We start from the raw sequence: 115,343 nt of genomic DNA, 5'->3' as shown, positions 1-115,343 counted from the left end.
TTGACTTTTTCCATAGCAAAGGACACGAAATCGTTGCAAGTAGTTCCCTTGTTCCACACAATGACCCAACACTTTTATTTACAAATGCGGGAATGAATCAGTTTAAAGATGTTTTTCTTGGTATTGATAAAAGACCTTATACCAGAGCAACAACATCTCAACGTTGTGTGCGAGCAGGCGGAAAACATAATGACCTTGACAACGTAGGTTATACTGCTAGGCATCATACTTTTTTTGAAATGCTTGGGAATTTCAGTTTTGGCGATTATTTTAAACGTGATGCGATTCATTTTGCTTGGGAACTACTAACCAGTGAAAAATGGTTTAATCTACCAAAAGACAGATTGACGGTTACTGTTTATGCAACTGATGATGAAGCATTTGCTATTTGGGAAAATGAAATCGGTATTCCTAAAGAGCGTATCATCCGCATAGGCGATAATAAAGGTGCACCATATGCATCCGATAACTTTTGGCAAATGGGTGATACAGGACCTTGTGGACCTTGTACAGAAATTTTTTATGATCATGGTGATCATATATGGGGTGGACCACCTGGAAGTGCTGAAGAAGATGGTGACAGATTTATTGAAATTTGGAATCTCGTCTTTATGCAATTTAACCGTCTCGCTGATGGTACTATGGAACCTTTGCCTAAACCATCAGTTGATACTGGTATGGGGCTTGAACGAATAGCAGCTGTGTTACAACATGTCAATTCAAATTATGATATTGATCTGTTTAAAACATTAATAAAAGCTGCAGCTGAAATCATTCAAGTTAAAGATTTAGAAAGTAAATCATTAAGAGTAATTGCAGATCATATACGTTCTTGCGCCTTTTTAGTTTCTGATGGAGTCCTACCTTCAAATGAAGGGCGTGGTTATGTATTACGTCGAATTATTCGCCGAGCAGTACGCCATGGACATATGTTAGGTGCTAAAGATATTTTCTTCTATAAGCTAGTTAAACCATTAATTGACGTAATGGGAAGTGCTGCTAATGAATTAGCAAATAATCAAAAGATAGTTGAAAATACACTTAAAACTGAAGAAGAGCAGTTCTTAAAAACATTAGAACGGGGTTTATTCTTACTTGACCAAGAGTTAGGTAAGATTACTAACAATGTATTACCTGGCGATATTGCTTTTAAACTCTATGATACTTATGGTTTTCCATTAGATTTAACCGCTGACGTTTGTCGCGAGAAGAATATCACTATTGATGAAAATGGCTTTAATCAATGCATGGAAGAACAACGTAAACGAGCTCGTGAATCTAGTTCATTCAGCGTTGATTATAGCAATATGATTAAGCTTGATGATAAGACAGAGTTTTTAGGTTATCAGTCTAGCGAAGCTTCAGGAAAAGTGATTGCAATCTTCCAAAATGGAAACAAAGTTGAAACAATAAATGCCGGTGATCAAGCTGTTGTCATATTAGATAAAACACCATTTTATGGTGAATCTGGTGGTCAAGTTGGCGATAAAGGTGTATTAACCGCTGCCGATTTAGTATTTAACGTTTCAGACAGCCAGAAATATGGTAAAAGCATTGGTCATATAGGTAAGGTCACCAAAGGATCATTGAAAGTTGGTGATATAGTAACAGCTGCAATCGATGTAGAGATACGTGAACGCATTCGTCGTAATCATTCTGCAACACATTTATTACAAGCCGCGTTACAACGTATTTTAGGAAGTCATGTACATCAAAAAGGATCATTAGTTAACGATAGCTATCTTCGGTTTGATTTTTCACATAATCAACCGATTACATCAGAACAAATTGAAGAAATTGAAAATTTAGTTAATCAACAAATTCGACGTAATTTACCAGTAGACATAGAACTCATGCCTATTGATCAGGCTAAAAATAAAGGTGCTATGGCGCTATTTGGTGAAAAATACGAAGATATTGTAAGAGTATTAACTATGGGAGATTTCTCCATTGAGCTTTGCGGTGGAACACATGTTGATAGAACTGGAGATATAGGACTATTTAAAATTATTTCTGAGTCAAGTATTGCATCAGGAGTACGTCGTATTGAAGCTACTTCAGGTCAAAATGCGATGGAATATATACACCATGAATCCAATTTGCTAAATCAAATTGGACAATTGGTTAAAAGTGATAAATCTGCTGTTTTATCACGAATCGAGCAACTGCTCGATCAAACCAAAACACTTGAAAAAGCAATAGAGCAGTTAAAAGCCCAACAAGCTAGCCAACAAAGTGGGCAATTGCTTAATCAATGTGTGGAAATCAATAATAAAAACTTACTAATTGCTAAGGTTGATAACGTCGAGGCAAAAATGTTACGTACCATGATTGATGATCTTAAAAATCAATTAAAAACTGGTGTAATTATTTTAGCCGCTGTCAATGATGGCAAAATCAATTTAGCTGCTGGTGTAACCAATGATTTATTAAACATTGTTAAAGCTGGCGAATTAGTTTCTCAATTAGCATTAAAAGTAGGTGGTAAAGGCGGTGGGCGGCCTGATTTCGCTCAAGCAGGTGGAATGGATCTTTCGGCGTTACCAGAAGCGTTATCTTCTGTAAAAAAGGAAATCAGTAATAAATTACAAGCAAGTTAGCCGGAAGTACTCCAGTGTTGTTAATTAGACATTAGTGTATTTCTGTAAAATTACGTCTTTCTATCTTATCGATAGTAGGCTGACGAAGCTATATCTTAAAATTGTTTGGATATATACTTAACTGATATTAGGAGATCTAATGTTAATTTTAACTAGGAGAGTAGGTGAAACACTTATCATTGGTGACGATGTTGTTATTACCGTCTTGGGCGTGAAAGGCAATCAGGTCAGAGTCGGTATTAACGCACCTAAAGAAGTTTCTATTCATAGAGAAGAAATTTACAACCGTATTCATCAATCACAAGACAAAGTTGATGAATTAGTTCAACCCAAAGAGTAATATTGGGCACTAAATAAACAACCAGCACGTGTTCGCAAAAAAATGTTTGACTTATTTTTTGTAGAACGTAATATGTGCGCCACACATTATGATTTTGTTGTTCAAGCAGAGTCATAATGTTTTGGTGAGATGGCCGAGAGGCTGAAGGCGCTCCCCTGCTAAGGGAGTATGCGGTCAAAAGCTGCATCGAGGGTTCGAATCCCTCTCTCACCGCCATTTTAAAAATTAAAATATGCATCCGTAGCTCAGCTGGATAGAGTACCCGGCTACGAACCGGGCGGTCAGGGGTTCGAATCCCTTCGGATGCACCATTTTAAAAACCTAATACGCATCCGTAGCTCAGCTGGATAGAGTACCCGGCTACGAACCGGGCGGTCAGGGGTTCGAATCCCTTCGGATGCACCATTTTTTTACGAACTTACAAGCATCCGTAGCTCAGCTGGATAGAGCACTCGGCTTCGAACCGAGCGGTCAGGGGTTCGAATCCCTTCGGGTGCGCCATTTAAGCATCCTAAAAACCTTCTTCGATTTATAATGCCAATTAAACGTTATATTGAATATCATAAAAGGTTATACTCATTAACAATGTTATTTACTTTTAGCTTATTAGGACTACAAACTATTTTAAAAACGTTGAATGCTATAAATCACTATACAAAGCTTTTTCTGTTTTCCCTTAAATATTACCCTACCCGCTCTTAAAAAGCTTCGTACGAGCTTAAATTTTAAATTGGCAATAATAAAATTAAAGTACATCGACTTAGAAAAATAAAGTTATAAAAAGAACATCAAGGACAACCGAAAAATAATTACTTAAAAGCTTTGTTTATACTTTCAATGATGAAATTAAAGAATTAAATATTAAGAAGCCTATATTGAATGTTTGATATGAAATGCAATGCGTTTATTGCAGAAACAATTGGGTATTTATTAGAACACAATCTTTTATTCATAATAAGCTGACAGCTTTTAATTCACCATAACATTATTCTTTATTTATGAGATTAATGGTTAGCTGATAATAATATACTGCCAATTACGAAAAAGAATAAAAACCATAATACAAGGGTAATGATTCCACAAACGATTCCTGCTGTTGCAAAACCAGAACCACTTTTGTTATTAGTTTTTATATCACTTTTAGCAACTGCACTTAATACTATAGCTACAATAGCTAATACAATGCTTATAAGGCCTATTGGGATTAGTGATATAATTCCGCAAACCATCCCTGCTATAGCTAAACCACTTATTACTTTATATTGCTGTTGATCCACTTATTTTTTGCTCCGTAAAGATTTCGAAAAGTTAAACAAATTGTGATTAAGTATAATATTATCGGTTTAGCAGATCAATCTAAGACAGATTCCACTTTACCAATGGCAAATCATAATAATTTATTCCATTAAATATCTTAATAAGATTTATATCAGCAAAAATAAACATATAATCTTAAATAAATGGTTTGTACGTTGATTTACAACTATGAAATACAGAAAAATAGACTTCAACTCAAAATACAGCATTGGTATTATAAAATTTACTAAAAAATGATTGTTAATAACTTGTATTTGTTTTTCCTTTTATGAATAATAGTTAAGTTAAAATATTCAACAGTATTAGCAAATAAAATAATAGATAAAATTTATATATGTATAAAATCAGCATATATAAAAAATGATTATTTTTTATCCTATTGAACTACTTTGATTTATGGCTATCAGTTAGATTTCTTCGGGTTTACCACTTCGGTTGAAACCCGATATAATTCTAGTATACTAAGCTCACAAATTTCATATGTGTTATTCATCATATTTTTTGTTAACGCAAACAGAAAATTAAATAGATAACATTAATAAACGATAATGGACTTTTTTATGTTGGACCCAAATTTACTTCGAAACGAATTAGATCTTGTTGCTAGCAAATTAGCACGTCGTGGTTTTAAATTAGATGTTGAAACCATTCGACAATTAGAAGAAAAGCGCAAAATATTACAAGTTGAAACTGAAAATTTACAAGCACAGCGTAATGCCCGCTCTAAAGCTATTGGGGAAGCTAAAGCACGTGGTGAAGATATTTCAGTTGTACGAGAAGAAGTAAACCAATTAGGCGAAAAGCTTAACAGCGCTAAAGCAGAGCTTGATCTCCTTTTAAACCAAATTAAAGATATTGCATCCAACATTCCAAATATTCCTGATGACTCTGTACCCGATGGTAAAGATGAAAGCGATAATGTTGAGGTATCTCGTTTTGGTACACCAAGGACTTTTGATTTTCCAATCCAAGACCATGTCGCTTTAGGTGAACGTTTTGGTGGCCTTGATTTTGCTGCTGGGGTAAAACTTACTGGTGCACGTTTTGTGGTGATGAAATCACAATTAGCCCGTTTACATCGAGCGATTACTCAATTTATGTTAGATCTGCATACTGAACAACATGGCTATGCTGAAATTTATGTTCCATATCTTGTTAATCATGCTACCTTATTTGGCACAGGTCAATTACCTAAATTTGCAGGTGATCTTTTCCATACTAAACCTCTCGATGAAGAAGCTGAAAGCAGTAACTATGCATTAATTCCAACAGCAGAAGTGCCGGTAACTAACTTAGTGCGTGATGAGATACTTGATGAAAGCCAGCTTCCGATGAAAATGACTGCTCATACACCTTGTTTCCGTTCTGAAGCAGGCTCTTATGGAAAAGATACCCGTGGCTTAATTCGTATGCATCAGTTTGATAAAGTCGAGCTTGTGCAAATTGTTAAACCGGAAGAATCAATGAAAGCTTTAGAAGAGCTGACAGCACATGCGGAAAAGGTTTTACAGCTACTTGAATTGCCATACCGTAAAATCGTATTGTGTACCGGCGATATGGGCTTTGGTTCATGCAAAACTTACGATCTTGAAGTTTGGGTACCGGCTCAAAACACTTATCGAGAAATCTCGTCTTGTTCTAATATGTGGGATTTCCAAGCTCGCCGAATGCAAGCTCGATATCGTAATAAAGCGGATAACAAAACTTATTTAGTCCATACCTTAAATGGCTCAGGATTAGCTGTTGGACGCACATTAGTGGCAATTATGGAAAACTACCAACAGGCAGACGGAAGCATTAAAGTGCCTTCTGTTTTAGTGCCATATATGAATGGTGTTGAAGTAATCGGTTAACCATGTACTAAAAGTTTGCTTACTTCATTTTTAGCGCTATTAATTAGCGCTATTTTTTTATTAAAGGTGGAAAAATGATTAAAGGTGTTGTTCTTTCAATACTCGCATCATGCCTTTTTGGCTTACTTTACTACTATCCGGTTTTACTACAGCCTCTTCCTGTGATTGACATCTTTTGCTGGCGTTTATTAACCTCGTTTCCAGCCATAGTGGTGTTAGTCTTTATAGAACACCAGTGGTCCGCAATTAGGGATTTATTTAAGCGTATTAGAGAGCAACCGATGATTTTAGTCGGATTGATCTTTTCCTCCCTATTGTTAACTATTCAGATGTTAATTTTCATTTGGGCACCGCTTAATGGGCATGGCTTATCTGCTTCTTTAGGTTATTTCTTATTACCATTAACCATGGTGATTTCAGGTCAGATTTTTTACAAGGAAAAACTCAGCTTTTTGCAAAAGATTGCCGTTTGCCTTGCTACTATCGGCGTAGCCGTTGAAATCTATACCACAGGCGCATTTTCGTGGGAAACAGCAGTGGTTGCATTGGGTTACCCCATTTACTTTATTACACGTCGTAAATTGCAAATAGAGGGGATTTGTGGCACCTTTTCCGACTTCTTTTTTATATTTATTGGTTGCGTGATTTATTTCGCCTTTAATTACCCATTTAGCCAGATTGTGAGTGATATTACGCACTTTCACATTTTTATCCCAATGCTGGGGATCATTACTGCTATCGCCTTTGCTATGTACTTCTTAGCTAGACGACTATTACCTTTGGGATTATTTGGTTTGCTTGGATATGTTGAACCCGTTTTATTAACGCTTGTATCAGTTCTATTTTTGCATGAATCGATCTCGGCACAACATATTGTCTCTTACAGCTTTATTTGGTTGTCAGTATGCGTACTTGCGCTGGAGGGAACGATTTTTGTTTTGCGAGCAATAAAGCGTAAAAGAATTAGATAAAAAAGGATAGCAACGAAAAAGGTACCATAGCTGGTACCTTTTTTATTATCATGTTATTTACTAAATGTAACCGATTGACCATAACTTTCTATGATCTGTTGTATTCTGTCTAAGGTTTCTCGCGGTGGCGCCTCTACCCCTTCTAACTGATATTTATCTCCGAACGTATCCCATTTGTAAGCGCCCATTTTATGATAGGGTAATAACTCTACTCGCTCAATATTCTCCATACCTTGAATAAATTGCCCTAAAAGATGTGCGGAATTATCATCATCAGTCCACCCCGGTACAACCACATATCGTATCCAGGTTCGCTTATTAATTTTTTGTAGATATTTAGCAAACTCGAGCACACGCTTATTAGGTACGCCAACTAGTTTTTGATGTATTTCATCATTGATTTGTTTGAGATCTAACATGACTAAGTCTGTCACTTCCATAAGTGCTTCAACTGTGTGATCTAACTGTCTTGCATAACCGTTGGTATCTAAGCATGTGTGAATACCTTCTTGATGACAAGCTTTGAACCATTCAGTAATAAACTCAGATTGTAGTGTCGCTTCACCGCCAGAAGCGGTTACGCCCCCGCCATTAGGCATAATAAAACTTTTGTAAGTAACGATCTCTTTCATCAATTCATCAACAGTGACTTCACGGCCTGCTTTTAAATCCCAAGTATCTCGGTTGTGGCAGTACAAGCAACGCATCAAGCAACCCTGAAAAAAAACAATGAAACGTATACCTGGCCCATCTACGGTACCAAACGACTCATAAGAGTGGATGCGACCTTTGATTGGTTGCTTTGTTGTCATAATAATATTTTGTTCCATAAAAATTCTCTAGTGCTTGCTCATATTACTTTTTTATTGTTTAAGATATTTTAACTCATATGATACTTTCTTACACCAATTGTATTAATTGGATAATCGCTTATTAAATTAATGATGAGAATAACAGTTGAAAAACATTCTTTTTAATAATATTGATATGGAATCAATAAATCTTAATCTTATTCTGATAAAAAAATAGCGCCTCAAGTAGGCGCCATTTTAAGTTAGTATCAGTTAACTAAAGTCGGGTAGCAGCGGCATATTTCTATGCCGCCGCCCCCTAAGAACTGTACGAGCGAATTTCTCCGCATACAGCTCAAGCCTTTCTATTAACTTATTGCTAAGTCGGTTTCAATACTTCTAACTTCAGTGCATGAACTTTAATGTGACATACTGGATGTAATAATATTCTGTTTTTCAGTTTATTATCTCCGCCCTGTATGCGGTATATGATATGGTGGTCATGCCATCCCGTCTCTTTTGTGATAGGGAGATGACATAGTCCACACCGTCCTTTTTGTTCCTTATACAACCTTTGCCATTGACTTCTGTGCGAATAATCTTCGTACATCCGTTTTTGGTATAGTGTTTCGCCGTATAATTCCCATTCTGGTAAAAAGGGATTATATTCCGATTTTACCTTTATATGACGTCTAATTTCTGTCTTACTGCAACACAGTAATTCAGTCCATATCTTTTCTCCATGCCGATTCGTTGTATGTGTACCAAATATCCAGTCCCTGCTTTGTATCCTTGTGAAGTATTTCTCCTTAACAAATCGTTTCCGCCTGTTACTGTGTCTTCGGCAACACCATCGCCAAATCGCTTGCCAGATTAAATGGTCTACTTTACTGTACGTTTCTTTAGCCACAATGTTACGGTGATAGTTTGCCCACCCCCTTAACATCGGATTTAATTTTGCTATGAGTATGTCCTGCTTAACCATCTTCATTTTGCTTATCGTTTCTTTTACCTTGCGATAGAATGATTTCACATTCTTTTTACTCGGTTTAATCAACAACTTGCCTTTAAATGACCTCACAGTCCAACCTAAGAAATCAAACCCTTGCTTAATGTTCACAATGCGTGTTTTCTTTTCCGATAGGGTTAGTCCCCTCTCTTTCAAAAATTCTCGCATTACCGGAACAACTTCATCTTCAAGCAATACTTTCGAATTCCCCGATATGATAAAGTCATCCGCATATCGAACCATGTATACTTTGTTGGCACGCCGTTGTCTATTTCCAATTACACCAAAGTGTTTAGTTAATAGCTCGTCAATGCCGTCTAGTGCCATGTTTGCTAAAGTTGGTGAAATGATACCCCCTTGTGGTGTACCCTCTTCCGTCCGTCTAACCTGTCCCATATCCACTACGCCAGATTTTAACCATTTTGCTAATATTCTTTTATTCATTGGAATATTTGCTATTAACCAATCATGACTAATATGGTCAAAACAACCCTGTATATCCGCATCTAATACCCATTGCGCCGTTTGTCTCATTTGACGCCCTTTGCGTGAGAATATTTTATGCACGTGGCTTATCGCATCCGCCGTTGAGCGATTGATTCGAAAACCATACGAGTTTTTATCCGCCGTTGTTTCTGCAACAGGCTGTAAAGCAAATAAATGTAACGCTTGCATTGCTCTATCTTTCATGGTCGGAATGCCTAAAGGGCGCTTCTTTCCGTCAGACTTAGGAATATAAACCCGCCTTAATGGCATCGGTTTGTATCCTTTACTTGTCAACGTTGCAATTGCTTCCCATTTACTTTCAGGTGTTGACCATGTTACTTTGTCAACCCCTGCCGTTCTTTTACCTCTGTTTTCTGTCACTCTTCGTACTGCTAATTGCTTAGCGTACGTTGAGCGTGTTAGTAACCGTTGTAAGCGTTTAACCTTACGGTAGTCACCTTCAATTGTTGCCTTCGCAATCCGTACCTGCAATCCCTTAACATGTTTTGTTACTTTGACCCAATCAATATTGTGCCATTGCTCATTCATGTCAGGAGTCGCTGGAGCTGGACCACTTTCAACTTTTTCGTTAAACTTAGTGTACTCTTTCATACTTACTCCTGTAATAACAGAAATAAGCAGAAATCTACTTGGTGTTGTATGAATAATTTCTTCATCTGTGAAGGGAGGAAGAATTATTCAGTGTACCAAATAAATTCTACTTCTCTGTCACATGGTGAATTGTTAGAGTTGGGAAATGAGCTTGTTTTCACTTGCCTGTTTCCTTTCCCCATCCAATCATTCCCGAAGAAATGACCATAAAGGATTAGCCAACATCTTACGATGAAAGACCAGTTAAAAGTCTGCACCCTTTCGGATTAGGTCATGTTTCATACCCTATATTAGCCATTACAGCCAATCATTCGCTTTCTCTAACCTCCTTTACCTGCACTCCCAACAGCATCACTTACGCTTTACCTGCCCTAAGGCGGAAATACGGGCTTACCAAGTTCCATTATTATCACACAAATAGTTAAGATGTTGTCTTTTCGCCGATAGTGTTTATGATGACGTATCCCCAATGTAAAAAAGAGATAACCCACTATATACCTTTTTGGTTAGAGCTTATCAGTAGCTTAAGCTCTTTACAATTCACGACGTTTATCAACAATTCACTTACGTTCATCTTTCTATTTAGCCTAGCCCCTCATGACATGCTACTTGCCATTACTTAATGTTACCTCACGATACGCATTAACCTTGCTGTTCCTCAAGGGGGTACATTGTCAGGAAGCTCCACACCAAACCGTTGCCAGTTTCGCATTATCCCTAGGCTACTGTTAGTCATATAACAGGTTGACTCGCACTTTTACCTAATCTATAGGTAATTGTACTTCAACAATGATAATAACAGCTTATGCACTTATAAACTTCACAATAGGTCAATTCTAACTTAAACTATATACTGATGAATTCTTTCGTTTCCTTGGGCGATTCAATAATTTTATTGAATTCCTTGGTATCTTCCAGAATATCAGATAGGATTAATTGAATTGTCCAAAGAATTTTGTTCTTTAGATATGAGAGGTGCCTCTCACAGACTAAGATATATTCTTTACCGAATACAGGTTATACAATATCCTTTCGGACATGTGTAACGCCCTACTCGGATATTGTGAGGATGGCTAATTAAAGTTGTTCACTTTAATTAACCCACCTAACTTTTGATTAAAATCAAATAGTTAGGAGCATAAGTGCGCTCTTGTCGCACTTACATTGATTGTGTGAAAGTACGTGTAATAACGTCTTTTTGTTGTTCTTTAGTTAGTGAGTTGAAACGTACTGCATATCCAGAAACACGAATAGTTAATTGTGGATATTTTTCAGGGTGTTCCATCGCATCTAATAATGTTTCACGATTTAATACGTTAACATTTAAATGTTGACCACCTTCAATAGTAGCTTCGTGATGGAAGTAACCATCCATTAAACCAGCTAAGTTACGTTTACGAACATCATCATCTTTACCTAATGCATTAGGAACGATTGAGAAAGTATATGAAATACCATCTTTCGCATAAGCAAATGGTAGTTTAGCAACAGATGTTAATGAAGCAACCGCACCTTTTTGGTCACGTCCGTGCATTGGGTTAGCACCTGGTCCAAATGGCGCACCAGCACGACGACCGTCTGGAGTGTTACCTGTTTTCTTACCATATACAACGTTTGAAGTAATGGTTAATACAGATTGTGTAGGAATCGCATTACGATAAGTTTTAAGTTTTTGAATTTTCTTCATGAAACGTTCAACTAAATCAACTGCAATATCATCTACACGTGGATCGTTGTTACCGAATTGTGGATATTCACCTTCGATTTCAAAGTCCACTGCTAAACCATCTTCATCACGAATAGTTTTTACTTTTGCATATTTGATAGCTGATAATGAGTCAGCAGCAACAGATAGACCTGCAATACCACATGCCATTGTACGAATAATGTCACGATCATGTAGTGCCATTAATGATGCTTCGTAGCTGTATTTGTCATGCATATAGTGAATTGCATTTAGTGCAGTTACGTATTGTTTTGCTAACCAATCCATAAAGTGATCTAAACGAGCAAATACTTTGTCAAAATCAAGGTATTCGTCAGTGATTGGATCTTCTTTTGGTCCAACTTGCATTTTAAGTTTTTCATCCACACCGCCATTGATTGCGTATAGAAGAGTTTTAGCAAGGTTGGCACGCGCACCGAAGAATTGCATTTGTTTACCAACGATCATCGGGCTTACACAACATGCGATTGCATAGTCATCGTTATTGAAGTCAGGACGCATTAAATCATCATTTTCATATTGTAATGATGAGGTATCAATAGATACTTTAGATGCGAACTCTTTGAATCCACTTGGTAACTGTTCTGACCAAAGAATAGTCATGTTAGGCTCAGGTGATGGACCCATTGTATATAGTGTGTTTAAGAAACGGAATGAAGTTTTAGTAACTAAAGTACGTCCGTCAACACCCATACCTGCGATTGATTCAGTTGCCCAAATTGGGTCACCAGAGAATAATTCATCATATTCAGGCGTACGTAAGAAACGAACCATACGTAATTTCATAACGAAATGGTCAACAATTTCTTGAGCGTCTTTTTCAGTAATTAAACCTGCTTCAAGGTCACGTTGGAAGTAAATATCAAAGAATGTAGAAGTACGACCAAGAGACATTGCCGCACCATTTTGAGATTTAACTGCAGCTAAGTAACCGAAATATGTCCATTGCACTGCTTCTTGAGCTGTTTTAGCTGGTCCAGAAATGTCGTAGCCATATTTAGCTGCCATTTCTTTGATTTGACCAAGAGCACGATGTTGTTCAGCGATTTCTTCACGACGTTGCATAGTCATTGCTAAATCAACACCATTTTCAAAATCAGCTTGTAATGAATTGAATTGAGCAAATTTATCTTGCATTAAGAAGTCGATACCGTAAAGTGCAACACGACGGTAATCACCAATGATACGACCACGACCATAAGCATCAGGAAGACCAGTGATAACACCTGATTTACGACAACGAAGGATATCCGGAGTATAGATGTCAAACACACCTTGGTTATGTGTTTTACGATAGTCAGTAAAGATTTTTTTGACTAATGGATCAAGCGTTCTGTTGTAAGCTTTACAAGAGTTCTCGATCATTTTGATACCACCAAACGGGATAATCGCGCGTTTTAATGGTTTCTCAGTTTGTAAACCAACAATCTTCTCTAAATCTTTTTCGATATAACCTGCATCATGAGCAGTAATAGTAGAGATTACACTTGTATCAAAATCTACAGGAGCATGAGTAGCATTTTCAATTTTAATGCCTTCCATGACTTTATCCCATAATTTAGTTGTAGCATCTGTTGCGCCAGCTAAAAAAGATTCATCACCCTCATATGGTGTGTAATTTTTTTGAATGAAATCGCGAACATTGACATTACTTTGCCAATCACCCTCTTTAAATCCTTTCCAAGCTGCTGCTTGTACTTCGTTTAAATTACTCATAGTTATTAACCTCAGGTTTACAAAAATATCTATCTACTCTTATATAAGGGTAAATATTATAAAATCAATGTGGCTTACGAAGATGTAAAGCCCAGTTAGGGATAGCGACTAACAAGCCTCCTAAAATATTCCCGATAGTAACAGGAATTAAATTATTTACAATAAAATGCTCTACGGTTAAAGCTTTAAATGAGTCAGGAGATATCCCAACAGTAGTCCAAAACTCAGGTGATGCAAAATTATTAATTACAATTCCCATAGGAATCATAAACATATTTGCAATACTATGTTCAAAACCACTTGCAACAAACATTGCTACAGGTAATACCATAATTAGCATTTTATCAAGTAGACTGCGACCAGCATAACTCATCCAAGCAGCTAAGCAAACCATTAAATTAGCTAATAAACCAAGAAATACAGCTTCGATGAAAGTATGATGTAATTTATGGTCTGCGGTTTGTAATACATTCAATCCCCACAAACCATTGGCTACCATATATTGCCCAGAAAACCAAATAATTCCTACAAATAGTATAGCACCGATAAAGTTACCAATATAGACCAAAATCCAATTACGGAACATTTTTATCCAACTAATTTTATGTGTCATTTTAGGTAAAATGGTTAAAATAGTTGAAGTAAAAAGATCTGTTCCACAACATACAACAAGCATCAAACCTAACGAGAAGCAGATACCGCCAACTAATTTAGCCAAGCCAAAAGCAACGGTTGAAGTTCCTGTTGTAGCAGTAATATAGAAAACGAATGCGATAGAGATAAAAACACCTGCAAGGATAGCTGATACTATGGTACTAGTAGGGTTTTTATTTACTTTATAGTTGCCAAGTTCCTCGGCGATTTGGGTCATTTGCGCGGGAGAAAACGAGTCCACAAGCTTATCATTACTCAAGTTGACATCCTCAAAAAAACTATGCTTTTATGAGGCGCATAGTATACTACTAATTTAAGTCAGATCATCAATTTTTTAGTTAAAAAAAAACATTTTTTTTAACCAATTGTTTTTTTAGTTACTTTTCAATTTTTTTTCTGCACTTAAATAGTTAATATTTAGAGATAAACAATTATAAAACAATGTAATTATCAGTTAGAAATAAAAAATTCCGCCCTTTTCCTAATAAATCAGAAAAGGACAGAAATAAGGTAGTTTAAAATTTGGATCTTACGATCCAAATTCATTTGTTATTGACTCTTTTCCTCTGAAACTGTGAAGTCAACTTTACTTGGTAAGCCTGGTGATACTCTCACTACTTTAGGATTACGCCCAATTACTTCATAGCCTTTCGGTAGTGATCTTGTATCTAATTTAAGAACAAAATTCGCACCTCGTTCCCAACGTCCACCAGATACACCAACTATGTGATAACGGCCACTAGCATCAGTTGTAATAATTTCACCACGTACAGTAACTAGTTTTACACCACCTAAGCCTTCTTCACCTTCGTCCTGAACGCCATTACCATTTTTATCAACATACACTTTTCCGAAGATTAGTGCATCATCAAATAATGGATCAGCAGTAACAGTTACTGTTGCCTGAGAAGTATTAGATACAACTTTTCCATTTATTGAATTAACTGCTACAGCTGTATTAGTGTATTCACCTTGAGTGACACCAGCACCAACAACAAGCATATAGGTAAAGGTTAATTCACCTTTTGGTTTTAATTGAATAAGTTGTGAATTTACTGTTCTTCCTCCAGTAGGATCTTCAACTTTTTTACCATTAAGGCGAGTGGAGCCTTTAACAAATTTAAAGCCTGCTGGTAAAACGTCTTTGATCTTAATCGTTGAAACGCGTGAACTATTATTCGTTATTTTAATAGAGTAAGGAACAATATCACCAACCGTTACCTTATCTTTTAATGCAATTTTAGCAATAGTGATATCAGCATCTGAACTACGATAACCTAATAAAATTCCATATGCTAAATTACTTGTTCCATCATTTACCATAACTGGTACAGTATGTTCACCACCTACACCATTAAAGTTTATTGTAGCCGGTGGGTTAGAGAGATTAATTAAATCATGCTCTACTAAATTACCACTAGCATCTCTATACTTATCAAATGATGGTATTAGATCATATAAAGGATTACCTCGACCTACACTAACAGTTCCATCATTATAATCGCCATAAAGAACACGGATAAAGTAACGTGCGCTTGTACTACGAGTAGTATCACTGATTAGATTACGGAAATTAAATTTACCATTGTCATTGCTGGTCGAAACAATTGGACGACCATTTCTATCCATTATATGGTTTTTATTACCATCTAATAAGTAAACTTTAACTCCAGATAAACCTTTATAACCAGATACTCCAGTTAAACCAGCACCTTGATTATCATCTAGAACTTTACCTTCGATAATACCACCATTGATATAACCAAAGTTTTGATCAGATAACTTACCTGTAATATTTATAACGGCAATATTCGCAGTTTGCGGTAATTTTAATTCACCACTTGCATTATGATGGGCATCATCAGGGTCAAAGCTAGCTTTTAGTGTTGATGGTACGCCAGCAATTTCAATACTCCATTTGCCCGGAATAAGATTAGCAACATCATAATCTATATCAACAGCAGCTAAATTACGTGTGAAGTTAATTGACGGATTATTCACATTTTTAAAGGTAATTGTTATTGGAGCATTAATAGCTGTATCTATTGAAGGATTATATTCTCCATCATCATTATTATCCAAGAACACTTTACCTTTAATGCCACTAATACCACTCCAAGCAAATGTAACGTTTTTAGCTTGATCTGTTGCACTAGCAAACTGATAGGTTTCTTCCATCAAGTTATCTGTTTTATTGATTGTTGCGGCAATATTACTATCAGTAAGCATGAAGCTACTAATGTAACTATTACTTCCCATACTAACTTTAACTTTATAACTAATACCAGAAGCTAAATTGTCAAATTGATATTTACCAAGCTCATCAATATTTGTTCCAGTAGTAGTTGCGGCTTTCTTATCAATTAAATTATCGTCTACAAATAACTCAACTTGATAATTTGGAATTAGAGAATCAATACCGATATCCCGAGATGAAATAGCATTACCATCTTGAGTATCAACATCAATTACAACTTGACCGCTAATACTTGCTTGTCCCTTCAATCCAAAATCAACATTTGTGACCAAATTAGAAGATGTTGCTTCAATTTTAATTCTTGTTCCATTTGTTATAGATGTTGAATTTGAACCTTGAGGCTGAATCACATAACTGTAACTATAACCTGCAACGGCTGTTGCGTTTACAGTTACATCCCATTGACCTTCAGCTATATTATTAATTTCATATTGCCCATTAGGATCACTAATTGCAGTTAATACTATATTATGATCATTAACATCTCTTGCCTCAACGGTAACTCCCGCTAAAGTTGTATCGTATGTTTGATGCACACCTTTTCCAGAAACATCTTTATAAATAGTTCCTTTCAAGGTTTTTTGGCTCTTATAACCATAGTCAATCTGAGCAAGATCTTGAGTAGCAGATGTTAATGCTAATGTATCATGATTAATTGCAGACCCACCATTTATCATAGCTGGACTGAAACTGATTTGATAGCCAGCTCCAGTCAAGTTACTATCATTAACAGTCAATTCATAATCATTATATGCGGTAAGGTTTTCAAACTTATAACTACCGTCACTTCCTGTAGTTGTTGAAATAGCCGTTGTACCGTTTAAACCATTTGCTTTAAGGGTAACCTCTACACCGCTTAATGGTCTATCAATTGATGCTGCATGATAATTTAAACCGACATTATCATTTACATCCACGTCAACAACAACTTTACCTGATATTTTTGCACTACCTTTCAAACCGAAATTAATATTTTTTCCTACCGTATCATTTGACGCGATTATTATTTTCAATTCGCCAGGGTTAACTTCGCTAATAGTTGCATTACCTACGGCAGCATCAAAATAACTATAATTCCAACCTGACGGTGAATTTGAAATTTTAATTATCCAAGTACCAGCAATCAGATTGTTTAGTGAATAACTACCATCTGCAAGAGAAACTGCATTAATAGTTAAATTATTACTTTGATTAACTGCGGTAATTCCAACACCTGCTAGCGGAGGATAGTTAGTATTATGCTGACCATTACCCATAATGTCTTGATAGATATGTCCACTTATACCTAAATTAGATTTATAACCAAAGTCATTCCTATCTGATTGCGCAGCATCGCCTGAAATAGAAATTGTCGCAATATCCGAAGCAGTATTTGATGATGCTTGACCAGAAGGACTAAAGCTAATGACATAACCATTTAATTTATTAGATGGGTCAGTCACTCTAATTCGGTAGCTACCATTAGCTAAATTATCAAAAGTAAATTCACCATCACTATTCGATACCGCTTCCTTATAAATAACGGTATCACTATTTGGGTCTATCAATTTTATGGTTAAACCATCGACACCAGTATCGAATGATGACAATTGCTCATCCGCATCATTATCAAACACGACTTTACCAGTAATCTTAGCTTGGCCTTTCATACCTAAATCAAGTTTGATCTCATTGCCAGTATTTGAATCTACTTCATAAGTGATACTATTATTATTGACAGCAGTTGGGGTTACCACTTTTTCAACAAAATAACTATAGGTTAAATCAGTTCGTGTCGGATGAGAGACAGATACTGTCCATTTACCTTCAGTAATATTATTGAAGGTAAATTCACCGTTACTTCCTACAGTTTTAGTATGAGTTACATGCTTATTGTTACTCAATTCGCCTTCAACTTTAACTACCGCCCCATCTAGTTTTGGATTAAATGTTTTTTCAGACTCATTTCCACCGATATCTAAATAAACATTCCCTGATAATTTACGATCAAACTGATACCCAAACACTCTTGTATTTGGATTTGCTTCAAAACTTGTATCATTTGGTCCATTTACATTAAAAGTTGCTGTCTCAGATACAGGTGATGGATTTCCAGGACTAAAGACTAATTTATAATTAGAATCACTCACATTACTACTTATTTCATAATTATAAGCGCTCAATCCTGTTATTTCGAAAAGACCAGTTGATGCATCAACAGTAAATTCTTTTGTTTTAAATCCAGCTTTATTAGTTGCCGAAGTTAGTGTTATTTTCGGCGTTATAGGAGTAGCTAGCTGACCAAAGCTTATATCGTTAGAACTATAAACTCCATCACTATCACTATCAATAACGACATAACCGGTAATCTTACTATTACCTCGATAACCAATATCAATGTTATCAACAACATTTTGATCAGCTGTCACTTCAACTTCTAACGATAAATTATTACTTTGTTGTATTGGAACAACATTATTTCCAATAGCCGTATAATTTAGAACATAACTATTCCAATCAGTTATTGTTTGTGAAGATGCTGTTGAAATAGCCCATGTTCCTACTGGAATATTATCAAATACAAAGTTACCATTTGGATCAGTTGTTGCTTCAAATGAAGTTTGTCCACCACTGAAAGTTGAACTTGATACTTTCGTTAGAACCAGTTTAACACCTGCAAAACTAGTGTCTGCACCGGTTCTATCTTTGCTATCATCAACATCAATAACAACTTGTCCTGATACTCGTCCAGTATATTTGAAAGCTGTACTGCTATTAAAATCATTATCAGTTAAAGGTTCAAAATTGAATGTATTAGTATTATTCGGTATATCAGTCGCTGGTACTAATACAGTCGAATTAGGAGTACTAACCTTAATTTGATAATTATAATCTTTTGGTAATTTATCAAACAAATACTGCCCATTTTTCGATGCATTACCATTCAATGCAATGTTAGCCGTTTTTGTCTTCTTAAGCGTTTTAAAAGTATTTGTATTTGGTACTTGATAAGATAATTCAACCTCAACATCATTAGTCAGTTTTTGATCAGTTTTAATCTTATCATTATTATTATCTATCCAAACATCACCACCTAGTTGTTGTTTACCTAAAACTACATAGTGATTATCTAATGATCCCTCTTCTTTCAATGCTTTTACAGGAATAACAATATCTTGCGCCCTATTACCTGCTTTACTGAATTTAAAGTCATAGTCCGGAAGAGTGTTCATTTCAATTTTAACTGAGTAATCAACATCATTTCCATATAAAAGATCTGCAAAATGATAGTGCCCATTGGTTGTCAATTGTGTCATTAACAACTGACCTGTACCATTTAAACCATCATAAAGCTTAACTGTTACTTGGTGTGAACTATTGATTAAATGTGCATACTCATTCAATTGACTTGTATCAGTATTAGTATCATTAAAATCAACATAAATATCACCTTGGATACCATCATGGCTTGCTTTGCTATAGAAGAAGGTTTTATCCGTTACCCCTGAATTAGTAACAGTAATACCTGAAATAGTATCAATTGGTTGAGTAGTGCTCACACTATTTCTAACAACAACATAATATGCTGGTGGATGTTTCACGTTAACTTTATAATTTCCACTCGGTAAATTATAGAAATGATATTCACCATTAGCATCGCTATATTGGCGAGCCATCTCTTTACCGTTTTCATCAATCAAACTCAATAAAACATCTTTCAATGGTTTATAGTTTGTAGGATCTGGATCATCAATTAATGTTTTACCAGAAATACCACTATTTATTGCTGTAGGGCTAGTAATCCCTGCTGAAGGATTAGGGTTTGTTCCACCAGCTAACAAGAAGTATTTACTTTGTTGGTTTTGCCTTCCCGAGCTAAAGCTAATTGGCGATAAAACTGTATTGGTATTTTTATCGGCATTAGAAATAACACCATACCCACTAGGAGGCTCAATTTGAACAACATAAGTATCATTAAGTTGATTTTTATCTAAATCAAAACTATAAACACCAATTTGATTAGTTTTTACGGTCTTAAATGGACTACCAGTTGCCGTAGGTCCTTTATATAAATTGATAGTAACATTTTGTACTGGCACATCACCTGTTTTATCGAAACTAATATCTGCTTCACCATTATTATTAATATCAATTAACACATAACCATAAATAGAGGAATCACCTTCTTTTTTATAAAGAAAATCTAATGCTCCATTTGGTACAGTTGGATTGCTTTGTGTAATTTTAATATTAGAAATTGTGTCAGATAAACTTTTCAATTCATAACGACTTGTATCTAATCCTTGAGCTGTGACTTTAACTTTATAGTCATCATATAACAGGTTTGTAAACTTATAATTACCATTACTATCTGTCGTTGTGTATGAGTAAACATTATTAGAACCATTACGATATAACTCTACTCGAACCCCTGTCATTGGCACGTCACCATTATTAGGTTCAAAAATACCATTGTTATCATAATCGTAATAAAGTTTTCCACCAATTTCAGTGGTTTCTCTTAATCTTAGTAACCAATATTGATCTGGAGTACCATTTTGCAATATTTCTACCTGCATATACTCCAAACCGTTTTGTACTTTACTCGGTAAATAGTTGCCTTTCGTTTGACCGCTATTACCTACTATTTCGAATGCATTATCCAACCCTTTTAGTTTTAACATCATGTTGGAAATATATAATTTATTTCTGAACCTTGAATTTGTCTTGTTATAGACAAATCTACCGTTGTCTTTTACTCCCTTATCTATAAAATCTGGTGTATCGAATAATGATTCAAAATTTCCACTGTAATGATTATTATAAAGACGAGGAGTAAATACCCCTTCAACAGTTATTTTGGAAGGATTATATTTTTCTAGTTCTTCTTTAGTTAACAAAATTGACTGTTCATTCTTAACATTTGAACCAGTAACATCCAGATAGATATTACCTGAAACAGCTTCAGTTAACGCTTCTGGAGCTTTATTTGCTTGCATAAACCACTGTTTATCAGCTTGCATCCCATTAGCTAAAGATCCATCAGCTTGAACTTCAAACTGCAATGTACCAGGTTGAGTTGCAGGATCTTGATCGGCTATATCAATATAATCACCAGTGCTAGTCTTATGCACAATTTTATATTTACCTTTCGGTAAAGATTTTAAATCGAATGCATGATAATAATCACCAATATCTGCCCAATATTCATAATGATCTTTATCCCAATAATAGAGATCAAAATTTCCTTTACCTAGTTCAATTGTTTGATAGCCTGCATATTGCGTGTCACCATTTATATCATTAATTGGTGCACCAGAAATAGTACCTTTACCTTGCATAAGGAAGTTTCTAGTAATAGGCGCATCAAGTGTTGTAAATTTAACTCTATAAAATGGATATAAATTCTCACTCGCGTTCGTAACTGTTTTTATTCCATCATATTTTACCTTAATCATATAATCTGTATTAACAGTTACATTATTAAGTTGTCCATTAAATACGTAGTCACCTTTACCATCTGTGATTTGCTTATCAAGAAAGTTTATACCATTTTCCGTACAATCGCTTTCATTTCCATCACGGCAAAGTAGAACTGTTGCATATTTCAATGGCAAATCATTAGAGTTATAAAGTTCTCCTGTTTGGAGCTTACTGTCAGCTAACCATGTATCAAGGTATACTGTACCTCGAATAACATAATCATTGACTTTCAACTTATACCAAAAATTGGTATTAGTATCAAATACTCTACCGCCATTAACTGATAATTCAATTTGTGATATGGTTTTTTTGTTATTACCTGGATCTATACTAAACCCTTTATTTTGGTCATTATTTTCAAAAACTAGATCCCCGTCTTTTATATTACTTGCCAAACCATATGTTTGTTTAGCCGTAATTCGATAATCACCATTCGGTAAATTAGTAAATTCATATTTACCATTTTCATCAGTAGAAAAGTTAGTAAATTCGACCCATTCACCGTCAACTTTCCTATCCAAAACAACTCGATTATATTTAATAGCTGTATCATTATTAGGAGCATAACTACCTAAAGTACCTGGATGACTATTATTTAAATAAACATAACCTGAGATAGTATTTTTCTGTTTAGGTGCAAAAATAAGTCTATCGTCCCAAACTCTACCAGGGGTTAGCATCACCGTGAAATTCTGTAATGATGTAGGTTTTTCCAGAAGATTAGTATCATAATCTTCAACCGAATAATTAAACAAACCACAACGGTCAATATAATAATTCTGAAGGTCTCTTAAACCATAATACCCTGGTCTTTTATAAGTTACTTCAAGTTTATTATTTTGAGAGTCAGTTGCTTGGGTAACACCATCTTCTTCGTAAAATACTATCTTAGTATAGGTACTGGCTGAACTTGCCTCTAGTCCATTGTAAGTTGTACTCCAACTCCAATGTCCTCCAGCTGTTTCTAAATAGTTAACAACCATTAAATTACCTATAGCTTTTTGTACTGGTGAATACCAGAAGTTTTGATATTCTTTCTTATTATTTAAATTAGGTATAATAATTTCTTTTCCAGCAATATTATCTTTAGTATTGTTGCTTAATGTGACTTTACCTTTATGACTACTTCTTGAATTTGGAGAAGTACTCGTTGATTTTCCATCAGTATCATTGAGGAAATAGAATTTAGTCTGATCAATACCTGATTCAGTCAACGAAACTTTGTAATCTTTACCTTTAGTAAGACCTATAAATTGGTAGGATCCTGTTGTACCATCTGTTTTTGTAGTGGAAATTTTTTTCCATTCTGAACCAGTATGTTGATAAAGTACAACTTTTGTTGACATTCCTCGGCTACCAACCCTAGTATCATAAATATTATTATCCGATTTACCTGAATCGGGACCACTGCTAAGATATTGTTGTGGTCCGATAACAAAAACATTACCTGATATACTAGATAGAGTTGTATCATATGGGTCAATCTGAAATACGAAATTAGGACCTACTGGATTACCTAACTCATTAGGTATTTTCGCTTTCTTTCTCAGATCGCTTGGTAAGTATTTAAATGGAGGTGCAGGAACATTTGAAACTACAATATCATAAGTTGCTACAGCTAAATCACTGAAACCATAAAAACCATCATCTCCCGTAGTAACTGGATTTGTACCCATAACAGGGATAGTAGTATTCTCATAATAAATATCAACTCTTATTCCTTCTAATCCTGGATCGGTACCGACTGTGTAAAGTCCATCATTATCCATATCAAACGCAATGACACCATCTAGCTTATTCGGATTTCGCTTTTTGAGATTAAAAGAGCCACTTTGTTCAGCTCCTTTCATTGTAAACTTAATTTTATCATTATAGGTATTAATACCATTTAAAGTAACATCCCATAATTTATACTTTAAAGCCTTTAAAAAAGTATCAACATCAGAATCAAAGTAAACCGCATATTCATCATTCAATAATGTGTTTTTTATCTCAACATCACCATTAGAATTAGTATTTAATACTATTACATTTTTTGTTGATGCATTAAGCAATTTAACTGGAATACCATTAATTCCCTGATTATTATCATCTTTAACTTTAAGGTGAACAGTTCCACCATTACCTTTTAAAAATAGATTTTGACCCAATTCACCAGTCATACCATTAACTGAAACTGACTTGGATACACTTTCATTATTGCTTGTTTTTACTTCAACTTTATAAGAACCTAATGAGGATACATCAAATTCATAAGCCCCATCTTCATCGGTGTTTACACCAGCAATTTTCGCACCTGTATAATCCTTTAGTTCAACAGGTAAGTTTTTTAATGGGAAGTTGACATTATTAGAGTTACCATCATAATCCAGAAAGACTTTACCTGAAATCGGTATCGCATTTGCTACCGATAGAGCCATAAACGAAATAAAAAATGAGAACAACACTAAATTAAAGTGTTTTATTATCGCTTTATAATTAAAAACTTTTATTAATGATCTTCTTTTAGATTTTGTGTTATGCTCAGTTCGCATTATCTTTTCTCCTGATATGCGTAAATTCTTTTTAACGTTTTCGACTTTTTGATCTGATTTCACTTGCATTTGTAAATGCGGTTGACCATTTTTAACTTTTTGCCAACTGTTCATTAGAAACTCCCCACGACATTTACAAACCAACCATGTGAACGGTAATTCAGGTGTGTTAAGTTATCGTTATAATCAGTAAAGTTATAACCTACACCCATCTTGATATTGTCACCAACATTGCGATAAACACTGGTAACTAAACCATCTTTATGGTCATCGGCTAAGCTTGTGCGTAATGTTCTTCCTTCTACCTGATATTCCCAATCGCCAAGTTTGTAATTGACTCTTAAGGCATATAAGTCTGCGCCTGATGAGTACCAATTACTTTCGCCTCTGTAACGTAAATGCCCTTGACGGTGCGCCGCTTTAAACGCCGTTTCCCAATTTGCATTCCATTCATAAACCCCTTCTAACGACCACACCCAGCTCTTCTGATCATATAAGCTTGATGTGTAACTTTTACTGCCTGATGAGGTAGAGTTTGCGATTAGCTGATCGTCAGGATCTAATCCATATACATAGGTTAGTTTTCCAAATAGATTTAGATTATTAATGGCTTGTGGCCGATAAGCAAAACCAACCATTGATTCAGTATAGTTACTCACAACCTTATCATCGCGTTCACCTAATGTTTTAGCAAAATCAAACTGAGTAAGCCAACTTAAGTTTTCACTTACGATAGTTTTAGCACGGTTTGTCGTGACCCATTGTTTGATACGCTCACTTGCTTCATCTATACGATATTCAAGGCGGTTACGCATTTGAAATTTTTCATTTTTAAAGCCATAACCTACTGCATATACATCTCGGCGAGTTTCATCATTTCCTGTCAAACTGGTACTATTTCGATTACGGTTATTTACTCGACCTATAGAGTAAGACCCTTCGACATATTGCGCTTCAGTTGGTTTATAATTGACACCATAGATATCTGAAGTAGTGTGATCAATTTTGCTGGTTTTAAATTGACGCTCAGAATATAACTCCATTTTACTTGTCGCGTTGGTTTTTCCACCAAAAACAGTAGTTATTCCTCGACCTGAAGTTGAATCGACATCATTTAATAATTTAGTGTATAAACTGGTTCGTTCATTAACATCCCAGCTACCTTGTACACCACCTCCTGCACCTCGGTTAGAACCAAAAACTTCAGCACCGATATTGATGTTTTCTGTCACTTGCGAGTTATAACCTAGCGTTGTGCGGTTATCATCAGCAACATCACCTGATTTATTTAAGGTTAATTGTTGGATGATATAACCTTTATCTCGGCCATCAAAGAATGAACGTTCTAATTTTGCCGCTACTAATGTTTCTTTAGTTGAATCACTACCATAATTATGATCATTTCGTTGTTGTAGCTCTAAAGCGGTTTTATATAATTCACCTAAGGCAGTGTAATATTGTGCACGAGTAATTCGTTCAACGTAATTTGCTTTATCTTTTTCTTGGCTATGACCAACCAATACACCTTTTTTATCTGGTTCAAAGTCATAACGCAATTCACCGCCCCATTCTTCTAAATCACTACTACGTGCTTTAGCAAAAGATGAAAAACCTTCTTGTTGCATCGAGTAATAGCCTTTGAAACTTAGTGGAACATCTTTTTCGGTAAAATCATTAAAATCGATTTTTTGTTCTATTTTCCAAGCTGCTCCACGAGTATCACCTGATAGCACAGTTTCAGTAAATGATAGACCACCATTGCTCGATACAAATATATCATTCATTTTCGCTTTAGTTTTGGCGTATTCTAATTGAGTGTGTGTTCCTTGCGTTGGTCTTACAATTAAATCCACACCTTTCAATTCATAATTATCACCACTAGCCTGATCTTCACTTAGGTAAGTTCCCCCAATACGTAGATAATCGTTTAACCAGTGATAAGCTCTTCCACCAAAAACTTTCTGACCTTCAAGGTCAAATCCATCCGAGTAATATTCATATTCAGCTATAATCCAAACTGGATCACCACCAACTAAGTTTCCACCTTCGATAATGGAACTACCCGAGCCACCACTGGAGGTCATTGGTAATGGTTTAGTTAGCATTATACGACCTTGGAATTGGTTAACTTCATAATCCACACCTTCGGTTAAGGAACTGGTACTTAATACTCGTCCAGTGTTACGATCGCGTACTTCGACCGAAAGTTTTAAACTACCTTGAGTTACACGTTGATGTTTCAAAAAGTATAAGCTACCACCAGTTGAGGCTAATTCATTATGACTACCTCGTGTTTCACCATTTGATAAAAATATGGTAGCTAATGTACGAGTATCGCCATATTTTGTCGTCTGCTCACTTTCATGGTAAAGCTTAGCACCGTATAGACTTCGGTTAAAATTTGCAAATTCATTGCCAGTAATTTGGGTATTATAATTACCCCATAACCCGTAATTTTTTCCTTTCTCTAACTTAACATAGAATTTACCTTCGGTATCAACATCACTTTCAGTGGTTGAGTCATCACCATAAATTGGATAATAAGCTTGAGGATCGATTTCTCGAACAAAACGCGTTGGGTCTTTTTCACCTAAATGACCAAATGCATTTTTTAATTTGGTTTCGGTGGTATCTAAATGAGCTGTTAAGCGATAATCTTCTTTATTGGCTTTTAAATAAAATGCAACTCGACCATCCCAACTACCTTTACCACTATAATGATGGCTATCAGCATCTTCTACTATTGATTGGCCTTCACCGCTAACATTATTTTGTGCATATGTGACATCAACAATACCAACATAAAAAATATCATTTTCTTTTTGAACAACTAATTTTTCGTTTTGTGAATGAGTTTGACCAAATTCATCTTTCCAAGTTAAATCGAACTGATACTCTCCTGGCGATAAGATCATCTCTCGCATGGCGCGTCCACTATTGTCCACCACCAATAGTTCACCATTTAACATCACATCTTTTTTATCTTTTAGTCCCGCCATTTGAATGACAACTTTACGATCTTGCGCACCACTGACAATGCCTTGATGATCGATCCGACTTTCTCCAAAACCAGGAATAGTACTATCTGATTTTAATTTACCAAAGGTCAAGTTAGTGGCGGGTGAGGAAGAAACATTAGATTTGCTATATGAAATAAATTCACTCTCTTGTTTTATACCATGGCCTAATGTACTAAAGTTAACGGCATGAACGTTATCTTTTAAGCCATCATGACTAGTCGTGGTTAAAATCGCTTTATAGTCACTATCAATTGACAATGGTTCTCCATTGTCGGTATCACCTTGCCACAATAGCGCTTCATATGGGCTAATTTCATTAAACTTCAATGTTTTTATTGGATGTTGGTTATCGACATCAGATTGGCGATAAATAGTGATTTGATATTCTGCTATTTTGCTCGGATAGTTGGTATAGACATAAAGCCCCATTGGGGTATTGAATAAACCTTGGGATGTTAATTTAAGTTTCGGATTATAGATACTTAAATTTAGTTTTTCCGCTGAATTAAATTCATCGCGGATAATATTTAATTTTGGTACGGTCTCTGTACTCGCATAAACACTATTTGAACCAAGTAAAAATGCAGCACTTATACTTAGATAAGAAATGTTACGGAAACGATTAAATTTGACCATGAACTATTATTTCCTTTCACTTAAATACATCTTGTTGTTATAAAAATAGAGCTGAAGAAATTTCAAAATTAAAGAAATGAAAATTTTCTATATGTTCATTTACAAACATATAAATATTAGAAATTTATTATAAAAATGTTGATATATTCTAGATTTGCCATTGATAGCCAGCAACTTCATATTTGATAAGAGTTGTAAGTCAAAATATTATTATAAAACAAATCATTAAGCGTTATTTACAACTCTTGTGGTAAGCTATTTTTAAGAAATGAAAGGGGAAGGTTAAAATATTAAATTTTGCATAAGAAATTTAATATTTGTTAAAAGGACCATCACAATATTATTTATTTAAAATAATGTGATAGTCCTATAAAAAATAGATACTTTTTATTTATTATCTAGAATTCTACTAACTTTGATAAGATAATTTCGTGACTCTTGAGAAACATGTGAAGTCACTAATTTGCGATAAACTTGTTGAGGTGTCATGGAGTTAATTATATTGATCGCCTCATTTCGGTCATCAGAAAAAGTACGTAATACACTTCCAGCCCCACCATTATAAGAGGTGATCATTGCATATCGTAGTGATATTGGATTATTTATGCCTGCTAAATACTTCGTTTTTAGTAAAGATAAATAGGCAGTTCCCATATCAACATTATTACGAGGGTCAAGTAAAAACTGACGACTCGGTTCACCTGGTTTTCCACGCAACTTGAAGATGTCTCGACCAGCAGTATGTTGTTGTACTTGCATTAATCCTAATGCATCTGTACGACTTACCGCAAATGGGTTAAATGCTGATTCAACTTCCATAATAGCTAAAATCAATCGTTCATCAATAAAGTAACGATTTGAGGCTTCAGTCACTAAAGGTAAGAATTTTCTTGCACGTTGATTAATGTGGTTTGGAACAAGTTTGATTTCAACATAAGTGATTTTATGAGCTCCAGAAGAGCGTACTTTTAAATTATTGGCAAGCAAATAATCGGCAAAGCTATTTGCCCTACCACTCCAACGAATTGGTTGTCTTTCTTGATCAAGAACCTGGTTATATAAAAAAGGTTCTTGTGATAAATCCTGACTTATTTTATCTCGCCTGATAATATCAACAGGTTCTGGCATAAGTAATGTTGATACAATTGCGTCCTTCAAATTATTGATTGGTGTATCAGATAAAGTTTCAATGGTAATTATCCCAGAAACAAAATTGATATGAACTCGAGTTTGTAGATTATCTTCATATTGAACATAATCTTTAGGACCAGCAATAAGAACCTCTTTAGGTCCCCAGATTTGTTCTATATTATTAGCGTACTGACTTATTAAAATATTAAATGCATTAGTATCTTTTATATAATAGTCTTCATCAGTTTTTTTGTTATTTGAGCCAGGACAGGCTGTTAATAAACTTACTGAAATGAGTAATGTTAGAATTTTAAAATTGTTTTTCATTGTAATCTCTCAATTTTCAGGTTTATATCCATCAATAACCACATCTTCACCTTCAAACAAAAACTTTATCATTTCGGTTTCAATTTTTTTACGATGTTCTAAATTCATCATATTAAGCTTATTTTCATTAATTAACATTGTTTGCTTCTTAAGCCATTCTTGCCATGCTATTTTAGAAATTTCATTATAAATACGCTTGCCTAGCTCTCCTGGGTAAAGCTGAAAATCTAGACCTTCGGATTCTTTTTTTAAATAATGGCAATAAATAATACGACTCATATTTATTCCTATTTTATTAACGATTATTAATTAATCGCTAATTATACCCGAAAATAATTGCAGAAAAGAATAAAATATACAAAATATCCAACTTTTTTAAATGAATATAAATTCAGTATTTATGAATAAATATTTACTTTACTATCTTTATAAATAACATAAAATAGAAAAATACTGTTAGATAAGATAAGGATCGTATAATGCAGCCAGAAATAACACGAGAACTGTTTGACAAAGTAATCCTACCCGTTTACTCACCAGCTAAATTTATACCTATTAAAGGGAAAGGTAGTAGAGTATGGGATCAACATGGTGAAGAGTATATCGATTTTGCAGGAGGGATTGCGGTTAACGCGCTTGGTCATTGCCATCCTAGGCTAATTAATGCCTTACACCAACAAAGTGAACAATTATGGCATGTAAGTAATGTTTTTACCAATGAACCGGCTTTACGCCTTGCCAAAAAAATTATTAATAATACCTTTGCTCAGCGCGTTTTCTTTGCTAACTCAGGTGCCGAAGCAAATGAAGCCGCCTTCAAATTAGCAAGATATTATGCGGCGCAAAAATATAGTCCTTATAAAACTAAAATTATCTCGTTTTATCAATCATTTCACGGTCGCACCTTTTTTACAGTATCAGTAGGGGGACAAGCTAAATATTCCGATGGTTTTGGTCCTAAACCTGCTGATATTATTCATGTCCCTTTTAATGATTTAAATGCCGTTAAGGCAGTAATGGATGATCATACGTGTGCAGTGGTGTTAGAACCGGTACAAGGAGAAGGTGGATTAAATGCAGCAACGCCAGAATTTTTGAAAGGTTTGAGAGCACTTTGCGATCAATATAACGCTTTGTTGATCTTTGATGAAGTTCAATGTGGAATGGGGAGAACTGGTACTTTATACACTTATCAGCAATATGATGTGGTTCCAGATATTTTAACTTCTGCAAAAGCACTTGGCGGAGGATTCCCTATCAGTGCAATGTTAACAACCGATGACATAGCATCGGTAATGCACCCAGGTGTTCACGGCACGACTTATGGTGGTAACCCTCTTGCTTGTGCTGTTGGTTGTGAGGCATTTGATATTATCAACACACCTGATGTACTTCAAGGCGTTCAAAAACGCCGAGCAATCTTTATTGAACAACTTGAAAATATAAATGATAAATTCAAAGTATTTCGAGAATACCGTGGTAAAGGACTACTTTTAGGTGCTGAATTACAACCAGTGTTTCATAATAAAGCACGTGACTTCTTGAATGTTGCCTCCGAATTTAAAGTAATGATCCTTAATGCAGGACCAAATGTGCTTCGTTTTACCCCTTCACTAATTATATCTGAAGACGAAATAAACGAAGGAATGAACCGACTTAGCAAAGCTGTCGAAAAAGTTGTCAATTCCTAAGTTTTTCTATACAGTAACGGCATTTTAAGTGATTAAGTGCCGTTAATGCACTTAAAGGACATTTTTTATGACCGACATTCGACCATTAAACTATGCTAAAACGCATTTTATTTTAAGTGCACCCGATATTTCACATTTACCAATTGATAGTGGCGTTGAAGTTGCCTTTGCCGGCAGATCTAATGCCGGTAAATCAAGTGCACTTAACACATTAACCAATCAAAAATCTTTAGCAAGAACCAGTAAAACACCGGGACGAACGCAACTTATTAACCTATTTGAAGTGGAAGAAAATTGTCGTTTAGTCGATTTACCGGGCTATGGTTATGCACAAGTTCCGGAAGCGATTAAACGCAAATGGCAAAAATCATTAGGCGAATATCTGCAAAAACGAGAAAGCTTAAAAGGCTTAATTGTATTAATGGATGTTCGGCATCCGCTTAAAGATCTCGACCAACAAATGATTGAGTGGGCTGTATCAGTTGATATTCCTGTTATGCTACTGTTAACTAAAGCCGATAAACTTGCTTCAGGCGCATTAAAAAAACAGGTTAACATGGTTAAAGAAGCTATCTTACCTTTTCAAGGTGATATTACTGTTGCACCGTTTTCATCGCCAAAACGTATCGGCTTAGAGCCTTTGAAACAGAAATTAGACCAATGGTTCAGCCAGCAATAAAGGAACGTTAAAATGGATAGTTCAGCCTTTTCATTTCAATCATTATCACCCGACGTTATTTTTGCTAGTTTGGCAACCGTTGGTATTCGGGTTGATTCGGGGCTGACTGCTTTAAATAGTTATGAAAATCGTGTCTATCAATTTTCTGATGAGGATCGCATACGATATGTCGCCAAATACTATCGCCCCTATCGTTGGAATCAGGCACAAATTCTTGAAGAGCATCAATTTACTAAGAAACTATCAGAAGCTGATATTCCTGTCGCTGCGCCATTAACCTTTAATGGTCAAACTTTGCATGAATATGAAGGCTACCTATTTGCTCTGTTCCCAAGTGTAGGAGGACGGCAATATGAAAGTGATAATATCGAGCAAATGGAATCGGTAGCCACTTTGCTGGGACGTATTCATCAAATTGGTGCAAAACAACCTTTTATTTATCGCCCCACAATTGGACTCGAAGAATATCTTTATCAGCCTAAAGAAGTTTTGTTAACCTCTAATTTGATCCCTAAGAAAATCCATGACGAACTCAAGACCAGTTTAACCCACTTAATACAGATTGTTGAGCAGCATTGGCATACCGATTGGCAACCAATTCGCCTTCATGCTGATTGCCATGCGGGTAATATATTATGGCGTGATAGTGCCATGTTTGTCGATTTTGATGATGCACGTAATGGACCAGCGATTCAAGATATTTGGATGTTACTCAATGGCGATCGAAAAGCGCAACAATTGCAACTTGATAGCATTCTTGAATGCTATCAAGAGTTTTATCATTTTGATATAAACCAACTGAGTTTAATTGAACCACTTAGAGCAATGAGAATGGTGCACTACCTAGCTTGGATAGTTCAGCGTTGGCAAGACAGAGCTTTTCCAATCGCATTTCCTTGGATACTCGATGCTGATTTTTGGTATCAGCAATTAGCTGAATTTAATCGGCAAAGTCAAGCCATTAAAGCGCCACCGCTACAATTGATGTCAATGTTTTAAATTGAGCAGTATCAAGAATAAATTACGCCAAATAACCTCTATTGCAAATCAGGACAATAATATCATTCAATATTCTGCAATTGAGCAAATCATCGATTGATCAAGGTTAATAAATTCACTAAGTCGGGGGCGTTTGCCACCAGTTGCTCTTTTTTCTGTTTAGAAAGCTGTTTTATACGATACTCAAGTTTCAATGCGGTTGATCTGTCACCGACACTGATTTGATAAACAACGGTTAAATTATGATGCCCTTTAAGGTGTTTAGCACCTTTACCATTTTGATGCAGGCGTAAACGCCTGGCGACATCAGTTGTGATACCGGTATATAAAGAGTGTTTAGCCGTTCTGATAATATACAAAAACCAAATAGCAGAATGATTACCCATAACCAAATTTAAAATGCAGATGTAATTTAGATGGATATAATACGCGGTTTAACCAATTTAATCAGTAAAGTCCCGTTCTATTATTAGAGATGATCGGTTTGGTAGATCGACATCTTTGTCAAAGAGCCACATTAATGTCATATCATCCTTTTTATATTTGACAATGCTAATACAAGGATTTAGCCTAATTTGTATAATTCTATCAACTGATAACAATAAACTCATTTGTATTTAATCGCTAAGCTAAATTGCATAATAGAGTAAAGATTGATTTAACTTTATTGACAATAAATACACTGAGACATAGCAAAAATGCTTTTGTAGTAAACGTTACTTGCCCGCCTTTTGCTAATTTTATGTAAAATAAACATCAGCTAACTAGTAACCAATATTTTTTCGCACGCATCACCTGTTAATATTGACTGTTTCATTTACTTTAAGCTTGATAGTGTTTAAGATAAACTCATTTTTTGATGTATCTTAGGACTTTAAAACTTGAATAACTTTGCAAACATTATTGAAATCGAGCGCGGCAATATGAAGTTCGCTTACGTACAAAATGATGAGATAAATTATTTGGAACTTTTTGACCAATTTTTGGCCGAAGAAGGACATCATGAGCTACTCGATCCAAGTGATAAAATTGAGAGATATACTTATCTAATTAATCACAATCAATCTAAATTTATTTTCAAAATAGATGGCGGTGTTGAGCATCGTTTAGAACGTCGACTTATTGCTAAAATAACTGGTGATTTTTATTTTAATCTAATCCGTAAGCTAGCTAAAATTTCGTTGGATAAATGCGATATCGCTTATGAACTCTATTTAGTTGCTTTTGATAAAACCACCAATCGCCACTATATGATCTTTAATTTTTTAGAAGGACGCTCATTAACATGGGATGAAATGCGTGAATATGGAGAGCAAGTTAAAGCATGTATTGAAAAACTGCATAGTTATAATCTTGTTTCAAACGATGTTCACGGTGGTAACTTTATTTTAACTCCAGAGGGTAAAATCAAAGCAATCGACTTAACTAACTCCGGTTTTATTTGGTTAACTAAAGCCAATGATGCAATCGAATTACGTGAACGCTTTGGTATTAAAATTAATGTTCCTTTCATGGCTATGGCAATTAAAAAATTTACTCACGGATTTAAACGTTTATCGCGTAAAATTCGCGGTAAAGAAGATTAATAAATTAAATGAGAGAAAGACAAGCTTCTCTCATTTTATTGCAAATAAATATAATTAATTCAATATATTAAATCATACATTTTAATACTTTTCAGCTCTAAAAAATATTTAAATCCTTCTGTTCTAAATACTGGTAAATACTTTTATAACCGTTTAGAATAAAACTAATCATGCAAAGAAGGATGAGTTATGAGAAAGTTAATTGGTTTTACTGTTTTAGTTGCGTTGCTAACTGGTTGTTCTTCTCAGAAGATGTTGTCAATCTATCAAACAGAAGGTGTAGAAATTACTCAAAACACGTTTGGTGAGGATATCATAAATAAATACAGTACTTCACGACCTATCCTTCATTCTTCATTATCACTCTGTATTGCACAAGAACTTGATAATAGACCAGTAGTGTTGAACCGTGAAAACTATTTAAGTTCGGCATGGTGGCCATATTATAATATGGCTTCTCTACAAGCAATTACGATAAATGGTGGTGATACTCTCATATTAGTTGAAGGAAATAATGTTGTTGCTAACGCTATTACCAATTATCAATCACAATCTAAATACTTCGTTAGTTATACATTAACCGCAACTCGCAATGCCAAAAATATTCATTACTTATTTAGCAATATCAAACAAGCTCAACAATATACTGCTTCTATTGGCAATGAAGGGTTTGAAAATGTAAAAACCTTGGAAAGAACCCACCCAGATTTAGTTATTGATGCACTCAATAAAGAAGTCGATAAAATTCAGGCTTGTTTATTACATTAATACTGTACGCTAAAAAAAATTACAGTTGAGAAACGGGGGTTTTAAGCCTAAAATTGATACAAAATTCTTATCAAGACATTTTAAAAAGTAAAACTCATCATGAAAAAAATTCTTTTTTTATTATTGCTTCCATTTTCTAGCTTTGCACAAAATGACATAAATGACTTTTGGAAAAATGATTTTTGGCAAATTAATGAAGTAGTAAATCATGAATTGGATTTATTTGAGTTATCCAATCCCCCCGCTGAAAGATTACATATAAGTTCGGATGGAACGAAATTTATTTACGGTAACTCGCTAACTTTTAATACTAATGGTACTTTCTTATCAAAATACTCTGCTAGGTGTGGTAACGATTGTTTTACCGGTTCGGAAGGTACTTTTGAAAAAATTGATGAAACACATCTTCGATTACAAATCAATTTATTCCAGCGTTCTGGCGACTGTGAAGGCGTAGAAGATAAAACAGTTCGAGATTTAGGAACTTTTGAAATTAAACCAACTGAAAATGGCTATCAATTAGTTAAATTAAAGGATGAATGAAGACTAGCTATAAAATAATAAGCTAATAAGTAAGTAATATCCTTCTTTTCATTAAATTAATTAAACTAACTCCTTAATTTATTATTCCCTAAATTATTATTTATCTATTAGATAAATAATACAAAAATAGTTGATTCATTGATGTATAAAAAAAGTTGAGGAGCGGGGTTTTTTAAGTCTAAAAATAGTCAAAATTTGACATCAATCCATTCTTTAATTAGATAACTTATAAAAGTCTTTCTAATAAATTAGTCATTACTAATTCTTCCATTTTAAAGGTGATTTTGTCATAAAAACCTATATAAATCAATCATAAAATTATTAAGATACTTACATTAGTTACAAAACTAGTTAGTTAACTTTCTTATTCTTCTGATTTCTTTCTGCATAACTATACTGCATATGTGCTATAAAAAAATAAAGAGGTTTAGTTATGAGTATGTTACAAGATATAAAAGAAAACAAAATGTATATAGGTTCACTTCCCCTCCCCATATTTTTAGTTTGTTCGATTATCGTTATTATTGCTGCACAATTAGATATGCTACCTAAAAGCCTTATTGGTGGTTTTGCTGTGATATTACCTTTAGGTTGGTTTTTAGGCACTGTCGGGCAGAATATTCCATTTTTCAAAAAATTTGGGGCGCCTGCCATTTTGTCACTTATCGTTCCTTCATTATTGGTTTACTACAACGTTTTTGATGAGAATACTTTATCAGCAACAAAGATGTTAATGAAAGACTCTAACTTTTTACTCTTTTATATCGCCAGTTTAGTGTGCGGTAGTATTCTTGGTATGCATCGAGTGATTTTAGTTCAAGGCTTTATTCGAATGATGATTCCGATGCTATTAGGTATGTGTTTAGCTGCGTTTGTTGGCGTCTGTGTCGCCGTAGCTTTTGGTGATGATTGGGAGCACGCCTTCTTTTATACCGTTTCACCAGTAATGGCAGGAGGAATTGGTGAAGGTGTTTTGCAACTGTCCAATGCCTACAGCAATATCCTTAATCAAGATTATAATGTTTTTGTTAGCGCATTAATTCCTGCAACTGTTGTAGGTAACTTTTTTGCAATCACTTTTACGGCGATTATGAGCCGAATTGGTGAAGTTAAACCTCACTTAAGTGGGCACGGTCAATTAGTAAAAATTGAATTTGATGGCTTAGCTGAAGCGTTAAAAGATGATAAGACACCACTTGATGCTCGTGCAATGAGTGGCGCAGTTATGATTTTAGCTACGCTATTTATCTTCGGTATGATTTTAGAAAAAGTAACTCATTTCCCTGGTCCTGTTTTAATGATTATTGCTACCGCTGTAGTTAAATATTTTCGTTTATTACCAGCGAGTGTCGAACGAGGAAGCCAACAATGGTACAAATTTATCTCAGGCAACTTTACCTTTCCATTAATGGCAGGACTTGGGCTACTTTATATAGATTTAAATAGCGTAGTTAAAGTATTAACTATCCCATACTTTATTACCATTATCTCTATCGTCTTCACTGTTTCAATGACAGGATTTGTTTGTAGCTTCTTCTTAAAAATGTATCCAGTTGAGGCATCTATTATTTCATCTTGCCAAAGTGGAATGGGTGGAACTGGTGATGTAGCGATACTTTCAACAGCCAACAGAATGAACTTGATGCCTTTTGCTCAAGTTGCAACACGATTAGGGGGAGCTTTAATGGTGATATGCACCACGGCACTGATGCGTTATTTACATATGTAGTTTTATAAACATTAAAGAATGAATAAGAAGTTTTAAAAGCAGTTTGAGATGAATATTGGTTTGATCTCAAAAAATATTAAATATAGTTTTAAGTATTTAAAAAGGTAAGCATTATGACAACAGTACAAGAAAAAGCGTTAGCAATCAGTAAACAAATGCACGGTAAATTTGAAACTCACTCGAAAGTCCCTGTTAATTCAATGGCAGATCTTAGTGTTGCTTATACACCAGGGGTTGCGGCAGTTTGCACAGAAATTGCTAAAAATCCCGATTCAGTTTATGAATATACCAGTAAACGTAATTTAGTTGCGGTTATCACTGATGGTTCAGCTGTTTTAGGGTTAGGAAATATTGGGCCAGAAGCAGCAATTCCAGTAATGGAAGGCAAGGCAATTTTATTTAAACAATTTGCAGATGTTGATGCAATACCTTTATCAATTAATACTCAAGATCCAGATGAGTTAGTTAAACATATAGCAGCATTAGCGCCCTCATTTGGCGGTATCAATCTGGAAGATATTAGTGCACCAAGGTGTTTTGAGATTGAAAAACGATTACAAGAATTATTAGATATTCCTGTATTCCATGATGATCAACATGGTACAGCAATCGTTGTATTAGCAGCGCTTTATAATGCACTTAAAGTTGCAGGTAAGTCGATCGAATCGGCCAAGGTGGTGATTAACGGTGGCGGAGCAGCTGGTTTAGCAATTGCCGATATGTTATTAGCCGCTGGAGTAACCGATCTTAAAATTGTCGATAAGATTGGTATTTTATCCGAAGATGATCTTTCTTTACCGCCTCACCATTTGGCCATGGCGAAGAGAACCAATAAGAACAAACAAAAAGGTACATTACAAGATGCGGTTAAAGGTGCTGATGTGTTTATTGGTGTTTCAGCCCCAGGAGTATTAAAAGCAGATTGGGTTAAAACAATGGCAGAAAAATCAATTATTTTTGCTATGGCAAATCCAACACCAGAAATATTCCCAGACGAAGCTAAAGCAGCTGGTGCTTATATTGTCGGTACTGGGCGTAGTGATTATCCGAATCAAATTAATAATGTTTTAGCATTCCCTGGCATATTTAGAGGCGCTTTAGATGCTAGAGCAAAAAATATTACATTGGCCATGCAGCTTGCAGCAGCAAAAGGATTAGCCAATATCATTACACCTGACAAACTATCAATTGATTGTATATTGCCAAATGCATTTGAACCTAATGTAGCCAAGGTGGTTGCTGAAAGTGTAAAAAATGCAGCAAATAATCTTTAATAGTCGATTAAATTAGCTAAAAACCTACTAATATGAAATTTATTAGTAGGTTTTCCTGCCTAATAAGTTATGATAGTAAGTGATCGCTTTTTATACAGTAAATGAGAATGAGATATTTATTTAATAAATTACCACTCAAAGTTAAGTTAATAAGCCTGATTTGCTTAGTGTTTATACTTTCAGTTATTGCACAAAATATTTATATTGTTCATGTAGTGAATAACGAATATCTTATCAACTCTCGCCAACGAGTTGAGAATATCGCAAATATTATCTCTACATCACAAAGTATCATTGACGAAATACAAAATCCAACACCACAAAATATTGCTTCCATTCAAAAAACAACAGAACAATCCAGAGTATTAACACAAACTGATTTTATTGTGATATTTAATATGCAAGGCGTTCGATATTCGCATCCCGATGAAAATAAAATAGGTCAAACTATAGTCGGTGGAGATGAACAGCGCGCATTAAATGGTGAGTCCTATACTTCAATTGCGAAAGGCACATTGGGAGATTCTGTTCGGGCTTTTAAGCCAATTATGAATGATAAAGATCAACAAATTGGTGTAGTTTTAGTTGGTCAGACCTTGCAAAAAATTAATCATTTAGCATCAAGAACAAGTCAGCCGATTTGGCTATCCTTGTTTGCTTCATTATCGATAGCTATTCTTTTGGCCTATTTGTTATCTCGCGATATAAAGAAAATTTTATACGGCCTTGAGCCAGTTGAAATGGCACAGCTATTTGCTGAGCGAAATGCTATTATCCGAACGGTAAAAGAAGGCATTGTGGTTATCAATCGAGATGGATTAATTACACAGATCAATGATGAAGCAATTAGAATTTTGCGCATAAAAAAAGATAAAGAAAATATTATAAGCTTACCTATTGGTGACTTTATTCCAAATACTCGACTGCATGAAGTGATGATGAGTGGAAAAGCTGAATATGATTGTGAACAAAATATTAATGGCGTGGTGATACTAACCAATCGAACTCCATTATTTGTTAATGATATTTTAGTTGGAGCTATTGCTTCATTTAGAGATATGACAGAAGTACGTAGATTGGCAGAAAATTTAACAGGAGTTAATCGTTATGCCGATGCTTTACGTTCACAATCTCATGAGTTTAATAATAAATTACATGTTATTTATGGGTTAGCCTTTAATGACAATAAATCTGAATTAATTGATTATCTTGAAGAAATTATTGGCAATCAACAAGCGGAATCTAAACTTGTTAGTCAATATATTAAAGATCCAATTATTGCAGGATTTTTAAATAGTAAATTTAGCCGAGCACGTGAGCTAAATGTGACATTAACGTTTAATATTGATGGTATTTTGGCACCAATAGCAGATACATCTGTGACACATGGTTTAGTTACAATACTTGGTAATTTAATTGATAATGGACTTGATGCAGTACAATTTTTGGATGATAAGCAGATAAAGGTGAGTTTAGTTATTGATAATTCTAATTTTCAGATTGAAATCAATGATAATGGTGAAGGTATTTCTGAAAATGATATTCAATATATTTTTCAAAAAGGCTATTCGACAAAGGGCGATAATCGTGGTTTTGGGCTTTATTTAGTGTTAGCTAGTATTGATGAGTTAGATGGGCAAATACAATTATGTGATTCTGATAATAAAAAAGGGACTTGCTTTAAGGTATTATTACCATTAGAAGAGATTTATAGGAAAAAATAATCATATGGTAGAAGTTTTAATTGTTGAAGATGATCCGATGGTAGCAGAGCTCAATAAAAAATATTTGCAAATGCTTCCTGGTTTTAATTTAGTGGCAACTGTTACTAATGGAGAACAAGCGCTACATTTTATCCATGATAATCATATTGATCTATTGTTGCTTGACGTTTTTATGCCAAAACTAAATGGTCTTGATCTGTTAAAATATATTCGAATTAGTTACCCTAAAATAGATATTATTATGGTAACCGCCGCATGTAATACCAATGATATCCAAACCGCATTACGTTTAGGAGTCATTGATTATATTGTTAAACCCTTCACTTTTGAGAGATTTCGTACGGCTTTGATTTCATATCAAGAACGGATTCGCCTATTATCATCTTCCGAAATACTAAACCAGAATCAATTAGATGATCGAATTTTCACTAAAAACTTTAATACTACAAATAGATTACCAAAGGGAATCGACTCACAAACTTTACAATCTGTTCGAGATGTTATTGTTAACTATCAACAAGATTTCTCTATGAGCGATATTATCGAATTGATTCCTTTATCTAGGATATCGGTTAAGAAATATCTTGATTATTTAGAAGAGTTAGGAGAAATAGAAAGCCATTTGACCTATTTACCAATTGGCCGTCCAGTAAAACGTTATATTTATCAAAAATAGTTTATTTACTTCGTTATTAATTGTGCTGTAAATGATTACTCAGTTGACTAAAACTATTCATCCATTGTAATTTCATCTAATGATAAGCTGAAACTTGGGACAAATACATCTAAAAAATAATCCATTTCTGGAGTATTACGATCTGATAATGTTTTTTTTAATCGTTGTTCTGCTAACCTAAACTCATTATTACCCGCACTAAGCTCTTCAATTGTTTTAAGATATGCACACAAAGCATCTGCTTGTTTTACAATGCTTTTTTCATCTTCATCATAATAATCGTCATCAATTAGTGTTTTAAAGTCATCTTGTAACTCTTTTGGCAACATATTAATGAGTTTATTTTGAGCTATTTTTTCAATCTTTTTGTATTCAGATGTGATCTGTGGGTTGTAATATTTAGTCGGTGTTGGTAAATCACCCGTTAATACTTCTGATGCATCATGATACATAGCCAGTAATGCTATGCGTTCAGGGTTAACATTACCATTAAATCGTTTGTTTTTAATTATCGCTAAAGCATGTGCAACAAAAGCAACTTGAAGGCTATGTTCTGATACATTTTCAGTTCTCACGTTACGCATTAAAGGCCAACGATTAATTAGTTTTAAACGCGATAAATGAGCAAAAAAATGGCTGTTATTCATTATGATTATCTCATTGATTCTAAAATAAAAAACGCCTCCAAATCGGAAGCGTTAGTAAATTTATAATACGATTTTAATGACTTATGCTAAAACAAGCTGTCTTGTACCTAAAGCAACAGGAACATTTTGTTCTTCATCAAAGGTGACATATTCCCAAGCATCTTGTTTAGCTAATAACGCTTGCAATAGTTGGTTATTTAAAGCGTGACCTGATTTATAACACACTACTTCACCAATCATATTGTGGCCACTCATGTATAAGTCACCAATGGTATCTAGCATTTTATGACGTACAAATTCATCTTCAAAACGAAGACCATCTTCATTAAGAACTTTATAATCGTCAACAACAATTGCACAATCTAAGCTACCGCCTAAACATAATCCTTTAGATTGTAATGCTTCAATATCTCTCATAAATCCAAACGTTCTTGCACGACTGATTTGACGAATAAAAGACTCTGAAGAAAAATCCAATTGGTAACGTTGTGAACTGTTATCAATAGCTGGATGACGAAAATCAATAGTGAAATCTAATCGAAAACCACTATATGGTCTTACTTCTGCCCATTTATCACCATTTTCGACACGAACAGTTTCTTTAACTCGTATGAATTTTTTCAGTGCATTTTGCTCAGTAATTCCAGCATCTAATAATAAGTAAACGAATGGGCTTGCACTTCCGTCCATAATTGGAATTTCGGGCGCATTTACTTCAATAATAATATTATCTATACCGAGCCCAGCTAATGCAGAATTGATATGTTCAACAGTTGAAATACGAACATTATCTTCATTAACCAAACAGGTACAAAGCATTGTATCACGCACAGATTTTGCATCCACAGGAAAATCAACATACGGATTTAAATCTGTACGGCGATAAATAACACCTGTGTTCTCTGGCGCAGGACGTAAAGTCAAAGTAACTTTTTTGCCAGTATGTAAACCGACACCAGTTGCTTGAATTGTCTTTTTTAAGGTTCTTTGTTTCACTTCGCACCTACTCTTTTTATTCGCTTCCTTTATCCATTAGACAATAAGAAATCAAATAAGTTCAATACTAATTAGCCTGCTTACGGATAAAAGCAGGAATATCTAAAATTTTATGTTCTTCCATTGGAGAAACCGCTGGTTCGTTAACAACTTTAGGCATTGGTTCCTCTTGTTGCTGTGGCAAATGATTTGTTTGGCCAAATAATGAACCATGTGATGTAACTGGCTTATTAATTTTAACTTCTGGACGTTTATCCATACCAATACCAGTTGCAACTACTGTAACACGAATTTCATCAGACATGTCTGGATCAAATGTAGTACCAACAACCACAGTTGCATTGTCAGAAGCAAAAGCTCTAACAGTACTACCAACAGTTTCAAATTCTTCTAAACCAAGATCAAGACCAGCTGTAACATTAACTAACACGCCACGCGCACCCGATAAATCAATATCTTCAAGTAACGGGCTTGAAATAGCCATTTCAGCAGCTTCTTCGGCACGGTTATCACCACTCGCACGACCAGAACCCATCATAGCGTAACCCATTTCGGACATTACCGTTCTAACGTCGGCAAAGTCAACGTTGATATGACCAGGTTTGGTAATTAATTCAGCAATACCTTGTACTGCACCTTTTAAAACACCATTTGCAGCAGCAAAAGCGTCTAATAGCTTAACGCCTCGACCTAATACTTTTAATAATTTATCATTTGGAATTGTGATAAGAGAGTCAACGTGTTTAGCTAACTCAGCAATACCTTGCTCAGCAAAAGCCATACGTTTTTTACCTTCAAATCCAAAAGGTTTTGTAACAACAGCTACAGTTAAAATACCTAGTTCTTTAGCAATTTCTGCAACGACTGGAGCTGCACCTGTTCCTGTTCCGCCACCCATTCCGGCTGCGATGAATACCATGTCGGCACCCTCAATCGCACTACGAATAACATCACGATCTTCTTCTGCTGAATTCCTTCCCACTTCTGGATTAGCTCCAGCACCAAGTCCTTTGGTCACATTATTACCGATTTGGATAGTTTGACCAACTTTAATTCTTTTCAATGCTTGTGCATCAGTATTTGCTGCAAAAAACTCAACGCCTTCAATATGTTCAGCAATCATATGCTCAACAGCATTACCGCCGCCGCCACCTACACCAATAACTTTAATGACTGCTGCTGGCTCATCATCCGCAACCATAGGCTCAAACATAACTTATCTCCAAATTTACGATCTAACAACATTGTACAGATAACCAGCTACAATGTCTACGAAGTTATTAAATATATTAGCTAAAATTCTTTTTTAAACCAACCGGTCAATCTTTTAGCTATCCCTTTCAATGATGATTTATTGCTATCTTTAGTATCATCATTTAATAAACTTTGTTTTCCATAGTGCAATAAGCCTACGGTTGTAGAACAATAAGGCTTTTGCACATAATCAGTTAATCCTGAAATATTCAAAGGTTGTCCAATACGAACTTGATTTTGAAAAACTTTTTCAGCACATTCAACCATGCCTTTAATTTGAGCTGCTCCACCAGTTAAAACAATCCCTGCTGCCAACTGATATTTCACATTTTGTTTCTTAAGTTCATCTTGTAACACTAGTAATTCTTTTTGGACTAAAGATAAAAGTTCTGAATAGCGTGGTTCTATTACATCTGCTAATGTTTGTCTTTGTAATGAGCGTGATGGTCGTCCTCCAACACTCGGCACATCAATAACTTCATCTTTACCAACTAATGAACCGACAGCACAACCATAACGAATTTTGATATTTTCAGCATCCATTGGTGGTGCACCAAATGCATAAGCGATATCACTAGTAACAACATTGCCAGCATAAGGAATAACTACCGAATGACGTAATGCACCACCTGTATAAACAGTAACATCCATTGTTCCGCCACCGATATCAATAACACATACACCTAATTCTTTTTCATCATCAGTCAAGACTGCATAGCTAGAAGCCAACCCAGAGAAAATAAGTTGATCAACTTTTAAACCACAACGTTCAACAGCCTTAACGATATTTCTTGCCATATCATTATGACAGGTGACCAAATGAACTTTGGCTTTCATTCTTACACCAGATAATCCGATAGGATTTTTAATGCCTTCTTGTAAATCAATTGAATACTCTTGAGCAATAACGTGCAAAATACGATGTTCATCTAATATTCGAACGGACTTAGCTGTATGAACTACGTTTTCGACATCTTCTGCAGTAACCTCTTCATCAGCAATTGGCACCATACCTATTTCATTTTGACAACGAATGTGTTTACCAGATAGGCTTAAATAAACAGAAGATATTTGGCAATCAGCCATTAATTCAGCTTGGTCAACTGCTCGTTGGATTGATTTAACAACTGATTCAAGGTCATTTACACCACCTTTATCAACGCCTTTCGATGGACAATGTCCAACACCTATAATATTGACCACACCATCAGGAAGCACTTCACCGACAAGGGCAAGTACTTTGGATGTGCCAACTTCAAGTCCAACAACCAATTTTTTCTCTGTTGCTTTCATACTTAAGCCTTTATTTATTCCTTATTGCGATATTTTTTCTCGTTGTACTGCGATGCCGTTTTCATAACGCAAATCAGCAGCCGTTATTTTTTCATCAGCTGGCATTCTAGACTGAATTTCAGGAAATAATTTAATAAATTGTTGATAGCGTTGTTCTATTTTTTCACTACCAACTATCAATTTTATATCCTGACTTTCAGAACATAAATCAGCTGTACATTGTTTAATCAGCAATTGCCAAGCATTACGTTCATCAGCTATAGCTGCTTTAATTTCTGATGCAAACTTGTTATTAGCTAACTTTCTAGAAATTTCTTCTAGCTTAAAATACGTTTCTAATATTGTTTTTGCTTTACCTTCAGGGCCATATATCCTAGGTAATTGCAATTCACCCAAACGATCTAATGGCACACTAAATACATTGCCAGCATTATCAAGTAGATATAAATCATTCCAGTAAAATGCAGGTTTGTATTCTTCAATATAAACAATCAACCTATCCGGCCATTGCTTACGGATACTAGCTTGTTTAACCCAAGGGTATCGCATTATTTCTTGTTGAATATCGTCAACATCCTGTCCTATATAGGTATTAGGCAATCCTAAACCTAATATTGCTTGTCGAAGATCATCTTCAGTTGTGTAAGTATACTCTCCACTTAAAGTCAATTGTGATAAAACCATCTGATCTGGATCTTCCATCCAGTTCTTAACACAATTGATAGCCCAGGCACTAATACAAATAATTATAATAAAGAACAAAAAACCTATCATTTGTTCTGAATTACGAAAAACAAGCAACCTTCTTCTATTTTGATGTTCTCGTTTGTGCGCTGCTTGTCGGACTTTTTTCATAAAAATAAAGCCAATTATATGGTTGCTAATTGTAAAATACGTTTAACCAATTCACTAAATGACCATCCGTATTCTTTTGCTGCCATTGGTACCAAACTATGGTCTGTCATGCCTGGAGCAGTGTTTACTTCAAGTAAATATGGTTTTTCATTATTATCAAACATAATGTCCACTCTACCCCAACCTCGGCAACCAACCGCTTTATAAGCATCTAAAGCTAATTTACGAATCTCTTGTTCTTTTTCATCAGATAATCCGCTTGGACAGAAATATTGGGTTTTATCTGACAAATACTTTGCATCATAATCATAAAAATTGGTAGCAGGCTTAATGTAAATTGCTGGTAAAACCTCATCACCAACTATCGCAACGGTAAACTCAGGGCCAGATAAAAACGATTCAACCATTACGGTATTATCATATTTGAATGCAACATCAATAGCAGCTTTTAATTCTTCTGCCTTATCAACTCTTGTCATACCAACACTTGAGCCTTCATGGCTTGGTTTAACAAATAATGGTAATCCAAGATTTTTAACAATATTTCCAATGTCAATTAATTGCGATTTTTCAACCATAACGTAATCAGCAACAGGTAAACCAAGTGATTTCCAAACTAGTTTTGTTTTTAACTTATCCATGGTTAAAGCTGATGATAAAACATCACTTCCGGTATAAGGAATGTTTTGATAAGTTAAAATAGCTTGGGTAATACCATCTTCGCCACCTCGACCATGTAAAATAATAAAAGCTTTAGTAAACCCTTCTTGCTTCAAATTTGTTATACAATGATCTTTAGTATCGATAAGATGAGCATCAATACCATTTTCTTGTAACCCTGAAAATACTGCTTTACCTGATTTTAGGGATACTTCTCGTTCAGCAGAGGTCCCACCATACAACACAGCAACTTTATCAACCATTATTATAAAACCTCTTTTGAAAATAGTTGGCTACTGGCTAACTGACGGGCAACTCGGCCAACGCTTCCAGCACCTTGAGTTAATAACAAATCCCCACCTTGTAATAATTCTTTCATTATTTCAGGTAGAAGATCTAAATCAGAAACATAAATTGGATCAACTTTTCCACGATTACGAATTGAACGGCAAAGTGATCGACTATCTGCGCCTGCAATAGGCTGTTCACCAGCAGAATATACATCTAACATAACTAACGCATCAACTTGAGAAAGAACCTGCGCAAAATCATCAAATAAATCACGAGTACGCGTAAATCTATGTGGTTGAAATAACATCACCAATCTACGGTCAGGCCAACCATTTCGAGCTGCCTGAATTGTGGCATTAACTTCGCTTGGATGATGTCCGTAATCATCAACCATCATAATATCTTTTCCATTTCCATCAGGAAAAATACCTAATAGATCGAATCGACGGCTAGTTCCAGCAAATTTTGCTAAGGCTTGTATAATTGAATTATCATCAATACCATCTTCAGTCGCAGCGATAATTGCTGCTGCTGAGTTTAAGGCATTATGTTTGCCAGGTGCATTTAATTCAATTTCTAAATCGTTATGATCTGGGCGACATACTGTGTAGTAACTAACGCCTCTTTCCTGACGATAATTTTTAATAACAACATCGGCTTCTTCACTAAAACCATAAGTGATAATTTTACGACCAACAATCGGTAACAATTCACGATTAATAGGATCGTCATAACACATAACAGCTAATCCATAAAAAGGAAGATTACGTAAAAAGGAAATAAAGGTTTGTTTAAGATTCTCAACACTTCCTTGATAAGTATCCATATGATCAGGTTCAATATTAGTTACTATAGATACCATAGGCTGTAAGTGTAAAAATGAAGCATCACTTTCATCGGCTTCTGCAATAAAATATCGACTACTACCTAATCTAGCATGGGTTCCTGCTGCTTTAACCAAACCACCATTTACAAAAGTTGGATCGAGTTTAGCTTCTGCATAAATAGCCGTTACCATTGCTGTGGTAGTCGTTTTACCATGGGTTCCTGCAATAGCTATACCATATCGAAAACGCATTAATTCGGCTAACATTTCAGCTCGTTGAATTACAGGAATACGAGCTTCTCTAGCTGCAACGACTTCTATATTATCTTGAGAAATCGCTGATGAGATAACAACAACACTTGCACTAAGAACATTTTCAGCAGCATGTCCGATAACAATCTTTGCGCCTAATGTTTCTAAATGTTGTGTTACTGCATTTTCAGCAATATCAGAACCGCTAATTTGATAGCCTTCATTAGCAAGAACTTCAGCAATCCCTCCCATTCCGGCACCGCCAATACCCACAAAATGGATATGTTTGACACGTTTCATTTCTGGAATGATTGCTCTTAATTCAGCTAATTCCTTAGTATTCACTATTAAACCCCTGGTTAATTATTTATTAAGTAAAGTCATTTTTTGATCTCAAACAGAACTTAACAAAACTGTTACTTAAAATTATAAATAAAATTCGTTATTTTACCACTGAAATCAGTGTTTCTGCCACTCTTTCTGTCGAATTTATAATGGATAAACTTTTCGCTTTTGCAGCCATTTCAACTAATTCTTGTCGACTTAGGTTTGAAAGTAATTGAAATAATGAATCAACATTAAAATCAGGCTGTTCAATAATCTTAGCTGCATCAATATCAGCTAAAGATTTTGCATTCCAAAATTGCTGGCGATCTTTATGCATAAAAGGGACAAAAATTGCACCAATACCAACAACTTCTATTTCACTCACAGTTAATGCACCGCTTCGACAAATAACTATATCAGCCCAACTATAGGCTTCTTTAACATCACTAATAAATTCTGTTACTTGGTTAATGTTACAGTTCTGATAAGATTTAATTACATCATCTAACATTCCTTTGCCCGTTTGATGCCAAACAATAAATTTATCAGACAATTTTGAAATTGCTTGAGGAACAACAGTATTGATTACTTTGGCGCCTTGACTACCCCCCATAACCAAGACTCTAATAGGGCCTTGTCTATTTTTGAGTCTTTCACTGGGTTCTTCAATTGTTAATAAGTCACTACGAACTGGATTACCAACCACTTCGGCATTTTTAAATGCTGTTGGAAAAGCTTGTAAAACTTTAGTTGCAATTTTAGCCAAATATTTGTTTGTTAATCCCGCAATGCCATTTTGTTCATGTAGTACCACTGGAATACCTAAACTTTTGGCAGCTATTCCACCAGGCCCTGAAACATACCCGCCCATACCTAAAACAACATCAGGACGATACGCTTTTAAAATTTTCCTAGCTTGTAAAACAGCTTTCAATATTTTATAAGGCGCTTTTAATAATGCTAGTTTACCTTTGCCACGTAGTCCTGATATTTGAATAAAGTCTATTTCAATTCCATTTTCAGGCACTAACTGTGCCTCCATACGATCAGCTGTACCTAACCATCTTACTTGCCAACCTTGTTTCATTAAATGATGAGCAACAGCAATACCAGGGAATACATGCCCACCAGTACCACCAGCCATGACTAATAACTTTTTCATTATTTAATTGACCTTATTCTTGCTTGAGCTTGTTGTTGTCTAAACTCAAAATCTATTCTTAGTAATATTGCAACTGCAATACTCATTACAATAAGGCTTGAGCCGCCATAACTAATAAATGGCAAAGTTAAACCTTTTGTAGGTAACATACCGGATGTTACACCAACATTAACAAAAGTTTGAAAACCAAACCAAATGCCGATTTCACAAGCCAAATAGCCTGAAAATTGAGATCCTTCGTTTAACGCCCGATATCCTATAGCTAATGCTTTAAATGTTAGAAAGAAAAGTAATAACAACAAAGCTACGACACCGATATATCCATACTCTTCTGAAATAATTGAAAAAATAAAATCAGTATGACATTCAGGTAGATAGCGTAATTTAAAAATAGAATTACCAATTCCTTGTCCAGTTATACCACCATTACCAATAGCCATTAATGAAGCAACAAGCTGATAACCGGCTCCAGTTGCATCTTGCCATGGATCAAGGAATGTCATTAAACGAGTCAAACGGTAAGATTCATATAAAATAAGGCAAGCAACTGCACCAACCCCAGTTAGTAAAATGGCAATAAATTGCCATAATTGTGCACCAGCAATAAATAAAATGCCAATTGTGACCATGAATAATACAATCACCGTACCTAAGTCAGGCTGTTTTAGTAATAAAATTGATAAAACAGCCATCACCACCATAGGTTTAAAAAAGCCCCAAAATCCGTTTTGAACTTCATCTGATTTACGAGCTAGATAACCTGCTAAAAATAGAAATAATGATAATTTAGAAAGCTCAGCTGGTTGAAAATTAAAAACACCTAACGGAATCCAACGCGACGCACCATTAATTGAAGAACCAATCCCCAAAACAACTATCAGCATAATAATTGAAATAATTAATAAAACTGATCCAAATTGTTGCCAACGTTGCATAGGAATATATAAAGCTATACACATTAAAAATAGCGACATTCCAATTTGGATTAACTCACGTTGGGTATAAAAGAAAGGAGCACTTTCACTAAATGCCATTGATGAGGATGTCACCATAATTAAACCAAATATCATTAAACCAATTACTGTCCAAAGCAACTGGTTATCGAAAGGAATATTTGGATTTACTTGTTTTCTTATCCAAAAGAATGTCATTTTTCACCCCTTTGAGTATACTGCTTAGCAAGTTGTGCAAAAAGATTTCCGCGTTCAATGTAATTTTTAAACTGATCTAAACTTGCACAAGCAGGCGAAAGCAACACCACGTCTTTTGGTGCTACTTTTTTAGCTATACATTCAATAGTTTCAGCCATCGTTTCTGTAATCGTTGATATATTAGGAGCTAAATTAGCAAGTAAATTTCGATCTCGTCCAAAACAGAAAATTTCAATATTTCTACCTTTTAAATAAGGAATCAAAGGTGAAAAGTCTGCTGATTTGCCATCTCCACCTAGCAACAAAAACAATTTTCCATTACATATAACACTATTTAAAGCAGCTTCTGTGCTACCTACATTTGTTGCTTTAGAGTCATTAATCCATTTTACCCCATTACTATCAAATACTAACTCAAAGCGATGAGGTAACCCCTGAAAATTAGCAATAGTTTTCAAACTTGAATCACGATCAATGTTTAAACTATCGGCAATAGCTAATGCTGCTAATGCATTCAAATAATTATGACATCCAATTAATTTCATTGCGTTAGTCGCTAGGACTGGCTTTTGTTGTGCAATCAAGTATTCATAATTATCATCTAAATGATAATCTCCAGCCTTTATTCCAAATGAAACACAGTGGTGATGATTATTCTTTGGTTTAGTTAATTTATCATCATGATTAATTACACAACATTTTGCATTGTGATAAATACGTTGTTTAGCTTCAGCATACTGCATTAAACCAAGAGGATAACGATCCATATGGTCTTCGGAAATATTCAATATTGTTGCCACAGAAGCTTGTAAGCTTGATGTCGTTTCTAACTGAAAACTCGAAAGTTCTAACACATAAATATCACAATCTTGTTTTAATAGTGAAAGAGCAGGTTCACCGATATTGCCACCTACGCCAACTTTTAATCCAGCCTCTTTGACAATATCCCCAACCAATGTAGTAACGGTTGTTTTACCATTTGCCCCTGTAATAGCAATAATTTTTTTATTTCTATCTTGATTAACTTCACGGCAAAAAAGCTCGACATCACCAACAATCTCAATACCTTTTTCAGCGGCTTTTTGTAATTCAGGTGTAGATAATGCAATACCAGGACTGGCAATAATCAGATCTGCATCAAATAGCCAGTCTATATTTAGATTTCCTAAATGATAAATAACACGATCATCTAATTGGTCTAATCCTGAAGGAGATAAACGTGTATCAATCACTTTCGGTATAACATTCTGAGCAAGAAAATAGTCAACACACGAAAGTCCTGTTATCCCTAATCCGATAATAACAACTTTTTTACCTTGATAGTCAACCATGATGCAATCCTACTCTATTTTATTTAACGTAATTTCAAGGTTAATAAACCAATTACGACTAACATCAATGAAATAATCCAAAACCGAACAATTACTCTTGGTTCTGGCCAACCTTTTAATTCATAATGATGGTGAATTGGTGCCATTTTGAAAATTCGTTTACCTCTTAATTTGAACGAACCTACTTGTAAAATTACGGATAAAGTCTCTATAACAAAAATTCCACCCATTACTAATAATAAAAATTCTTGTCTCAGTAGTACTGAGATAATCCCAAACACACCACCTAAAGCTAACGAGCCTACATCACCCATAAAAACCATCGCTGGATAGGTGTTAAACCATAGAAAGCCAAGACCTGCACCAATGATTGCAGTACAAACAATCATTAGTTCGCCACTAAATTTGATATATGGAATATGTAAATATGCAGCAAAGTTAACATTACCTGTCGCCCAAGCAACAAGAGCAAAACCAGCAGCTACAAACACAGTTGGCATAATTGCTAGGCCATCTAAACCGTCAGTAAGATTTACTGCATTACCTGCACCAACAATAACCACATAAGTCAGTAAAATGAACCATAACCCTAATTGCGGCATAACATCTTTGAAAAAAGGAACAACTAATACTGTTACGGAACTATCTTTCCCATATGCATAAAGACCAAAAGCCACAATTAATGCAATAACTGACTGCCAAAAATATTTCCACCTAGCAATTAAACCCGCAGTATTTTTACGGATAACTTTTAAATAATCATCAGCGAAACCAACAAGACCATAACCCAGTAAAACAAATAAGGTTACCCAAACATAAGGATTTCGTAGATCTGCCCATAGAAAAACAGAAAACGAAATAGAAGCTAAAATAAGCGTTCCACCCATTGTTGGTGTTCCCTTCTTACTTAAATGAGATTCAGGACCATCGTGGCGAATAACTTGACCAATTTGTAATTTTTGAAGCCAATCAATTACTTTTTGCCCCATAATTAACGAAATTGCCAATGATGTTAATAACGCAAGAATAGCCCTTACCGTTAGATAAGAAATAACATTAAAAAAAGTAAAATATTTAACTAAATATTCTGATATCCACACCAACATAATTTTTAATCCTGACCTGTTTTTAATTGAATTTCTGTGATTAGTTCTTCCATTCTTGCACTACGTGAACCTTTAACTAACATAGTTAAGTTTAGATATTTTTGTAATAACGCTAACAAAAACTCAACTGCTTTATGTTTATCAACGAAATGGTGTCCAACACCACTAAATTGGCTAATCAATTCGCTTAAATCACCAACACTGACAACACAATCAATTTTTTGTTGTTTAGCTAATTCACCAATTTGTTGATGATAATTTTTTGCGTTATGTCCCAATTCCGCCATATCACCTACGACTAAAACTCGATAACCTGGTTGAGTTGCTAAAACATTAATAGCAGCCGACATTGACCCAACATTAGCATTATAGGAATCATCCCAAATTAATTGAGTTTGATTTAATTTAATTGGGTAAAGACGCCCTTTCACAGATTTCGACGTTGCTAATCCCTTCTTAACTTCTATTAAAGTTGCACCTACTGATATTGCTAAAGCTGCAGCAGCAATTGCATTAGATACATTATGCTCACCAACTAATGGTAAGGTGATTTCACTCTCACCAATTGGTGTGCACAATGTGAAAATAGTCTGATCCATTACTTTTATATTACTAGCATAAAAATCAGCAGAAGAATTATGTAAAGAAAAGGTCCAAACAGTTTTATTATTTAGCTCTTTTAACCAATTATCAGAACAACTATCTAAATTAACAATCGCGATGCCGTTTTCTGAAAGCCCTTCAAAGATTTCACCTTTAGCTGTTGCTACCCCTTCAAGTGAACCAAAACCTTCAATATGAGCTAAAGCAATATTATTAATGAGTGCACTATTTGGTTTAACTAAACGAGTGGTATAAGCAATTTCACCAATATGATTTGCACCCAGTTCAATAACTGCAAATTGATCTTGCTTTGATAATCTTAATAACGTTAATGGAACTCCAATATCATTATTAAAATTACCTTGAGTATAAAGTGTTTCACCACACTGCTGTAAAATAGTAGCAGTCATTTCTTTCACAGATGTTTTACCTGATGAACCAGTCAACGCGACAATTTTAGCTGAGCTTTGATCTCGCACAAATGAAGCGATTTGACCTAATGCTAAATGGGTATCATTTACTACTATTTGAGGAATATCATCGTCGAGTTTGTGATTAGCAATTACCAAACAAGCTCCATCTTTAATAGCTTGTTTAGCAAATAAATGACCATCAAATTTATCACCCACTAATGCAATAAATAGTGATTTATGAGTAATTTTTCGTGAATCAGTACAAATTTCTTCAATAGTTAATCTCTCATCTTGAATATGATAAGAAGTCCCATTAACTATTTTTTCAACTTGCTTAATATCTAAAGGAATCATGATTGATTCTCTACTCCTAAAATCTGTTTTACGGTTTCTTGATCTGAATAATGATGCTTTGTTATACCTATAATCTGATAATCTTCATGTCCTTTCCCAGCTATTAGAATAACATCATCAGGTTTGGCTTGAGCTAGGGTCTTTGTGATAGCTTCAACTCTATCAGTAATAACTTGTGTATTTTTAACGTCAGTTAGCCCTTCTTGTATATCATGAATAATTTTTATTTCATCTTCAGTACGAGGATTATCATTAGTTAATACAATTTTATCGGCAAACTGTTCAGCAACTTCCCCCATTAATGGTCTTTTACCTGTATCTCTATCGCCTCCACAGCCAAAAATCACCCATAATTTACCTTTGCAATGAATGCGGCTTGCTTGTAATGCTTTTTGTAGAGCGTCAGGTGTATGGGCATAATCAATGATTACCGTTGGGCTATTTTTCACGTGTATCACTTCCATGCGACCACATATTGGCTTAAGATACGATGCCATATTGACTACTGCAAAAAATGGATAATCAAGTGTTAGTAATGTTGCGATTGCTAATAGTAAATTTGATACATTAAATTCACCTAGTAGTCGGCTATGAATAATGGCATTACCCCAACTTGATTCCATATGAATTTCGGCACCTTTATCATGATATTCAATCATTGACACACCAACAAAAGGGTTGTCCATCATCTTCAAGCGTCGCAATGACTTAGGTTGGCATGATACTGCAGTAGCTTTTGATAATTTATCAATCCAACGTCGTCCATAAGCATCATCATAATTAATAATGGGTTTTCCTGAACTAGCTACCTGCTTTTCTTTTTCATCAGAACTAAATAGCGACCATTTTGCCTTAGCATATCTATTCATCGTTTTATGATAGTCAAGATGATCTCGGCTTAGATTAATAAATACTGTCGCTGCACAATGTAATTCTTTTACCCGATTCATCGATAACCCATGGGAAGAAATTTCCATTGCCACAACTTGAACACGTTTTGCTACAAAATCAGCTAGATAAGACTGAACTTCTACAGCAGATAAAGTTGTGTTTGGCGAGGGTTCGAGATGATTGTAAACACCATTACCAATCGTGCCTAACAATGCGGATTTTTTATTTAATAAAGTTGCACATTGTGCAATCAACTGCGTAATTGTCGTTTTACCGTTTGTCCCTGTTACTCCAATTACAGATAAATGTTTAGAAGGCGAATGATAAAAATCAGCTGCAATTTTTGATAATTTTTGAGAAAGTTGAAACACACTTATTTGTGGAATAACTTTCTCGTCTTTTTGATTTAGGTAATCAATTTTCAAATCATTTGATTTTCTGTTTGTTTCAGTTAGAACAAGAACAGCACCTGATGAAATTGCTTGAGGAATAAAATCTTTACCATTAACGGTATACCCTTTAATAGCTACAAACACATCTCCTTTTTGCACTTTCCGACTATCAATTACTAATTGATTAAGCGGAAAATCATCTACTGGTAGTTGATTCCCACCTAATAAGTTATATAAAGTTTTAAATGTGCTTGTTGCCATTATTTATTACCTACTAATATACAATCATTTGACCATCAACTTGACGATCTGGTTTTACATTCATTGTTCTAAGAACTCCCCCCATAATACGGCTAAAAACAGGGGCTGAAACAGAACCACCATAATATTGCCCAGCTTTTGGATTATCGATAACAACAACCAGTGAATATTTAGGTCCTGTTGCTGGTGCAATACCAGCGGTATAAGCTAAATATTGATTAACATATCGTCCACCAGATAATTTTTTAGCTGTACCCGTTTTAACACCTACACTATATCCAGGGACAGAAGCTTTGGTACCACCTCCAGTCACAGCAACCGCTTCCATTAATTGCACTACTGTTTTAGCTGTTTTTTCAGCTACAACTCGTTTACCTTCTACTGGCTTGTTAATTTTTAATATTGAAACAGGTCGATAAACACCATAGCTACCAATAGTTGCATAAGCCCTAGCTAGCTGTAGTGGGGTAACACTTAATCCATAACCAAAAGAAAACGTCGCTCTTTCTATATCAGCCCATTTTCTTGTTCTATCAGCAGCAATTGAACCACTCACTTCTCCACCTAAACCGAGTTCAGTTGGTTGTCCTAACCCAAAACGGCTATAAAACTCAACAAGATCACCCGATTGCATTTGTAAAGCTAACTTACTCACACCGACGTTACTTGATTTCTCAAGGATACCAGCCAAATTTAGGGCTTTTTGATAAGACACATCTTTGATTTCATAACGATTTACCAAAAAAGGTCTAGTATCAATAACCGTATTTAAATCAGCTATTTTTTTCTCTAATGCAGCCATAACAACTAAAGGTTTAACTGTTGAACCTGGCTCAAATGCATCTGTTATCGCTCGATTTCGTAATAAACTATAATCAATTGAAGATCGATTATTCGGGTTATAGGATGGACTGGTTGCCATAGCCAATATTTCACCCGTGTGAACATCAATTAAAACAGCTGTGCCACTATCAGCTTTGTTAAATTCCACAGCTTGACTAAGTTCACTGTAAACGAGCGATTGTAAACGTTCATCAATACTTAATGTCAAATCAGAAGCAACTTCACTTTCAGTCCTTTCTAATTCTTCTATAACTCTACCAACACGATCTCGCCTAACAACACGTTGTCCTGATTCACCAATCAGCCATTTATTAAAGCTTTTTTCAATTCCTTCTGAACCTTTTTCCGTTCCATTTTCATCAATGTCAGTTAAACCGATTAATTGTGCTATATTTTCAGCTGCTGGATAATAACGTTTAGATGTTTTGGCAAACGAAATACCAGGTAATTTTAATTGTTTTAAATAATCCGATATTGTTGGTGTAATTTGTTTAGACAAATAAACAAAACGCATCGATGGATTACTCAATTTTTGCTCTAGTGTCGACATTGGAATATTCAATGTCTTTGCTAATCCTTGCCAACGGATATCATTAGGATCAACTCCGCCTTTTTGTACAACAATTTTCGGATCAGCCCAAACATCATACATAGGTACACTAACAGCCAATGCTCTGCCATTACGATCCGTAATCATTGCTCGAGGTGCGCTCATTTCTTGATGACGAATTGAGCGTTTATTGGCTTCAGCAATTAACTTATCAGGTTCTATTATTTGTAAAATTGCCAATCGGACAAGTAAACCAATAATTGCTAAAATAATAAAACCATAAACAATATAAAATCGAGTGAGGGTAAAAATTTGTTTTTTACTATTTAATTTATTCCCTTTATTCGATTTTGTAGTATGTTTTACATTATCTCTTTTATTAGCAAACTTCATTATTTACTCTTTATCACAATAACGGTTTCATTTTGCGGTGTCACATACGACATGCCCAATTGATTTTTAGCTTTATCTTCAACACGTTTTGGATCAGCAAGTACATTTTCCTCAATAACTAAATTACGCCATTCACTTTCTAAAACATCTTGTTCGAGTAATAATTGTTCACGTTCAAATAATTGTTTACGGACTTGCTGGGTTATAACTAATACAGCTCCAGCAGAAATAATAATAAAAACCAATAACAATAATGAAATTTTTTGATGGCCGAGCAAATCACTAAGGATTAATCCAAATAAACTTTTGCTGGGTCTTTTTTGATTGTGTATATCTACACTTGTTCTTTGATAAATTTCATTGTTACTATTCATTTTTCCTTTCTGCTATCCTTAATATCGCGCTTCGAGAACGCGGGTTACCATATATTTCATTATTGCTTGGCTTAATTTTGCCAAGTGATTTTAATTTAGCATCACCATATTGTTTAATTTGTTGTTCTGTTAATGGTAAGCCAGCTGGTAAATTAGGACCTTTACTCTGTTTATTTATAAATTGTTTTACAATTCTATCTTCTAATGAATGAAAACTAATAACTGCAAGTCTTCCTTGAGCAGCAAGCACTGACAAACTGCTATTTAAGGCTTGCTCAACTTCTTCCAATTCACTATTTATATAAATGCGAATAGCCTGGAACGAGCGTGTTGCTGGGTGTTTATTTTTGTCTTTTTTCGGTGTTGCTTTTTCAATTAGATTTGCTAATTCTAATGTACGAGTAATTGGTGAAACTTTATTCTGTTCCACAATTGCACGTGCAATCCTTTTGGCAAACTTTTCTTCCCCAAAAGTTTTTAAAACCCATGCGATATCATTTTCATCACTATTTAGTAACCACTCACTTGCAGTTACACCTTTGCGGTTATTCATCCGCATATCAAGTGGTCCATCTCGCATAAAAGAAAATCCTCTTTCAGGATCATCTAATTGTGGAGATGAAACCCCCAGATCTAATAAAAAGCCATCAATATTACCTAACAACCCTAAATCATTGATATATTGATGTACATTCGAAAACTCTCCTCGAATAAAAGTAAACCTAGGATCGGTTATATTAAGTGCGGCTTGTTCAGCACGTTCATCTCGGTCAATTGCAATTAGTTTCCCTTGTTCGCCCAATTGTTCAAGAATTAACCTAGAATGACCACCACGCCCAAAAGTACCATCAATATAAATACCGTTTTTTTTTATATTTAATGCAGCCACAGCTTCATTTAACAAAACAGTTTTATGTTGATAATCCATCTTTATTTACTCTTATTAAATTGTTAGACTTTTTAAATTTTCTGATAAGTTTTCAACATCTGTTGATAATGTGGCAATGTCATCACTAATTTGTTGATACCAAATTGCTTCATCCCATATCTCAAATTTATTAGATTGGCCAACAAACATGGTATGTTTTTCTAGTTTTGCATAAGTACGTAAAGTTGGTGGAAGTAAAATACGTCCTGCATTATCTAAATTACATTCCGTTGCATAACCTAATAATAGTCTTTTAATTCTTCGTTCTGCTTCAACAACTGTTGATAATGTTGATAGCTGTAATTCAATTTTTTGCCATTCAGTCATTGAATAAAGTGTCAAACAGGGGTGATATAAACCAATGGTACAAACTAAACCATCAGGCAAAAATTCACGATAACGAGTAGGGATTGCTATTCGCCCTTTGCTATCTAAATTGACTGAAATTGCACCACTAAACATGAAAGCACCGTAATTGTTAATTTTTATTATTTTTAAATTATTAAAAAATCAATATGTTAATTAAAAACCTATTTTTTACCACTTAACCCCACTTTTTACCACAAAAGTTACAAAAATAATAGATATTTAATCAATTAATTTCTAACAATTTAAGAAATTAATAAGATAATAAGTGAGCACTAACAAATTAAGTGAAGCGCTTAGAAATGGTAAGACGAAATTATTAACAGTGTTTATTAATATCCGAAACAAACTAATAATAAAAAAAGTAACAAATAATCAATTTATTAATGATTAAAAATAGCTCAATAGGTGTTTTAATATAAGACCAGAAATGAGAGCTTTGCCAGTAAAACTGGCAAAGTTGATTGTTCAGTTAAGATGCTGTCCAAAAACCAATTACATTGACTTTGTTTTGTTGCAGTATTGCACGAATTGGCATTTGATTAATATCATCTCCCTTTTCTGCTTGTTGTAATACCTGCATTTTGCTTTCTCCAACTAAATGCAGATAGATATTTTGACTATCTAAAATAGTTGGTAATGTTAAAGTAATGCGGTCTAATGGAGCCGTCAATGGAGTCATTCCAACAACTTTGCGACCTGATTTCATATCCAAACCAGCCCGCAAATTTGCTGCACCCGGGAAAAGTGAGGCAGTATGACCATCTTCTCCCATTCCTAAGATTAAAACATCTAAAGGCATAGGAATTTTATTTAAAATTTTGTCTGTAATTTCTGCACCATCAAATGGATTATCACAACTATTTTTTAAACCTACAAAATTGGCCAATTTAGCTTTATTTTGTAATAAGTAAGTTAACACTAATTTTTCATTACTAGCGTCATCGGTATCATCTACCCATCTATCATCTACTAATGTAATAAAAACATTGTGCCAATCTAAATCTTGTTGGCTTAATAGTTTAAATAATGGAATAGGTGTTTTACCACCTGATACAGCAATAGAAGCATGTCCCTTTTTATCAATAGCTTGTTTCAAATCTTTGACAATATAAGCAGCTAAATCTTCAATTAATAATTGACTATTTGGATATTTTTTTAATGTAAACATATTGTTAAATTCCTCTATTCAAACTCATGCCATGAATGACCATCTTTAGTTATCAAAGCAACCGAAGCGACAGGCCCCCAAGTACCAGCAGGATAAGTTTTAGGTGGTTCATTATCTAATTTCCAGGCACTAATAATTGAATCAACCCATTTCCAAGCTGCCTCTACTTCATCTCGATGAACAAATAATGCTTGTCTTCCTCGCATCACTTCAAGTAACAACCGCTCATAAGCATCAGCACTTTGTTGATGAAAAGTTTCACTAAAACTTAAATCTAACTTAGTCGTTTGTAAATTATGTGTACTGTCTAATCCTGGCACCTTATTTAAAATTTCAATATCCATACCTTCATCTGGCTGTAGACGAATTGTTAGTTTATTCTGCGGTAGTTCAGAATAAGACTCACTAAATAAATTAAGGGGTAAAGATTTAAAATAAACTACTACTTCAGAACACTTGCTTGGTAAACGTTTTCCGGTTCGTAAATAAAAAGGAACACCCGCCCAACGCCAATTATCAATATCAACTCGAATAGCAACAAATGTTTCCGTATTACTTTGTTTGTTTGCACCATCTTCTTCTAAATAACCAGGGACATTGATACCATTAACAAACCCTGCAGTATATTGTCCTCTAACAACTTTTTCACGGATATTTGCTTTATTAATTGGACGTAATGCATTAAGTACAGCAATCTTTTCTCTACGCAAGCTATTATCTTCAAGATTTGCAGGTGGAGACATGGCAATCATCGTCAGAATTTGTAATAAATGGTTTTGCACCATATCACGCATTTGACCCGCTTTATCAAAATAACCCCAGCGACCTTCAATTCCTACTTGTTCTGCAACAGTGATTTCAACATGATCAATAGAATTTCTATCCCAAAGCGAAGCAAATACAGGATTAGCGAAACGAAGTGCGAGTAAATTTAAAACTGACTCTTTTCCTAAGTAATGGTCGATACGATAAACTTGTGATTCACTGAAAAATTTTGCAACTGAATCATTAATTTCCTTTGATGATTGCAGATCAAAACCTAGTGGTTTTTCCATTACAATTCTATTTTGAGCCTGATTTAAACCTGCTTCAGCTAACCCTTGGCAAATCGTACCAAAGGCATTGGGATGCATCGCAAAATAGAAAATAGCAGGATGTGACTTTTCAAGCTTATCTTTTAATAAATTAAAACCGGCAATGTCATTAACATCTAATTTATGAAAGTTAAGGCGTTGGCTAAAACGTTGCCAAATACTTTCATCTAGTGGTTCAGTCATAAATGTGGTTAACGCATCTTTTGCAACCTCAGTGTAAGCGGCTTGATCCCAATCAGCTCGACCTACACCTAAAATTTTTGTCTGCTTTGGCAACTTTCCATATTTTTCTAATTGATATAGAGACGGTAATAGTTTGCGCCTTGTTAAATCCCCTTTAGCGCCAAAAATTACCAAATCGCAAGCTGGGATATCAGACATGAGTTTCTCCTAAAATGGTGTAATCTACAATTTATTTTATTATGTTTGATACCAATATACATCAAGTTAATAGAATAAATTATAACAATAGGTATTTGTCGTTTTAAGACTATAGTAAAAAATAAAAGGTCACCATTTAGGTGACCTTTTATTTAAAGATATTGTTGAATGATTTTTCAACAAACATATGATTATGCGCGTACAAAATCCATGTGAACTAATTTTGGTTTAAATGGATGACGTTGTACTGCTTGCACTTTAGCTTTAACTGCTTTACCGTCAATTTCAATAGTTAGTACTTCAGAATAAAACTCTGGTTTTTCTTGCATATTGAAAATTTGATTGTGATCTAACACAATAGAAATTGCAGGTTCTGTTCCACCATAAACAATTGCTGGGAACTGACCAGCGTGACGCAGGCGGCGGCTCGCACCCTTACCATGCTCTTTTCTAACTTCTGCTTTAAATTTAAACATATTGATTTCTCTTGTTTATTCTAAATAAAAAACCAATTACAGGCGACCCAGTAGTTGGCTATAAAATTGATGCTCTAAAAAGCGCTAAGGATTATAAAGTGTTATGATTGTAAACGCAATCAAATAATGAGTTTAATAAAGATATAGTCTTATATTGATTGCGTTTGCAATATCAAAACCTAATGATTAAATAACTTCAATCTTAAATCCATATGTTGATTTCTGTATTGGCGATAATTTTAACGACTTATTAATACGACACGTTTCAACACATACCATAGATTGATATTCTTCATCAGCAAAATCCGCCATTGCTTTAGCTTTATCTATCCAAGGATTCCAAGTAACAACATCACTTGCATTAACATTAGTTAATTTAATTGTTCGTTTACCATCGGTAATAAGGATTGAGTCATCCGCATGGGTATAAATGCGATCAACCTCTTGATTAAAGGTAAGTTGCCCTGAAATTGATGGTTTATTTTCAACTGCTAAGCGTTCTTGATAAGAATCGCCTAAACCTTTAACAGTGACATCATTAATATTATTAACTTCAAAATAAGTATGTAATGCACTTGTTGCTTCGAAATCCCCAGTGCAAGATAAATTCACTTCACACGTTTGTCCAACATGAATGGTTAACCAAGCTTGGAAAGGTTTTGTGAAAAACTGTTCTGTTTGCTGATTATTAGTTAATGATAAAGTTAAATTCACTCCATTATTATCTTCTTTGCAAGAATCTAATTTCCATTCAACCAGACGCGCAAAACCATGCATAGGATCACCCAATTTACCAAACCATGGCCAACAAATTGGTACTCCCCCTCTAATTGCAACTTCCTTTTTAAAGTTAGCTTTTTGACTTAACCAAATAACCGGTGTCGGTTCTGTTGAAGGTTGCCAAAATAAAAGATGAGCACCTTGTAACGATACTGCTGCTGAACACGTTTTATGTTTAATCACTATGACAGGCAATTCACCAAATGTACATTGATTAACTGATGCACTCACTGATGTACTTGATAAATCACTATCTAAAATCTGCTTAATAATACTCATATTTACTCCTAACTATCTAATTTGCTTGGCGAACATCGTCTTTAGTCATTAATTGTACGCGCATTATTCGAATTATAAAAACGGAATAAAAGCTTTTTTTACTAAATTGGAGTAATATAGCCAGCTATTTATTATCAGTTGCTGACACTTTTTTAAAAATTTGAGGAAAGGTATATGGTTCAATATAAAATCCCGTTGAGTTTATATATACATATGCCATGGTGTGTACAAAAGTGTCCATATTGTGATTTTAATTCACATAACATGAAGAAAACGCCCGATTATTCAGCATATATAAATCATTTAATTAATGATTTAAAACAAGACGTCGTGCTTTCAAATGATCGTTCTATTGAATCTATTTTTATTGGTGGAGGTACACCCAGTCTTTTCTCCGCGGAGTTAATTAATAAATTATTAATGAGTATAAATAAAATTATACCAATTAATCACGACGCAGAAATAACAATTGAAGCCAATCCTAATTCAGTTGATGTAGAAAGATTTAAGGGATATCAACAAGCTGGAATTAATCGAATATCAATTGGTGTACAAAGCTTTCAAGCAGATAAGCTTGCAAAATTAGGACGAGTTCATAATCCGCAAGAAGCAATAGATGCTGGAAAATTAGCACAAAATTTAAAGTTAAAAAGCTTTAATATAGATTTAATGCATGGCTTGCCTAATCAAACAGTATGTGATGCATTGAGTGATCTAAAACAGGCAATAGAAATTGCACCGCCACATTTATCTTGGTATCAACTTACAATAGAACCTAACACTTTATTTGGTTCTAAACCGCCTGTTTTACCTGATGATGATATGTTATGGGATATTTATCAACAAGGCCATCAATTATTGACTAAGCATGGTTACCTACAATATGAAACATCTGCTTATGCAAAGGCCAATTATCAATGCCAACATAATTTAAATTATTGGCGGTTTGGTGATTATATCGGTATTGGTTGTGGTGCTCATGGAAAATTAACCCAAAATGATGGCACAATTATTCGCACCGTAAAAACAAAACATCCTAAAGGATATTTAGAAGGACGTTATTTGGAGCAATCTTATACTGTCCCTAAAGATGAGTTAGCATTTGAATTTTTTATGAATAGATTTAGATTATTTGAAGCCACACCTAAATCCGAATTTGAACAACGAACTTTTTTACCTTTACACTCTATTGATAAGCAGATATCGACTGCTATTGAAAAAAAATATTTGATTGATAACAACCAATGCTGGAAAATCACAGAGCATGGGAAATTATTTTTAAATTCATTACTTGAAATATTCTTATAACGAAATCAGTTAAAAGATTTACTATTTATTAACAAAACAAATACTAACAATTTAACTAAACCTACGCATATCTTAACTAAAATTTATCTGAAAAGAGTGCATAATATGTACAACAATGCATTTATTTCATTGTTTTCCTATTCCTTATGTTTTCCCAATAACATTGTTATTGGGATTTTTTTTAGGGTTTGAAATAAGATTAATTATTTATATTTTCCGATAAGAATTTTTCAATCGCGATAAGGGATGATGTTCCTTCCATTGGTCCTTTATAAGATGAAGACAACGCATAACAAGCATTTGCATACATTAAAGCCTGTTCAGCACTAAATCCTGACAGTAGTAAACTCACAAAAGTTGCATCAAAGCAGTAATCAGCACCCGAATGGTCAATCGCATCAATATTAAAACCCTTAGAATAAATTGTATTAATATTATTTTTATCATCGCAACAATAATAATTCGCACCATCACTGCCTTTTTTCACCACGAGATGTTTGATACCTTTCTCCAATAAAGCTTTAATCGTTTCTTCATCACTTTCATAATTTTCAGAAAAATACCTAACTTGTGTTTCATTAATCAAAATGATATCGGTAAATTCTAATATATAACTAAAAGACTGTTCTATCTCACGAATCTCCGACATTTCTTTATGCAAATTAGGATCAAAAGAAACAGTTCCTCCATGGCTTTTAATAAAATTTATTACTTTGCACATCGCATCAATGGCTCGAAATGAATAAAGTGATGATCCCATAATATGTAAATGATTGCAGTCTTTTAATAAAGCTTCATTCACATGATCAAATGAAATTAAGCCACAGGCACTATTTAAAACGTTATAAATTAAACTTCGCTCTTTTGGACCAATTTGCGTTGAAAATGCGCTAGCTGTTTTTACTTTATTGTGAGAAGTGATCCCATTAACATTAACCCCATCTTGTTTAAGTCGGTTAATGCACATTTTTCCAAAAGGATCTTTTCCTACACAACTTAAAAAGATAACTGGAAAACCTAATTTGGCAACTTGATTTGCAAAGATAGCCGGGGCTCCACTAGGGTATGGTCCAATATATTCATTTGTATAATCAAACCGTTGATTGAATTCCTTAGCAACAAATTCAACAAACAATTCGCCCATTGTACAAATTTTAACATCCATGTTAATTAGGCCTCCAATGCATTATGGTAAGTCACAGAATATTTAGTTGTTGTATGTTGTTTAAAATTAGAATTAAGCAATAGTTGATGATATTCATTAACAGCGGAGCGGGATAAAATAATAACATCCATGTTTTTTAATTTACCAATAGTATGATTATCATTACTGCTGATTCTTGGTGGTAAAATACCTATAGAATGATCTGAACTTTTTAATATCTGTTGATAAAGTTCTTGATGTTCAATATCTTGAATAGCTAAATAATTGTTAGTATTAATAGCTGCGAATTCGAATATAAAATGTGATATTGGGAATTGCGTTAATATAGATGATGAAAAGTTAGGATGCTGTAGTACATTACCATTTATTAAAAAACCACCAACAAGAATCACTTCTGCATCTGAGAATTCTCTAATGAGTTTCGCGTTATTAATATCATTTAAAATAACTGTTAATGATTTTTTATTATGCAGAAAAGGGATCAATTTTCGAATTAAATGACCATGACTTAAAAAAATTGTATCACCATCTTCAATATAATTTAGACAGCTTTTTACTAAATTAACATCACTATTATCAGTATTAAGATATGATGCCAAACGACTTGGATACACACTATTTGAATTGCTAATAAAATCTTCAGGCGAAATATAGATTGCTCGCCCAAAAAAACGTTTTAAATACCCTTGATGTTCTAAATATGTTAAATCCTGACGAATAGTTACATGAGAAACTTGTAGCATGTCAGATAACTCATCAACTTTTATTTCTCCATTTTTGCGCACAATCGCAGCAATTTCCAATCGCCGCTTTAATTGTGCCGAAGATACTTTAGCCATTTCACATCCTATGTTAAAAGATAAATACCTAACTCAAAAACAGATAAAATTTATCATACAAGTTGTAAACGATAAACCCTAGAAAGGAACTGAACCGATTAAGTAGTGTAAAAATATACTCAGTTTGTACTTTATTTTTAAATTACAGAGATATAGTTAATCGTTAAAATAGAATATTAACAACTCAAAAATTATTAAATAGCACAATATATTTAAATAAAAGTTATCAAAAAACCCCGTTCCTCAACATTATTTTCAGATCATCACCCACCATTTCAACAGATTCAAATCGGAACTGAGGTGCTAACGAAAGTTTTTGTAAGTGAGGTAATACAAACATATCTTGTGCATTATGACCAAGTAATTTAGGTGCATAATAGATGATTAACTCATCCACGAGATTTTGCTCAATTAGCGCACCGGCTAAATGAGATCCAGCTTCAACCCATACAGAATTTATTTGCTGCTTGGCTAATATGGATAATAATTCTAATAAGTCGATTTGATGACTGTTTGATGATTCAATGATAAGTTTTGTATTTGGTGATGATATTAGAACATTTTGCTTTCTAACCAACCAAGTTTCACCAGGCTGATTAAAGATATTTTCATCACCCGTCATTTGATTTTTGCTATCGATTATCACTCGTATAGGTTGACGAATTTCGGTAGAAGGGTAAATTTCTTTAATTGAATCAGGTAATTCATTATATCTAACCGTTAAACTTGCATTATCTTCCTGAACTGTTTTTCTGGTACTTAAGATACAACTTGCCTGAGCTCTATATTGCTGAACATCTTGTCTTGCCGCAACGGAGGTTATCCATTTACTTTCGCCTGATGCCATAGCTATTTTACCATCTAAAGAAACTGCCATTTTTAGTTGTACAAATGGCAAACCTGTTCGCATCCGTTTTAAAAAGCCTTTATTAATGGCTTCGGCTTGATCAGCTAACACGCCAACACAAACTTCAATGCCTGCATCAGTTAATCTCTTTATACCTTGTCCTGCGACATTAGGATTAGGATCCTGCATAGCAATAACAACTCGTTTAATTCCCGATTTAACCAGTGCATCTGCGCAAGGAGGCGTTCTTCCATAATGACTGCAAGGCTCTAGCGTTACATAAGCCGTAGCATCTTTAGCTTCATCACCGGCCATTTTTAATGCATAGACTTCTGCATGAGGTAAACCAGCTTTCATATGAAAACCTTTACCAATGATGTGATCATTTTTAACAATGATACAACCGACATTAGGATTAGGGGTAGTAGTGAAGCGACCAAGTTTAGCAAGCTCAATAGCTTGCTGCATATAAAATTGATCTTTATTCATAGTCATAATGAGGATTACTTTTGTTGTAACTTAGCAATTTCATTACTGAATTGTTCAATATCATCAAAGCTAAAATAGACAGATGCGAAACGAATATAGGCAACTTTATCGAGATTTTTAAGCTCTTCAATAACAAAATTACCAATTAATTTGGCCGGTACTTCCCTTTCTCCTGTTGCTCTCAGTTTCGATTTAATTCGAGTAATTGCATCTTCAATTGCATCAAAACTAACAGGGCGTTTTTCTAGTGCTCGTTTTATACCATTGCGGAGTTTATCTTCATTGAAAGGTTCGCGAACTTTATTGCTTTTAATAACATTAGGCATAATTAATTCAGCCACTTCAAATGTCGTAAAACGTTCATTACATTCGACACATTGTCGACGACGACGAACCTGAAACCCTTCACCAACTAAACGAGAATCAATAACTTTTGTATCATCTGCATTACAAAACGGACAGTGCATAAATATATCCTGATAACGTTTTAACTTACATTACAATAGCCGAAATTAGCCATTTAAACAAGTTATCAACAAAGTAATATAAACTAGCTCTATTAATTAACTTGTAATTCAAAAAAGCTAAAAACCGTCACCAATCTGGTGACGGGAATTGAATTTACCATGTCAATGAGATTAAGAAATCACGTAATTTATTAAAATCATCAGGCATATGGTGAGAAAGTAAAGGCATATCAGCTCGTTCAGCCAGAGGTTGTGGTAGTGAGATTGATCGGCCAAGGATATCCTCAACTACTTCTTTAAACTTAGCTGGATGAGCTGTACCCAAAAATAAACCATACTCCCCTTCTTGCAACTGGTCTCGTAATACACGATAAGCAATAGCACCATGAGGCTCGGATAAATATCCTTTTTTATCTAATTCCTGAACCGTTTCTACGGAAACTGCATCAGAAACAGCAGCATGCCCTAATGATTTCAGTACCCAACCTTCTCGTTTATAAATTTCTTCGATTCTTGGCCAGTTGTTTGGCTGACTAACATCCATAGCATTTGATAATGTTGCCACAGTTTTATGGGGTTCCCATATTCCTGTTTCTAAATAACGTGGAACCGTATCATTAGCATTAGTAGCAGCAATAAAGCGTTTAATTGGTAACCCCATCGTTTTAGCTAGTAAACCAGCAGTTAAATCACCAAAATTACCACTTGGTACTGAAATAACTAATTGTTCGCGTTGTTTTGGCGTAAGCTGTGCATAAGCCTCAAAATAATAGCAAATTTGAGCTAAAAGCCGACTGATATTAATCGAGTTAGCTGAGTTTAAACCTATTGTAGTTTTTAGCTCTTCATCATCAAACGCTTTTTTAACTAAAGCTTGGCAGGCATCAAAATCACTTTGAATAGCAATTGTGTGAATGTTATCGCCTAAAGTACAAAATAGTTTTTCTTGTAACGGACTAATTTTACCTTCCGGATATAAAATCACTACACGAATATTGGGTAAGTGATAAAACGCATGGGCGACAGCAGCACCAGTATCACCAGAGGTTGCTGTTAAGATAGTAATCTTTTTATCTGCTGCCACTTGGACTAAAGCCTGAGCCATAAAGCGTCCACCAAAGTCTTTGAATGCTAATGTTGGGCCATGATAAAGTTCTAATGTTCCAATATCATCTTCTACTGATTTAACTGGAGCTAGAAATTGGAATGCGTTTTGCACTAATCGATGCATATCATTATCGCTAATTTCATTGCCAATAAACGCCGATAAGATTTTGGCACTACGTGTGATAAAGTCCATTTTTAAAAGTGCTTCTATTTCTGCAGATGAAAATTTTGGCAATTGTTCTGGAAAAAATAGACCTTGTTCTTTCCCTAAACCTTGTTGTACCGCCTGCGCGAAACTAACTTGCTCTGAATGATCTTTTAAGTTATACAGTTTCATAATGTGTTCCAATTCTTTTATGCTTTAATTGTTTTCTTATTGATTTAATATTATTGTTTTGTTTAATAACTTAAATCTCTCTTGCACCTTGTGGATCTATTTTACAAATATGAGTAAAACCTTCTTCATTTTGTAGATAAGAACTTTTTAACAACGACTCAATCTGCTGCGCAGTTTCAAGGTTGTCGGCCACCACAAACATCGTCGGCCCTGAGCCTGATATACCCGAGGCTAGTGCACCAAGTTGTTTGACCTTTTTTTGTGTTTCATCGAAATTAGGTAGCAATTGTTTACGATAAGGTTCTGCAATATTATCAATCAACATTGCTGCTGCAAGTTTTGGTTGTTTAGTATAACAAGCATGTAAAAAACCACCTACGTAACGACCGTGCGCGACACAATCGGCTTTTTGATATTGAGCTGGTAATATTGCTCGAGCTTCAGCTGTAGAAACTTTAATACCAGGATAAGCCATCACCCAATACCAATTTTCAAAATGAGGTATTGACTCACTTATAATGCCCATTTCGTCGAGAATAAGTTGCATTCCACCTAAATAGCAAGGAGCAACATTATCATAATGCACACTACCAGAAATGCAGCCTTCAAGTTCGCCCATCATGGAGAGCAATTCAAATTTATTAAATGGTTCATTAAAAAACTTATTTAACGCAACAAAAGCACCAACAACAGAGCAAGCGCTTGAACCTAATCCAGAACCAATAGGCATGTTTTTTTCAAGCGTCATTTTTATCGGTAATGTTTTCCCCATGGCTTTACAAAAACGCTGCCAACATTGATAAACAATATTTAATTTGGGATCCTTTGGTAAATTTTTAACAAATTGACCTTGGCTGGTAAAGCTAAACTCAGTTGCAGACTCGATAGTAATACAGTCGCCCAACATCGCACCACTAATTGGATTGATTGCTGCACCTAAAATATCAAAGCCAACACTAATATTTGCCATTGATGCAGGTGCATACACAGTTAATGATTTTTGACTCATTTAGCCTCCAATTTTTCCAGATGTGGTTCGTAAAATATCGGCAAACACACCCGCAGCTGTAACGTCATTACCAGCACCATAACCACGTAATACTAATGGAATTGGTTGATAGTACCTAGTATAAAATGCTAAAGCATTTTCACCATTTTTAACTTTATAAAGTGGATCATCATTATCAACAGATTCTATCTTAACGCTACATTGGTTTCCATCAATACTACCAACATAACGTAACACTTTTCCTTCTTTAGCTGCCTTTTCTGATTTTTCTTTAAATTGAGCGTCTAATTGTGGTAGTTTTGCCATAAATTCATCGATACTACCTTTAGAATATTCAGCTGGTAATACTGACTCCACTTTAATTTGATCAAGTTCTAGTTGTAATCCCGCCTCCCGAGCTAAAATTAATAGCTTTCTTGCGACATCTGTTCCTGACAAGTCATCTCTAGGATCAGGCTCGGTAAAACCTTTTTCTTTCGCTAATTTAGTTGCTTCTGACAATGACATACCTTCGTCTAACTTACCAAAAATGAAAGACAATGATCCAGATAAAATCCCTGAAAACTTGATTAATTCATCACCAGCATTAAGCAGATTTTGTAAATTTTCTATCACAGGTAAACCTGCACCAACGTTAGTATCATATTGAAATTTTCGCTTACTATTAGCTGCTTCTTGCCGTAAACGATGGTAATAAGCCATCGAACTTGTATTAGCTTTCTTATTTGGCGTTACAACATGAAATCCATTAGCTAAAAAATCGACGTATTTATCTGATACATCACTACTTGAAGTACAATCGACTAAAATTGGATTGAGGAGCCGGTTATTTTTAGCAAAATCAATAATGCTATTTAAAGTATAATTGGTCTCGCTTTGTTTTATTTGATCGCGCCAATTTGTTAAATCAATACCATCCCGATTAAGAACAGCGTGTTTGGAATTAAATAAACCACAAACACGTAAATCGATTTGTTTGTTTTTAAGCCATTTTTGTTGCCGACCAATTTGATCAACCAATGCACCACCAACACCACCAACACCAATAACAAACACATCTAACATTTTGTCAGTACCAAATAGCATTTGATGCGTCACACGTACACCCATTACGGCAACATCATTATCAACAACGACCGAGATTGAGCGTTCCGATGAGCCTTGAGCAATTGCTACGATATTAATATTGGCTCGGGCTAATGCAGTAAAGAAATTAGCCGATAAACCACGTAAAGTACGCATACCATCACCAACAACTGAGATAATTGCTAATTTTTCGATAACTTCAATTGGTTCAAGTAAGCCATCCTTTAACTCTAAGTAAAATTCTTCACTTAATGCCTCTTCAGCTCGGTAGAGTTCGGTTTGAGGCACACAAAAACTAATACTATATTCAGATGATGATTGCGTAATAAGTACCACAGAAATACCAGCATAAGACATAGCGGAAAAAACACGCGCTGACATACCTACCATGCCTTTTAATCCTGGACCTGATACATTAATCATAGCCATGTTATTTAAATTAGTGATACCTTTTACTGGTGTTGAGCTATCAACAACATTAGCGCCGATTAACGTGCCTGCAGCATCTGGATTATTAGTATTTTTAATTAAACATGGAATTTGAAATTGAGCGATAGGTAAAATTGTTCTTGGATGAAGCACTTTTGCACCAAAATACGATAGTTCCATAGCTTCTTGATAAGACATCGTTTTTAGTAATTTAGCATCAGGGACAATTCGAGGATCACAAGTATAAACTCCGTCAACATCAGTCCAAATTTCGCAGCTATTGGCACGTAAACACGCTGCTAATACTGAAGCTGAATAATCAGAGCCATTACGTCCAAGAACAACTAATTCTCCTTTTTCATTACCAGCGGTAAACCCTGGCATCAAAATTATATTTTCTGGAGGTATATGCATTTCACTGATTCGATGCGATGACTCGACAATATCAACTGTAGATTCTAAATAGTCCCCCTCAGCAATCAACATTGCCACTGGGTTAATAACTGTTACAGCATGACCTTTCGCTTTAAGCAATTCTTGCATAATTGCAATCGAAAGTTTTTCACCTCTACAAATGATAGTTGCATTAATACTATCCGGACATTGACCTAATAGCCGAATACCTTGTAATAGTTGTTTAACATTATTTAACTCATCTAGAGCAAACTTTTTCATTTCTTCATAGGCAAAATTAGGTACCGCTTTCGAAATACCTTCTAGTAAGTCTGCAAAGATTTTTTCAGCATCGTAGATATTAGTTTGGATATCTTGTTTTGCAATGGTTTTTTCAACCATTGCCACTAAATGATTAGTAATTTTAGCTGGTGCAGATAAAACCGTTGCCGTTTGTTCTTGTTTAGCATTATTTTCAATAATCTCTGCTACACGCAAAAAACGTTCTGCGTTGGCAACAGATGTTCCTCCAAATTTTAAAACTTTCATATCACACCTTACTTATTTTTCTAACTTATGCCAATGATAATTCAAAATGCAATTTTTAAAAAATACTGATAAAACTAAAATCTTGAATTCTTTTTACTTTAATTTCTATCTAAGAACTTTTTTATTTCACAAAGTAAAAAACCCGCCTTTGGGGGCGGGTTTTTCGATATTTTTAAGGAAAAATCAACCCGCCCTATATTTCATAATAGTGCCGGTGGTACTAATAATGCCTGAAATCATCATTACCATTTTCATTATTTTTCCTTAACTAAACCCTAAACAAAACAGCCCGACATTTTCATGTCAGGCTGTAAATAATTAAAATACCTTTTTGCTGTTTTCGTATTCATTCACTACCTTATTTAAGGCTTGATAGATACTTTCGGCATTTTGTTTTTGTAATGCCTCATCAAGTATGTTGAGATACGATAACATTAATTTTTGATTGTCTTCAGCAAATTGTGGTGAAACTTCCTGATCTTCATATAACATCACATAAGTGCGAGCAAATCCAAAGATTAAAAAGTAAACCGATGCGTTATTCGGATCTTCTTGGATTAATGACCTCATAGCCTTACGTAGTTTTACATACGAATCGGTACCAGGTAAGCTTGTCGCAAATGTTTTTGTTACTTCTGAAAATGTCATTGCTAAAACCTCAATCAAAATCACAAGTAAGAAGAATAGCAATCCATTAACATAAGTGCAAGTCTATTTTGTTTTTCAATTCACTTTTTTATTATTCTTTTAAAACCTCGGTATCATATAATGGTAATTTAATTTCACCTTAAACTTCTTTGCAAACTGATAACCCTGCCGAAGCTTGTGCGACCGGCATAATTTCAATTGAATTCACATTAAAATGATTTGGTGTATTAACTAACCATGAGACGGTATTGGCAATATCTTCTGGTGTAATAAAATCCACATCTTTATAAACCGCAGCAGCTTTTTCGTCATTACCATGGAATCGGACATTGGAAAACTCTGTTCCTCCACATAATCCGGGTTCGATATTTGTTACTCTGATTTTTTTACCCAATAAATCTGTTCTTAAATTAGCACTAAACTGCTTAACAAATGCTTTTGTTGCACCGTAAACATTTCCACCTTTATACGGATATGTACCGGCAACTGATCCAAGATTAATAATATAACCATAGTTACGCTCTACCATGCCAGGTAATATTTGATATGTTAAATGCACTAATCCAATGACATTGGTTTCAATCATTGTTTCCCAATCATTGTAATCAGCTTCATATGCTGGTGCTAAACCTAAAGCTAATCCTGCATTGTTAATTAATATATCGATAGGCTGAAACTCTTTAGGCAGCTGTAACAAAATTGTTTCAACCGAGTCTTTTTTTGTCACATCAAGAGTTAGCGGTAAAAAATTATCACCTAATTCTTGTGCAAGTTTTTGTAATTTATCAAGTCGTCTGGCTGCACCAATTACTTTATAACCATCAATAATAAGTTTTCGGCAAATTGCTTTACCAAAGCCAGAAGAAGCACCAGTAACTAAAGCAATATTCATATCCAATCTCCTTCATAATAATTACAAGTGTATAACGATATTGAATGAAAAGAAAAATAGGTGCCCAAATATATACAACTTGTTTGAAAATATAACTATCTAAATTTTAGATAAAAATATATAAAAAAACCCGCTACAAGGCGGGTTCATATCGTATGTTTCATTTAGATGGTTCTTCGGATGGCTCATCATCTTTCAAAGGAACAATCAATGTATCGATATGGGTATTATTAATTAGCTGGCGTGCTGAAGACATTAATTTACTCCAAAAATCTTGGTGATGACCACAAACAACTAGATCTGCACCATATTCGTGGATAGCTTCAATTAATACTTGTCCAAATTCACCATTACCAGAAAGAGTATGTGCAATTGGATAACCTGCATCATCAGCTAATTTATTTAATGCAATATGTGCATCTTCAGTGATACGATCTTTCATATCATTCATATTAATATCAACTAGGCCTGTATAAAGGTCAGAGTAATTGATGCCCACATGAATGAGTGATATTTGAGCATTATATGGTCTAGCCATTGAGACTGCTTTTTCAACAAGAACTTCACTTTCAGGTGATAAATCCACTGCGACTAAAATGTGTTTATAAGCCATAATATTCACTCCTTCCTATTTTGACGCTCTAATTAAGATTTTATTCTTCCTTTTTACTACTAAATTAATTTTTGAGCAAGCCAAAAAAGTGACCCAGATAACAAAATTGAAATAGGTAAAGTAAGAACCCAGGTTAATGCAATATTTTTTATCGTTTTACTTTGCACTCCTCCACCATCGACAATCATCGTACCGGCAACAGATGAAGAAAGGACTTGTGTTGTCGATACAGGCATTCCTGTATAGCTTGCTATACCAATTGATAACGCTGTAGTAATTTGAGCTGAAACCCCTTGTGCATAGGTCATTCCCTTTTTACCAATCTTTTCACCAATAGTAATAGCTACTCGCCGCCAACCAATCATTGTGCCAACTGCAAGTGCTGAAGCTACTCCGATAATTATCCAAATTGGTGCATATTCAATTGTTTTTAATAAATCATTATTTAATGATTTTAGGTACTGTTTATCTTCTGCTGATACATTTGGTTGTTTAGCAACATGAGATACCGTATCAGATAAACATAATAAAATACGTCTAGTTTGAGAACGTTGATCTACATTAAGCGAACCATAATCGTTAATTTTATTGAACAAATTGTTAGCAATACTTAACGTAGTGAAGGATCGAGAATAATCACAATGATATTTATTTAAATCATTTTCAGGAGTTGCAGTATCAACTGCTGACTGTTTACCAATTACTGTATTGAGATCATCATTATGAGTGATAAAGTACTCTTCAATATTATGAATCGCATTTCTGGTATTGGTAATTTCATAGGTTGATGCCCCCATGTTAACAATAAAACCAGCGGGTGCAATGCCCATCAATACTAACATCAATAAACCAATACCTTTTTGCCCATCATTTGCGCCATGCGAGAAACTTACACCAGCGGCTGAAATAATAAGCATAATACGAATCCAAAATGGCGGTTTCTTTTTACCATATAGCTTTTCACGCTGTTCTGGTGTCATAAAAATTCGTTCTCTTTTTTTACTACGTTTTTTACCTTGACCTTTACGGGTCCAATATTTTCGTAATAAAAAAATCATTAATCCAGCGATAACAAGACCAACAATTGGTGAAATGATTAATGATAGAAAGATTTGTATCATTTTTGGAATATTAAGTGCATCAATGATTGATGTATCCATAATAAATGCATTGGCCAATGCAACACCAATAATTGCACCAATTAAAGTATGAGAACTAGAAGCAGGAATACCTACATACCAAGTACCCAAATTCCAAATGATAGCAGCAAATAAAATTGAAAAGACCATCGCAAGTCCATGAGAAGAACTTACATTAAGTAATAAATCAGTAGGTAAAAGGTGAACGATTGCATAAGCAACACTAAGCCCGCCAAGTAATACCCCAAAAAAGTTAAACATACCAGCCATAAAAACAGCGAGCTGTTCTTTTAATGCTCTAGTATATATTACTGTCGCAACTGCATTTGCGGTATCATGAAATCCATTAATTGCCTCATAAAAAAGAACAAAAAATAGCGCTAAAACTAGTAATATAATCGTAGAAAATTCTAAATCAGCAAATAGATGAAACATAATATATCTTTCTGTTGTTAATAGCGCTTCTATTATCCTTGAGAATAACCCAATGAGCAAAACAATTTTTATATTTTTCTTTTCGCGTAATGAGAAGCTAAAACAGCGCAGATCATTAATTGTACTTGATGGAAAATCATTAGCGGTAAAATTATTATGCCTGTTATAGACATAGGAAAAATTACACTAGCCATTGGAATACCACTCGCTAAACTTTTTTTAGAGCCACAAAATACAATAGTAATTTCATCCTCTTTGTTAAAACCCAAGAATCTCGAGCTATAAGTCGTAATTAATAACACAATAGTTAATAAGATGATTGAATACACAATGATTTCTAAAAGAGATAAAAAGCTGACTTTCGACCAAATACCATTAACCACTGCATCACTAAAAGCCACATAAACAACTAATAATATCGATATACGATCGGTCTTAGAAATTACACCTTTATATTTATCAACCCATTTACCAATAAAACGTCTTGATAAATGACCGACAATAAATGGCACCATCAGTTTAAGCATAATAGATTCAATGGCATCTAATATATTCATTGAAGCAGCAGCTTGAGTATGAATTAATAATCCAACTAATACCGGTGTGATAAAGACACCTAATAGGGTCGATGCAGAAGCACTACAGATTGCAGCAGCAACATTGCCTTTTGCAATTGATGTAAAGGCAATGGCTGACTGAACGGTAGCTGGTAGGACACAAAGATATACAAAGCCTAAATAAAGATCTTCTGATAAAAAAGTTGGAACCAGTACCTGCATCATCACCCCTAAAATAGGGAATACTACAAAGGTAGTAGTAAATATCAACAGATGCAATCGCCAATTTTTTATACCAACAATTATCGCATCAAACGACAGTTTTGCACCATGCATAAAAAACAATAGACCAATAGCAAAAGTTGTAAGATTTTCAAATAACACTTTTGCTTGTCCTTTACATGGAAAAATACTTGCTGTAGTCACAACGCAAATCAAAGTCAGCAAGAATGGATCAATTTTAAATCGTTGAAGTATATTCATGATATTAGCTTGATAAGTTAAAAAAATCGCCACATAAGTGGCGATTTAGCTAAAGTTATAATTTATTCCAAGAAACTTCTAAGAACATCAGATCGGCTAGGATGACGTAATTTACGTAATGCTTTAGCCTCAATTTGACGGATACGTTCACGCGTTACATCAAATTGTTTACCTACTTCTTCAAGAGTATGGTCTGTATTCATATCAATACCAAATCGCATACGTAAGACTTTTGCTTCACGTGGTGTTAGACCAGATAAAATATCACGTGTTGCACTACGTAAACTTTCCGATGTAGCTGCATCTAGTGGTTGCTCAAGTGCAGTATCCTCAATAAAATCACCTAAGTGTGAATCTTCATCATCACCGACTGGTGTTTCCATTGAAATTGGTTCTTTTGCGATTTTTAGTACTTTACGAATTTTCTCTTCAGGCATTTGCATGCGGTCAGATAACTCTTCCGGTGTTGGTTCACGCCCAATTTCTTGAAGCATTTGACGAGAAATACGATTTAGTTTATTAATTGTCTCAATCATATGCACAGGGATACGAATTGTTCTTGCTTGGTCAGCAATTGAACGAGTGATCGCTTGTCTAATCCACCACGTTGCATAGGTTGAGAATTTATACCCTCGGCGATATTCAAACTTATCAACCGCTTTCATCAATCCAATATTACCTTCTTGAATAAGGTCCAGGAACTGTAAACCACGATTAGTATACTTTTTAGCAATAGAGATAACTAAACGTAAGTTTGCTTCAACCATCTCTTTCTTGGCTCGACGAGCTTTAGCTTCACCAATAGACATTCTTCTATTAATATCTTTAATTTGTTCGATAGAAAGATTAGTTTCTGTTTCAATTTGCTGTAAAGCTTTAATTTGCTCTTCAATTGATGATTCAAATTCTTTTAATTTAGCAGCAAATGCACCTTTACCAGTACTCGCTTTTTTATACCAGTCCATGCTATTTTCATTGCCAGTAAAATGAGTCATAAACTGTTTTTTCGGCATTTTACATTGTTCAACACAAATTCGCATAATAATACGCTCATGAGATCTTACTCGATCCATCATGCTTCTCATATTATTAACAAGAATATCAAACTGCTTGCCAACTAATCGGAATTGTTTGAAAACTTCAGATAGATTTTCAATTTCTTGTTGTGCTTTTTTATGAGCACGTCCATATTTTTTAATTGCAGCAGAAGTTTTATCATGTTGCTCTTGTAATTCAGCAAATTTCGCTTTTGCTACTTCTGGATCGATAGAGACATCATCATCAGCTGAAGAATCGCTTTCTTCTTCACTTTCATCATCACTATCGTCAATATCAATCTCTTCTTCACCGTCTTCCAATTCTTCAGGAAGTTCTTCTTCTGACTCTTCAGCATTCGGATCGACAAAACCAGTAATAAGGTCGGACAAGCGAACTTCGCCGCTTTCGATTAAATTATATTGTTCTAAGAGATAAGTAATGGCTTCTGGATATTCAGATACTGAGGTTTGAACTTGATTAATCCCATCTTCAATACGTTTTGCGATATCAATTTCGCCTTCACGGGTTAATAGTTCAACCGCACCCATTTCACGCATATACATACGTACTGGGTCAGTAGTTCGACCTATTTCTGATTCTACATTAGATAAAACTAATGCTGTTGCTGCTTCAACTGCCTCTTCATCTGGAACATTATCTGAAAGTAATAATTCATCTGAGTCTGGAGCTTCTTCAAGTACTTGAATCCCCATATCATTGATCATTTGGATAATATCTTCAATCTGATCTGAATCAATGATTTCTTCAGGCAAGTGATCATTGACGTCAGCATAGGTCAGGTATCCCAGCTCCTTACCCCGTATAATTAGGAGTTTTAACTGTGATTGAGAATTTTGCTCCATAAAGTATCACCATTTAGTTATTCGGTCATGTGTATTATATGTGCAGAATAAAAAGTATTTTTCTACACATACCCTATATATTTAGTCTTTTTTTGATAAAACAAGTATTAGTGTCGCTAATTCTTTTTTCTCTGCGGTACTTAATCCGGAGACTCTCTCTTTTGCGATCAGTTCATCTTGCCTTTGGGCGAGTATATTATCATATAACTCTTTTAAAGTATTAGAAAAAATTGATTCTATTTCATCATCTTGGTAATGGTACTCCCAGGTTGCTAAACGACTTAGCTGTTTATAATATGGTCGGTTAATACATTCTGTTAATATTTGTGCTGTAGTTATATTTGGATATTGTTGGCATAATTCAAGTAGTTCAATAAATATATCAATTCCCGCTAAGTTAACTTGCCTCATAACGTTAATATCAGATACCATCTTAGCTAGATTTGGATATTGAAGTAACAAACCAATTAAAATCCGCATAGTGGTCAATTTCATTTTTGGCACAGGTGCTGAATCAATAGTTCTATTTTCGCTTATATTATTATTCGCGATTAATTGTTCAATTTGGGATAGATCCAATAGCCCCAAATAACGCCCTAATTTTTGAAGTAAATTAAGTCTAAATACTTTTGCTTTTACCTGTTCAAGTAAAGGAATAGCAAGTGAACTCAATTTAGCTTTACCTTCAGCTGATTTTAAATCGACCTGTTTTAATAACTCATCGAACAAAAATTCAGATAAGTTAGGCGCCTTTTTTATGTAATCTTCAAAGCCATCTTTTCCGACTTTACGCACGTAACTATCTGGATCTTCATCTTGTGGTAAAAAAGCAAAAGTTATATCTTTACCATCAATCAAACAAGGTAGTAATACATTAAGCGCTCGCCATGCAGCATTTCGCCCGGCTTTATCACCATCGTAACAAAATATTACGGAATCTGTTGCTCTAAATAGAAGCTTAATATGCTCTTCTGATGTTGCTGTTCCTAAAGCAGCTACAGCGTAATCAATACCGTACTGTGCAAGAGAAACAACATCCATATAACCTTCAACAATTATTAATTGCTTTAAATTACGATTAGTTTCTTGAGCTTCATAAAGTCCATATAATTGAAAACCTTTATGAAAAATAGGAGTTTCAGGTGAATTTAGATATTTCGCCGACTCATTGAAGATAGTCCTTCCACCAAAAGCGATAACATTACCTTGTCTATCGCGAATCGGGAACATGATACGCCCACGAAAGCGATCATATCGATTACCTATATCGTTATTGACAGACATCCCTGCCTTGTCATATAGCACCACTTCATTTTCAGTCTTAACTATATTTTGAAAAGTTAGTTGTTTTGAATTAGGTGCATAACCGATTTTATACCTAGCTATAATCTCTGCGTTCAATCCACGTTGTTCAAGATACTTTTGAGCATCTACCGAAGTCGATAATGCTAATTGCTGCTGGTAGAAATCAGTTATTTTAGACATCAATGAATAAAGATCTCGACGAACATTACGAGATTCAATTTGCTTTGATGCATCAGCTTGATTATTTTCGTTATCCGTGTATGGAACACGGATTCCTTGCATACTAGCTATCTCTTCAATTGCCTCAGGAAAAGACAATCGCTCATATTGCATCAAAAAATTTATTGCAGATCCAGTAGCGCCACATCCAAAACAATAGTAAATCTGCTTTTTTTCGCTTAATGAGAAAGAAGCGGTTTTCTCATCATGAAAAGGACAACAACCAAAATAGTTATTTCCTTTTTTTTTCATTTTAACGCGCTTACCTATCACATCAAGGATATTTGTGCGGGCAAGCAAATCTAAAATAAAATCGCGAGGAATAAGACCTTTCATGATAAAATTCAACCATTTATGGCATTACACAAAGACAACAAGCCGTAGTAAAAGTACGGCTTGTTAAAATTTTTATATTAAAAAAATAAATAAATTAAATTTTCAGTATAAATATTAATATAGACGAGTGCGACGAGCGTTTTCTCTTTCTAATTTCTTAGCGTGGCGTTTAACAGCAGCTGCTTTTGCGCGTTTACGAATAGTTGTTGGTTTTTCGTAAAATTCACGGTTACGAACTTCAGCTAAAACTCCTGCTTTTTCGCAAGAACGTTTAAAACGACGTAATGCTACATCGAAAGGTTCATTTTCACGTACTTTAATTACTGGCATGTGCCTCTCACCTCAAATTTGGTTAATATCACAAGGGACTAAAAATTAGTGCGCAATTTTACCTCTAAATCATATAAGTTGTAAAGTAAAATATCATATAATTACGACATAACAAATTATTTGCTAATCTTACTTTTGAGTCAGATAATAAGACCGTTTAATCAAAAATATAGGTATTTATATGTCATCAGTCTTTACCGGTCAATATCCCCAAAGACGATTACGTCGTAATCGTGCTCATGATTTTAGTCGTCGCCTAGTTGCAGAAAATCGTTTAACAGTTGATGATTTGATTTATCCAGTATTTATCGTTGAAGGGAAAAATATTATTCAATCTGTATCATCAATGCCCAATGTTAAAAGAATGAGCGTTGATGTATTAGTGAAAGAGGCAGAGCAAGTTGCCAAATTAGGCATTCCTATATTGTCTTTGTTTCCTGCTATTGAGCCTTCTCAAAAATCACTGTTAGCTGAAGAAGCTTATAACGAAAATGGATTAGTTCCTAAAGCAATTAGGGCACTAAAAAAAGAGTTACCAGAACTCGGAATTTTAAGTGATGTTGCACTCGATCCTTATACCACTCATGGCCAAGACGGTATTATTGATGATAGTGGTTATGTTTTAAATGATACATCTGTTAGTACTTTGGTTAAACAAGCATTAGTTCAAGCTCAAGCAGGTTCTGATATTATTGCACCCAGTGACATGATGGATGGTCGAATTGGCGCAATTCGTAATGGGCTAGAATCACATGATTTTATTAATACGCAAATAATGGCTTATTCAGCAAAATATGCCTCTAGCTTTTATGGACCATTTCGTGATGCTGTAGGTTCAGCAAAAAACATTAAAGGTGGTAATAAAAAAACCTATCAACTTGATCCGGCCAACGCTAATGAAGCATTACAAGAAATTTACCAAGATTTAAGTGAAGGTGCTGACATGGTAATGGTTAAGCCTGGGTTACCTTACCTAGATATTGTTCGTAAAGTAAAAGACACTTTTGCGGTACCGACCTTTGCCTATCAAGTATCTGGAGAATATGCAATGTTGATGGCCGCAATTGGAAACGGATGGTTAGATGAAAAATCTGTCATCATGGAATCATTACTTTGTTTTAAACGCGCGGGTGCAGATGGGGTTTTAACTTATTTTGCCAAACAAATAGCTCAATGGCTCAATAACCCAGAGCATTGATGGTTTTATCTGATTCATATCAATCGGCAACTTATCGCAGATTGATATAATTAAAATTTAAATATTCTTTTTTAACCACTTTTATCAAAGTAGTCTGATTATTAAAAAATTTTTTGAAGTGCTATATATTTAACTTTTAATTTGTTAGTATTTGTAAAGACTATCTATAAGTGAATAAAAATGAAATTCCGTTCTGTTTTAACTAAACATGTATTGCAATATATGATGGCTGTTTATATTGTTTAACGCAATTGGTTAGCCATTATTCAATAGATATAAATAAAACTTTAACTCCAACATTAAGAAATGAATATTATGAAAAATTATATCTATCTATTCTCATTGAGTATTTTTTTATTAGCTGGATGTGATGATAAAAAAACAACAGAAATAAATTCCATTTCAACTACAAGCGAAAATCAAGATGCTACAAACGACAAAAATAATAAAGCTTTTAACATCAATAATGAAATTAAATCCCAATCATCAATATTGGTAAATAATAGTTATCTTTTTCATACCGAACCAGAACTCCTACCTCACAAAAAACTGATCAAACACAAAAAAATCCAAGGACCGACAGAAAAAACGATCAATTATAATGCTCAAGGTTATGTACAGAATTATGATCTTGAAGGTTTATATGGCGAAATAAACTATGATACAGCCAAATATATTTATGGCATGAAAGATGTTAGGAATAATTACGATGTTTCTTTTGACGATTCAAAAAATATTATTGGTATGAAAGATGATAATGGTGACATTGTTGCCATTAATGAATTTGATGAACAAGGTCATTTAGTTGAAACAACCTTATCCAACTTTGCCGATAATAATATTGTTTTAAATAGTAAAATTATTTATAACGGCGATCTAGTTGAACAAGTTTTATATAATGCTTATATAAAATCAGATGAACGAACTAAACTGCCCGTTTTAGTGAGAGAAAAAGATATAGTTTATAACACTAATCATCAGCTCGAAAAAACAATTACTAGAACATATAAATTATCAGCAAAAGGTAATGTAATCATCAATGATAAAAATGAACAAGAGTTAGAATCAACTGAGACTTGTACCTATTTCGCTTATAACGAAAATAACGACTGGACTAAAGCTGTTTGTGAAACAGTAGGAGAAGGTTCAAGTAAAATTGATTTAACCAGAACCATTGAATATTTATAAATTGTTAATTAAGTGAATATGATGAATTTTACTCACCAAACTCATCATATTCACGACAAAGTATAATTGTATCTTCAATCAAACGTCTTGCTATCGTGCCATATTCGGGTATTTTAGGTAATTGAGAATAATGATACCAATTTGCCTCGACTAACTCATTTTTATCGATAGTAATTTCACCACTCTCATAATCAGCTAAATAGGCCATCATCATGGAGTTAGGAAACGGCCAAGGTTGTGAACCAATATAACGAATATTTTTAATTTTTATTTTTGACTCTTCGTACACTTCTCGGGCAACCGTCATTTCCATTGTTTCACCAATCTCTGTAAAACCAGCTAAAACGGTATATAAATTTTCTTGATTATGCCTAACATGCTTTGCCAATAAAATTTTATTTTTATCTCGAATAGCAACGATAATTGAAGGGGAAATTTGTGGGTAATAACGTTGGTGACAATTACTGCATAAACAACACCACTCTGTTTTACTAATATGCATCTCATGACCACAATAACCACAATATTTATGAGAACGATAAAACTCAGACAATTGTACCGCCCTGCCAGCCATATTAAATAATGATTGATCAGCATTATTAAGTAAGGGGCGAATCGTTGACATAGAGTTTTTCATTTCTTGGCAAATCAACCAAGCGGTTTGCCCATTCCACTCACCTATTGGTTGAGCTAGTTTGTTGGTAAAACCTAATTCACTAGCAATACCATGAGGAACTTCGCCATTTGGCAACCATAATCGCCCATTTTGACTAACAAACCAATAACCTTTTTCGTTACCAATTAAATTAAATTGTTGTTGTATATTCATCACATCAATACCAAAAAATAACTATTAAAAAGGAGGATCTTAATCCTCCTTTTTGGCAATACTATTTCTTTTTCTTTTCGTGTAGACCTTTTTTCTCAAGCTCCCAGTAAATTATACGTTGCTGAGCAATCGTAAATAAATTACTTACAATATAGTATAAAACTAAACCTGATGGGAACCATAAGAAGAATACCGTAAAGATTAATGGCATATAAGTCATTAATTTTTGTTGTAAAGGATCGGTAACCGGTGTTGGTGACATCTTCTGAATTAAGAACATAGTTGCACCCATTAACAATGGGAAAACATAATATGGATCTTGTGCAGATAAGTCATGGATCCAAAGAGCGAATGGAGCATGACGTAGCTCAACCGTATTACCTAACATGTAAAATAATGACAAGAAGATAGGCATTTGAATCAATAATGGTAAACAACCACCAAGAGGATTAACTTTCTCTTGTTTATAAAGTGCCATTGTTTCCATACTCATTTTTTGTCTATCATCACCATAACGCTCTTTTAATGCTTGTAAACGAGGTTGCAATAACTTCATTTTAGCCATTGAACGATATTGTGCTCGTGTTAATGGGAATAAAATACCACGCACAATAAAAGTGATCACAATGATCGAAAAGCCCCAGTTTCCAATAAAACTATGGATAAATTTCAATAAGTAAAAGAGTGGTTGAGATAAGAACCATAACCAACCATAGTCAACGATTAAATCAAGATGATTAGCTGTTTCTTTTAATTCACTTTGAATTTCAGGACCTAACCATAATTTGGCATTAATTAATTTCGTTTCACCTGGTTGAATAACTGTTGTTTCACCTTTAAAACCAATTGTTGCTTGTGAATTGTTAGCTGTTGCACGTGAATAGAATAAATTATTTTGTTCCTGCGTAGGAATCCAAGCTGAAGCAAAATAGTGTTGCAACATAGCAATCCAGCCAGTTTCAGTTTTGACTTCTAACGCATCATCTTTGATATCACTGAAACTATATTTACTATAATTAGTGTTGGCACTGGAATAAGCTGTACCGCGAAATGCGCTTAGTCCTAATCCGCCACCGCCTTCAGTAACAGCATCTTTAGGGAGTTCAATAGTTTGCTTCAACTGACCATACATTGATACTTCTAACGGACTTTGGGTTTGATTGTTCACGTCATACTGTACATCAACAGCATAATTACCACGATGTAAGATGTAATATTTAGTATAAGTTACACCATTAACTTGATAGGTAAATGGAACCTTCAACTCATCTTGACCATCAGCTAAAACATATTCAGATTGATCAGTTTGATATAATGGTCTTTTTGACCCTTGAGTTGCATTGTCTGGACCATCTTTACCTGTTAACCCACTTTCAGCAATGTAAATAAAATCAGGTTTAGAAGTAAGTAGTTGGAAAGGTGTACCTGAATGAAGAGACTGCTCATATTTCAACAATTGAGCAGATTGCACATCGCCACCATAGGTATTAACCGTTAATGACAATACATCAGATTTTATTGTGATAGTTTTACCTTGCACTGAATCCGCTGTTGAACTATCTTCACCTATTTGTTGTGTCAATTGGTTAGCAACTGGGGGTTTTGGTGCATGATCATCTACCCACGCTTTCCAAATCAGGAAAGAAACGAAAAGTAAAGCAATGACTAATATATTACGTTGAGATCCCATTAGTGTTTTTCTCTATTGGTTTTAGTTTTCTTAGGAGGAACAAAATCTTCACCTCCTTCATGTAAAGGGTGACATTTTAATACACGTTTGACCGTTAGCCAACCACCTTTTATCAATCCGAATCGCCTTAATGCGATTATGGCATACTGTGAACAGCTGGGAGTAAAGCGACATTTAGGACCAAATAACGGACTAATGATACGTTGATATAAACTAATAATAAAAACAAAAACATTAATAATCAAAGCTTTAACCGCATAAACATGCTGTTTGATAATTAATATTAATTTACTTAGTTTTTTTTGATGATTTGCTGACATAGTTTATCTAATGTCTCAACTAATTGTTGATTATTCAATTGTATAACAGGCTGTTTAGCCATCAAAATAAAATCGATATTAGGAAACTGATGTTGGTGGTGACGAAAATATTCTTTGACTAACCGTTTAATACGATTACGCTCATGGGCTCTTTTAACCTGTTTTTTAGCTATAGCGAAGCCTAATCTGGGATGACTTAGATTATTTTTACGTGTAACTAGAGTCAGGAAAGGCGAACCTGCACGAATAGATTCTTGAAATACATGATTAAAATCAAAGGGAGTTAACAAGCGTAACTCCCGAGGAAAAGTGAGTTTAGTCACTCAACTTTAAATTAGCTAGCAACAGTTAAACGAACACGGCCTTTAGCGCGACGGCGAGCAAGAACTTGACGACCGTTTTTAGTAGCCATACGAGCACGGAAACCGTGAGTTCTATTGCGTTTTAATACTGATGGTTGAAATGTGCGTTTCATGACGATTTATATCCAAATCTAATTTATCAACAAGTTGTAGAGTATAAACTCCACAGCATTAATTAAAGAGGTCCGAATTATAGAGTCTATTTTATTTTTCGTCAACGGGATTTTGAAACATAAATTGTAAGGACCTTTTCAAATTTCATTAATCACTAATAGCTAAAACTCGCTTACTTGCTTCGCCACCAACTTCACGCGCTAATTTTGGAACTAAATAACCTGATAGTTTTTTTGTCAATTGCCGCATGATTTTTTTGGCCTCATCATCATCGACTAAAAAATGAGCCGCACCTTGTACTTTATCTAATAAATGGATGTAATAAGGTAAAATACCAATTGAAAATAACTTATTACTTAACTTCGCTAGCACATCAGCATCATCATTAATATTTTTTAATAAAACACTCTGATTTAGTACTGTTACCTCACTTTTCTTTAAATCTTTGATGGCATGAGCTACATTATTATCAATTTCATTCGGATGATTAATATGGGTAACTAACACAACTTGTAAACGTGTTTTTGCAAATAATCGACACAACTCAGAAGTAATACGATTAGGTATCACCACCGCTAAACGACTATGAATACGTAAACGCTTAATATGACGAAATTTCTCTAATTCAGCTATTAAAAAAGCTATTTCATGATCTTTTGCCATTAAAGGATCGCCCCCCGAAAGAATAATTTCATCAAGTTCGGTATGCTGTGCAATATACTCTAATGCGATACTAATATTCTTTTTGTTACTTTGATTATCATGATAAGGAAAATGTCGCCTAAAACAATAACGGCAATTAATCGCACAAGCAGTTTTAGTCATTAATAATGCGCGATTATGATATTTATGTAGTAATCCTGGAATATTGTTATGTTGCTCATCAAGAGGATCTTTAGTAAAACCCTGTACGTTTATTAATTCCTGTTCATCACAAAGTACTTGAAGCAGTAAAGGATCTTGAGGATCACCTTTTTTCATTCGATTTATAAAAGCCATAGGCACACGAAGTGGGAATTGCTTTCTTGCCTGTAACATGGGTAAAGAAATTTCCATAGAATCTAAATCCAGACAATGATAAAGCTTTTTGATATCTGTCACTACATTAGCGAGATCAAAAATCCACTCATCTTTATTTGGTTGTTCAACATTTTGCTGTATAATATGGCTCATTTTTGTAATTCAGAATGATAGTTGGAGCTTTTATGGCATCTTATAGTACTAATGAGTTTAAAGCTGGTCTTAAAATAATGCAAGATGGCGAGCCGTGTGTAATTGTTGAAAATGAATTTTACAAGCCAGGTAAAGGACAAGCAATTAACCGTGTAAAAATTAAAAAATTACTTTCTGGTAAAACTGTTGATAAAACATTTAAATCAGGAGAATCTGTTGAAGCGGCTGATGTCGTTGATATGAACTTAACTTATCTTTATACCGATGGTGAGTTTTGGCATTTTATGAATAATGATACATTTGAACAACTTTCTGCTGATGCAAAAGCTGTAGGTGACAATGCTAAATGGTTAGTCGATCAAGCGGAATGTATTTTAACCTTATGGAATGGTCAACCAATTGCTGTTACTCCACCAAACTTTGTTGAATTAGAAGTTATTGAAACTGATCCAGGATTAAAAGGTGATACAGCGGGAACTGGTGGTAAACCAGCTACATTATCAACTGGTGCAGTTGTACGTGTTCCTTTATTTGTGCAAATTGGTGAAGTACTTAAAGTTGATACACGTTCAGGTGAATACGTTTCTCGCGTTAAATAGTAATTCATCAAAATAATTATTTAAATAATGAGGTCGATATGACCTCTTTTTTTTAAGTAAAAAAATTTAAGTTAAATTTTTGAGTTGAGGAACGGGGTTTTTGAGTTAAAAATCTGCAAAAATTTTTCATTTATTTGGTAATTAAAAATCAAAATTTAAATTTATTTAGCCCCGATATAATTAAGCTGTCGCCATGACTCATAAACAACTACTGCAACTGAATTAGACAGATTCATACTTCGGCTATTAGCAACCATTGGAATCCGAATTTTTCTATCTTGCGGCAATGCATCAAGAATTTTTGCTGGTAAACCTCTCGTTTCTGGGCCAAACATCAAAAAGTCAGCTGATTTATAATTTACTTCACTGTGTGGTTTTTGACCTTTTGTCGTTAAGGCATAAACTTGAGAAGCTAAATCAAGTTGGTTCTCATCTAAAAAGCACTCAATATTTTTATAACGTTTTACATCAACAAATTCTTGATAATCTAATCCTGCTCGTCTCAATTTTTTATCATCCCAATAAAATCCCATTGGCTCAATAATATGTAAATTAAAACCAGTGTTAGCACACAAACGAATGATATTACCAGTATTAGCAGGAATTTCAGGTTCAAATAAAACAATATTTAAAGATGCATCTGACACAATTATTTCTCTTAGCTGTTAATATTTTTGAAGAGGTAATACTATCACAATTCTAAGTCCACCTAAGTGGCTTTTCTCTGCTTTAACAGTGCCATTATCTCGAGTAATAGCGTTAGAAACAATGGCTAAACCTAAACCTGTGCCACCTGACTCACGATCACGAGCTTCATTAGTACGATAAAACGGTCTGAATATTTGCTCTAACTCACTATCAGCAACACCTGGCCCATCATCATCAATAGTGATAATTGCAGTTTGTTGTTGAATAACAAAATTAACATCAATTCGCTGATTTGAATAACGAAATGCATTCCTTACTACATTTTCAAGCGCGCTACATAACGCCGTTGGATAACACAAAATTGTATTATTAGTTGGGGGAGTAAGAATTGAAAATTGTTTTGAAATTTGATTAGCTTCAAAAGTCGCATTATCTAAAACATTTTTAAATAATTCATCTAACTGTTTATATTCACGAACTTCGTTATTATCATGCTGATTCCTTGCTAATGACAATAAATCACCAATCATTGAATCAAGCTTTATCGCTTCATCACTTATTCGTAAAACTTCGTTACTTTCACCTTGTTTACGACGTAGCAGTGAAGTTGCTAATTGCAATCGAGTTAATGGTGTCCGCAATTCGTGAGAAATATCAGAAAACAATTGTTGCTGTAACTCTTGCATCCTTTTCAACTCTCTAAGCATGCGGTTAAAACTTGCCCCCACTGCTTTATATTCATACGATCCAACTTTTTCGAGTTCAGGCCACTGTTGTAGATTACCTTTGGCTACTTGCTCAGCAGCCAACCGCAATCCACGTGCTGGCCTAGCAATACTCCAAGATAGCCACAACAAGAATGGTGTACTTGCCAACATGGTTAATGTCAAAAGCAAGAAAGGATGATCAAATATTAAATTAACAAATTGAGACTGAATATCCGATGCAGGTTGTAATAAAAATAATTGATAGTCTTCATTAGCATAATGAAGCAAGAAAGGACCAATAATTTCTTGGTTATCATAGATTTTCTTAGCTGGATCATCAACATCGTGGGATTTTTCACTAAAACTTTTTACTAAATCAATATTATTAGTATCTGCTGTGATAATTTGTTGATTGGGTGTAACAATAAATAATAGTTGCCCAGCCTTTTGATGATTATCCATTACAACAATGAATCTCATCCACCAACGGAAACTATCTTTAGGAATCTTGGTTAAATCTTTTTCAATTTCTTTAGCCAGTAGATTGCCACTTTCTTTATCTTTATTGGCTAAATAGGTTAAATTTCGGGAGTCTAGCTTTGGCAAGGCCATTACCAGAATAAGAAAAAAAGCAATAGTAAGTAAGAATATTGTGAAAATTCTAATTGTTAGGCGATCAAAGATCCACATATATTCTTACCATATAAAGAAATAGCTAGTTTTGTAATACATCATCATTTTGATCTACAACAAACAGATATCCTTTTGAACGTAATGTTTTAATCCATGGTAAACCATCGCTACGAGGAGGAAGTTTTTTACGCAAATTAGAAACATGAACATCAATTGAACGAGCTAAAGGTAAAAATTCTTTACCTAATACGTTTTCGCTTAAATCATCTCTTGAAATGATTTTTCCAGCATTTTCAAGAAGTTGTAATAATATTTGAAATTCAGTACCCGTTAATTCAATATATTTATCATCAAATGAGACAGATTGCTGTTTTCGATTAACGGTAAGTTTATCAATGGTATATTGAACTGACTTCTCACCAGAAGTTACAGCCATATTATCCCAACGTTTCCTACGTAATAATGCGTTGATTCGAGCAATAAGCTCCCGATCATTAAACGGCTTTAAGATATAATCATCAGCACCAAGCTCAAGCCCAATAATTTTATCAAATTCGTTATCTTTAGCTGTTAAGAAAATTACTGGAACAGTATATTTATTTCTTAGTTGAGATAATACACTTAACCCATTCATTTCTGGCATCATAATATCAAGTAAAATAAGATCAATGCTATCATCAAATTTATCTAAAGCCTGAACACCATTATTAGCTATTACGACTTCAAACCCTTCTAATTCTAATAATTCACATAACATTGAGGCAATTTCTGGATCATCATCAACTACGAGCAATTTGTTCATTACTACCCTCATTAATTAAGAAATTTATAATTTTTCTATTGGTTTTTTATTATTGTAAATTTATTTTATATTTTTAGAAATATTATATAGATAAAATGCATTAATGTCGTAAATAATTGTTAAGATTTATAGTTTAAACACTTTTATATTACTAAATCCTTGTTCAATCAGATAAAGTGCTTGTAATTTACTCATAATACCTTTCGCACAATACAATAAATATTGTTTTGATTGATCTAGATCGCCAAATTGTGTCGCCAATTTATAAAAAGGGATGAGCTTAACATCGACATTTTCAATTTCTAATGGGTTATCCTCTTGTTCCTCAGGTGAACGGATATCAATTATAATTTGATTCTCTTCTAATGTTGAAACCATATCGACTTGTGTAATTGTATTGTCAGTCTGTTTAGCAATTTCACGAATATCAATATTTTCGGCTTCTTCAACTGCTTTATCTAATATAGAGAAATCAAAATGTTGTTCTTCCTCTTCTATTTTCTCTTTCACCGCTTTTACAGTAGGATTTTTTGATATCACACCACAAAATTCTGGCATTGTCTTAGCGATATCTTCAGTACCGATTTGACGAGCAAGATTAATTATAGTTTCTTTATCATACGTTATTAGTGGACGTAAAACTAAAGTATCACTCACATTATCGATCAAACGTAAATTAGTTAAAGTTTGGCTTGATACTTGCCCCAATGCCTCGCCAGTAATCAACGCTTCAACATTATAACGTCGAGCAACCATTGAAGCAGCACGAATCATCATCCGTTTTAAAATAACGCCCATTTGCCCATCGTCAATTTTCTCAAGAATCTCACCTACTACATTCGAAAAATCAATGGCGATAAAACGAACTTTATGAGAAGAACCAAATCTCTTCCACAAATAATGAGCCATTTGTTTAACGCCAATTTCATGAGTTTTTCCACCTAAATTAAAGAAGCAATAGTGGACTCGGCAACCTCGTCGAATAAACATATAGCTCGACACACCAGAATCAAATCCGCCAGAAATAAGAGAAATAACATCTTCTTGAGTTCCTGTAGGAAAACCACCAATTCCTGCATGGCGCTCTTTAACTAATAATAGCTTATCTTTATCTATCTCAAGATTAACTGTTACATCCGGACGGGTTAATTTTACTTTAGCTGTCGAAACATGTTGATTTAGCCCACCACCAACATAACGCTCTACATCAATTGAAGTAAACTCATGCTTACCACGACGTTTTACTCTGACACAAAATGTTTTATTCTCAATTAAAGGGGCAAAATGATTAAACGCTTTTTCATATATATCATGCAGATCGACAAAACTAAGCTCCTCAACTACTAATATATGGTGAATACCAGGAATTCGAGTTAATAGTTCTAAGATTTGACTTTCACTATTAATAACTTTAGGGCGAACTTCAATAAAATCCCAATGACGAATAACGGCAACATCATCAATTGAATGTTTTAAAATATTACGAATGTTACTCGTTAATATTTTAATAAAACGTAAACGAACAGATTCACTTTTGATCGTGATTTCAGGAAAAAATTTAACTATAAATTTCATACAACAGAATTTGCGAGACTAAAAATTGCGACATTATACTTATTTTTCCCTAAAAACGTACAATTGATTATGATAAATACAGAAAATAACAAAATATACTTGCTTGTTGCTCACTCTTTCGCTAATATTTCGCATCAATAAATTCTGTTCTATAACATAAAATTGACAGGTTGAAATGTACGAACTATTAATTATAGGTTATTTAATTATCGCACTTGCGATAATCGTTTTAGTGTTAATACAGCGCGGAAAAGGCGCTGACATGGGCTCATCTTTTGGTGCAGGTGCATCTGCGACTCTATTTGGCTCATCAGGTAGTGGAAACTTCCTTACACGTACAACGACAATATTAGGTGTATTATTTTTTGCATTAAGTATTATTTTGTCCAATATTGGTAGTTCAAAAACAACTAATATCAGCGATGATTTCAAAAATATTGGCGATAATACACAGCAAAGTACAGATGACTTGAACAGTAATAGACAAGTAATTCCAACTACTGATCCAGTTATACAGCCACAGAGTATTAATCCGACTTCAGATATTCCAGAATAAAAACGGCGCCGTGGTGGTGAAATTGGTAGACACGCTATCTTGAGGGGGTAGTGCTCTAAGGGCATGCGGGTTCAAGTCCCGCCCACGGCACCAATTTAATAAACAGGAACATTCTTTAAAATCCTTTAAACCACACCAAAACCAGTATAAACAAGGCTTATAGCCTATTTTACTATTCTATAAGCATCAGTAAGATACATTTACATTCATATTTTTGGGGACTATATTAAGGACTACGTGAACATAGTCCTATAATTTCATAGTCCCAAAAGGTGAAAGTATGCCTAAAAGAATAGCTCCAATGACTGATACACAAATTTTGTAGTTATCTTGATGCGCTTGATTATCCTAATGGGATGTTTATGGGCGGTTTGGGGATGATCACCCCTTTAACCCAAGAAGATATTTGCATCATGCTTATATTGAATATATACGCAATACAGGCTTAAACAACCCTTTATCGCTCACACAATTTGGTACATCACTTAATTATGCAATGAAAGAAAACGGTAAAAATTATATCCGTAAAAGATCAAATAAAGGAATGAGTACAAACGTAGAGATTAATACCTATACTAGTCAGGATTGGCTACCAAGAGCAGAAGAACCTAGTTAGTTGTTATTATTTGTTATCATATAAATCGCTTAATTTTGGCGTTTTTTTGTTATAATTAACGAAATAAATAATAATGGCTTTTCTCTATAATGAAAAAAATAACTAGTTGTATTTTTATAATTTGTTTAATTATTCCTAATATTCTTTTTGCAGACGATAGAAATAAAAGCGTTGAACTTAGAATAAAAGTATTCAATGAACATAAAAATATTACGACTTGTATTTGGGGATATGCATCTGAACAGATTAAAAAAACTCAACATTCATCAGAACAAATCGCTTTTGAAGCTATTGTTTCTTGTGATGATGTTATAGAAAAAATGAGGCTATATAATCGAGAATACATTAAATTAGCTTATAAGGATAATCTGAGAAGTAAAGGATTGTTGTTATACAGTGCGGAGAAGCAACTTTGGGAGCAAAAACAAGCATGGATAAATAACATCCAAAATTATATTGATCTTAAAAGAAAAAATGGTGATTAATTACTAATATTGGGCTAAGTCATAAGTTCTATTTCCAACTAAAATAAAAAAGTGAATACCTAAAGTGAACACTAGTTAATAACAAATCCTAAAGTGTTAACCGCCTAAAGCCTGTTTCACTATTTTGCAAGTATCAGTAAGTTACATTTATAACCACGTTTTTAATTATATGCTTATTTATGTGAATCTTGTATAACTAAAAATTTTATAACGATAGAAAGAACCGTCAAATAAAGATAGGAATAAATCAAATCACTAGAAATACCCTTTGACTGAAATTGAAAGTCTACATAGTTATATTGATAAGGTTTGATAGAAAATGAAAATTTCATTAATGCAAAGTCTAACATATAATTGATATTGAAGAATAATTCTCATATTATTATTCAAAAACAAAAGAATGTTATGAAAAATTTTATTCTTAGCATGGTTAGTCTAATTCTATTCGGTTGTGGTGAGAGTGATAATAAAGTTCTCAAAGAATATCTTGTGGGCGATTGGCAATGCACTATGATATATAGTATAGGGCTAAATGTATCCCCAGAAGAAGAGCTTAAACATACCACTGAGCCTGAAGATTTTACAATTAAATTTAGAATATTAGATGATAAGCTTTATGAAATTAAAAATGATGGAACAAAACAAGCTATCGATGTCAACGGCTTTAACAGTACAGTAAATGAAATATGTTATGAAGCAAATTGTACTCTGAAACAATATTTAGAAATCAAGGATGACGACTCATTCAACAACATAATAACGAAACGCATAAAAAAACTCAATAATCACACAGATACTATTGATTTTAGATCTAAAATCGAAACAGTTTGTAATAGAATAAAATAAGTATCAGAAATAACACTTTATTTGCTTATAGATACTTTAATATTTATTAGTAACAAATTTTGTGCAACTATTATTAATAGATAGGATACATACACTAGTAAAAAATTTGGCCATTGGCTAATTATGCTGCATATGTTATTGTTCTGAAGTATTCATGAGATTTAAAAGATCCGCCACCCATTCACCAATTCAATATTCAGCAGCATTCTTTAAAATCCTGTAAAGCACATCAAAAAGAGTATAAATAGTTTGTAGCCTATTTTCTTATTTTAAACAAGGCAAATACCAATCATACTTTTTGATTAGATTGAACGCTACCATATATCGCCGACATAAAGTCGGCGAATTAGTTTGTTAAATTAAACTATGCAAAGCCTTTTAAACCAACCACATGAACATGTTCTTGGTTATTAATGACTTTACGTACTAATTTATACGTTGTGCCTTTTTCCGGACTGATATTTTCTGGCGCTGCAATAATAAGTTGCATTTCCAATCTTTCGCAAAGTTCAAAGAGCGTTGCAATTGATTTAGCATCAAGTCGGGCTGCTTCATCTAGGAATAATAAACGACAAGGTGATATGTCTTTATTACGCAAGCGTTTAGATTCTTCTTCCCAACTTTGAATCACCATCAATAGAATCGACATACCTGTACCGATTGCTTCACCTGTTGATAATGCACCACTTTCAGCACGTAACCAGCCATCTGCGCCACGATTAACTTCAACATCCATTTCCAGATAGTTTCGATAATCAAGCAATTCTTCACCTATATTTTGCGCAGTTCGCTGCCCCATATCAATATGAGGATTCAAGCGTTGATAAAGTTTAGCTAATGCTTCTGAGAAAGTAATACGATTATTACTAAACAGATCTTGATGCTCGTTTTGATCATCAGCTAATGCTGCTAATAACGAAGAGTGAGCTTCCCGGATACTAACATTAAGACGTACACCATTTACCTGACCAAATGCCACCGCTTGCAGACCTTGATTAAGCATACGAATACGGTTTTGCTCTCGTTGAATAGTTTTACGAATAATATTAGCCACACTTTTTGAGCTAATTGCCAATTGCTGTTCACGTGAGGTAAGTTCTTCAGTTAATCGTGATAACTCAATTTCCATTTGCTCAATAGCTTCAATTGGGTCATCCGTTTTAACAATATCTTGACGAATTCGTTCACGAAGATGTTTATAAACCGCAATATAAAATTGTATTTTACGCTCTGGTCGTTTTGGATCTTCGGATAATCTTAATACATCACGTAAATGTTCATTATCATTTACTGCTAGACGCAATGAACCGAGTGCCTTATCTGACATAGAGCGCAATTCATCAGCACTTAGATAAGCTAATTCTCGACGATGTAACCTTCGTTCAACGCTATTTTCTTTAACTAATCGTAAAACTAAACACCACCCTGCTTTCGCTTCCACAACTTGTTCACGTAATTGTTTATAATCACGTAGTGTTTGTGCTAAACGTTTTTGCATTTGTGTCATTTCGCTTTCGCACATAATAAGTTGTTTTTCAAGCGATGTGCATTGTTGGCGATTACTGTTAAGTTTTTGGTGAATTTCATCACGACGAATACGTGCTCGTTCTTCGGTTGCTGTATCTGCTTTAACACCTATTTGTTCAACCTCTTTATGCAACTCATTGAGCATGTCACGTTTAGTTTCAAATGCACTTTTTAAAGAAGCAAAAGTTTGATTATATTGATTGTATTTATCTTGGTACTGTTGCATCTGGCTACGTGCTTCAGTACGCTGTGCTTCAACTACCTCAAGTCGAGAACGTAGTTTTTCATTCAAATCACTATTTTCATTTAGCATTCCAGCCGAATCTTCATAGCTAAAATGCGCACGGCGTTGCATGACTTCGGTTAAGGCAAAAACTTGTTGACGAATAGTTTGTTGCTGAGCTTTGATAGTATTATATTGCTCACGTAGTGAATCATTCTGTTCAGGATCACTTTGTAACACAGCAATAATTGGTTCTAATTCCGAAACAGTATGACGATGACGACTCACATATTGCGCAGCTTCTTGCGCTTCAGCCACTTGTTCACGTAAATCATCAACTCGATCGGCTAAATCATTATCAGCCAATAAATGCATCTGAGCAACTAATCGATTAACTGTAGCTAGCTGCTCTTTACAAATTGCCACTTGCTGTTGGTTTTGTTTATCAATGCTTTCTTGTGCTAATAATTGGCGTTCAATTTCATTGCGTCGTGTTGTTAGTTTTTGTACTTCGGCTTCTGGATCGATATCAAAAGCTACAGATAAATATTCACCAATAAACTGCCCAACATTTTGCTCAATACGTTGCAATTTTTGAAGGTCAAACGAAATTGTTGCATAAAGTTCATGTAGCTCATCACGTTCAGCTGATAATTTCTCAAGATGTATTTCACGTGCAGCTCGACCAAACAAAGGAACTTTAGGAAAACTTGAGAAACGCCATTGACGATCACCTGTTTTAACAAGAACCGATTTATTCATCTCTTCACAATCAAATACGCTATCATCAAATGATGATGGATCACCTTCGATAAAATAGATATCTTCAGGATAATCTTCTTCACTGCTAGTAAGGCTTTCGAGTTGTGCTTTGACTAATGATAAATCCGGTACCACAATGGCTTGCCTTGACGGACCATACAATGCTGAAAAATAAGGTGCATCATCAATTGTTACATCTTCATAAATTTCAGAAAGTAAAACACCATTGAATCGTTCAGCTAAAACAGATAAACGTCCGTCATCAACACCACTTGGTTGATTAAGTTGTTCTATTTGCGTATCAAGTTGATTTCGTTTGAAGTTTATTTGATCACGCTGAGTAACTAAAGCTCGTTCCTGTTCAAGCAGTTGTTGCATATGCTGAGTAACTGATTGACTATTAGTAAAAGTTTGTTGTGTTTGTTCTTGCAATGCAATAAGTGCATCTTGAGCTTTTAACCATAATGGGGCTTTTTGACGATAGTCACTTATTTTTGTTTGTATTTGCTCAAATTCTTGCCTAAATTCAATTCGTTTTTCACTTGATTCGTTAGCAAGCTCGGCATTTTGATCCAATTGAACTTCAAGTTCTTGTTTAAATTCATCAAGTTCATCATAATTGATTTGACGACCAAAACGCTTACAGAATTGAGTTAGTAATGATTCAGCTTCTTTTTGTTCAAAAAAGCGTTGTTCTAATTCATCTAATTGTAGCTGTAAATGTTCTGCTTGCTCAGCTTGATAACATTGTGAAGGCCATTGTTTTAATGCTTCTCTAGCAGCACTCCATGCTTCACTTCGTACTACATCGCCAACCAACTTAACAACTAGTTGATACGCTCTATCAAATTGACTTATTGCAGCATCAGAAACACTAACTCTCTGTTCCAATTCTAATAATTTTTCAGTAACTTCTTTTTGTTTTTCTTGAAAAACTTCATAGTGATTTTCAACATTGCTTATACCTAATTTAGGCAATTGGCATAGTTGTTGGGCATTTTTCAGAGCTTGAATTGCTTGCTGATATTGAATAGCTCGAGTTTGTTGTACATCTAAAGCTTGTTGATAATCTGCCAATTGAGTTTTAATCTCATCAACTTCTTGTTCTGTCTGTTCAACTTGATCTCGGTAAGTTTGATAATGTTCATTTGCTTCAAATACAACTTCATTTTGCTCTTCAAGTTTTATATTAAGATCATCTAAATCTGCTTGATAGCGGTCAATTTTTTCTTGTTGACGCAAAGCAGTTTGTGCAAGATTAAGATGATCATTTGCTGCCTGAAGGTCGGTCTCTAAATCGCCTTGAGCATCTTGATATTCTTTAAGCTCTTTTGCCATCTCAACTTGCCGATACTGATTACTGATAAGCAGATCTTGCGTTTTGAACATATCTCGACGTAGTCCTAAAACGGATTCGATATGAACTCTACGCTCATTAGCATGACGCATATAATCAGCAGCCACATAGTTTGTAGATTCAGTAATGAGATGTTTGAATAAATCACGATCTGATTGTGTAACTCGAATAGCTTCAAGTGTCATCCGATTTTCACGAAGTGCTGCTTCCATATCTTGGAATGCTTTCCTAACACCACTATTTTCTGGTAATAAATAATCACGTAATGATCGGGTGATAGCACTAGAAATCCCACCATAAAGAGAAGCTTCAATTAAACGATAATATTTACTTCGATCAGATGAAGAACGTAACCTTTTAGGTAAAATACCAAAATCAAACATGACTGAATGATAATCAGTAATGGAATTAAATTGCTTAAAGATAACCCCTTCCATTGATTCAATCTTATCTTTTAATTCCGGTAAAGATAAAATTCTAGCCTGTTTTTCATTTAAGCGCTCTGTTACTAATTCTGTTGGAGTAATATTGACAGGCAAACCTTGTATTAAAAAAGGTTTAATATCAACTTTTTTATCACGACCAGCAACCTGCTGTAAACGCACACCACAAATAATCCGTTGATTACGAGAATTAATTACATCCAGCATCGAGTAACACACGCCTGGCTTTAATTTACCATGTAAACCTTTATCTCTAGAACCCGAAGTTGCTCCTGCTTCAGTTGTATTTCTAAAATGTAATAAGGTTAAATCTGGGATTAATGCAGTGACAAATGCTGCCATAGTGGTTGATTTACCAGCACCATTACCACCAGAAAGTGTGGTGACAAGCTGATCAAGCTCAAACGTTCGAGCAAAAAAACCGTTCCAATTAATTAAGGTTAATGAGTGAAATTTACCGTGTCCCATTATCATTATTCAATCTCCTCATTAACATCTTCATCATCACTATTATCATCATCTAATATAAGTGATGATTCAATTTTAATCGCTTCACCATCGCGAATCAGGCGTAATTGTGCTTCTTGAGCATCATCACTGCTACGCACATCAGCTCCAAATCGGAATATAGATTCATTAATACGAAAACGGCTACTATCATTACCTACAATAAAGAAGATCATACCAAGTCGACGTAATCGATTTAATGCAGTTTTTACTTTATCAAATAATTTTTGGCGATCTAAATCCGAGCCTGTAGAACGCTGATTGACTAGTTTCAATAATTTACTTTCATCCGCTAATGAAACAAGCTCATCAAAAAGTTCTTGTAAGGTAAAAATGCCTTCATGTGCTAATCGCTCTGGACTTAAATAGAGATAACAAAGCACTTTACCGACTAACATATCAAGTTCAGATAATACTGAACGTGGAATCAGAGTAGTTGAACGAGGACGAAGATAGAAAAATCCTTCCGGTGCGCGAATAAGCTCAACATTATAACGTTGATAAAACTGTTCAAGCTCAAGTTGGAAATCCATTAAAAAAGCATGATTATCAAGCTCATCGATACCAATATGACGACCTGACCTTAATAGACTGTCAAGTTCCGGAAATATTGGATTGGCAATAGCTTGAGCTAATTTTACCGGCATAAACTTATCTATCGACGCTTGAGAGCTTGCTGCAATACGCCCCATAACCTCATCAAGATGATGGGAAGTTTGTTCTATTTCTAAATCATTAATATCTGTTGATGACATGTGCTTGTACCTTAGCTCCATAATCGTTAATAGGTTTCCATTCGGCTGGGATACCGAGTAAATCGCCTTCGGCAACACCTAATCGAATAGCCTGATCAATAAACAATCTTGCAATATCAAAATGTTGTTCACGTGGGAACTGTGCTAAATAACTATGAATTGCATTACTCATATCAAGTGGTTTATTTTCTTGTTTAAAGATCAATAAATTTTGTTCTATATGCGAAATAATATGTTCTTGAATTTCTTCAATCATTTCAAACTCAAGCTCGGATGGTAATTCACCCGTCACTTCTGCTTCATGCAGTGCTAACTCTTCATCACGCATATCAAGTAAACGCTCAGCATTAGCAAAAGTGAGTGACCATGGTAAATCAAAATAGCTTTGAATCGATTTACGTAATCGCTGAGAAAAAACTCGATTCTTATCTAAATCGATTGCTGTACGAATAAATTTATGAACGTGTCTATCATAACCAATCCATAGGTCTATTGCTTTTTGTCCCCAGCCAATAATTCGGTCTAGTTTTCCTTGCAGATCCATAACAACATTGTTAATTTTATCAAGATCTGGATTATCTAATGTGGCATCTTGTATCAGAAGCAAACTGGCTTGTAGCTTATCACCTGCAGCTGCCAACGTATCTTGCAGCTCACGCAATGTTTGTGATGTTTCGGTAAGTAAACCTTCACAACTACTGATGGCTGCTTGCCAATCTTGACTTAACAATGCTGAAATATTTTGTTTAACTTCAGCTTGTTGTTCATCCATTACTCTCTGTGTGATATCAATACTGTCAAAAATTTCTGCAACAGAATATTTCAATGGAGCAAAAACATTTCGATGCCAATGTAAATCATCGCCACCTTCAAGGGCCGCATCTGCTGCACGCTTTAATTCTTGTGCAACAATAGAAAGCTGAATAGATAAGCGTAAAGTCGAAAATTCTCGTTGGCGTATATAGTAATCAGAAATGCCGATTCCTAGTGGAGTCAAACGGTAAATAGAATAACCATCGGTCATTTCGCTAGCAAAGCGAGTAATTAAACGTTGGCGCACTAGATCATTAATGGCATTGTTAGCTCGAACAGTAATTGTATCTTCACTTTGCTCAAAGATCTGAGAGACATGTCTAAATCCGTCAATTAATTCAGATTCAGTCATTTCGCCATCAAAGCGCTCACTGTTTAATACAGCAATTGCTAATAAAAAGGCTAATCGCTCAACAGGTAAAGCAATCGAAAAATCATTCTTTTTTGCCCAAGAGACCAGTTCTGGCACTGATTGGGAAAAATCCATCATAGTGATTCCTTAATTAAAGATGCACAATATCGCGACATCTTAAAATAATATGAGAAACACAATATATTGTGTTATGGACAAAATTTTATCGATTATATAACAAATTGTAGTAGTTAAAAATAGCTAAGTTTAGGATTTATTATTAGATGTGATAACCAATATTTAATTTTCTTAAATAAACTTGTTACCAAGACAAAAAAGACCATTTTATTAGCCAATTAACTTTATATTTAAATTGACTTATATAAATATAAAAATGATAATAATTATCGTTTTCATTTAAAATATTGAGGTATCTATGCATAAAGTATTATTATCAGTTTTATTGGGGACTTTAATGGGTTTAATTTCACAATCCGTGACAGCTCATGGTATATGGATTACTGATCGAGTCGATCAAAAGCAGATTATTTTAGGTGAAGGACCTTTAGATAATGGCTATCAACCTGAAATGGTGAAAAAAGTTAAAGCTTATAATAGTGATTGGTCGGTACTACCCGTTTCAAAAACAGCACATAATAACTTTGTGACCATCGAACCTGCAAAAGATACAGCTGTAGTAACAGTTGATTTTGATTATGGTTATTGGACCAAAAATTCGGATGGTAAATACGTTAATATGCCAATGAATCAAGTTAAAGGTGCAGATAAGGGCACTCATGCCATAAAATATAGTGTCAACTATTTATCATCCGTTAACAAACCCAAAATAATAGAAGATATTCCACTACAAATTGTTCCTTCTATTGACCCAACAAAATTAAAACGAGGCGACAATTTACCGATAACCGTTTTCAAAGATGGTAAACCACTAACCAATACACCTGTCATCATCGATGTTGTAAATAATTTAGACAAAACAGTGAAAACTGATGATAAAGGCCAGGCTACTATTATTGTGCCAAATCAAGGTTTAAACGTTATAGGTGTTGAAATTGGTTTCCCGCTTAAAGATAATCAATTAGCTACCCAAGACAAATTTTTTACTACATTAGTTTTTACATTAATTCCTGAAGAAGATTAATTTATATATAAAAAACGGGATCATTATCCCGTTTTTTATAATTATCTTTTTAAACTTCAGCACTAATCGGACGAGGTATAAGAAAACTACAAAATAGAGCTAACACCGTAATGATTAAACCTAACAACATACCATTAAAGTAACCATCAATTGTGTTTCCATTTATCATCTGAATTGCTGGTAATAAAGCAAAACTCAAACCAGCACCTAAATTAAATGCCCCTGCATTCATACCAGGTAAAAATCCTGGATTATCAGTAGGAGATAAGACGATACCTAATCCATTTAAAATGATATTAGCCATTCCAGCATAAAAAATACCTAAAACAATCACGCCAACCGATAAAATAGATAAAGAATGAATGCCATAAAACATAATAACCAAAATACCAATAATACAACCCACTAAACCTAATTTGAGCACTTTATTATAGCCCATTATTGGTGCCAATCTTCCTGAAAATGGCCCAACAAACCAACCAATTAAAGCATAAGGCGTGAGAAAAATTAATGATGCCCAATCTGCTTCTAACCCAAAACCTATTTCATGATTTTGGGCAATTGACATCACTAAACCATTAACGATGGCAAAAATCCCAGTCATGGTTAATGTGGTTGTTAATAACAACGCCCAGGTGGCACGCTTTTTCAAATGATTGATTGTGACTAAAGGTTGCTTACTTCTTTTTTCTACATTCCAAAATAAAATAAAACATAAAAAAGCCAATAAACTTAAACCACTAACAATCAGCCAATTAGCATTGTCAAGTTTACCGGCTTCATTAAGTGCAAGTAATAACGCAGCTATTGTCAAGACAATTAACAAAACGCCTAACCAATCCATCTTGGTACCTTTAGAGGGCTGAGATTCTGGCGCAAAACGATAAACAAAAAAAGCCGAAATTGCTGCAACAATAGCTATAATCCAAAATACAGACCGGAAGCCAAAATGCGTAGCAAGTAAACCTCCCGCAATAGCATCAACACCAGCAATACCACCATTTACTGCTGTTATGATACCCATTAACATACCATATTGCTTAACGTCTTTTACTTCAAAACTTAACATTAACAAACATAATGGAACCACTGGACCTGATACACCTTGAATAATGCGAGCAACATACAAAACTTCAATATTCGGCGCAATAGCAGCAATGACTGTACCTAAAGTCATTATAATCAACATGGCTGATAATACTTTTTTTCGCCCTTTTATATCACTTAATCGGGGCAAGAATAGTGAAAATAGTGCAGCTGCTGTAAAAAAAGAAGTTTGAGATAGTCCGACAGCTGCATCATTAGTTCCTAATTCTTTCGCTATAGTAACTAACACTGGGCTTAACATACTTGCATTGAGTTGGAAAGCAACACATGCAGCAAGCAAAGCAACCATTAAAGCCAAGATATTATTTTTTTTCTGGCTTAGATCTGCCATATATTTACCTCATTAAATGTTTTAATTGATCGACATTTGAATATCATTAGTAACTATACTCAAATGAGATGATTCTTTATTTGTATCTATTTGATATATAATTAAATATCAATAATTTTATTTTCTCACGTATAAAACCAATAAAAGGTTATTATCAGAGATCGTGCTGTCGTTGATGTTTTCAGCTGACTATGAAATATTAATTAAAGTTCAAATTAACCTTGTTGAATTATCAGATAATTGCAAAACTTAGTCTGATAACTCACTCACCAATTGAAATATCTAATTAATATTTAACCATAGGTAGAAAAAACAATTTTTTTGGCAAACAGAGGTGTTCTTAATGGCGATTAAGATAGTTCACTTTTAAAACAAACTATTCACACTGATTACAAGAGAAATATTCTAATTTCAATTCTCAGATTTAAAATCCACTTATTATTAAATTTAATATTAAGATTTCGATAATAAAAAATAAATTACCTACTCGCACTGTCGCTAATTTGTGCTAAAATCGGGAGACATGAATAATCTTTTTTAACATAAGGATGTAACGTAATGCATATCGGTATACCAAAAGAACGGTTAGCCAATGAAGCTAGGGTTGCAGCAACACCTCAAACTGTTGGACAACTATTAAAACTTGGATTTACAGTTTCAGTAGAACAAGGTGCTGGACACGCTGCTCATTTTGAAGACCAAGCTTTTATTGATGCTGGGGCCACTATTCAAAACACAAAGGATATTTGGCAAAATGATCTTATTTTAAAATTTCACGCGCCAACTGATGATGAAATCGCTCTGATGAAAGAGGGATTAACACTCATTAGTTATATTTATCCAGCTCAACATAAAGATCTTTTAGAAAAACTTGCCACTAAAAATATTACTGTAATGGCAATGGATTGTGTGCCTCGTATTTCACGAGCTCAATCACTAGATGCATTAAGTTCTATGTCTAACATTGCAGGTTATCGCTCTGTTATTGAAGCTGCGAACCAATTTGGTCGATTTTTTACCGGTCAAGTCACTGCTGCAGGTAAAGTACCACCAGCAAAAGTATTAGTAATCGGTGCTGGTGTTGCTGGTCTTGCAGCAATTGGTGCAGCAGTTAGTTTAGGTGCTATTGTTCGTGCATTTGATACACGTCCAGAAGTTGCTGAACAAATCAATAGTATGGGTGCTGACTTTTTAGAATTAGATTTCGAAGAGGAAGCTGGTTCTGGAGATGGCTACGCAAAACAAATGTCTGCAGCCTTTATTGAAGCTGAAATGGCTTTATTTGCTGAACAAGCAAAAGATGTTGATATTATTATCACTACAGCATTAATTCCAGGTAAACCTGCGCCAAAACTTATCTCTAAAGAGATGGTTGAGTCAATGAAACCAGGTAGTGTTATTGTTGATTTAGCAGCCTTAACTGGTGGCAACTGCGAATTAACCAAACCGGGTGAAGTATTCGAAACAGATAATAATGTTAAAATAGTTGGTTACACAGATTTAGCTAACCGAATGCCGGCACAAGCATCACAACTATATGGAACTAACATTGTTAACTTATTAAAATTACTCGCCAAAGAAAAAGATGGTAACATCGACATTAATTTTGACGATGTTGTGATTCGTGGCGTAACTGTCGTTAAAGATAAAGAAATAACATGGCCAGCTCCACCAATTCAAGTTTCTGCACAACCACAGAAAAAAGCGGTTGAACCTATCGCCAAACCAGAACCAACACCAATGCAACCTGCAAAAAAATTTGGCATTTTAGCTTTATTGATTATTGCTTATTTCTGGTTAGCTAATGTGGTTCCTGAAACCTTTTTAGGACACTTCACTGTATTTGCTTTGTCTTGTGTAGTAGGGTATTACGTAGTATGGAATGTAACTCATTCATTACATACACCATTAATGTCAGTTACTAATGCTATCTCTGGTATCATATTAGTAGGTGCAATACTGCAAGTCGGTGATGATAATGGCTTAACTACGGCAATTGCCTTTGTTGCTATTTTAATTGCTAGTATCAATATTTTTGGTGGATTCTTTGTTACACAAAGAATGCTAAAAATGTTTCAACGTGGCAAGTAAAGGAGATTATTGATAATGTTTAGTCATGGAATAATTCAAGCAGCCTATGTACTTGCTGCATTACTTTTTATATTTAGTTTACGAGGACTATCAAATCAAGAATCAGCCAAATCTGGAAACATTTATGGCATGGTTGGTATGGTAATTGCACTTATTGCTGCTATTGCAAGTATTAAAGGCGGACTACACTGGATCATTATTGCTATGGTCATTGGTGCAGCTATTGGTCTTTATCTTGCTAAAAAAGTAGAAATGACACAAATGCCAGAGCTTGTTGCACTACTCCACAGTTTCGTTGGTATGGCTGCAGTTCTCGTTGGTTTCAATAGCTTCTTAGATTCTAATATTATGGTTTTCACTGGCAGTGAACTTACTGTACATTTAGTAGAAATTTTTATTGGTATCTTTATTGGTGCAGTTACTTTTTCTGGCTCAGTCGTTGCATTTGGAAAACTAAATGGCCGCATTAGCTCTAAACCACTTTCTATTCCTTATAAACACTACTGGAACTTAGCTGCAATCGTTGTTTCAGTAATTTTGATGTTTACTTTTATTGGTGTGAAAAGTGGCGCAGGCGCACTTGTTAGTCTACTTGTTATGACTATCATCGCATTAGTATTTGGCTTCCATCTTGTGGCATCAATTGGTGGTGCAGACATGCCAGTAGTTATTTCAATGCTTAACTCATATTCTGGATGGGCAGCAGCTGCAGCAGGATTTATGTTAGGTAATGATTTACTTATTGTAACCGGTGCTTTAGTTGGTTCTTCAGGGGCAATTCTTTCTTACATCATGTGTAAAGCAATGAATCGCTCATTCATCAGCGTCATTGCCGGTGGTTTTGGTAGCGATGGTAGCGCATCAAGCTCTTCAGAAGAAGAACAAGGTGAATACCGTGAAATGCAGCCAGCAGAAGTTGCTCAAACATTAAAAGAAGCACGTTCAGTTATTATCGTACCAGGTTATGGTATGGCTGTTGCTCAAGCACAAGGTGCTGTAAGCAATATTACTGAAAAGCTTCGTGGTATGGGTATAGAAGTCCGTTTTGGTATTCACCCAGTTGCAGGGCGTTTACCTGGCCATATGAATGTATTATTAGCCGAAGCAAAAGTACCTTACGATATTGTATTAGAAATGGATGAAATCAATGATGACTTCCCTGATACAGATGTTGTTTGGGTAATTGGTGCAAATGATACAGTTAACCCGGCAGCGGAAGAAGATCCAAACAGCCCTATCGCAGGTATGCCTGTTCTTGAAGTTTGGAAAGCAAAAACGGTTATTATATCCAAACGCTCAATGAATACCGGATATGCAGGCGTTCAAAATCCACTATTCTTTAAAGAAAATAGTTATATGCTATTTGGTGATGCCAAAGATAGTGTTGAAAAAGTTTTACAAAATCTTTAATGACGATTAGTCTTTAGTAGATACAAAATATTACTGCGGCTTTAGCCGCAGTATTTTTATAAGATGTTAAGGGTTTAAATTTTTTTGATCTAAAAAAGTAGTAATTTGATTAATTATTTCATCATGAATTTCGGTTCTGGTTCGTTCCCCGCCATCTTTACAAATGATACTTTCGCCTTTAGCTTCTTGCTCTAATATTTCTATCGCCTGAGGTTTACAAACTTGTATAAAACTAAAATGCATCGCATCTGGTATAACAGTATAAGTAGATAATGATTTTAAAAGAAACCGTCTTAAATAGCCTGATTCAAGTTCTACATTCATATCACCAACATCAACACCAGCTCCAATAATCAAAGAGGGAATATTAATATTTTTCAGACTTTCGGGAGTAAAACCTCTGACTAACCCTGCATCTAAAGAGATAAATGATTTTATTCTTGAATCTAACATACTTTGAGTTAATTTTGGGTTATCAAGACCTAGTTCATTTACTAATTGGCAAGCTTTCAATTGTGAATTTTCAGTACAATCTCCTTTAAATAGATCAATATCAAATCTTGCACCAGCAAGCGCTATTACGGTCCAACCGCCAAGAGAATGCCCAATGGCTGATATTTTATTCATATCAATATGGTTAGCTAATAGCTTATCTTCTTTTAAAATATCAATAGTTTTACTTAGGTCTTCAGGACGTAGCCATAATTTTCTTGATTGATTAATATCTTTATTAAAAAAAGTTGTTCCTGGATGATTTGGCGCAGCAATAATATATCCCTTACCTGCAAGTTCATAGGCAAGCCAACTTAAATTTTGCCAGCTACCACCGTAACCATGAGAAACAACGATTAACGGAAGTTTCCTGGAATCATTGATAGGTATTGCGTTAGGGACAACTTCAGAACCATAAAAAACTACATTATCGCCTATAAATACTGTTTTCTGTTGATTAGTAGTTGGATACCATATTGCAATGTTAAGAGGTCTACCATCTTCTTTTCCATAATGGATTTCCCTAAATCCAACATTTGAATCTGCATAACCAAAAAATGAAATTGAATATATGAAAAAAAACAGATAGTACACTTTAGCCATTAACTTATTCCCTATATAACTGCATTATATAAATAATATTAATCAATAAGATAGGTTTTGATAATAGTGAGTTAAAATAACGATTTCAACTTACAATAATTATTCATTATTATTTTTGATTTTTTCTTTATGATAAAGGTAATAAGCGCCACGAGAAACCATACGAAGTTGAAAAATAAGATCTTCAATTAGTTCTTGGCGTTGTACTATGTCGAAATCAATTGCTTCCGCGCCAGCATTAAATGCGATAGTCACCATTGCTTCGGCTTGAGCTTCATTATAATGATGTGGCATTTGATTGGCATTGTCTAAATAATCAACAAGCTCCACAATAAAGTGCTGAATTTCGCGTGCAATTGCCGATCTGAATGCTGAAGAAGTCCCAGCTTTTTCTCTGAGCAACAATAAAAATACTTTAGGGTTTTTATCAATAAATTCAATAAAGGTGGTTACCGAAGTTCGAAGAACACTCCCCCCCTTTTCAATACGTTTTCGAGCTTGGCGCAATAATTGACGAAGAGTTAAACCGCTCTCATCAACCATCGCTAAACCTAACTCATCCATATCACGAAAATGGCGATAAAATGATGTAGCTGCTATACCTGCCTCACGGGAAACTTCGCGCAGACTTAAACTTGCAAAACCTTGTTCCGCGTTGAGTTGATGAAACGCAGCATCAATTAAACTTCGACGAGTTCTCTCCTTTTGCTGCGCTCTAACACCACAGGTTTTAACATTTTTCATTTTTTAAATTCTGCACAATAAGAAATATAAATTATTTCTGGCCTAACAGTCGTTCTTTTTCAGCAAAGACTTTTGGCATATGGTCACGAATAGTTTTAGCGATAGTTTCATAACGTGAACGTAATGGAGAACCAGGTCGATAAATTAAAGCGATGCTTCTTGTTGGGACAGGATCAGTACATGGAATATAGCAAATATTATCACGAGTACGTTCATTTGGAGCAGCTAACTCTGGAAATAAAGTAATTCCACGTCCTGCTGATATCATACTACGCAATGTTTCTAAACTCGTCGCTTTAAATTGTTTATCTTCATCAATTCCTACCTGAAAACAATACCCCATAGCATGTTCGCGTAAACAATGACCATCCTCCAACATTAAAAATTTCTTCCCTTTCAGACTAGAAAGCTTAACTGTCTGTTTACTAGCTAATTCATCATTTGCAGGAACGGCTAAAAACATAGGTTCATTGAATAAAGGTAGTTCAATAAATTGTGCGGTTTCTTTTACTTGAGCGATAATAGCACAATCCAATTTTCCACTTTCAAGTTGCGCAACAATATTGGCAGTTTGCGCTTCATGTAAATAAAGTTCTAGTTGAGGAAAGGATTCATGTAATACGGTAATCACATGTGGTAATAAATATGGAGCGATAGTCGGAATTAATCCAATATGCATAGGACCCGCCATCTCTTCCCCTTGACGACTAGCCATCTCTTTTAAAATCTGTATATTACGTAAAATTTCTTTAGCTTGCTCAACAAGCATCATGCCAGTTTGAGTAAATAACACTTTACGACTAGTACGTTCAAGTAACATTACGCCTAATTCGTCTTCAAGTTTTCTGATTTGACCACTTAGTGTTGGTTGACTAACATTACAAGCATCAGCTGCTTTACGAAAGTGCCGGAATTCAGCTAATGATACAAAATATTCCAAATCTCGAATATTCATAGAGTCCCCAATAAGTTATCAGTTAATATTTTTATACTCTTAATTGTAAACCAAATTAATAATTATTTTTATCAAAATTCTTTTTTTAAAAGAGTATAAGTTTAATTAAATCAATTAGTCATTAATAAAATAAATAAGATAATCTATTTTGAATTAATTTTTATAAAGTTAAAAAATAATCTAACTAATTGTACTATATAAATTACTATTGTTGATAATTATGTTCAAAAAATCAAATAAAATATTTAATTAATATAAAGAAATTTCCTTTATTTTACTTGGTATAACTATTTCAAGAAAAATGGAAAGTTAGATTTAATTGCGATATAATCGCGCGCTATATTTCAGTATAGACCATTATTAATTCGAGGTGCGCTATTTTTAAACAAGTTTCTCGCTTTTATCGTAAAATGTTCCATCACAAAGAGCGACAAGAGTCGCATTATATTTCCATCTCACGTAATGAGCATAATATTTCTCGTAAGAATATAAGCGAAAATGCGTTGAAAGTACTTTATCGATTGAATAAACAAGGATATGAAGCCTATCTCGTAGGTGGTTGTATTCGCGACCTTCTATTAGGTAAAAAACCAAAAGATTTCGATATTGCGACAAATGCTACACCAGAACAAATTCAAAAGATTTTTCGAAATTGCCGCTTGATAGGTAAACGCTTTCGTTTAGCTCATATTATGTTTGGAAAAGAGATAATTGAAGTTGCAACGTTCCGAGGTGATCATGATGATCAGAGTGAACAAAAGAACATATCAAAACGATCACAAGCAGGTATGTTATTACGAGATAATGTCTATGGAACGATAGAGCAAGACGCCGTTCGTCGTGATTTCACAATGAATGCGCTTTATTATAGTGCCAAAGATTATACAATTCGTGATTATTGTGGTGGACTAAAAGATTTACAAAATGGCATTATTCGATTAATTGGTGAGCCACAAACAAGATATCGTGAAGATCCAGTCAGAATGTTAAGGACAATCCGTTTTGCAGCAAAACTTAACATGAAAATTGACCCTGCTACTGCTGAACCAATAAAAAAACTGGCTCCATTATTAAATAATATTCCTTCTGCCCGCCTTTTTGATGAATCTTTGAAATTATTACAATCAGGATATGGTTACGATACTTATATATTATTAAAGCAGTATCATTTATTTAAACAATTGTTTCCAGTGGTTGAACGTTTATTTACACATGACCATGAAGGAAATATGGAAAAAATGATTGCTCAAGTGTTAAAAAATACTGATTACCGTATAGCAAATGAGCAACGCATAAACCCTGCTTTTTTATATGCAGCATTTTTTTGGTATCCAATTATAGAACAAACTCAATTAAACTGCATTGAGAGCGGTTTGCAATATTATGATTCTTTTTCTATGGCAATTAATGATGTACTAAATGAGCAATGCCGTATTATCGCTATACCAAGACGTTTTACAGCGGTTATGGGTGATATGTGGCGATTACAATTAAGAATGAAAAAACGAGAAGGAAAACGCGCATTTGTCATCTTAGAGCATCAAAAGTTCCGAGCAGCTTATGATTTATTAGAAATGCGAGCCTCTATCGAAAAAGGTGAGCTTTTAGATTTAGCTAAGTGGTGGGATGAATTTCAACAAGTATCGACTGAAAAGAAAATAGCCATGGTAAGACAACTTGGTAAAACGAATAAACGACGAACTAAACGTTAATTTTAATTCGCACTTTTATAAATAACCGCTATAATGTTTCAATTAAAATAATCATAATCATATTCTAATCATTAATGAAAAAATTATCGCTTTCTCGTATTGCTATAGCTGTAACATTTTCTTTGTACAATTATAGCAGCCCAAGTTATGCAATAGATTTACCAAAAAATGGCACTACTAATCCGCAGTGTCTTGTTGGCGTACCTAAGTTTGAGCGACCAATTGTTAATGGAGATATAAATACATTACCTATTAATGCAGATGCAGATGAGTTTGAAGGACTTTATCCTAATTTAGCTATTTACAAAGGTCATGTTTATGTAGAGCAAGGCAATCGTACAGTTTTAGCTGATAAAGTGACAATTGACTCAAAAGATGCAAATAATCGGATGGTTATACTCGATGGTGATATCACTTATCAAGATAATATGATACGAACCAAAGGTAACCACGCATCAATGAATCTAAACAACAATGATGCCAATATGAATCCAAGTGAGTATCAATTAGTTAATAGACTTGGGCGTGGTGAGGCCGATGAGATCAAATTTGAAAAGAATCGCTATGTAATTCTTAAAAATGGTAGTTTTACCTCCTGTCCTGTAGGTGATAGTGCTTGGAATATTAAAGGTTCAACAATTATTCACGATAATGAAGAACAGTTGTTAGAAGTTTGGAATGCGGTATTTAGAATAGAGAAAGTACCTGTTCTTTACTCACCTTATTTACAATTGCCTACAGGCAATAAAAGACGATCGGGGTTGTTAATTCCTAATTTTGGTTACGATAGTGTTGATGGTATCGATTTTTCATTACCGTATTATTGGAACATTGCTCCAAATTATGATGCGACCATAACACCGCGAATACTACAACACCGTGGTGTACAGTTACAAACTGAGTTTCGCTATTTAAATCAATTAGGATTAGGGACTTTCGCTTTTGACTGGTTACAGCATGA

89 protein-coding genes, 5 tRNA genes and 1 pseudogene (2 of these 95 running past the window's edge) are annotated in these 115,343 nt (G+C 34.5%); 32 read left to right on the top strand and 63 right to left on the bottom strand.

The window, feature by feature from the left end; all coding sequences use genetic code 11:
• The 6 genes from alaS to J3U09_RS06015 all read left to right on the top strand — a co-directional run.
• Positions 1-2,600, top strand: partial view of an alanine--tRNA ligase gene (gene alaS, locus J3U09_RS06040; RefSeq protein ID WP_220225106.1) — the 3' portion only. 34 nt of this gene lie to the left of the window's left edge; only the last 2,600 of its 2,634 coding nucleotides appear in the window; its start codon lies off the left edge, out of view; its stop codon occupies positions 2,598-2,600.
• Between the two features lie 139 nt (positions 2,601-2,739).
• Positions 2,740-2,940, top strand: a complete 201-nt coding sequence (gene csrA, locus J3U09_RS06035; RefSeq protein WP_065562297.1) for a carbon storage regulator CsrA — start codon at positions 2,740-2,742, stop codon at positions 2,938-2,940.
• A 123-nt stretch (positions 2,941-3,063) separates the two neighbouring features.
• A tRNA-Ser gene (locus J3U09_RS06030) sits at positions 3,064-3,156 on the top strand.
• Between the two features lie 18 nt (positions 3,157-3,174).
• Positions 3,175-3,251: transfer RNA gene (locus J3U09_RS06025), tRNA-Arg, on the top strand.
• 17 nt (positions 3,252-3,268) lie between these two features.
• Positions 3,269-3,345, top strand: a tRNA-Arg gene (locus J3U09_RS06020).
• A 19-nt stretch (positions 3,346-3,364) separates the two neighbouring features.
• A tRNA-Arg gene (locus tag J3U09_RS06015) sits at positions 3,365-3,441 on the top strand.
• Between the two features lie 503 nt (positions 3,442-3,944).
• On the opposite strand, the gene J3U09_RS06010 is transcribed toward J3U09_RS06015, so the two are convergent.
• Positions 3,945-4,217, bottom strand: a complete 273-nt coding sequence (locus tag J3U09_RS06010) for a DUF4190 domain-containing protein (protein ID WP_065734217.1) — start codon at positions 4,215-4,217, stop codon at positions 3,945-3,947.
• A gap of 600 nt (positions 4,218-4,817) precedes the next feature.
• Between J3U09_RS06010 and serS the strand changes: the two genes are divergently transcribed.
• Together serS and rarD are read left to right on the top strand one after the other, a co-directional pair.
• A complete protein-coding gene (gene serS, locus J3U09_RS06005) occupies positions 4,818-6,110 on the top strand; it encodes a serine--tRNA ligase (RefSeq protein WP_267357514.1) in 1,293 nt (430 codons plus the stop codon).
• Positions 6,111-6,184: 74 nt separating this feature from the next.
• A complete protein-coding gene (gene rarD, locus J3U09_RS06000; protein ID WP_267357513.1) occupies positions 6,185-7,081 on the top strand; it encodes an EamA family transporter RarD in 897 nt (298 codons plus the stop codon).
• Between the two features lie 53 nt (positions 7,082-7,134).
• Here rarD and pflA read toward each other — a convergent pair whose 3' ends face one another.
• The 8 genes from pflA to J3U09_RS05960 form a co-directional block, all read right to left on the bottom strand.
• Positions 7,135-7,893 (bottom strand): pyruvate formate lyase 1-activating protein, encoded by a 759-nt coding sequence (gene pflA, locus J3U09_RS05995; protein WP_267330064.1) that lies wholly within the window; start codon positions 7,891-7,893, stop codon positions 7,135-7,137.
• Positions 7,894-8,251: 358 nt separating this feature from the next.
• The gene (gene ltrA, locus J3U09_RS05990; protein WP_065562467.1) at positions 8,252-9,916 is read right to left on the bottom strand and encodes a group II intron reverse transcriptase/maturase; all 1,665 of its coding nucleotides are present in this window, start codon (positions 9,914-9,916) and stop codon (positions 8,252-8,254) included.
• Positions 9,917-11,138: 1,222 nt separating this feature from the next.
• Entirely contained in the window at positions 11,139-13,421 is a 2,283-nt protein-coding gene (pflB, locus tag J3U09_RS05985; protein WP_220225109.1) for a formate C-acetyltransferase, read from the bottom strand.
• A 64-nt stretch (positions 13,422-13,485) separates the two neighbouring features.
• On the bottom strand, positions 13,486-14,334 hold the full coding sequence (focA, locus tag J3U09_RS05980) for a formate transporter FocA (protein ID WP_218058385.1): 849 nt from the start codon (positions 14,332-14,334) through the stop codon (positions 13,486-13,488).
• Positions 14,335-14,624: 290 nt separating this feature from the next.
• Positions 14,625-24,443 (bottom strand): SdrD B-like domain-containing protein, encoded by a 9,819-nt coding sequence (locus J3U09_RS05975; RefSeq protein WP_267357512.1) that lies wholly within the window; start codon positions 24,441-24,443, stop codon positions 14,625-14,627.
• Complete coding sequence (locus tag J3U09_RS05970; protein WP_267357511.1) at positions 24,443-27,985, bottom strand: hypothetical protein; 3,543 nt, start codon at positions 27,983-27,985, stop codon at positions 24,443-24,445. The genes J3U09_RS05975 and J3U09_RS05970 overlap by 1 nt, the downstream gene beginning before the upstream one ends.
• 387 nt (positions 27,986-28,372) lie before the next feature.
• Positions 28,373-29,443, bottom strand: a complete 1,071-nt coding sequence (mltC, locus tag J3U09_RS05965; protein ID WP_065562304.1) for a membrane-bound lytic murein transglycosylase MltC — start codon at positions 29,441-29,443, stop codon at positions 28,373-28,375.
• A 9-nt stretch (positions 29,444-29,452) separates the two neighbouring features.
• Positions 29,453-29,722: an oxidative damage protection protein gene (locus tag J3U09_RS05960; RefSeq protein WP_065562305.1), complete on the bottom strand. Its 270-nt coding sequence runs from the start codon at positions 29,720-29,722 to the stop codon at positions 29,453-29,455.
• A gap of 200 nt (positions 29,723-29,922) precedes the next feature.
• On the opposite strand from J3U09_RS05960, the gene J3U09_RS05955 reads away from it, so the two are divergent.
• The 3 genes from J3U09_RS05955 to J3U09_RS05945 all read left to right on the top strand — a co-directional run bounded on the left by J3U09_RS05955 (position 29,923) and on the right by J3U09_RS05945 (position 32,812).
• Positions 29,923-31,134, top strand: coding sequence for an aspartate aminotransferase family protein (locus J3U09_RS05955; RefSeq protein WP_267330059.1), 1,212 nt, complete (start codon positions 29,923-29,925; stop codon positions 31,132-31,134).
• 67 nt (positions 31,135-31,201) lie between these two features.
• A complete protein-coding gene (gene yihA / locus J3U09_RS05950; RefSeq protein ID WP_065562307.1) occupies positions 31,202-31,813 on the top strand; it encodes a ribosome biogenesis GTP-binding protein YihA/YsxC in 612 nt (203 codons plus the stop codon).
• 12 nt (positions 31,814-31,825) lie between these two features.
• Entirely contained in the window at positions 31,826-32,812 is a 987-nt protein-coding gene (locus J3U09_RS05945) for a serine/threonine protein kinase (protein WP_267357510.1), read from the top strand.
• 89 nt (positions 32,813-32,901) lie between these two features.
• Here the strand turns inward: J3U09_RS05945 and J3U09_RS05940 are convergent, their stop codons facing one another.
• Entirely contained in the window at positions 32,902-33,198 is a 297-nt protein-coding gene (locus J3U09_RS05940; protein WP_267357509.1) for a GIY-YIG nuclease family protein, read from the bottom strand.
• A gap of 495 nt (positions 33,199-33,693) precedes the next feature.
• Here J3U09_RS05940 and J3U09_RS05935 point away from each other — a divergent pair, with 495 nt between their 5' ends.
• The 7 genes from J3U09_RS05935 to J3U09_RS05905 all read left to right on the top strand — a co-directional run bounded on the left by J3U09_RS05935 (position 33,694) and on the right by J3U09_RS05905 (position 41,112).
• Complete coding sequence (locus tag J3U09_RS05935) at positions 33,694-34,398, top strand: lipopolysaccharide core heptose(II) kinase RfaY (RefSeq protein WP_065562310.1); 705 nt, start codon at positions 33,694-33,696, stop codon at positions 34,396-34,398.
• Positions 34,399-34,587: 189 nt separating this feature from the next.
• On the top strand, positions 34,588-35,166 hold the full coding sequence (locus tag J3U09_RS05930) for a hypothetical protein (RefSeq protein ID WP_267357508.1): 579 nt from the start codon (positions 34,588-34,590) through the stop codon (positions 35,164-35,166).
• A gap of 99 nt (positions 35,167-35,265) precedes the next feature.
• On the top strand, positions 35,266-35,709 hold the full coding sequence (locus J3U09_RS05925; RefSeq protein WP_267357507.1) for a hypothetical protein: 444 nt from the start codon (positions 35,266-35,268) through the stop codon (positions 35,707-35,709).
• A gap of 433 nt (positions 35,710-36,142) precedes the next feature.
• The gene (locus J3U09_RS05920) at positions 36,143-37,438 is read left to right on the top strand and encodes a 2-hydroxycarboxylate transporter family protein (RefSeq protein WP_065562313.1); all 1,296 of its coding nucleotides are present in this window, start codon (positions 36,143-36,145) and stop codon (positions 37,436-37,438) included.
• A gap of 113 nt (positions 37,439-37,551) precedes the next feature.
• Entirely contained in the window at positions 37,552-38,712 is a 1,161-nt protein-coding gene (locus J3U09_RS05915; protein WP_065562314.1) for an NAD(P)-dependent malic enzyme, read from the top strand.
• 107 nt (positions 38,713-38,819) lie between these two features.
• Positions 38,820-40,436, top strand: coding sequence for a DcuS/MalK family sensor histidine kinase (gene dcuS, locus J3U09_RS05910; RefSeq protein ID WP_267357506.1), 1,617 nt, complete (start codon positions 38,820-38,822; stop codon positions 40,434-40,436).
• 4 nt (positions 40,437-40,440) lie between these two features.
• Positions 40,441-41,112, top strand: a complete 672-nt coding sequence (locus tag J3U09_RS05905; protein WP_065562316.1) for a response regulator — start codon at positions 40,441-40,443, stop codon at positions 41,110-41,112.
• 53 nt (positions 41,113-41,165) lie between these two features.
• Here the strand turns inward: J3U09_RS05905 and yfbR are convergent, their stop codons facing one another.
• From yfbR to J3U09_RS05800, 21 genes are all read right to left on the bottom strand, one after another.
• A complete protein-coding gene (gene yfbR / locus J3U09_RS05900) occupies positions 41,166-41,759 on the bottom strand; it encodes a 5'-deoxynucleotidase (protein WP_065562317.1) in 594 nt (197 codons plus the stop codon).
• A gap of 81 nt (positions 41,760-41,840) precedes the next feature.
• Entirely contained in the window at positions 41,841-42,755 is a 915-nt protein-coding gene (lpxC, locus tag J3U09_RS05895) for a UDP-3-O-acyl-N-acetylglucosamine deacetylase (protein WP_218060048.1), read from the bottom strand.
• Positions 42,756-42,822: 67 nt separating this feature from the next.
• Complete coding sequence (ftsZ, locus tag J3U09_RS05890; RefSeq protein WP_370632624.1) at positions 42,823-43,956, bottom strand: cell division protein FtsZ; 1,134 nt, start codon at positions 43,954-43,956, stop codon at positions 42,823-42,825.
• Between the two features lie 92 nt (positions 43,957-44,048).
• On the bottom strand, positions 44,049-45,302 hold the full coding sequence (gene ftsA / locus J3U09_RS05885; RefSeq protein WP_065562320.1) for a cell division protein FtsA: 1,254 nt from the start codon (positions 45,300-45,302) through the stop codon (positions 44,049-44,051).
• Between the two features lie 21 nt (positions 45,303-45,323).
• Entirely contained in the window at positions 45,324-46,157 is an 834-nt protein-coding gene (locus J3U09_RS05880) for an FtsQ-type POTRA domain-containing protein (RefSeq protein WP_081299464.1), read from the bottom strand.
• Positions 46,158-46,171: 14 nt separating this feature from the next.
• The gene (locus J3U09_RS05875; protein ID WP_267357505.1) at positions 46,172-47,080 is read right to left on the bottom strand and encodes a D-alanine--D-alanine ligase; all 909 of its coding nucleotides are present in this window, start codon (positions 47,078-47,080) and stop codon (positions 46,172-46,174) included.
• A 2-nt stretch (positions 47,081-47,082) separates the two neighbouring features.
• Positions 47,083-48,531, bottom strand: coding sequence for a UDP-N-acetylmuramate--L-alanine ligase (gene murC / locus J3U09_RS05870; RefSeq protein ID WP_065562322.1), 1,449 nt, complete (start codon positions 48,529-48,531; stop codon positions 47,083-47,085).
• A gap of 97 nt (positions 48,532-48,628) precedes the next feature.
• Positions 48,629-49,675, bottom strand: coding sequence for an undecaprenyldiphospho-muramoylpentapeptide beta-N-acetylglucosaminyltransferase (gene murG, locus J3U09_RS05865; protein ID WP_267357504.1), 1,047 nt, complete (start codon positions 49,673-49,675; stop codon positions 48,629-48,631).
• Positions 49,675-50,826 carry a cell division protein FtsW gene (gene ftsW, locus J3U09_RS05860; RefSeq protein ID WP_065562324.1) on the bottom strand — a complete coding sequence of 384 codons (1,152 nt, stop codon included), beginning with the start codon at positions 50,824-50,826 and terminating at the stop codon, positions 49,675-49,677. The genes murG and ftsW overlap by 1 nt, the downstream gene beginning before the upstream one ends.
• Positions 50,823-52,157 carry a UDP-N-acetylmuramoyl-L-alanine--D-glutamate ligase gene (gene murD, locus J3U09_RS05855; protein ID WP_267357503.1) on the bottom strand — a complete coding sequence of 445 codons (1,335 nt, stop codon included), beginning with the start codon at positions 52,155-52,157 and terminating at the stop codon, positions 50,823-50,825. The genes ftsW and murD overlap by 4 nt, the downstream gene beginning before the upstream one ends.
• Before the next feature lie 23 nt (positions 52,158-52,180).
• Entirely contained in the window at positions 52,181-53,263 is a 1,083-nt protein-coding gene (mraY, locus tag J3U09_RS05850; RefSeq protein ID WP_065734813.1) for a phospho-N-acetylmuramoyl-pentapeptide-transferase, read from the bottom strand.
• A 5-nt stretch (positions 53,264-53,268) separates the two neighbouring features.
• Positions 53,269-54,633: a UDP-N-acetylmuramoyl-tripeptide--D-alanyl-D-alanine ligase gene (gene murF / locus J3U09_RS05845; RefSeq protein WP_267357502.1), complete on the bottom strand. Its 1,365-nt coding sequence runs from the start codon at positions 54,631-54,633 to the stop codon at positions 53,269-53,271.
• Positions 54,630-56,177, bottom strand: a complete 1,548-nt coding sequence (gene murE / locus J3U09_RS05840) for a UDP-N-acetylmuramoyl-L-alanyl-D-glutamate--2,6-diaminopimelate ligase (protein WP_220225122.1) — start codon at positions 56,175-56,177, stop codon at positions 54,630-54,632. The genes murF and murE overlap by 4 nt, the downstream gene beginning before the upstream one ends.
• 13 nt (positions 56,178-56,190) lie before the next feature.
• A complete protein-coding gene (ftsI, locus tag J3U09_RS05835) occupies positions 56,191-57,963 on the bottom strand; it encodes a peptidoglycan glycosyltransferase FtsI (RefSeq protein ID WP_267357501.1) in 1,773 nt (590 codons plus the stop codon).
• On the bottom strand, positions 57,963-58,337 hold the full coding sequence (gene ftsL, locus J3U09_RS05830) for a cell division protein FtsL (RefSeq protein ID WP_065562329.1): 375 nt from the start codon (positions 58,335-58,337) through the stop codon (positions 57,963-57,965). The genes ftsI and ftsL overlap by 1 nt, the downstream gene beginning before the upstream one ends.
• Positions 58,330-59,271, bottom strand: a complete 942-nt coding sequence (rsmH, locus tag J3U09_RS05825) for a 16S rRNA (cytosine(1402)-N(4))-methyltransferase RsmH (protein WP_141673911.1) — start codon at positions 59,269-59,271, stop codon at positions 58,330-58,332. The genes ftsL and rsmH overlap by 8 nt, the downstream gene beginning before the upstream one ends.
• 9 nt (positions 59,272-59,280) lie before the next feature.
• On the bottom strand, positions 59,281-59,727 hold the full coding sequence (mraZ, locus tag J3U09_RS05820; RefSeq protein ID WP_065562331.1) for a division/cell wall cluster transcriptional repressor MraZ: 447 nt from the start codon (positions 59,725-59,727) through the stop codon (positions 59,281-59,283).
• A 376-nt stretch (positions 59,728-60,103) separates the two neighbouring features.
• Entirely contained in the window at positions 60,104-60,802 is a 699-nt protein-coding gene (gene pgl, locus J3U09_RS05815; protein WP_065734809.1) for a 6-phosphogluconolactonase, read from the bottom strand.
• 14 nt (positions 60,803-60,816) lie between these two features.
• Positions 60,817-62,277 (bottom strand): glucose-6-phosphate dehydrogenase, encoded by a 1,461-nt coding sequence (gene zwf / locus J3U09_RS05810; RefSeq protein ID WP_065562333.1) that lies wholly within the window; start codon positions 62,275-62,277, stop codon positions 60,817-60,819.
• Positions 62,278-62,468: 191 nt separating this feature from the next.
• Complete coding sequence (gene rplY / locus J3U09_RS05805; RefSeq protein WP_065562334.1) at positions 62,469-62,753, bottom strand: 50S ribosomal protein L25; 285 nt, start codon at positions 62,751-62,753, stop codon at positions 62,469-62,471.
• Positions 62,754-62,939: 186 nt separating this feature from the next.
• A complete protein-coding gene (locus tag J3U09_RS05800) occupies positions 62,940-63,812 on the bottom strand; it encodes a D-hexose-6-phosphate mutarotase (protein ID WP_267352825.1) in 873 nt (290 codons plus the stop codon).
• Between the two features lie 174 nt (positions 63,813-63,986).
• On the opposite strand from J3U09_RS05800, the gene hemW reads away from it, so the two are divergent.
• The gene (gene hemW / locus J3U09_RS05795; RefSeq protein WP_267357500.1) at positions 63,987-65,120 is read left to right on the top strand and encodes a radical SAM family heme chaperone HemW; all 1,134 of its coding nucleotides are present in this window, start codon (positions 63,987-63,989) and stop codon (positions 65,118-65,120) included.
• Between the two features lie 199 nt (positions 65,121-65,319).
• Here hemW and J3U09_RS05790 read toward each other — a convergent pair whose 3' ends face one another.
• The 15 genes from J3U09_RS05790 to rpsU all read right to left on the bottom strand — a co-directional run bounded on the left by J3U09_RS05790 (position 65,320) and on the right by rpsU (position 82,695).
• The gene (locus tag J3U09_RS05790; RefSeq protein WP_267357499.1) at positions 65,320-66,285 is read right to left on the bottom strand and encodes a sugar kinase; all 966 of its coding nucleotides are present in this window, start codon (positions 66,283-66,285) and stop codon (positions 65,320-65,322) included.
• A 5-nt stretch (positions 66,286-66,290) separates the two neighbouring features.
• Positions 66,291-67,124, bottom strand: a complete 834-nt coding sequence (locus tag J3U09_RS05785) for a DeoR/GlpR family DNA-binding transcription regulator (RefSeq protein WP_065562338.1) — start codon at positions 67,122-67,124, stop codon at positions 66,291-66,293.
• 226 nt (positions 67,125-67,350) lie between these two features.
• Complete coding sequence (ribD, locus tag J3U09_RS05780) at positions 67,351-68,460, bottom strand: bifunctional diaminohydroxyphosphoribosylaminopyrimidine deaminase/5-amino-6-(5-phosphoribosylamino)uracil reductase RibD (RefSeq protein ID WP_416380048.1); 1,110 nt, start codon at positions 68,458-68,460, stop codon at positions 67,351-67,353.
• A gap of 14 nt (positions 68,461-68,474) precedes the next feature.
• Positions 68,475-68,927 (bottom strand): transcriptional regulator NrdR, encoded by a 453-nt coding sequence (gene nrdR / locus J3U09_RS05775; protein ID WP_034882816.1) that lies wholly within the window; start codon positions 68,925-68,927, stop codon positions 68,475-68,477.
• A 154-nt stretch (positions 68,928-69,081) separates the two neighbouring features.
• Positions 69,082-70,371 (bottom strand): threonine synthase, encoded by a 1,290-nt coding sequence (gene thrC / locus J3U09_RS05770; RefSeq protein ID WP_267357497.1) that lies wholly within the window; start codon positions 70,369-70,371, stop codon positions 69,082-69,084.
• 70 nt (positions 70,372-70,441) lie between these two features.
• A complete protein-coding gene (gene thrB, locus J3U09_RS05765) occupies positions 70,442-71,380 on the bottom strand; it encodes a homoserine kinase (RefSeq protein ID WP_220225132.1) in 939 nt (312 codons plus the stop codon).
• Positions 71,381-73,837: a bifunctional aspartate kinase/homoserine dehydrogenase I gene (thrA, locus tag J3U09_RS05760; RefSeq protein WP_267357496.1), complete on the bottom strand. Its 2,457-nt coding sequence runs from the start codon at positions 73,835-73,837 to the stop codon at positions 71,381-71,383.
• Positions 73,838-74,155: 318 nt separating this feature from the next.
• Positions 74,156-74,485 carry a hypothetical protein gene (locus tag J3U09_RS05755; RefSeq protein ID WP_065562343.1) on the bottom strand — a complete coding sequence of 110 codons (330 nt, stop codon included), beginning with the start codon at positions 74,483-74,485 and terminating at the stop codon, positions 74,156-74,158.
• Positions 74,486-74,624: 139 nt separating this feature from the next.
• Positions 74,625-75,377 (bottom strand): SDR family oxidoreductase, encoded by a 753-nt coding sequence (locus J3U09_RS05750; protein WP_267357494.1) that lies wholly within the window; start codon positions 75,375-75,377, stop codon positions 74,625-74,627.
• Between the two features lie 160 nt (positions 75,378-75,537).
• A complete protein-coding gene (gene uspA / locus J3U09_RS05745) occupies positions 75,538-75,990 on the bottom strand; it encodes a universal stress protein UspA (protein WP_065562345.1) in 453 nt (150 codons plus the stop codon).
• 59 nt (positions 75,991-76,049) lie between these two features.
• Positions 76,050-77,564 carry an inorganic phosphate transporter PitA gene (pitA, locus tag J3U09_RS05740; RefSeq protein WP_065562346.1) on the bottom strand — a complete coding sequence of 505 codons (1,515 nt, stop codon included), beginning with the start codon at positions 77,562-77,564 and terminating at the stop codon, positions 76,050-76,052.
• 68 nt (positions 77,565-77,632) lie between these two features.
• A complete protein-coding gene (locus tag J3U09_RS05735; RefSeq protein WP_065562471.1) occupies positions 77,633-78,604 on the bottom strand; it encodes a bile acid:sodium symporter family protein in 972 nt (323 codons plus the stop codon).
• Between the two features lie 62 nt (positions 78,605-78,666).
• Positions 78,667-80,505, bottom strand: a complete 1,839-nt coding sequence (rpoD, locus tag J3U09_RS05730) for an RNA polymerase sigma factor RpoD (RefSeq protein ID WP_065562347.1) — start codon at positions 80,503-80,505, stop codon at positions 78,667-78,669.
• A gap of 81 nt (positions 80,506-80,586) precedes the next feature.
• Entirely contained in the window at positions 80,587-82,365 is a 1,779-nt protein-coding gene (dnaG, locus tag J3U09_RS05725; protein WP_267357492.1) for a DNA primase, read from the bottom strand.
• A 114-nt stretch (positions 82,366-82,479) separates the two neighbouring features.
• A complete protein-coding gene (gene rpsU, locus J3U09_RS05720; protein ID WP_034882800.1) occupies positions 82,480-82,695 on the bottom strand; it encodes a 30S ribosomal protein S21 in 216 nt (71 codons plus the stop codon).
• Positions 82,696-82,876: 181 nt separating this feature from the next.
• Between rpsU and hemB the strand changes: the two genes are divergently transcribed.
• Positions 82,877-83,893: a porphobilinogen synthase gene (hemB, locus tag J3U09_RS05715; protein WP_065734799.1), complete on the top strand. Its 1,017-nt coding sequence runs from the start codon at positions 82,877-82,879 to the stop codon at positions 83,891-83,893.
• Positions 83,894-84,208: 315 nt separating this feature from the next.
• Positions 84,209-85,081, top strand: coding sequence for a hypothetical protein (locus J3U09_RS05710; RefSeq protein WP_267357491.1), 873 nt, complete (start codon positions 84,209-84,211; stop codon positions 85,079-85,081).
• 28 nt (positions 85,082-85,109) lie between these two features.
• On the opposite strand, the gene nudC is transcribed toward J3U09_RS05710, so the two are convergent.
• From nudC to epmB, 6 genes are all read right to left on the bottom strand, one after another.
• Entirely contained in the window at positions 85,110-85,910 is an 801-nt protein-coding gene (gene nudC / locus J3U09_RS05705) for an NAD(+) diphosphatase (RefSeq protein WP_065562351.1), read from the bottom strand.
• Between the two features lie 61 nt (positions 85,911-85,971).
• Positions 85,972-87,600, bottom strand: coding sequence for a membrane protein insertase YidC (yidC, locus tag J3U09_RS05700; protein ID WP_220225138.1), 1,629 nt, complete (start codon positions 87,598-87,600; stop codon positions 85,972-85,974).
• Positions 87,600-87,920: a membrane protein insertion efficiency factor YidD gene (gene yidD / locus J3U09_RS05695; protein WP_220225139.1), complete on the bottom strand. Its 321-nt coding sequence runs from the start codon at positions 87,918-87,920 to the stop codon at positions 87,600-87,602. Before yidD ends, yidC begins: the two co-directional genes overlap by 1 nt.
• Positions 87,893-88,243 (bottom strand): ribonuclease P protein component, encoded by a 351-nt coding sequence (gene rnpA / locus J3U09_RS05690; protein WP_267338196.1) that lies wholly within the window; start codon positions 88,241-88,243, stop codon positions 87,893-87,895. The genes yidD and rnpA overlap by 28 nt, the downstream gene beginning before the upstream one ends.
• 11 nt (positions 88,244-88,254) lie before the next feature.
• Entirely contained in the window at positions 88,255-88,395 is a 141-nt protein-coding gene (rpmH, locus tag J3U09_RS05685; protein ID WP_025314679.1) for a 50S ribosomal protein L34, read from the bottom strand.
• Positions 88,396-88,543: 148 nt separating this feature from the next.
• Entirely contained in the window at positions 88,544-89,569 is a 1,026-nt protein-coding gene (epmB, locus tag J3U09_RS05680) for an EF-P beta-lysylation protein EpmB (protein ID WP_267357489.1), read from the bottom strand.
• A 32-nt stretch (positions 89,570-89,601) separates the two neighbouring features.
• On the opposite strand from epmB, the gene efp reads away from it, so the two are divergent.
• Positions 89,602-90,168 (top strand): elongation factor P, encoded by a 567-nt coding sequence (efp, locus tag J3U09_RS05675; RefSeq protein ID WP_034882790.1) that lies wholly within the window; start codon positions 89,602-89,604, stop codon positions 90,166-90,168.
• Between the two features lie 161 nt (positions 90,169-90,329).
• Here the strand turns inward: efp and trmL are convergent, their stop codons facing one another.
• From trmL to thiI, 4 genes are all read right to left on the bottom strand, one after another.
• A complete protein-coding gene (gene trmL / locus J3U09_RS05670; protein ID WP_141673912.1) occupies positions 90,330-90,815 on the bottom strand; it encodes a tRNA (uridine(34)/cytosine(34)/5-carboxymethylaminomethyluridine(34)-2'-O)-methyltransferase TrmL in 486 nt (161 codons plus the stop codon).
• A gap of 18 nt (positions 90,816-90,833) precedes the next feature.
• Positions 90,834-92,207 (bottom strand): envelope stress sensor histidine kinase CpxA, encoded by a 1,374-nt coding sequence (gene cpxA / locus J3U09_RS05665; RefSeq protein ID WP_141677497.1) that lies wholly within the window; start codon positions 92,205-92,207, stop codon positions 90,834-90,836.
• Positions 92,208-92,238: 31 nt separating this feature from the next.
• Positions 92,239-92,958, bottom strand: coding sequence for a response regulator (locus tag J3U09_RS05660; RefSeq protein ID WP_065562357.1), 720 nt, complete (start codon positions 92,956-92,958; stop codon positions 92,239-92,241).
• Positions 92,959-93,084: 126 nt separating this feature from the next.
• Positions 93,085-94,533, bottom strand: a complete 1,449-nt coding sequence (thiI, locus tag J3U09_RS05655) for a tRNA uracil 4-sulfurtransferase ThiI (RefSeq protein WP_267357487.1) — start codon at positions 94,531-94,533, stop codon at positions 93,085-93,087.
• Between the two features lie 175 nt (positions 94,534-94,708).
• On the opposite strand from thiI, the gene secG reads away from it, so the two are divergent.
• The 5 genes and pseudogenes from secG to J3U09_RS05630 all read left to right on the top strand — a co-directional run bounded on the left by secG (position 94,709) and on the right by J3U09_RS05630 (position 97,036).
• Positions 94,709-95,089 carry a preprotein translocase subunit SecG gene (secG, locus tag J3U09_RS05650; RefSeq protein WP_324170054.1) on the top strand — a complete coding sequence of 127 codons (381 nt, stop codon included), beginning with the start codon at positions 94,709-94,711 and terminating at the stop codon, positions 95,087-95,089.
• Between the two features lie 7 nt (positions 95,090-95,096).
• Positions 95,097-95,182: transfer RNA gene (locus J3U09_RS05645), tRNA-Leu, on the top strand.
• Between the two features lie 298 nt (positions 95,183-95,480).
• A pseudogene (locus J3U09_RS05640) lies at positions 95,481-95,705 on the top strand (primase-like DNA-binding domain-containing protein); the annotation flags it as partial.
• 89 nt (positions 95,706-95,794) lie between these two features.
• Positions 95,795-96,190 (top strand): hypothetical protein, encoded by a 396-nt coding sequence (locus J3U09_RS05635; protein WP_267357486.1) that lies wholly within the window; start codon positions 95,795-95,797, stop codon positions 96,188-96,190.
• Between the two features lie 405 nt (positions 96,191-96,595).
• Complete coding sequence (locus J3U09_RS05630) at positions 96,596-97,036, top strand: hypothetical protein (RefSeq protein WP_267357484.1); 441 nt, start codon at positions 96,596-96,598, stop codon at positions 97,034-97,036.
• Positions 97,037-97,400: 364 nt separating this feature from the next.
• Here the strand turns inward: J3U09_RS05630 and mukB are convergent, their stop codons facing one another.
• From mukB to mukF, 3 genes are read right to left on the bottom strand one after another with little or no spacing between them, the layout of a single operon-like run.
• A complete protein-coding gene (gene mukB, locus J3U09_RS05625; RefSeq protein ID WP_416380047.1) occupies positions 97,401-101,819 on the bottom strand; it encodes a chromosome partition protein MukB in 4,419 nt (1,472 codons plus the stop codon).
• Between the two features lie 2 nt (positions 101,820-101,821).
• A complete protein-coding gene (mukE, locus tag J3U09_RS05620; protein WP_065562474.1) occupies positions 101,822-102,547 on the bottom strand; it encodes a chromosome partition protein MukE in 726 nt (241 codons plus the stop codon).
• A gap of 43 nt (positions 102,548-102,590) precedes the next feature.
• Entirely contained in the window at positions 102,591-103,913 is a 1,323-nt protein-coding gene (gene mukF, locus J3U09_RS05615) for a chromosome partition protein MukF (RefSeq protein WP_065562362.1), read from the bottom strand.
• Positions 103,914-104,211: 298 nt separating this feature from the next.
• Between mukF and J3U09_RS05610 the strand changes: the two genes are divergently transcribed.
• Entirely contained in the window at positions 104,212-104,937 is a 726-nt protein-coding gene (locus J3U09_RS05610; RefSeq protein ID WP_065562363.1) for a DUF4198 domain-containing protein, read from the top strand.
• A gap of 49 nt (positions 104,938-104,986) precedes the next feature.
• Here J3U09_RS05610 and J3U09_RS05605 read toward each other — a convergent pair whose 3' ends face one another.
• Positions 104,987-106,375, bottom strand: coding sequence for an MFS transporter (locus J3U09_RS05605; RefSeq protein ID WP_267357482.1), 1,389 nt, complete (start codon positions 106,373-106,375; stop codon positions 104,987-104,989).
• Between the two features lie 558 nt (positions 106,376-106,933).
• On the opposite strand from J3U09_RS05605, the gene pntA reads away from it, so the two are divergent.
• Both pntA and pntB read left to right on the top strand, forming a co-directional pair.
• On the top strand, positions 106,934-108,466 hold the full coding sequence (pntA, locus tag J3U09_RS05600; protein ID WP_065562365.1) for a Re/Si-specific NAD(P)(+) transhydrogenase subunit alpha: 1,533 nt from the start codon (positions 106,934-106,936) through the stop codon (positions 108,464-108,466).
• A gap of 15 nt (positions 108,467-108,481) precedes the next feature.
• Positions 108,482-109,876 carry a Re/Si-specific NAD(P)(+) transhydrogenase subunit beta gene (gene pntB / locus J3U09_RS05595; RefSeq protein WP_065562366.1) on the top strand — a complete coding sequence of 465 codons (1,395 nt, stop codon included), beginning with the start codon at positions 108,482-108,484 and terminating at the stop codon, positions 109,874-109,876.
• Positions 109,877-109,942: 66 nt separating this feature from the next.
• Here pntB and J3U09_RS05590 read toward each other — a convergent pair whose 3' ends face one another.
• The 3 genes from J3U09_RS05590 to oxyR form a co-directional block, all read right to left on the bottom strand.
• Complete coding sequence (locus tag J3U09_RS05590) at positions 109,943-110,971, bottom strand: alpha/beta hydrolase family protein (protein WP_267357480.1); 1,029 nt, start codon at positions 110,969-110,971, stop codon at positions 109,943-109,945.
• Between the two features lie 99 nt (positions 110,972-111,070).
• On the bottom strand, positions 111,071-111,715 hold the full coding sequence (fabR, locus tag J3U09_RS05585; protein ID WP_065562367.1) for an HTH-type transcriptional repressor FabR: 645 nt from the start codon (positions 111,713-111,715) through the stop codon (positions 111,071-111,073).
• A gap of 31 nt (positions 111,716-111,746) precedes the next feature.
• Positions 111,747-112,670 (bottom strand): DNA-binding transcriptional regulator OxyR, encoded by a 924-nt coding sequence (gene oxyR, locus J3U09_RS05580; protein WP_065562368.1) that lies wholly within the window; start codon positions 112,668-112,670, stop codon positions 111,747-111,749.
• Between the two features lie 410 nt (positions 112,671-113,080).
• On the opposite strand from oxyR, the gene pcnB reads away from it, so the two are divergent.
• Positions 113,081-114,382: a polynucleotide adenylyltransferase PcnB gene (gene pcnB, locus J3U09_RS05575; protein WP_267357478.1), complete on the top strand. Its 1,302-nt coding sequence runs from the start codon at positions 113,081-113,083 to the stop codon at positions 114,380-114,382.
• A gap of 74 nt (positions 114,383-114,456) precedes the next feature.
• Positions 114,457-115,343 carry the 5' portion of an LPS assembly protein LptD gene (lptD, locus tag J3U09_RS05570; protein WP_267357476.1) on the top strand. It continues 1,501 nt past the right edge of the window, so only the first 887 of its 2,388 coding nucleotides appear in the window; its start codon is at positions 114,457-114,459; its stop codon lies beyond the right edge, outside the window.

This window comes from Gilliamella sp. B2889 (assembly GCF_026536885.1).
GTDB classification, from domain to species: domain Bacteria; phylum Pseudomonadota; class Gammaproteobacteria; order Enterobacterales; family Orbaceae; genus Gilliamella; species Gilliamella apicola_E.
Note: the sequence above shows the minus strand (reverse complement) of the source record. Positions and strands in the feature narration are given on the sequence as shown.

Bases quoted from the DNA above. Each gene is read 5' to 3' on its own strand.
- yfbR (WP_065562317.1), bottom strand. From the start codon at position 41,759: ATGAATAACAGCCATTTTTTTGCTCATTTATCGCGTTTAAAACTAATT.
- ftsL (WP_065562329.1), bottom strand. From the start codon at position 58,337: ATGAATAGTAACAATGAAATTTATCAAAGAACAAGTGTAGATATACAC.
- mltC (WP_065562304.1), bottom strand. From the start codon at position 29,443: ATGAAAAACAATTTTAAAATTCTAACATTACTCATTTCAGTAAGTTTA.
- ltrA (WP_065562467.1), bottom strand. From the start codon at position 9,916: ATGAATGAGCAATGGCACAATATTGATTGGGTCAAAGTAACAAAACAT.
- zwf (WP_065562333.1), bottom strand. From the start codon at position 62,277: ATGTCTGATATCCCAGCTTGCGATTTGGTAATTTTTGGCGCTAAAGGG.
- J3U09_RS05630 (WP_267357484.1), top strand. From the start codon at position 96,596: ATGAAAAATTTTATTCTTAGCATGGTTAGTCTAATTCTATTCGGTTGT.
- J3U09_RS05905 (WP_065562316.1), top strand. From the start codon at position 40,441: ATGGTAGAAGTTTTAATTGTTGAAGATGATCCGATGGTAGCAGAGCTC.
- J3U09_RS05930 (WP_267357508.1), top strand. From the start codon at position 34,588: ATGAGAAAGTTAATTGGTTTTACTGTTTTAGTTGCGTTGCTAACTGGT.
- mraZ (WP_065562331.1), bottom strand. From the start codon at position 59,727: ATGTTTAGTGGTGCAATTTCAGTCAATTTAGATAGCAAAGGGCGAATA.
- pflB (WP_220225109.1), bottom strand. From the start codon at position 13,421: ATGAGTAATTTAAACGAAGTACAAGCAGCAGCTTGGAAAGGATTTAAA.
- ftsI (WP_267357501.1), bottom strand. From the start codon at position 57,963: ATGAAGTTTGCTAATAAAAGAGATAATGTAAAACATACTACAAAATCG.
- pntB (WP_065562366.1), top strand. From the start codon at position 108,482: ATGTTTAGTCATGGAATAATTCAAGCAGCCTATGTACTTGCTGCATTA.
- J3U09_RS05800 (WP_267352825.1), bottom strand. From the start codon at position 63,812: ATGAGTATTATTAAGCAGATTTTAGATAGTGATTTATCAAGTACATCA.
- fabR (WP_065562367.1), bottom strand. From the start codon at position 111,715: ATGAAAAATGTTAAAACCTGTGGTGTTAGAGCGCAGCAAAAGGAGAGA.
- thiI (WP_267357487.1), bottom strand. From the start codon at position 94,533: ATGAAATTTATAGTTAAATTTTTTCCTGAAATCACGATCAAAAGTGAA.
- rplY (WP_065562334.1), bottom strand. From the start codon at position 62,753: ATGTTTAAATTTAAAGCAGAAGTTAGAAAAGAGCATGGTAAGGGTGCG.
- nudC (WP_065562351.1), bottom strand. From the start codon at position 85,910: ATGAATATACAACAACAATTTAATTTAATTGGTAACGAAAAAGGTTAT.
- mraY (WP_065734813.1), bottom strand. From the start codon at position 53,263: ATGTTGGTGTGGATATCAGAATATTTAGTTAAATATTTTACTTTTTTT.
- J3U09_RS05940 (WP_267357509.1), bottom strand. From the start codon at position 33,198: ATGGGTAATCATTCTGCTATTTGGTTTTTGTATATTATCAGAACGGCT.
- murF (WP_267357502.1), bottom strand. From the start codon at position 54,633: ATGATTCCTTTAGATATTAAGCAAGTTGAAAAAATAGTTAATGGGACT.
- J3U09_RS05920 (WP_065562313.1), top strand. From the start codon at position 36,143: ATGAGTATGTTACAAGATATAAAAGAAAACAAAATGTATATAGGTTCA.
- nrdR (WP_034882816.1), bottom strand. From the start codon at position 68,927: ATGCACTGTCCGTTTTGTAATGCAGATGATACAAAAGTTATTGATTCT.
- J3U09_RS05610 (WP_065562363.1), top strand. From the start codon at position 104,212: ATGCATAAAGTATTATTATCAGTTTTATTGGGGACTTTAATGGGTTTA.
- hemB (WP_065734799.1), top strand. From the start codon at position 82,877: ATGTCATCAGTCTTTACCGGTCAATATCCCCAAAGACGATTACGTCGT.
- uspA (WP_065562345.1), bottom strand. From the start codon at position 75,990: ATGGCTTATAAACACATTTTAGTCGCAGTGGATTTATCACCTGAAAGT.
- J3U09_RS05590 (WP_267357480.1), bottom strand. From the start codon at position 110,971: ATGGCTAAAGTGTACTATCTGTTTTTTTTCATATATTCAATTTCATTT.
- J3U09_RS05635 (WP_267357486.1), top strand. From the start codon at position 95,795: ATGAAAAAAATAACTAGTTGTATTTTTATAATTTGTTTAATTATTCCT.
- J3U09_RS05970 (WP_267357511.1), bottom strand. From the start codon at position 27,985: ATGGTCAAATTTAATCGTTTCCGTAACATTTCTTATCTAAGTATAAGT.
- ribD (WP_416380048.1), bottom strand. From the start codon at position 68,460: ATGAATAAAGATCAATTTTATATGCAGCAAGCTATTGAGCTTGCTAAA.
- rpmH (WP_025314679.1), bottom strand. From the start codon at position 88,395: ATGAAACGCACATTTCAACCATCAGTATTAAAACGCAATAGAACTCAC.
- J3U09_RS05660 (WP_065562357.1), bottom strand. From the start codon at position 92,958: ATGAACAAATTGCTCGTAGTTGATGATGATCCAGAAATTGCCTCAATG.
- pcnB (WP_267357478.1), top strand. From the start codon at position 113,081: ATGTTCCATCACAAAGAGCGACAAGAGTCGCATTATATTTCCATCTCA.
- serS (WP_267357514.1), top strand. From the start codon at position 4,818: ATGTTGGACCCAAATTTACTTCGAAACGAATTAGATCTTGTTGCTAGC.
- J3U09_RS05790 (WP_267357499.1), bottom strand. From the start codon at position 66,285: ATGGATGTTAAAATTTGTACAATGGGCGAATTGTTTGTTGAATTTGTT.
- rpoD (WP_065562347.1), bottom strand. From the start codon at position 80,505: ATGGAGCAAAATTCTCAATCACAGTTAAAACTCCTAATTATACGGGGT.
- J3U09_RS05755 (WP_065562343.1), bottom strand. From the start codon at position 74,485: ATGACATTTTCAGAAGTAACAAAAACATTTGCGACAAGCTTACCTGGT.
- J3U09_RS05945 (WP_267357510.1), top strand. From the start codon at position 31,826: ATGGATAGTTCAGCCTTTTCATTTCAATCATTATCACCCGACGTTATT.
- J3U09_RS05880 (WP_081299464.1), bottom strand. From the start codon at position 46,157: ATGAAAAAAGTCCGACAAGCAGCGCACAAACGAGAACATCAAAATAGA.
- hemW (WP_267357500.1), top strand. From the start codon at position 63,987: ATGGTTCAATATAAAATCCCGTTGAGTTTATATATACATATGCCATGG.
- rarD (WP_267357513.1), top strand. From the start codon at position 6,185: ATGATTAAAGGTGTTGTTCTTTCAATACTCGCATCATGCCTTTTTGGC.
- pntA (WP_065562365.1), top strand. From the start codon at position 106,934: ATGCATATCGGTATACCAAAAGAACGGTTAGCCAATGAAGCTAGGGTT.
- pgl (WP_065734809.1), bottom strand. From the start codon at position 60,802: ATGTTTACATTAAAAAAATATCCAAATAGTCAATTATTAATTGAAGAT.
- J3U09_RS05915 (WP_065562314.1), top strand. From the start codon at position 37,552: ATGACAACAGTACAAGAAAAAGCGTTAGCAATCAGTAAACAAATGCAC.
- csrA (WP_065562297.1), top strand. From the start codon at position 2,740: ATGTTAATTTTAACTAGGAGAGTAGGTGAAACACTTATCATTGGTGAC.
- J3U09_RS05925 (WP_267357507.1), top strand. From the start codon at position 35,266: ATGAAAAAAATTCTTTTTTTATTATTGCTTCCATTTTCTAGCTTTGCA.
- rpsU (WP_034882800.1), bottom strand. From the start codon at position 82,695: ATGCCAGTAATTAAAGTACGTGAAAATGAACCTTTCGATGTAGCATTA.
- dnaG (WP_267357492.1), bottom strand. From the start codon at position 82,365: ATGAAAGGTCTTATTCCTCGCGATTTTATTTTAGATTTGCTTGCCCGC.
- thrB (WP_220225132.1), bottom strand. From the start codon at position 71,380: ATGAGTCAAAAATCATTAACTGTGTATGCACCTGCATCAATGGCAAAT.
- dcuS (WP_267357506.1), top strand. From the start codon at position 38,820: ATGAGATATTTATTTAATAAATTACCACTCAAAGTTAAGTTAATAAGC.
- thrA (WP_267357496.1), bottom strand. From the start codon at position 73,837: ATGAAAGTTTTAAAATTTGGAGGAACATCTGTTGCCAACGCAGAACGT.
- mukE (WP_065562474.1), bottom strand. From the start codon at position 102,547: ATGGGGCGTATTGCAGCAAGCTCTCAAGCGTCGATAGATAAGTTTATG.
- ftsA (WP_065562320.1), bottom strand. From the start codon at position 45,302: ATGAAAGCAACAGAGAAAAAATTGGTTGTTGGACTTGAAGTTGGCACA.
- oxyR (WP_065562368.1), bottom strand. From the start codon at position 112,670: ATGAATATTCGAGATTTGGAATATTTTGTATCATTAGCTGAATTCCGG.
- yihA (WP_065562307.1), top strand. From the start codon at position 31,202: ATGACCGACATTCGACCATTAAACTATGCTAAAACGCATTTTATTTTA.
- ftsW (WP_065562324.1), bottom strand. From the start codon at position 50,826: ATGACATTCTTTTGGATAAGAAAACAAGTAAATCCAAATATTCCTTTC.
- secG (WP_324170054.1), top strand. From the start codon at position 94,709: ATGTACGAACTATTAATTATAGGTTATTTAATTATCGCACTTGCGATA.
- epmB (WP_267357489.1), bottom strand. From the start codon at position 89,569: ATGAGCCATATTATACAGCAAAATGTTGAACAACCAAATAAAGATGAG.
- murE (WP_220225122.1), bottom strand. From the start codon at position 56,177: ATGGCAACAAGCACATTTAAAACTTTATATAACTTATTAGGTGGGAAT.
- J3U09_RS05710 (WP_267357491.1), top strand. From the start codon at position 84,209: ATGAAAAATTATATCTATCTATTCTCATTGAGTATTTTTTTATTAGCT.
- J3U09_RS05605 (WP_267357482.1), bottom strand. From the start codon at position 106,375: ATGGCAGATCTAAGCCAGAAAAAAAATAATATCTTGGCTTTAATGGTT.
- J3U09_RS05750 (WP_267357494.1), bottom strand. From the start codon at position 75,377: ATGAATATTGCTTTAGTTACTGGTGCTTCTTCTGGCTTTGGTAAAGCA.
- ftsZ (WP_370632624.1), bottom strand. From the start codon at position 43,956: ATGGTTGCGGATGATGAGCCAGCAGCAGTCATTAAAGTTATTGGTGTA.
- yidC (WP_220225138.1), bottom strand. From the start codon at position 87,600: ATGGGATCTCAACGTAATATATTAGTCATTGCTTTACTTTTCGTTTCT.
- pflA (WP_267330064.1), bottom strand. From the start codon at position 7,893: ATGACAACAAAGCAACCAATCAAAGGTCGCATCCACTCTTATGAGTCG.
- J3U09_RS05975 (WP_267357512.1), bottom strand. From the start codon at position 24,443: ATGAACAGTTGGCAAAAAGTTAAAAATGGTCAACCGCATTTACAAATG.
- murD (WP_267357503.1), bottom strand. From the start codon at position 52,157: ATGGTTGACTATCAAGGTAAAAAAGTTGTTATTATCGGATTAGGGATA.
- J3U09_RS05875 (WP_267357505.1), bottom strand. From the start codon at position 47,080: ATGGTTGATAAAGTTGCTGTGTTGTATGGTGGGACCTCTGCTGAACGA.
- murG (WP_267357504.1), bottom strand. From the start codon at position 49,675: ATGAAAAAGTTATTAGTCATGGCTGGTGGTACTGGTGGGCATGTATTC.
- efp (WP_034882790.1), top strand. From the start codon at position 89,602: ATGGCATCTTATAGTACTAATGAGTTTAAAGCTGGTCTTAAAATAATG.
- mukF (WP_065562362.1), bottom strand. From the start codon at position 103,913: ATGATGGATTTTTCCCAATCAGTGCCAGAACTGGTCTCTTGGGCAAAA.
- thrC (WP_267357497.1), bottom strand. From the start codon at position 70,371: ATGAAACTGTATAACTTAAAAGATCATTCAGAGCAAGTTAGTTTCGCG.
- J3U09_RS05960 (WP_065562305.1), bottom strand. From the start codon at position 29,722: ATGAGTCGTATTATTTATTGCCATTATTTAAAAAAAGAATCCGAAGGT.
- yidD (WP_220225139.1), bottom strand. From the start codon at position 87,920: ATGTCAGCAAATCATCAAAAAAAACTAAGTAAATTAATATTAATTATC.
- J3U09_RS05785 (WP_065562338.1), bottom strand. From the start codon at position 67,124: ATGGCTAAAGTATCTTCGGCACAATTAAAGCGGCGATTGGAAATTGCT.
- pitA (WP_065562346.1), bottom strand. From the start codon at position 77,564: ATGTTTCATCTATTTGCTGATTTAGAATTTTCTACGATTATATTACTA.
- J3U09_RS05955 (WP_267330059.1), top strand. From the start codon at position 29,923: ATGCAGCCAGAAATAACACGAGAACTGTTTGACAAAGTAATCCTACCC.
- J3U09_RS05735 (WP_065562471.1), bottom strand. From the start codon at position 78,604: ATGAATATACTTCAACGATTTAAAATTGATCCATTCTTGCTGACTTTG.